Here is a 115,343-nt window from a genome sequence, read left to right on the forward strand (position 1 = left end):
ACCCACAATCATTACGGGGCCAAGCAACAGCAAGGAAGGACCGCCCCGCGAGAAGCCGCCGCGACACCCCAAACCAAACCACACAACCCATACACACCAAAACACAAAAAGCCGTCAACCCTCGCGCGCACCGCGTCGAACCGGTGATCCACTCGATTATTCGCAAACCGCAGCACCAAAAGACCCTCCAGCTCCAACTCCCGGGTACATTCGGCATTTCTCACCTGTTGCTCCAAGGTGCAGCGGCCGCCGTCGAGTTCGACCACGAGTTTGGCTTTCGCACAGTAGAAATCAACAATGTACCTGCCGACCGGTGTCTGCCGTTGCCAGCGCAAGGAGTGGGTTCTGAGGAATCGGTACCAGAGTTTTCGGAATGATGACGAGGCCCGGTTGCTCACGTGAGCAACCGGGCCTCGTCATCATTCCGTCATGGCACGGGCCGTTTGCGATCAGGAGGCGCAGTGCAGTTCGCCGGAGTCGATGAGCTGCTTGAACAGCGCGTAGTCGGCGTCGTTCTGATCGGCGTAGGCGCTGGCGAACGAGGCGATCGCCTCGTCGAACGACTCGTCCTCGCCCACGTAGGACGCGATCGCGATGCGGTCGCCGGTGCGCGCGTGCGCGTGCGCGAGGCACCGCGCGCACATGCGGCCCAGGTCGGACAGCGCCATGTCGTTGAGATGGTCGATGTCGATCGAGCCCTTGCCGTTCCAGAACTGGCGCACGTAATAGTCGCGCGGGTGCCCGTCCTCGGCCATGAAGCTCGCCCAGCCGAGCAGCACGTCCGCGGTCGACTGGATCAGCTTCTGACCCTGCACCACGCGTTCGCCGTGCGTGGCGTACGGGGAACGCCCCACGAACCGCTCCAGCACGGACTCGTTCGCCTCCTTCATCTGCAGCATGAGCGGATCGTTGATGTCTCGGCCGGTCATGATCGACACCCACGCGCGCGTGCCCACCGAACCGACGCCCACCACCTTGCGGGCCGTGTCGTGATACGTGTAATGGCTGAGCACATGCCGGCGGTCCTCGTACAGCGAATGCCGGTAGCTGTTGAACAGGGTTTCCAGACGTCCCTGCAACGCCTCCAGATCGGCATAGTCGTGCAGCTCGTTGATCGGCGTGAGCTCCGGCGGCTTGGAACGGAAGCGCAGCTTGTCGCCGTCGCGGTACGTGAGCTTTGCGGCGGCGCGGTTGGAATCCTTGACGGCCGCCTTGTCGGCGGCATCGCGCAGCGTGCGGTTGCGCCGGCCGTTCATCGTGCGCTCGTAATGGTCGAGCGCGGCCTCCACGTCGATGTGGTCGTACCACACGTCCAGATAGTCCATCTGCGCGTACTGCATCAAATGGTCGCGGTACGAATGCACGCAGCGCTTGACCGCCGCACGCCGCTCCAGCTTGCGAATGCCGTTCGCACGCCCGCAGATCTCCACCGACACCGCCAGGCGCTTGATGTCCCACTCCCACGGGCCGGTCGTCGTCTCGTCGAAATCGTTGATGTCGAACACCAGGCGGTTCGACGGGGAACGGAACATGCCGAAATTGCCGATGTGCGCGTCGCCGACGGCCTGCACCGGAATGCCCGTGACCGGCGTGCGCGCCAGATCGTTCGCCATGATGAGCGCCGTGCCGCGGTAAAACGTGAACGGCGAGACGCTCATGCGCTGGTAGCGCAACGGGATCAGATCCTGCACGCGCACGCGCGACTGCTCCTCCAGCAGGCCGATCACGTCGCGGCGGCCCTCGCGCACCTGCCACAGCGCGTGGCTTTCCAGCGGCACGCGGAACCGGCGTTCGAGCCCGGCCTGCTCGCGTTCGGCCGGATTGTCGGCCTGACGCCACGACCGCATGTCGATGATGGGCCGGTCGGCGTTGGCCGAGGCCAGGATGTTGCTCTCATTCACGCTCATAATCCACTACCATACCGCGAACGGCTTGTGTTAACGAACGTCGTAACACGGCGATGGAACCATAGGGCGTTATGGATAAACAGCAGGAGTTTGCGCTGCGCACGGTCGAGGAACGCGACGTGCGCTTCATTCGGTTGTGGTTCACCGACGTTCTGGGCACGCTGAAATCCGTGGCCATCGCGCCGGCTGAACTCGAGGCCGCGTTCGAGGAGGGGCTCGGCTTCGACGGTTCGGCGATCGAAGGCATGACGCGCGTTTCGGAGGACGACATGATCGTCCAGCCCGACCCGTCGACCTTCCAGATCCTGCCGTGGCGCGGCGGTCCGCAGGGCACCGCGCGCATGTTCTGCGACATTCTCACCCCGGACGGCGAACCGTCGCTCGGCGACCCGCGCCATGTGCTCAAGCGCGCGCTCGCCAAGGCGAAGGAGAAGGGCTTCACGTTCTACGTGCACCCCGAAATTGAGTTCTACCTGTTCGAATCCCAGGACGACTGGTCCAAGGCCCCGACCCCGATCGACGAGGGCGGCTACTTCGACCACGTGCCGCGCAGCCCCGGCATGGACTTCCGCCGCGCCACCGTGAACATGCTTGAGCAGATGGGCATTTCGGTGGAGTACTCGCACCACGAGGCCGGCCCCGGCCAGAACGAGATCGATCTGCGCTACGCCGACGCGCTGACGACGGCGGACAACATCATGACCTTCCGCACGGTGGTCAAGGAGATTTCGCTGGAGCGCGGCATTCACGCCAGCTTCATGCCCAAGCCCCTCGCCGACGCGCCGGGTTCCGGCATGCACACCCACCTGAGCCTGTTCGAGGGCGACGCCAACGCCTTCTACGAGGCCGGGCAGGAGTTCAACATGTCGATGACGGCCCGCCAGTTCGCGGCCGGCATCCTCTACCACGCGGCCGAAATCTGCGCGGTCACCGACCAGTACGTCAACTCGTACAAGCGCCTGTGGGGCGGCAACGAGGCGCCGAGCTACATCTGCTGGGGCCACAACAACCGCTCCGCCTTGCTGCGCATCCCGCAGTACAAGCCCGGCAAGGGCAATTCCGCCCGCATGGAGTTCCGTGCGCTCGACCCGGTCGCGAACCCGTATCTCGCGTACTCGGTGCTGCTGGCCGCCGGCCTCGACGGCATCGACAAGCAGATGACGCTCGGCGAGCCGACCAGCGACGACGTGTGGGAGCTGACGGACGAGGAACGTCAGGCGATGGGCATCCAGCCGCTGCCGGAGTCCCTCGACGAGGCGCTCAAGATCATGGAGAAGTCCGACTTCGTGGCCGATGTGCTCGGCGAGCACGCCTTCGAGTACTTCATCCGCAACAAGCGGCAGGAGTGGGAGGCGTACCGCAGTCAGGTCACGCCGTACGAGCTCAAGACGTACCTGCCCAAGTTGTAGTATCGTCCTCATGACCTCAACCAAGAACGCGGGTGCCGTCGGCACCCGCTTTTTTACGCTTCCCGTGATCACGCTCGTCGCGATCAGCTTCATGCTGGGCATGAGCGAATTCATCGTCGTCGGCATCCTGCCCGACATCGCCAAGGGCCTGTCCGTGTCCGAAGTGACGGTCGGCAATCTCGTGTCGCTGTTCGCGTTCGTGTACGCGCCGGTCACGCCGCTCGGCTCCGCGCTGTCGGCGCGCTTCCCGCGCTTCGCCACGCACCTGACGCTCATGGGCGTCTTTCTCGCCGGCAACGTGCTGTGCGCGTTCGCGCCGAACTATGCCGTGCTCGTCGTCGCGCGCATCATGATCGCGCTCGTCTCCGGCACGCTGGTCGCGATCGCCATGACGTACGCGCCCGACGTGACGACCGACAAGTACCGCACCAAGTTCATCGCATGGGTGTTCTCCGGTTTTTCGATCGCGTCGGTCGTGGGCGTGCCGGTCGGCACGTGGATTGCGAACACGTTCGGCTGGCGCTGGTCGTTCCATCTCATCGACGCGCTCACCGTCGCGCTCATCGCGATGATGCTCGTCGTGCTGCCGCGCAACAGCCATCTCATGAAGGTCGGTTTCCTCCCGCAGTTCCGTCTGTTCTTCGACGCGCGCATCTGGCTCGGCGTGCTGGCCGTCGTCTTCGGCGCGGGCTCCAGCTACGTGTTCTACACGTATCTGACGCCGATCATGCGCGACGAAATCCACGTTCCGGAACAGTATCTGAGCATCGGCCTCGTCATGTACGGCGTCGCCTGCCTGTGGAGCAACCTGCACGCCGGCAAGCTCGCCGAACGCGGCAGGGGAGTGGAACCGCTCTACCACCTGCGCTGGGTGTTCCTCGCGCACGGCGTGCTCCTGTGCTCGCTCGCGCTGGCCCGCGTGATTCCGGTCTACGGCGCGATCCTGCTCATCGTGCTCGGCATGTTCATGTACCTGTTCAACGCGTCGTCGCAGGTGCTGTACATGGACGTGGCCGCCGAGGCGCACCCCGGTTCGATGAACCTCGCCGCCTCGCTCAACTCCATGTCGTTCAACATCGGCATCGCGATCGGCTCGGCCGTCGGCGGTCTCGTCAACGACCACCTCGGCCTGACGTGGCTCGGCCCGTTCGGCGCGGTCTTCTCGCTGTGCGCGATCGCGACCACGCTGGCGATGGGACGCTATCTCAAGAAGGACTGACCGAACGGTCCGGAGAAGGAACGGCTGGAACGACCAATCCGGAACGGGCCGGAACGGGCCGGAACCGTCTTTCGCGTCAGCGCATCGCGCCGAACCAGCTCTGGTAGATGATCGCGAAATTGCGGTTGCCGTAGCTCGAACACGTGTCGCCCTCGCCGGCCCCGGCCGCGAGCGCGGCGTCGTTCGGCTGGTACGGCGTGTAGATGTACAGCAACGCGGTCGCCTTGTTGCGGATATACACGTTCGTGCCGCCGCAGCTCGCGTTCGGATGGTACTGGATGTAGTTGAGCGCGTTCGCATGGTAGCCGTACCGGTCCTCGTGCGCGACGTAGTACCGGTAGCGCGCGGCCGAACCGTACACCTGATTGAAGAAGCCCGCGTACTTCGGGTCGCAGCTGTCGTCGTCCGGACAGCTCAAGCCCATCGCGGCCTTGTACTGGAACGCGGTCGGCTTGGCTGCGGTGACGAGCTGCTGCTCCTTCTGCAAGACGGTGAGCAGCACCTTGGGGCTGATGCCGCAGGCCTGCGCCGACTTGGCGATGATCGCGGCCGCGGTCTCCTTCTTCGCTCCCGTGTAGGCCGAGCAGTACTCGTCGTCCGGCTTGCCGGACGTGTCGAAGGTTTTGCTTTTGAGACACTGGTCGCCGGAGCAGCCGGTGCCGTGCTCGTCGAGGAACGACTGGATTTCGGCCTCGCTCATCGCGTTCGCGTTGAAGAACTGACCGTCGGAGATGATGTCGCCCGGGTCGAAGTCGTAGGTCTGCGTCAGCGCCAGCTGCCTCGCTTCGGCCGTGCGCACGGCGATGCGCCACTGGACGAAGCGCACGGAGAGCACGGACAGTGCGATGACGCAGATGGCGGCCGTCAGCGTCACGACTACGGTTTTGATGCGTTGCGCTGGCCTGAGCGTATGCCAGCGGCGCTTCCATCGCACGATGGGGGAGCGTTTGGAACGTTTGGACTGTCTGCGATAGCGGCTGTTGCCGGTCGCCTTGTCTGTTGTGCCTGCCTTTGTCTGTTGTGTCTGTGCTGTTTGTGCGGGCCGTGTTGATTGGGCTGCTGAATGTGGCCGACGGCTGCCGCCTCGCTTTGCGGACGTCTTGCCGGTGGCGTTTTTTCGGGATGTTCCGGTTTTCTTGGTTGCGTTGCTGCGATTCTTACCCGTTGTACTGCCGTCGTTGTTGCGCCGGTATGCGCTTTTGCCTGTCGTATCGTCGTGCGATGTGTGATCCGTATGCTTCTGCTGTGTCATCGCAGCGACATTGTAGTCGTCTCGGTTCGGCTGGCGGCGATACGCTCCAAGACAAGACGAAACCGTCACGTCGATGGTTCGACGTGACGGTTTCGTCTTCGGCAAGGCGCTAGGCGAGCGCCTTCTTGATGCGGTTGAGGCTCACCGGCTTGGCGGTGCCGAGCTCCTGCGCCCACAGGGACACGTAGAACTCCTCGAGCATCCAGCGCGCGGCGGTCGCCTTCTTGTCAAGCTCCTCGTGCCGTGGGCCGGCCGGCTCGGCCTTGGCGCGGGCCTTGGCCTTGTCGACCAGCTGCCTCGCCTCGTCGGCCTCCCACGCCCAGCGCACGTCGCGGTTCTTGTCCGCCTTCGCCTTGGCCAGACGCAGCATGTCCGCCTGCAGATAACGGGGAATGTTCGTCAGCGCGTCCGGGGGAGCGGCCCCGACGAAGCCGGGGAACACGAGCGTCGCGATGTGCTCGCGCACCGACTGCAGCACCGACAGCATCGGCAGATCGGCTTTGCCGGACACGGCCTTGTCGACCTCCGCGTAGCGTTTGAGAATCGCGATCACGTCGTGCGCCACCGCGTACACGGTATCCTCGAAGATTTCCGTGACGCCGAGCACCGCGTCGGCGAGCGCATCGTCGTTCGGCAGCGTGTCCACCTTCGGCAGCAGTCGCTTGACCGCAGCCAGCTGCAGGTCCTCCACCAGATCCTTGGTGGACCGGTACGGGGCCGAGGCGAGCATGAGCGCCTCCGTGCCGAGCCAGCGCGACGAGACGCGTTCGGACGGCAGCCGCAGCGCGTCGAGCGCGCCGTGCCAGAGCATATCGGCGCGCGATTCGGTGGTCGCGCCCGCTTTGTGCAGCAGGTTCGCCTGTTCGACGAGCTTGCCCTGATCGGCGGCGCGGTCGGCCTGCTTCTTGACCATCTGCCGCGCCGACGCCTCCGCTTCGGCCGCGAACCGGCGCTGCAGCTCGACCAGCGACTTGCCCGAGCCGAGCACCTTGACCGGGCCGCGCCCGCCGCGGCGCCCTCGCGCGTTCTTCGGCGCGGGCAGCTGCTGTTCGACCGCGAACGTCATGCGCAGATACGGCGACAGCTTCTCCCACAGATCGCCGGTGAGCACTTCGGGATGGATCTGCGCGCCGACAGTCGCGATCGCCGCCTGCGTGAACACGTGCGGCAGGTCGGGCCATGAGGCGGTTCCCGTCTCGTCCTCCGGCGGCAGGTTCGGCTTGCTGCGCTCGCCCGAACCGGGCAGGTCGGGATAATGCTCGTCGATCCACGCGCGGATCTTGCAGGCCGTGTCCGGCGCGGGCACGAACTGCACGCGCAGCGCCTTCGGCAGCGACTTGATAAGCCCCACGATCAGCTCGTCGAGCAGACCGGGCACGTTCCAGCTGAACTGCGCGGGCGTGAGCCGCGAGAGCGCCTTGAGCGGGATATGCACGGTCACGCCGTCGTGCGGATCGTGCGGATCATACACGTAGCTCAGGCGCAGGTCGATCGGCTGGCCGTCCGTGCCGAGCGTATGCCAGTGGTCGGGATAGTCGGCAAGGCTCACCGATTCGGCCGCGGCGAGACGCTCGACCTTGTCCGGGTCGAAGTCGAGCAGATGCGGATGCTCGTCATGCTCCTTCTTCCACCATTTCGCCAGATCCGCCACGCACGTCACGTCGTTCGGAATGACGGACTGGTAGAAGTCGAACAGGTCCTCGTCGCTCACCGTTTCGGCCAACTGGCGCGTGCGGCTCGCATCGTCGGCCGCCTCGTCGAGAATGTCGCGGTTGCGACCCACGAACTCGTCGTAGCTGAACCGCTGCTGGATATCGCCCTCGACCAGGCCCTGCCGCAGCAGGAAGTCGCGCGCCTCGAGCGGGTTGATGCGACCCCACTGCACGGTGCGGTCCTGCACGATCGGCAGGCCGTACAGCAGCACCTTCGCGCTCGCGACGGCGGAGCCGCGCGAACCCGACCAGTGCGGCTCCGCGTACGTGGTGCGCGTGAGCTGGCCGGCCAGCGGCTCCGCCCATGCCGGGTCGATCGCCGCCGAGTAGCGCGCCCAAAGCCTGCTCGTCTCCACGAGTTCCGTGCTCATCACCCACGCGGGCGTGCTCTTGGCCACGCTCGAGGCCGGGAACAGGGCGAAATGCGTGCCGCGCGCGCCCTGATAGTCGTTCTTCGCCATCTTCTGCGCGCGCTTGATCGCCTTCGCGCGCGCCGCGCCCTTGAGCCCGGTGAAATCCGACGCCTTCGGCTCGCGGATGATCTGCATGCCCATCATCGAGAGCAGGCCGGCGAGCATCGACGTGTGGATGCCGCGGTCGTCCCACGAGCAGCGCAGCGAGCCGGCCGCCTGCTGGTTGATCGGCAGCTGGCGGATCTCCAGACCCGGCCTTGACGCGGGCTGCGGCGAGCCGACGGTGAATTTCAGCTCATGGCACATGTCGGTGAGCTGGTTGACCAGATCCTTCCACTGGCGCACGCGCATCCAGCTGAAATACTCGGTTTTGCAGATGCGGCGCAGCGCCGAATTGCTCGGCTCGCCGTCCGCCTGGAAAATGCGGTCCCAAATGTTCAGGGCGGTCAGATAGTCGCTGGTCGGATCGGCGTAGCGGTTGTGGATGCGATCGGCCTCGTCGCGCGCCTCGTCCGGGCGTTCGCGCGGGTCCTGCAGGCTTAAAAACGCCACGATCACGAGCACCGCGGCCAGCGTGTCCGGCGTGGTCGACTTCGCGGCCTCGATCACCATGCGTCCCAGACGTACGTCGATCGGGATGCGCGCCAGCTGGCGGCCAACGTGCGTGAGCACCACCTCGCCGCGCTTGCGGGCCACGGCCTTGAGCTCGGTCAGCTCGTTGAAGCCGTCGGAGACGGCCTTCATGTCCGGCGGGTCGATGAAGCCGAAGTTCGTCACGTCCTCCGCCGTGCGCGCGACGCCCACCGACAGCATGTGCAGCACGACCGCGCCCAGCGACGTGCGTAGGATTTCCGGTTCGGTGAAGCGCGGCCGCGTCTCGTAGTCCTCGCGCGAATACAGGCGGATCGCGATGCCGTCGGCGATGCGGCCGCATCGACCGGACCGCTGGTCGGCGCTCGCCTGCGAGATCGGCTCGATCGGAAGCCGCTGCACCTTCGCGGTCTTCGAATAGCGGCTGATGCGCGCGGTGCCCGGGTCGACCACGTAGCGGATGCCCGGCACCGTCAGCGACGTCTCGGCCACGTTCGTGGCGATCACGATGCGCTGATGGACATGCGGCTCGAACACGCGATGCTGGTCCTTGGCCGAGAGCCTCGCGAACAGCGGCATGATCTCGATCGCGTCCGGCCGGCGCATGTCGTCGGCGCGCGGGCCGTAATGGCGGCGCAGCGCGTTCTCGAACTCGTGGATGTCGCGTTCGCCCGACGCGAACACAAGGATGTCGCGGGCGCCGCGCTCGTGGCTCGAATGGATGACCAGCTCGGCGCAGGCGCGCGCCACGGCCGTCGGCATGTCCATGTCGGTGTCGCGGTCGGCGCCGCGTCCGCCGCCGTTGCCGTTGCGTTCGGCCGCGGACGGTGCGGCGGAGAGCTCCGCATACGCCTCCTCGCCGGGCATCGCGCCGGTTTCGAAGCCGGGCACGTTGCGCATGAGCGCCGGTGCGGTGCCGAGCGGCTCGTACACGATCTGTACGGGGAACGTGCGGCCCGACACCTCGATCACCGGCACCTTCTCGTGCAGCGCGTGCTCGAAATGCTCCTTGAACTTCACCGAATCGATCGTCGCCGACGTGATCACGAGCTTCAGATCGCGCCGCTGCGGCAGGAGCGCCGTCAGATAGCCGAGCAGAAAGTCGATGTTGAGGCTGCGCTCGTGCGCCTCGTCGATGACGATCGTGTCGTACTGGTTCAATTTCGGATCACGCTGGATCTGCGCGAGCAGGATGCCGTCGGTGACGACGCGCAGGCGCGTCTTCGGCGAGCTCTCGTCCGTGAACCGCACCTGATAGCCGACCTCGTCGCCCAATCGCACGCCCATTTCCGCGGCGATGCGTTCGGCGACCGTGCGCGCGGCCAGACGACGCGGCTGCGTGTGCACGATCTGCCGCCCGTGGGATCCGCGGCCCAGTTCCAGCAGGATCTTCGGCAGCTGCGTGGTCTTGCCCGAACCGGTCTGGCCGGACACGATCACGACCTGACTGTGACGGACGGCCTCGGCGATCTCGTCGCGTGCGGCCGACACCGGCAGTTCGGACGGATATTCGAATTTCATATGTTCCTGACTACTGAATGTCTCGTTGTGTCCTGTTGCTTGCGTTACTCGTTGCCGCGCGCCACCTCGATGATGCGGTACCCCTTGGCCGAATGGTACTTGGACACCGCAAAACCGTCGCCCAGCTCGCCGGCCAGCCACGGAATCAGCGAATCCGCGCCAAGGTTCTTCTGCACCACCAGATACGCGACGCCGCCGTTGGGCTTCAGCCGCGGCAGCCACGTCATGAGCAGCGTGTGCAGCGCGTCCTTGCCGATGCGGATCGGCGGATTCGACCAGATCACGTCGAAGGCCAGATCGTCCGGCATCGCCTCGCACACGGCCGGCGACTGCTCGGCCAGAGGCGCGCCCGATTCGTCGGTGCGCGTCACATGCACGTTCGCGCGGTCGTTGCGCTTCGCGTTCGCGGCCGTCAGCTCCAGCGCGCGCTCGTTCACGTCCACCGCCCACACGTCGGCGTCCGGCGCGGCGAACGCCAGGGACAGCGCCACCGGACCCCAGCCGCAGCCCAGATCGAGGAAAGTTCCCGACGACGGCGGTTCGGGCACCTCGCGCAGCAGCACCGACGTGCCCAGATCAAGCCGGGAGCCGGAAAACACGCCGTTCGACGTTTCGACCGGCACCTCGCGCCCCTGCAGCGTCACGTTCAGCGTGCGGCGCACGTCCTTCGAAGTGGGTTCGGCGGAAAAATACTGCTCGGCCATGCCTCTCCTTGCCTGCGCGCGCCGCGCGCCGACCGGCCCAATCCGGCGGCGAAGCCCGGCGCGAACTCCATGTCGTCCAAAACGATGATAATAAAGACCACCATAGTTCAATCGTGAGTCAAGAGAACCAGTCGAGAGGTGCCATTGAGCGAGCAAAGCCAGCAGTCCGCCAACGAGAAGACCGTCGTGAACCAGCCCGTCGTCGAGGACGGGCCCGCGCTGACCGGCGTGCTGGCCGACCAGTCGGACGTGCTGCTCGACGACCACGACCGCGGCGTCGCCTCCTTCGAGCAGACCAACGAGGAATGGGAGGAACGCGAGTCCCGCAACCAGCTCAAGCACGTCGCCGGCCTCGGCGAATTGCAGGACGTCACCGAAGTCGAATACCGCAAGGTGCGCCTCGAACGCGTCGTGCTCGTCGGCGTCTGGTCGTCGGCCGTGACCACCGCGGCCGCCGCCGAGGAATCCCTGCGCGAATTGGCCGCGCTCGCCGAAACCGCGGGCGCGGTCGTGTGCGACGGCCTGCTGCAGCATCGTTACCGTCCGGACGCGGCCACGTACGTCGGCTCCGGCAAGGCGAAGGAGATCGCCGACATCGTCGCGCGCGAGGAAGCCGACACGATCATCGTCGACGACGATCTGCCGCCGAGCCAGCGACGTGCGCTCGAGGACGCGACCAAGGTCAAGGTCGTCGACCGCACGGCCGTGATCCTCGACATCTTCGCCCAGCATGCGACGTCGCGCGAAGGCAAGGCGCAGGTGGAGCTCGCCCAGCTCGAATACATGCTGCCGCGACTGCGCGGCTGGGGCGGTTCGCTGTCACGGCAGGCCGGCGGCCGCGCGGCCGGCGCGGACGCGGGCATCGGCTCGCGAGGCCCGGGCGAAACGAAAATCGAAATGGACCGCCGCGTCATCCGCACGCGCATCGCGCGTCTGCGCAAGCAGATCCGCGACATGGCCCCGGCGCGCGAGGTCAAGCGCGGCTCCCGCCGGCGCTACGGGCTGCCGACCGTCGCCGTCGTCGGCTACACGAATGCCGGCAAGTCGTCCCTGACCAACCGGCTGACCGGTTCCGCCGAACTGGTCGAAAACGCGCTGTTCGCCACGCTGGACACGGCCGTGCGCCGCGCGCGTGCCAAGGACGGGCGTCTCTACGCGTACGTCGACACGGTCGGCTTCGTGCGCCGACTGCCCACACAGCTCATCGAGGCGTTCAAATCCACGCTGGAGGAGGTCGCCGAATCGGATCTCATCGTGCACGTGGTCGACGGCTCGCACCCCGACCCGTTCTCGCAGATCGACGCGGTCAACGACGTGCTCGCCGACATCGACGGCGCGGCCGACATTCCGCGCATCCTCGTGTTCAACAAGGCCGACCGCATGGACGAGGCGGCGCGCGAACGCATCCTCGCGCTCGAACCCGACGCGCACGTCGTCTCCGCGTTCAGCGGGGAGGGCATCGACGCGCTGCGCGACAAGGTCGAGTCCATGCTGCCCGTGCCCAACGTGCACGTGCAGGCGCTGCTGCCGTATTCCGCCGGGGCGCTGCTGTCGAAGATCCGCGAATACGGTCACGTGATCAACGTCGAATACCGCGACGACGGCATGATGGTCGAGGCCGAGGTCGGCAGCCGACTCGCCGCGCAGGTGGTCGATCAGGCCATCGACTGAGCGTTCGGGATGTGTCCGGGAGTGTCGCCGCGGCGTGCCGGATGCGGTCGGCCGGCGGCTGCCGGCATATCGACTCGGGTTATGGCTGGCCATCGGCGATGCCGATAGCCGTTGTGAGCAAGATCACAAAATACGGCGACAGCGTGATTTTAGAAACGTCACCGTGTGTGGATAAAGTGAATGTGTTGTTTGGAGAATAAGCCGACACAATCGGCAGATTTTTAAGAGAGGTCGCTAACAACATGGCTGAATCACTCATCAAGCCCACCAAGCTCGCCGTCGTCGGAGCGGGCGCCGTCGGCTCCACGCTCGCCTTCGCCGCCGCCAACCGCGGTGTGGCCCGCGAGATCGTCCTCGAGGACATCGCCAAGGAGCGCGTCGAGGCTGAGGTGCTCGACATGCAGCACGGCTCCAGCTTCTACCCGACCGTCTCCATCGACGGCTCCGATGATCCGGAGATCTGCCGCGACGCCGACATGATCGTCATCACCGCCGGCCCGCGCCAGAAGCCCGGCCAGTCCCGTCTTGAGCTCGTCGGCGCGACCGTCAAGATCCTCGAGGCCATCATGCCGAACCTCGTCAAGGTCGCCCCGAACGCCATCTACATGCTCATCACCAACCCGGTCGACATCGCCACGCACGTCGCCCAGAAGATCACCGGCCTGCCGCAGAACCAGATCTTCGGCTCCGGCACCAACCTCGACTCCGCCCGCCTGCGCTTCCTGATCGCGCAGCAGACCGGCGTCAACGTCAAGAACGTCCACGCCTACATCGCCGGCGAGCACGGCGACTCCGAAGTCCCGCTGTGGGCCTCCGCCACCATCGGCGGCGTCCCGATGTGCGACTGGACCCCGCTGCCGGGCCACGAGCCGCTCGACGCCGAGAAGCGCGAGGCCATCCACCAGGAAGTCAAGAACGCCGCCTACAAGATCATCAACGGCAAGGGCGCGACCAACTACGCCATCGGCATGTCCGGCGTCGACATCATCGAGGCCGTCCTGCACGACACCAACCGCATCCTGCCGGTGTCCTCCATGCTCAAGGACTTCCACGGCATCTCCGACGTGTGCATGTCCGTGCCGACCCTCCTCAACCGTCAGGGCGTCAACACCGCCATCAACACCCCGGTCTCCGACAAGGAGCTCGCGGCCCTCAAGCGCTCCGCGGAGACGCTGAAGGAAACCGCCGCCCAGTTCGGCTTCTGACGAATATCCGACTGACGGAGCGCCTTCCGCGTTGCTCCTCGGTCGCGGTACTGAGTACCGCTTCCCTCGGTGCGCCTTGAAGTCGCACGCGTCAGTCGAATATTCGTTCCGATGTGGCGCCTACAATGCGCCTGACCGAATAATTGCATGGAAACCCCGGCCTTGTGCCGGGGTTTCCTGCGTTGTAGGGCAAATGAGAATGGTTGTGAGAAGCGGTCTCATCTGATCGCCGCCGAAGACGACGCCCCATGCGGCGTCAGGTGGACGGTCGGATCGACGCGCGGGCGACACGAGCGAAAGGACGGGCGATTATGGCACATGACCATCATCACGGGTTAGGGGCTGACGTGGCGAACGGAGTGTCCGGCGAGGACGCGTCGCGCGCGCATCAGCGGCGGCTGACCATGACGCTGGCGCTGACGGGCACCGTGTTCGCGGCCGAAGTCGCCGGAGCGATCATCACCGGATCATTGGCGCTGCTCGTGGACGCCGGCCACATGCTCACGGACATGTCCGTGCTGATCGCCTCCACGGTGACGGCGATGCTCATGCGCCGCAAGCCGAGCAGCATCCGCACGTGGGGCTGGGCGCGGCTCGAGGTGCTCACGGCGGCATGCGGGGCGGTCGTGCTGCTCGTCGTCGGCGTATACGCGCTTGCGGAGGCGGGCATGCGCCTGTTCGCAGGTCGCGCCGAAGGCGTACGGGACATTGGACTGCTGCTGTTCTTCGGCATCCTCGGCTTGGCCGCGAATGTGGGCTCGATCGCCATCCTCGCCGTGCAGCGGGCCGACAACATGAACATGAAGGCCGCGTTCCTTGAAGTCATGAACGATGCGCTCGGTTCGGTGGCCGTGGTGATCTCGGCGGTGGTGATGATGACGACCGGCTGGGACGGCTTCGATGCCGTGGCCGGCGGTCTGATCGCGCTGATGATGATTCCCCGGGCCATTCTGCTGCTGCGCAATGCGGTGCGCGTGCTGCTCGAGGAAACCCCCGAAGGACTGGACCTTGACGCGGTGCGCCGGCATATGGAGCACATCCCGCGTGTGGTGGCCGTGCACGACCTGCACGCCAGCACCGTGTCCACCGGCATGCCGATCCTCATGGCGCATGTGGTGGTGGAACGCGGCACCACCATGGAGCAGGCCACGGATGTCCTGCGCCAGTTGCAGGACTGTCTGCGCGAGCATTTCCCCGTCTCGGTGCCGCACACCACCTTCCAAATCGAACCGGAGGGGTACAGCACGCCCAGCGCCGAGCAGCTCCACCGATAACCGGCATCGAGGCAAAGCCGCAGGCGCAGGTTATCGGCGATGCGCGGCCGGCGTCCCCGGCTCCGGTCGTCCGGGAGCGTGGCGCTACAGTTTGCGCAGTACGGTGACCACCCGGCCCATGATCTGCGCGTGGGTGCCGTCGATGGGGGAGTAGGCCGGATTGTGCGGGATGAGCCACACATGGCCGTTGTCGTTGCGGAAGGTCTTCACCGTTGCCTCGTCGCCCAGCAACGCGGCCACGATGTCGCCGTTTTCGGCGGACTGCTGTTCGCGCACCACCACGAAGTCGCCGTCGCAGATGGCGGCGTCCACCATCGAATCGCCATGCACCTCGAGCATGAACAGGTTGCCGGTGCCCGTCAGGCGTTCCGGAAGCCGCATCACATCGTCCACATGCTGCTCGGCGGTGATCGGCACGCCGGCGGCGATGCGTCCCACCAGCGGCACGTCGCGGGACTGGAGGATGGAGACGCTCGCGCCTCCGGCCTCCTGTACGCTCGGGAACGGCAGCACCGTCGCCGAGCCGTCCGCGGCCGACGGGACGGTCGGCGAGGGGGAATCCGCCACCAGCTCGATGGCCCGCCCCTTGTTCGCGTTCATGCGGATGAATCCCTTCTCCTCCAGCACCTGCAGCTGGTGCTTGACCGAGGAGGGGCTTTTGAGGCCCGCGGCCTCGCCGATCTCGCGGAAGGACGGGACGAATCCCTTGTCAGCGACATGGGTGCGGATCGCGTCCAGCACCTTGCGCTGGCGGTCGGTAAGGGCCTGTTCCTGCGGCCGCTTGGGGGTAAAGGGAATGGTGCTCACGGTCGGCTCCTTTCGTATTGGTCTCAGCATACCGTGAACTTCACATGAAATCAAACATCTGTTCGACGTGTCGCGTTGCGTTTTTCGAACAGTTGTGCCACAATCGGAACAACTGTTCGATAGAACGACTGTTCGAAAGGATGTGACCGCTATGCATGCCATCGCAGGAACCGCCCGTGCGACCAAGACGGCCGGCACCCCCTCCAAACTGCTGCGCGCCGTGGCGACGTTCGGCCTCGCCGCGATGATGACCGCGGCCGTGCTGCTGTCCGTGGCTCCTTGGAACGCCGGGCCGTCGTCGGCATCCGAAGTGGTCAGCTACACGGTACGCCCGGGGGACACGCTGTGGTTGTATGCCGAGCGCATCACGCCGGAGGGCGGGGACGTCGCGGAGAACGTCGACCTGATCATGCGGCTGAACCATATGGACAGCGCGCGTCTGGAGCCCGGGCAGCGGATACGGGTGCCCAAGGAATGACGAGCCGCGGCGTTTCCATGCACGACAACTTCGCCGCACCCGCAATCGGGGGCTCGCAGCGCCGCGAAACCCCGTGCGTGAATGTTTTTCGCATGTTTCACGCTATTGTGGGGAACATGCATTGTCCTTTTTGTCAGCAACCGGATACCAAAGTCGTTGATACCCGCATCAGTGATGACGGGCATTCGATCCGCCGGCGGCGCGAATGCCTGAAATGCCACAGGCGCTTCACCACGGTGGAAAGCACCATGCTGCTGGTGACGAAACGGTCGGGCAACATGGAGCCGTTCGACCGCAACAAGGTGATCTCCGGCGTGCGCAAGGCCTGTCAGGGGCGCCCCATCAACGAGGACGACCTCAAGACGCTCGGCCAGCGCGTGGAGGAGGATCTGCGCTCGCGCGGCCTCGCCGAAGTGCGTTCCGAAGACGTGGGCAAGGCCATCCTCGCCCCGCTCAAGGAGCTTGACGAGGTGGCCTACCTGCGGTTCGCCAGCGTGTACCAGAATTTCAACGGCCTCGAGGACTTCCAACACGCCATCGACGAACTCAGGGACGAAAAAGCCGCGGCCGCGGCCGAATAATGCGGCAATGACTGCCGGGGGCTGCCGGGACCGCGGCGATTGCGGACCGTGGTCCGGTACGGGTGCCGGGACCACGGTGGGCGTGCCAGGTCAGCTGATGACCCGCATGCGGATCGTGCCCTCGATGTTGCGCAGCGCCTCGAGCGCCTCGCGGCTCGGGGACTGGGAGACGTCGGTCACCACATAACCGAGCTCGCCCTCGGTGCCGAGCGCCTGCGCGGCGATGTTGATGTTCTCCTCGCCGAGAACGCGGTTCACGCGGGCGAGCACGCCCGGCAGGTTCGCGTGCAGGTGCGCGATGCGCGCGGTGCCCGGCAGCGAGTTGAGCGTGATCTGCGGCATGTTCACCGACAACATCGTGGAACCCTTGAACCAGTAGTCCTCCAGACGCTGGGCGACGAAGTGGCCGATGGCCTCCTGCGCCTCGAGGGTGGAGCCGCCGATGTGCGGGGTGAGGATCACGTTGTCCTCCTCGGCCAGCGGCGTGGAGAACGGGTCGCCGGTTTTCTTCGGCTCGACGGGGAACACGTCCACGGCGGCGCCGGACAGGTGGCCGGAATCCAGATGCTGCTTGAGCGCGTCCAGATCGGTCACGAAGCCGCGCGACAGGTTGATGAAGATCGCTCCCTGCTTCATGTGCGCGAACTGGTCCTCGCCGAAGAACCCGGTGTTCGACTTGCGGCCGTCGACGTGCAGCGTGACCGCGTCCGACTGCTCGAGCAGCTCGTCGAGCGTCTCGCAGCGCTGGGCGTTGCCCATGGCCAGCTTCTCCTCGATGTCGTAGAACACCACGCGCATGCCGAGCGCCTCGGCGAGCACGGACAGCTGCGAGCCGATGTTGCCGTAGCCGATGATGCCGAGCGTCTTGCCGCGCACTTCGTGCGAACCGGTGGCCGTCTTGTCCCACGTGCCGTGGCGCATGTGGTGCGTGTGCGCGGGAATGCGGCGCAGCAGGCAGATGATGTCGCAGATCACCAGCTCCACCACGGAGCGGGTGTTCGAATACGGCGCGTTGAAGACGGCGATGCCTTTCTTGCCGGCGTAGGGCAGGTCCACCTGGTTGGTGCCGATGCAGAAGCAGCCGACGGCCGTCAGGTTCGGGCGCGCGTCGATCACCTTGCGGGTCACGCTGGTCTTGGAGCGGACGCCGAGCAGGTCGACGCCGTCGAGCGCCTCGATCAGCTCGTCCTCGCCCAGCGCGCCCTTGAGCGTCTCGACCTCGAAGCCGTGGTCGCGCAGCGATTTCGCGGCGAACGGATGAATGTTTTCCAGTAACAGTGCTTTGGGCATATTCCCCACCTTAGATGGTCAGATCGTTTTCGTCACCAGCGGTCCGCACTATAAGCAGACGCTGGGTGGGACGGGTCATCGCCACGTACAGGTCCGAGGCGGCGACCAGACGGGAGGGGGCCTCCTGCTCGATCGCGCCAGGTTCCACCACGACGACCGCGTCGTATTCGAGTCCCTTGACCTCCTGCGTGTCGCAGACGGTCACCTGTTCGTCCCACGCGCTCTGCTCCGCAAGGCGCGTGAACTCGGCCGCGTCCAGCGCGTCGCGCAATGCCGCGCGAATGCGGGCGCGCACGTCGCCGCGCAGCGAATCGGGGGCGATCACCGCCACCCGGCCGGTGCCGTCACGGCCGACGAACTCGCGGGTCAGCTCCACGGTGCGGGCCGCCACGTCGTCGATCAGCGCCACGCGGTCCTGAACCACCGTGCGGCGCACCGAATCGGGAATCCTGCGCACGGCCTTGACCGTGGAGATGTACAGGCCCTCGCGCTCGGCGAATTCCGAGGCCAGATCCGACACTTCCTGAGGGTTGCGGTAGTCGATGGTCAGCTCGTTGAGATCCCATCGTCCTTCGCCGAACACGCGGTTCATCGTGCGGGGCCATGCGCGCGTGCCTCCGAGCGCGGAGGTCTGCGCCACGTCGCCCACGATCGTGAACGAGCGCGAAGGGCAGCGGCGCACCAGCATCCGCCAGTCCATCGCGGTGAGCTCCTGCGCCTCGTCCACGACGATGTGCCCGTACGTCCATTCGCGGTCGTTCGCCGCGCGCTGCGCCGTCAGCTCCACGTCGCCGCCGTTGATGTTGTCCACCAGCATCTGCGCGGTGACGATGCCCGAACCGATGCCGGCCTGCGCGAGCGTGTCCCGGGCGAACTGCTCCTCCTCGGCGCGCGCCGCGTCCTTGTCGCTCGAGCGGTTCGCGGCTTTCGGATCGGGGCCGAGCAGCTCCATCGCCTCGTCGAGCAGCGGCACGTCCGAACGGGTCATCGGGGAGCCCTTCGGCCTGCCGAGCGCGGCGGCCTGCTCTTCGGTCAGCCACGGAGCGAGCCGGCGCAGGCGTTCGGGATGCGCCCACAGCTGGTCGACGAGCCACGTGGCCGTCATGGGCAGCCATGCGAGATTGAGCGTCTTGCGCACCTTGTCGTTCATGCGCAGCAGCGACGTGACGCGCGACATTTCGGATTCGTCCGGCGTGTAGTCCAGCTGCTCGGCGTAGCGGGCGCGCAGCGACGACAGCATGCTCTTGACGAACGTTTCCCGGGCCTTGTTGTGGGGCTGGTGCGTGCGGCGCGCGTCGGCCTGCGCCTGTTCGATGTCCACCGCCTTCATCGGCACGGGGAACCCGTTGACGTTGACGGTGGGCAGATCGGCGGGCACGCGCACGCGCGCGGCGATCGCGTCGGCGACGAGCCGGGCCATGCGCCGGTCGCCCTTGAGCTGGGCCGCGAACGGCTCGTCCACGGCCGTCACGGACAGGCCGGGCAGCAGGTCGGCGATGGTGCGGCTGACCACGCCGGTTTCGCCCAGCGAGGGCAGCACCTGATCGATGTAGCGCAGGAACGTCGGGCTCGGACCGACCACCAGCACGCCGGAACGCTCGAGCATGCGCCGGTGCGTGTAGAGCAGGTATGCGGCGCGGTGCAGCGCCACGGCCGTCTTGCCGGTGCCCGGTCCGCCCTGCACGACGACCGCGCGGTTGAGGTCGGAGCGGATGATGCGGTCCTGCTCGGCCTGAATGGTGGCGACGATGTCGGTCATCTTGCCGGTGCGGCGTGAACTGAGCGAGGCGAGCAGCGCGCCCTCGCCGGTGAGCGTGCCTGACGCGGCTGCGTCGTCGACCTGGCTCGAATCGACGTCGAGCACCTCGTCCTCGATGCCGACCACTTCACGGAAACGCAGGGTCAGGTGGCGGCGCATCACGATGTCGCCGTGGTGGGAGGGCGTCGCCTCGTAGAACGGGCGGGCGGCCTCCGCGCGCCAATCGGTGAGAATCGGCTCGTGGCTCTCGTTGGACAGGCCGATGCGCCCGATGTAGCGTCGGTTGCCGTCCACGTCGTCCAAGCGGCCGAAGACGAGGCGATCCTCCACGGCGCGCATTTGGGCCAGACGGTCCTCGTACATGGTGGCAAAGGAGTCGCGCTCGGTGCGCTGGGTGGGCGAGCCGTGCGATCCCGCGGCCCTCACCGTGTCAAGACGCGCCTTGACCTGCGCGCGAAGCGCATCGAGACGCCCGTAGGCGCGATCGACGGCGCGCTGCTCCTCTTGGATCTGCGACGAGTAACCCGACATGACCCTCCGTTCAGTATGTCAATGTGCGTGTGCCGAAAAACTCAGGCATTCCAATTTACTCCGAACCCCATACCGCAAAGGGGATCACGCGCGGCGCCGACGTGAACTTCAGATGAACGTGCCGCCCCGCTGGCCCGTCGTCGTCCGCCGATGCGGAGCAAGGGTGAAGGATCGGCCAAAAAGGCGCGGAAAATGTAGAGAAGTGGGTTTTCATGGTGAACGGTGGGGTAGAGTGGTGAATCAGTTGTGGCCGGAGGCATCGCATGACCGCAAAAGGAGGTGGGTGCATGGACGATCAGCTTGCCGCGGACGTTCAGGCCCCCTCCACGGAACCACAGAACGGTCAACCGCAGGCCGTACGGGGGACGGCCGCGCCCTCGATGCCCCCGCTGCTGCTGGGTACCTACACTCCGAAGATCGACGCGAAAGGACGGTTGGCGTTGCCCGCGAAACTGCGCAACCAGCTCGGCCCCGGCCTCATCATGGCCAGGGGGCAGGAGCGTTGCGTGTATCTGCTGCCGCAGCACGAGTTCCGTCGCATCGCGATGCAGATCCAGCGCACGTCGATGGGGGACAAGACGGCGCGCGACTACCTGCGCGTGTTCCTGTCCGGCGCGGTCGACCAGGAGCCCGACAAGCAGGGGCGCATTCTGGTGCCGCAGATGCTGCGCGACTACGCGAACCTCGGCACGGATGTGGTGGTGATCGGCGTGGGCACCCGCGCGGAGATTTGGAACAGCAAGGCTTGGGAGGAATATCTGGCTGCCCAGGAGCAGGGATATGCCGACATGGCCGACGACGTACTACCGGCGGTGGGATTCTGATGACCGATATCGCAACCATTCACCGGCCCGTGCTGCTTGAGCAGTGCGTGGCCCTCGTCTCGCCCGCGCTCGCGGAGCCCGGCTCCGTGGCGGTGGACTGCACGCTTGGACTGGCGGGGCACGCCACCAATTTCCTCAAGGCCGCGCCCCGGGCGCGGTTGATCGGCATCGACCGCGACACCGAGGCGCTGGGTCTGGCGACCGAGCGCATGGAGCGCGAGGGGCTGGCGGACCGGTTCACGCCTGTGCACGCCGCCTTCGACGAATTCTCCGCCGTGCTGGCCGACCAGCGCGTGGACAAGGTGCAGGCCGTGTTCATGGATCTCGGCCTGTCCAGCCTGCAGATCGACGAAACCGATCGCGGCTTCTCGTATTCCCATGACGCGCCGCTGGACATGCGCATGGACGTGACTCAGCCGCTGACCGCCGAGCGCGTGCTGGCGACTTACGACGCTGAGTCGCTCGCCCGCATCTTCAGGGACTACGGCGAGGAGCGCTTCGCGCGGCAGATCGCACGCGAGATCGTCGCGCGCCGCGCCCACGAGCCGCTGACCACTTCCGCGCAGCTCAACCGTCTGGTCGACGAGGTCGTCCCGCAGGCTCATCGTCCGGCGGGCAATCCGGCCAAGCGCGTGTTCCAGGCGCTGCGCATCGAGGTCAACGGCGAACTGGACAAGCTCGCGCGCACCCTGCCGCAGATCGCCGCGCATCTGGCCGTCGGCGGCCGGCTGGTCGTCGAGTCCTACCATTCGCTTGAGGACAAGACGGTCAAGTCGTTCATGAATCAGGGCCTCAAGGTGGACGCTCCGGCGGGCCTGCCGATGATTCCCCCCGAAGCCCAGCCGTTCTTCCGCGAACTCACCCGGGGCGCGGTGAAGGCCGACGAGGCCGAAATCGCGGACAATCCGCGTTCGGCCTCGGTGCGGCTGCGCGCCGTCGAACTGACCCGCCCGATCCCCGAGGCGCGCATGAGGCAACTCGAACCGAACACGAACCGCCGTCGCGGCGCGGCAAACCGCCGCCGCGGCGGATATCAGGGCCAGCAGGGCCGACAGGGAAGGAATCGCTGATGGCAAGCCGTGGACGAACCGTACGCTCCAATGCGGTACCGGAGAGCCGGCGTCCCCGATCCGCGGAACCTTCCACGCGCCCGAGCCTGCACGTGGTCGAGGGCGGCGCCAAGCCGGCCGGCCAGAACGGCGGGCTGGCCCGTCTGATCGTGTGGACGCGTTCGCGCAGCACGTCGCTGTTCCACATCGCGGCATCGGCGATCTTCCTCGCGGCAACGCTGATCGGCGCGCTGCTCCTGCGCACGCAGATGGTGGAGAATTCGTTCGAGGCTGCCGAAGTGCAGGCCAACATCACCACGCTCACGCAGGACGTGGAGGAGGAGCAGGCCAAGCTCGACGAACTGCAGACCTCGTTGCCGCAGCGGGCCGAGAAGATGGGCATGACATTGCAAAAAGGCTCGCTGACCATTGATCTGAGCGGATACAAGAACGGCAAGGACGGCAAGCGGTGAGCAACGGCATTCGCAGAACCGACAAGGCGCGCGCGTTCGCCGTGCGCTGCATCGCCGTCGCGTTGGTGCTGGCCTTCGTCGCCTCCGCCTGCGTGGCGAAGATGGCGTTCGTCCAGCTGCTCGGACGCAGCACCGCGATCGCGGCCGAACAGGAACGCACCAGCCGGATCACGCTCAACGCGAAGCGCGGCCGCATTCTCGACGTCAACGGCACCGTGCTCGCGCAGAGCCTCGAACGGTACAACATCGTGGCCGACCCGATGCTGGCCAACGAGTTCAAGCCGATCGCCTGCACGAAACGCACCGAAAGCTACTGCCACCAGATCGACGGCAAGTCGCTCGACGTCACCGGCGCGGCAGCCGTCGCGCGGCTGCTCGCCAGCGTGCTCAAAGGCACGAACGCGATGGAGCTCGGCGCCAAGATGAGCGACTCGAATCGGCGCTACGTGGTGCTCGCCAAGGACGTGACGCCCGAGGTCAAACGCAAGATCACCGCGCTCAATCTCGGCGGCATCGTCTACGGCGAGCTGACCAACGAGCGCGTCTATTCGGGCGGCACGCTGCTCGGCCCGATTCTCGGCGGCATCGACGACGAAGGCAAGGGCGTCGCCGGCCTCGAGGCGTCGCTCGACGACGTGCTCAACGGCACCGACGGCTATCAGGTCTACCAGCGCGGCAACAACGTCGGCGCGCAGATCCCCGGCACGCTCACCGAGTCGAAGGACGCGGTCAATGGCTCCGACGTGACGCTCACCACCGACGGCGACGTGGACTGGTACGTCAAGAAGGCGCTGCTCGACGGCATCAAGAAGTACAACGCGAGCTGGGCGCTCGGCGTGGTCTACGACCTGAAGACCGGCGGCATCCTCGCGCTCGAGGACACCGACCAGTACGAGGCCGGCTCCGACGCGGCCAAGCTCAACACGTCGCGCGTGGTCAGCTCCACCTTCGAGCCCGGCTCGATCGGCAAGGTGTTCTCCATGGCCGGCGAACTGCAGGAGGGCCTGCACAAGGCCACGGACCGGTTCACCGTGCCCGACACGATCACCACGTCCGACGGCCAGACCTACAAGGACGCCGAAACGCACGGCGGCGAACGCTGGACGTACGCGGGCATCCTCAAGAACTCGTCGAACGTGGGCATGATCATGGCCGCCACGAACTACAGCGACGAGAAGCGGTACGAATACCTGAGGAAGTTCGGCGTCGGCACCGCGAGCGGGCTCGACCTCGCCGGCGAATCGGACGGCATGCTCGCCAACTGGCAGGACTGGGACCTGCGCACGCGCAACACGGTGCTGTTCGGCCAGGGCTACACGATGAGCGCGCTGCAGATCACGCGCGCGATCGCCACCATCGCCAACGGCGGCGTCATGCCGTCGCTCAAGCTCGTCCAGTCCGTCACCGACGCGCAGGGTCACGTCACCGAAACCAAGACGGGCGCCTCGACCCGCGTGGTCGACGAAGACGTGGCCAAGCAGGTGCTCAACGCGATGGAATCCGTCTCCGACCTGTACAGCAACATGGTCTCCGTGCCCGGCTACCGCATCGCGGCGAAGTCCGGCACCGCCGAGGTCGCCGGCGACGACGGCACGCTCTCGTCGATCATCTCCGACTGGTCGGGCATCATCCCGGCCGACAATCCGCGCTTCGTGATCACCGTGGTGATGAAGGACGCCAAGGTCGGCTCGTTCGGCGGCCTGACGGCCGGCCCGGTCTTCGCCGACATCGGTGAATTCCTTATGCAGAAATACAACGTGCCGACTTCGTCCAAGCGCACCGATGCTATCCCGGTGGAATGGTGAGCGAAGCGTGGAAGGGAAAGGACAGGTGACGACATGAGCTCGGTGAGCGAGGCCGTGGCGCGGCGCATGACGCTGGGATACATGACGGACCATTACGGCTGCGAACTGGAACCGCCGTTCGCCGCGAACGTCACCGTCACGTCGCTGGCGGACGACGTGGATTCCGTGTCTCCCGGGGCGCTGTTCGTACCGCGCGGGGACGCGGAGGGCGATCCCGCGAACATGATGGTGCAGGCGCTGGAGCGCGGCGCGTACGCGGCGCTCGTGCCGACCTCGATGCGCGACGCGCTCGCCGGATGCGAGCTGCCGCTGCTGTTCGGCGACCTGACCGACGCGCAGCTGGGCGAGCTGGCCACGGAGATGTCGGGGGCGCCCGCGAGCATGCTGGCCGTGTTCGCCGTGGCGGGGCCCGCCGGAGGCGACGTGGCGGCCAACGTGCGCCAGCTGTCGCGTCTGTTGCACATGCTGGGCAATCCAGTCAGCGTGATCGGCTCGTTCGGCTCGCAGTCGCTGGAGCGCCAGCTGCAGCTCGACTATCCACTCGGCATCTTCGACGTGCAGCGCACGCTCGGCGTGTGCCAGGAGGACGGCGCGGCGGCGGTGATCGTCGCGCTCGACGACGGGACGTTCCGCGACGGCGCGCTCGGCGGAGTCAACATCGACGTGCTCGGCGTCGACGGCATGGACAGCGATCCGCGCAAGGGCGCGATCGCGCGCGCCGATCAGACGAAGTACGGCTTCGTGATGGACGACCAGACGCATCTGATCGGCCGGACCGGCGAGTCGGACCAGATCGCCATGCAGTTCTCGCCGCTGGCCGATGCGGACATGGCCGACGTCAAGCGCTCGTCGCTGGCGATCGCGATGGTGATGGCGGCCGGCGTGCGCAAGAACAACATCAGGAACGCGCTGCGGGTCAACCACGACCTGAGCCGGTAGCGGGCGGCCCCGCACGGCGGTCCGCCGGGCGGGATGCAGGACGGTAACGAACGACAACCAACGGATTTGTGTGCAAGGAAAGGTGCTGACAGTGACGAGCGAAGCGGCCATGATGCCGATGACCCCCAACGAGATAGCCGAGGCGACGGGAGGCGCGCTGATCCATGCCCAGCCCGGATTCGACCCGGAACGGCCGGCCGCGACCTCGGCCGTGAGCGACTCGCGCGAGGCGGGGAACGGCTCCGTGTTCGTCGCGATCGCCGGCGAGCGCGTCGACGGCCATGACTTCCTCGCCGATGTGGCCGCCCGCGGCGCCGTGTGTGCGCTGGTCGACCACGAGGTCGACGCGCCGATCGCGCAGATCCTCGTGCCGGACACGGTGGAGGCGCTGGGCCTGCTCGCCCGGCACAATCTCGAGCGTCGCCGCGCCGAGGCCGCGCCGTTCACGATCGTCGGCATCACCGGTTCGGTCGGCAAGACCACCACGAAGGACCTGCTCAAGGCGCTGCTGGGCGAACTGGGTCCGACCGTCGCCCCGTTCGGCTCGTTCAACAACGAGATCGGCCTGCCGCTGACCGCGCTCAAGGTGGGCCCCTCCACGCGCTTCCTCGTGGCCGAAATGGGAGCCAACCACGTCGGCGAGATCGCCCGGCTGACCACCATCGCGCCGCCCGACGTCGCCGTGGTGCTCAAGGTCGGCTGCGCGCATCTGGGCGAATTCGGCTCGGTCGAACGCATCGCGCAGGCCAAGAGCGAAATCGTGCGCGGACTCGTGCCGGACGGCGCCGGCGTGCTCAACGCCGACGACGCGCACGTGGCCGCGATGGAGCCGATCGTGCCCGGCGACGTGTTGTGGTTCGGCATCGACCCGGAGCATGTCCGTCCGGGCGAGCTGACGGCCCGGGGCATCGGCCAGGACGCCACCGACCACCCGTATTTCGACATGACCGACGGCGCGGAAACCGTGCATGTCACACTCGGCATCCGCGGCGCGCACAACGTGATGAACGCGCTCGCCGCGGCAAGCGTCGCCCGCCGCTGCGGCCTGGGCCTTGCGGACATCGCCCGCGTGCTGGGCGAGCAGACGCGCATCAGCGCGCATCGCATGGCCGTCTCCACGGTGACGCGCGACGGCGTGTCGTTCACGCTCATCGACGACTCGTTCAATGCGAACCCCGATTCGATGCGCGCCGGCATCAACGCGCTGGCGGCATGGGGCAAGGCCGGCCGCGACGCGCAGCCGGAAGGCGGCGAGCCGTACCGCATCGCCGTGCTGGGCGCGATGCTCGAGCTCGGCGGCGACGAGGGCGAGCTGCACCGCAGCATCGGCGCGGACGCCGTGCGCGCCGGCGTCGACGCGGTCATCGCGGTCGGATCGGCGTCCGACCCGCATCTCGACGCGCTGGCCGCCGACCTCGCGCAGGGCGCGCGCGACGAGGCCGCCGCAAGTGGCTCGCACGTGACGGTCGATCTGGCGCACGGCGCCGACGAGGCCGATCGTCTGGCCGTGGATCTGGCACGCGACCACGCCGGCGCGCTCGTGCTGCTCAAGGGATCGCACGCGTCCGGGCTGAGCGCGCTCGCGTCGCGGTGGAATCCGGCGGCGTAGCGCCGCGGCACAACCGATACGTCAACCGATACGGAAACGAGAGTGGAGAGGCAATCGTGATTTCGCTCATCATTGGCATCCTGGTGTCGCTGGTCGTCACCATGGTCGGCACCCCGATGCTGATCAGACTGGTCCACAAGCTGCATTACGGGCAGTACATCCGGCAGGACGGTCCCAAGTCCCATCAGATCAAGCGCGGCACGCCGACGCTCGGCGGCGTGGTGATCAACTTCGCCATCGTGTTCGGCTGGGGCGCCTCGGCGCTGTACCGCTTCTGCGCGCGCGGCGAGGTGCCCTCGTGGTCGGCCGTGCTCGTGCTGTTCGCCATGCTGTCGATGGGCGTGCTCGGCTTCATCGACGACTTCGCCAAGGTGCGCAAGAAGCAGAACGAGGGCCTGACCGTCGAGGGCAAGTTCATCGGCCAGTTCATCTTCGGCACGATCTACGCGGTGCTCGCGCTGCTGGTGCCCACCAAGTCGGGATTCCCGAGCGCCCAGCCGGGCATCAGCTTCATCGAGAAGCCGTTCATCAGCTTCGACTTCGCCGGACGGGCCCTCGCGATCGTGCTGTTCGTGATCTGGGTGAACTTCCTGATGACCGCGTGGACCAACGCGGTCAACCTGACCGACGGCCTCGACGGTCTGGCCGCGGGCTCCTCGATGATCTCCTTCGCCGGATACGCGATCATCGCGTTCTGGGAAAGCTACCACATCAAGGGCGGCGACCATCAGGGCTACTCGTACGCGGTGTCCGATCCGCTCGACCTGACCATCATCGCCGTGTGTGCGGCCGTCGCGTGCTTCGCGTTCCTGTGGTACAACTCGAACCCGGCCACGATCTTCATGGGCGACACCGGCTCGCTCGCGCTCGGCGGCCTGTTCGCGGCGCTGTCGATCGCCACGCACACCGAGTTCCTCGCCGTGATCGTCGGCGGCCTGTACGTGATCGAGGTCATGAGCGACGTCATCCAAGTCGGCTATTTCAAGGCCACGCACAAGCGCGTGTTCAAGATGGCCCCCATCCACCACCACTTCGAACTGTGCGGCTGGAGCGAAACGAAGGTCGTGGTGCGCTTCTGGATGGTCGAGCTCCTGTTCGTGCTGTGCGGCCTCATGGTCTTCTACGCGGACTGGGCCGCGCGCTCGGGCCTGCTGTGACGGTCGGGGCCGCGACGCCGGCGCCGCGAGAGGCGCGGCCGCGACGACACAAAGCGGATATACGATAGGGAACCGTTTGCGGTTCCGATTGTTCGGTAAGGAGCGGATATGGACGTTAACGGCAAGACCGCGCTGGTCGCGGGACTCGGCATTTCCGGGCGCAGCATGATGGACGTGCTGCGCGCGCATGGCGCGAAGGCGATCGGCGTGGACGAGCGGCGCGAGGACGCCGACCTGCAATCTTTCGACGACGTCGACTGGGACGCGATCGATCTGGTGTGCACCTCGCCGGTGTTCAACCCGCGCACCCCGTTCATCCTCGAGGCGCAGCGCCGCGGCATCCCCGTGATCAGCGAGGTGGAGCTCGCGTGGTGGCTGCGCGCCGACCGCGACGGCAAGGGCGCGCACGCCGGATGGATCGGCATCACCGGCACCAACGGCAAGACGTCCACCACCGAAATGACCTCCGAAATGCTCACCGCCTGCGGCCTCAAGGCCCCGGCGGTCGGCAACATCGGCAAGGCCGTCTCCCACGCGGCCGTCGACGCAGCCGACGACGTGCTGTGCGTCGAGCTGAGCTCCTTCCAGTTGCATTTCACGTATTCGCTGGCGCTCGACTGCGCGGCGATCACCAACATCGCCGACGACCATCTCGACTGGCACGGCGGCATCGACAACTATGCGGCCGACAAGTCCAAGGTGTTCCACGGAGTGAAGAAAACGCTCGTGTACAACGCCGACGACGCGCGCGTGACCGGTCTGGCCGAGAAGGCCGAGACCGCCGAGGGCTGCCGCAAGGTCGGCTTCACGCTCGGCGCGCCGAAGGCCGGCCAGATCGGCGTGGAAGACGGCTGGATCGTCGACATGAGCGGCGTCGCCGGCGGCACGCCGGGGGAGGCGACCAAGGTCGCGCCGGTCGCCGAATTCACGCATCTGACCGAGCCGGACGGCACGGTCTACCCGCATCTGCTCGCCGACGCGCTCACCGCGCTCGCACTGGCGCTCGGCTACGGCGCGGACCGCGACACGGCCGTGCGCGCGCTGCAGGCGTTCGCCCCCGGCGGCCACCGCATCCAGACCGTCGCCACGGCCAAGACGCCGGCCGGCGACATCCGCTTCGTCGACGACTCCAAGGCCACCAACGCGCACGCGGCCAACGCGTCGCTGAGCAGCTTCGGCGCCAAGTCCGTCGTGTGGATCGCCGGCGGCCTCGCCAAGGGCAGCCGCTTCGAAAAGCTCGTCGCCGATCAGGCGCACACGATCAAGGCCGCCGTCATCATCGGCCGCGACCAGCAGCCCATGCTTGACGCGTTCGCCGCCAGCGCGCCGCAGATCCCGCTCACCGTCATCGACCCGGCCGACAACGCCACAGTCATGGCGCGCGCCGTCGAGGCGGCCGGAGCGTACGCCAAGGCCGGCGACGTGGTGCTCATGGCCCCCGCCTGCGCCTCGATGGACCAGTTCAAGTCGTACGCGGACCGCGGCGACCAGTTCGCGGCAGCATCGCGCCGCTGGGTGAGCGAGCATGCCGAAGGCTAGACGCATCGCCTCCTCAGACAAGACGTCCCCCGCATCCGCCAAGGGATCGGGGGACGCGGCCGGGAGCCGTCGGGAGCCGGCCGGCGAACGCGGGGAACGCAAGTTCCCGTCCCGGCCCCTGCGCGAGCCGGCGCGCGACGATTTCGCCGGGTTCTCCGGTCCCGCCAGCCTGCTCAATCCGCTGTGGTGCTACCACGGGTTCGTGGTGGCGGTGCTGGCGCTTTCCGTCTTCGGCGTCATCATGGTCTTTTCCAGCTCTTCGGTGAGCATGGTCGCCAGCGGCCATGCGCCGTGGAAGCAGGCCCTCAGCCAGGGCGTGTACTGCGTCGGTGGTTTCCTGTGCGCGTTCGCGCTGTCCCGCTGCAGCGTGAAGCTGTACCGCAGGATCGGCATATGGACCGTGTTCGCGGCCATGTTCCTGCAGTTCCTCACGCTCACGCCGCTCGGCATCGACGTGTACGGCAACCGCGGCTGGATCGGCATCCCGAACGTGTTCACGTTTCAGCCGGCCGAGCTGATCAAGCTGTCGGTGTGCATATGGCTGCCCGGCGCGCTGCAGCTGGCCGCCCGCCGATTCCGCCGCGAGGGCCTGAAGGCGTATGCCGCCCCGGGCGGCGTGTACGCGTCCTCCCTCGGACTCGTTCTGCTCGGCAGGGATCTGGGCACCGCCATGATCATCGTGTTCATCGGCGTGGTCGCGTTCATGATCAGCGGCTTCCCGCTCAAATACATGGCCATGCTGGCCGGCGCCCTCTCGGTGCTGGTGCTCGTGCTGGTCATCACCAGCCCGAACCGCCTCAAACGCGTGTTCGCCGCATACTCGTGCTCCGACACGGACACGCAGGTCACGCTGTGCTTCCAGTCGGTCCACGCCCGGTACGCGCTGTCCTCGGGCGGACTGCTCGGGGTCGGGCTCGGCAACTCGCGCGAAAAGTGGAACTATCTGCCGGCCGCGCACAACGACTTCATCTTCGCGATCATCGGCGAGGAGACCGGATTCGTCGGCACGATGATCGTCGTGCTGCTGTTCGTGACGATCGGCTGGTGCCTGCTGGTCGTGGCGTTGCAGATCACCGACCGGTACGTGTCGATGGTGCTGATGTGCGTGATGATCTGGATCGTCGGTCAGGCGCTGGTCAACATCGGCGTCGTCGTCGGGCTGTTCCCGGTACTCGGCGTGCCGATGCCGTTCGTCTCCGCGGGCGGCTCGTCGATGCTCATGTGCCTGTCCGCGGCGGGCGTCGCCGCCGGCATGATGCGCAGCCAGCCGCAGATCAGGGCCGAGGCGCGGCGTTCGTGAGACGCCCGTCCGCACGGAAGGACGATCCGGGACGGACGGACCATATGGGTATAAGGGAACGTAGACTGGCAGGCGATGAATATGAGCAAGAACACCGTGAACGTCGTACTCGCCGGCGGAGGCACCGCCGGGCACGTCAACCCGCTGCTGTCGGTGGCCGACGCCATCCGACGCATCGACCCGAACGCCAACGTGAGCGTCATCGGCACCGCCGTCGGCCTTGAGCATGACCTCGTGCCCCAGGCCGGCTACGAACTGGACACCATCGACAAGGTGCCCTTCCCGCGCAGGCCCAATCTCGACGCGCTGCGCTTCCCCATGCGCTGGAAGCGCGAAGGGGACAAGGTGCGCGCGATCCTCGAGGCCCGTCACGCCGACGTGGTGGTCGGCTTCGGCGGCTACGCGTCCGCCCCCGTGTACGCCGCGGCGCACCGCATGGGCATCCCGATCGTCATCCACGAGCAGAACGCGCGTGCCGGCATGGCCAACAAGCTCGGCGCGCGTTGGGCGGCCTACATCGGCACCGCGTACGCCGGCACCGGCCTCAAGCCGGCCTCCGGCGCGACGGTCGAACGCGTCGGCCTGCCGCTGCGCCCCGCCATCGCCTCGCTGTGCGGCAAGCTGGAGGCCGACCGCGTCGCCGTGCGCGACGAGGCGGCGGCCAGTCTCGGCATCGATCCGAAGCGTCCGCTCGTGCTCGTCACCGGAGGCTCCCTCGGCGCGCTCAGCCTCAACCGGGCCGTGTCCGAGGCATCCGCCGATCTGCTCGAATCGGCGCAGGTGATCCACTTGACCGGCCGGGGCAAAATCGACGAAGTGCGCGCCACCGTCGCCCGCGAGGCCGGCGAAGGCGCGCTGTCCGGACTGTTCGACGATGCGAGGACGGGCGGCGACTACCATGTCGCCGAATATCTCGAACGCATCGATCTCGCGTTCGCATGCGCCGCGCTCGTGATCTGCCGCGCCGGCGCCGGATCCGTGTCCGAACTCGCCGCGCTCGGCCTGCCCGCCGTCTACGTGCCGCTGCCCATCGGCAACGGCGAGCAGCGGTTCAACGCGCAGCCGGTCGTCGAGGCCGGCGGCGGGCTCATGGTCGCCGACCGCGACTTCACGGCCGACTGGGTGCGCGGGCACGTGCCGAACCTGCTGGACGATCCGATCCGCCTGCGCCAGTTCGGCGAAAAGGCCTGGGGATACGGCATCCGCGACGCCGCCGACAGGATGGCGCGCACCGTGCTCGACATCGCGCGCTGACGGACGCGGCCGATTCCACGCGTATGACCACGCCCATGACAGAAACCATCAAGGAGAAAACGTTGTCAGACACCACCACGGACGACACGATCGTCCTGAACCCCACCCTTGCCGCGTTCGGCGACACGCAGACGCCGGCCGACCTCGGCCGTACCCACTTCATCGGCATCGGCGGGGCCGGCATGAGCGTGCTCGCCGAAATGCTGCACGAGCAGGGCGTCGACGTCGACGGCTCCGACCGCGAGCGCGGCGCCAAAACCGACCGTCTCGAATCGCTCGGCATCCGCGTCGAAATCGGCCAAAAGGCCGACAACGTGAACGGCGCGCGCACGGTCGTCTACTCGAGCGCGATCAAGCCGGACAATCCGGAGATCGTCGCTGCGCACGCCGCCGGCGCGCATATCGTGCACCGCAGCGACATCCTCGCACTGCTCATGAACGGCCGCCGGGCCGTGACCGTGGCCGGCGCGCACGGCAAGACCACCACCAGCTCGCTGCTCGCGCACATCCTCGTGCATGCGGGCGAAGGCGAGCTCGCCGATCCGAGCTACGCGATCGGCGGCTCCATCCAGGGCCCCGACGGCTCCACGCTCGACGGCGGCCATGCCGGTCGAGGCGGCGTGCTCGTCGCCGAGGCGGACGAGTCGGACGGCAGCTTCGAAAAGTACCGTCCGGCCATCGCGATCATCACCAACGCCGAGCCCGACCATCTCGACCACTATGGCGACGCGGCGCACTACCACGCCGCGTTCGCCGAACACGCGGGCCACGCGCGCGAGCACGTGATCGTCTGCGTCGACGACGAGGGCGCGCTCGGCGTGCTGCGCTCGCTCGACCCGGCCGTCGCCGCGCGCGCGATCGCCTATTCGACGCAACCCCGCGAAGCGTTCGGCGACCTCAACGGCGCGACGTTCGTGCGCATCGAATCGGAGACCGAAGCCAGCGGCAACGGCGCCGAACGGTTCACGATCGTGCTGCCGGGCGCGCTGCTCGGCGGCGACGACCTGCGCCTGCCGGTCGCGCTCATCGTGCCGGGCATCCACAACGCGCGCAACGCGACCGCGGCCATCGCCGCCGCCGCACTGCTCGGCATGGACCCGCATCGCGCGGCCGAGGCCGCCGGCACGTTCCTCGGCGCGGCGCGTCGCTTTCAGGTGCGCGGCACCGTGGGCGACGTGACCGTGGTGGACGACTACGCGCACCATCCGACCGAAATCGCCGCGCTGCTCGACGCCGCGCGCCGCCGCTACCCGGAGTCGGTGATCCGCGTGCTGTTCCAGCCGCACCTGTTCTCGCGCACCAGGTTCTTCGCCGGCGAGTTCGCGGCGGCGCTCGCCAAGGCCGACGACGTGATCGTCACCGGCATCTTCCCCGCGCGCGAAAAGCAGGAGGATTTCCCCGACGTCGGCCCGCAGACCATCGTCGACGCGGCCGCGGGACTCGCGCACGAGCCCGGCGGACAGTGGATCCGCGCCGTCGACGACATGCGCGTCGCCGCGCAGATGCTCGCCATGCGAGCGCATCACGGCGACGTGATCTTCACCGTGGGAGCCGGCGACGTCACGCAGATGGACGACGTGCTGCTGCACGCGCTGGAGGCGCATCGCGTGGCGGACGGGCGCTGATGGCGCGACAGGTCGTCAGTTCCACGGGCGAGGACGGGGGAGCGGCCGGCTCGGGCCGGCGCGTCGCCCGTTCCGTTTCCGGCGAAGCCTCGAAGCCGAAGGGCGGACTGCCGCGTGGCTCGGGCCGGACGTCGTCCTCGTCGGGCGCGTCGGGCGCGACGGGACGTGGTCGGTTCGGCGGGGTCGCGCGCAGCGCCCGTTCGGCGTCCGGTTCGTCCGGCTCCGGCAAGTCGCCCGCAACCGGCTCGATGCCGGTCAGCAGGGCCGCATCCGGCCGTGTGTCGCGCGGCGACGGCGAAACGTCGCAATCCATCCGCAAGTCGTTGCCGGCAAAGCATCGGACCGCGGCCGCGCGGGCTGCGGCGTCGGCTTCCGGACGCAAGACGACGGGAGCCGGACGGGCGAACGGCGGGAGAACCGTCGCCGCAAAGGCCTCCAAGTCCAACGGCGTTCGGCGGGACGGCCGGGGGTTCGTCGACGCGCGGCGCATGCCCAGCGAGGACATGGTCACCAAGACGCTGCGGGAAACGTCCGGCATGCTCGGCATTCCCACGCGTCCGAAGGTCATCGACTTCAGCGCCCGTCTCAAGGAGAAGCGCAAGGCCGGCGTCCGCGTGATCGCCCTGCGCGTGGCCGCGGCCGTCGCCGCGCTTGCCGTGGTCTGCTCGCTGGTCTGGCTGCTGTTCTTCTCACCGGTGCTGCGGCTGGAGACCGGGGACATCAGCGTGACCGGCGGCAACGAGTGGGTGAGCCGCGACGAGATCCTCGCCATCGCGGACAAGCAGTCCGGCAAGTCGCTGCTGCTGGTTTCCGCGAAGGACGTCAGGGCGCAGCTGACGAACATTCCGGGCGTCACCGAAGCGGACGTGACCAAACGCTACCCGCACGGCATGGCCGTCAAGGTGAGCGCGCAGCAGCCCGCGGCCATGCTCAAGGCGTCCGACTCGCAGATGGTGGCCGTGGACAGCAAGGCGCGCGTGCTCAACACGGTGGGCCACACCTCCACCAAGGGCATACCGGTGATCGAGGTGAAGGACGTCACCGCCTCGCTGGAGAACAAGTCGGTCAAGGAGGCGCTCAAGGTGCTTGGCGGCCTGCCTGATGCCATGCGCAAGACGATCACCAAGGTGACCGCGGGCACGCAGGATTCGATCACCACCGAACTCAACGGCGGCGAGCACGTGGTGGTGTGGGGCGACTCGTCCGATCTTGAGCTCAAGATGGCGATCGTCGACAAGATCCTGTCCGATCCCAAGGTGATCGGCGACAAGACGCAGATCGACGTGTCCGCGCCGTCGCGCCCGATCATCAAGTGAGCGGGCGGCGTCGCGCAGGACGCCGTCGGCCTTGCGGCGGCCGCGTGCGACACGCTATGCCGTGCGCGAAAACTTGCCGTTTCGCCGGCGCGGACGTATATTGAAAAGTCCGCGCAAGCGGAAGCTTGATAATTCAAGATTGGGGTCGATCGGTTTCGACGGTGACCTGTTCGTCGCAGGGAAGCGTGCCGAGAACGCCGGGTCCGCTCGTGGATGCCCCCGGCAAAAGAATAAGTGCTAAATCTAACCGCACTGAGTTCGCTCTCGCTGCCTGAGCTTTGCGCCAGGATTAACCAGTGAGCAGCCGCTCCGTTCACTCCTCCTCGTCTTTGGGAGGATGCTGAGCGTCGTTAAGAAGACTTGCTGATGCAGCTGCGTTGCAGGGCTGTGTCGGGACTTTAACTGCGAATATGCCCGCCGTCCGTTGTCTGCGACATAGACGGGGGCAGAGAAGCTGCCAAACGGCCAGCAGACTACGCACGTAGAAGACTGCGGGCTCGGTCACCGGACCGGGGTTCAATTCCCCGCGACTCCACCAACACAAGCGCTATTCCTGAATGGGGATAGCGCTTTTTTGTATCCGTCGGCATGCCGGCGGGACCCGAAACACGCGCGGCGACGAGGAACTTGACAGGCCGCCGCTCCTTGGACAGAATGGTACTAAAGCGCTTTAGTTACGGCGGCGGCGATGCGCCTCGCACGATCGAAGCGCGGCAGCCCAGCCCTCGCACAGGGGACACAACGACGTGGCCGAACGGCCTGCGACACCAGCAACCAAGGGGAGTGAAGACAGCCCATCATGTTTCTGAAACCCGAACAGCAGCTCGAACGCTGCAAGCGCGTCCTGCGCCAGCGCGTCAACCCGCACATCCACCCGCCGGTCGCGCGCCTTACGGTCGAGGCGTTCGACATTCCCGGCGAGCCCATGCCGTCCGGCGAATTCTTCGCCAAGCTCGAGCGCGGCGAGATCGCGTTCAAACCGTTCGAACTCGGCCATGAATGGGGCACCACCTGGGGCACCGTCTGGTTCCGTCTGACCGGCCGGGTGCCCGCCGGCTACCCGAAGCACGGCGAGGCGCTCGAACTCATCCTCGACCTCGGCTGGTACGAGCACTCCTGCGGCGGCCACATCGAAGGCCTCGTCTACCGGCCCGACGGCACCGCGCTCAAGGCCGTGCACCCGCTCAACATCTGGGTGCCGTTCATGGACGCCGACGGCACCGCGCACACGCCCGTCGCCGAAGACGGCACGTTCACCCTCTACCTCGAGGCGGCCAGCAACCCGCTGCTGCTCGGCGTGCCGCCGTTCATCGAGACCGAACTCGGCGAGAAGGCCACCGGCGAGCCCGACGAACCGTACGTGTTCCGCGCCGCCGACCTGACCTCGTTCAACCGCGAACTCGACGAATACCGCATCGACCTCGACGTCGCCTGCCAGCTCATGGAACTCGCCGACAAGTCGTCGCCGCGCTACTGGCAGCTCGCCAAGGCGCTCCAGCGCTCGCTCAACGCCTACGACGAGCGCGACATCGACGGCACCGTCGAGACGGCCCGCGCCGAACTCGCCGGCGTGCTCGCCAAGCCGGCCAACGCGTCCGCCATGCAGGTGAGCGCCGTCGGCCACGCGCACATCGACTCCGCCTGGCTGTGGCCGGTGCGCGAGACGCGCCGCAAGGTCGCCCGCACGGTCTCCAATGCGCTCGCGCTCATGGACGCCGATCCCGACTTCAAGTACGCGATGAGCTCCGCCCAGCAGTACACATGGCTCGAAGAGGACCATCCGGACATCTTCGCCCGCATGCTCGAACGCATCCGGGAGGGCCGGTTCATTCCGGTCGGTGGCATGTGGGTCGAGGCCGACGGCATGCTGCCCGGCGGCGAGTCGCTCATCCGCCAGGTCTCCTATGGCAAGCGCTACTTCAGGGAGAAGCTCGGCGTCGAGCCCAAGGGCATCTGGCTGCCCGACAGCTTCGGCTACACGGGCGCCTGGCCGCAGATCGCCCGCCGCGCCGGCTACGAGTGGTTCCTGACCCAAAAGATCTCGTGGAACGACACCACCAAGTTCCCGCACCACTCGTTCCTGTGGCGCGGCATCGACGGCACGCCGATCTTCACGCACTTCCCGCCGTCCGACACGTACGCCGCATGGTGCAAGGTGCAGGAGCTCGACTATGCGGAGAAGAACTTCCAGGACAAGGACCTCGCCGACCGTTCGCTGCTGCTCTTCGGCTTCGGCGACGGCGGCGGCGGCCCCACGCGCGACATGATGGACCACCTGCACCGCTACGAGAACCTCGAAGGCGTCTCGCGCGTGAGCGTCGAAGGCCCGAACGAGTTCTTCTCCAAGGCGCGCACGCAGCTCGAGGCGAACGCCGGCGAGGAAATGCCCGAATACCAGGGCGAGCTGTACCTCGAACTGCACCGCGGCACGCTCACCTCGCAGCAGGACATGAAGCGCGGCTGCCGCGCGGAGGAATCGCTGCTGCGCACGGTCGAATACCTCGGCGCCGCCGCGTCGCTCGCCGATCCCGCCTACGAGTATCCGCGCGAGGAGATGGACCGCATCTGGAAGACGCTGCTGCTCAACCAGTTCCACGACATCCTGCCCGGCTCCGGCATCTCGTGGGTGCACCGCGAAGCCCGCGAGGACTACGCGCGCGACCTGAAGCGTCTCGCCGAGATCGCCGCCGACGCGTGCGCCGCCCTGCGCCGCGCCGATCCGAACGCCGACGTGCTGCGCGAGGCGCGCATCAGCCAGTATCGCGCCGACGGCTCGTCATGGCGCGTGCTGCCGGCCGACCGCGTCGCCTCCCGCGCCGACGGCACGGACGCCGCGCTCGGCCCGGCGACGGTCGAAACGCTCGCCGACGGCCGCGTGCGCATCGCCAACGGACGTCTGAGCGCGACGATCGAAGCGGACGGCACCGTCTCGTCGCTGACCGACGAGGCGCACGGCCGCGAGCTCGTGCCGGCCGGCGCCGCGCTCGGCCGCTACGAGCTCATGAAGGACGAGCCGGCCGTGTGGGACGCATGGGAGATCGAACGCGAGTCGCTGCTCATGGGCCGCGGGCTGTGCGGCCGTCTGGCCGGCGCGCGCGTCGACGAATCCGGCGCCGCGATCGTCGACGTGCAGACCGCCGACGGCGAGACCGTGATCGACACGACGATCACGCTCCGTCCGGGCGCCGCGCAGCTCGACTTCCACGCGGACATCGACTGGCACGAGCGCGAACGCTTCCTCAAGGTCGACCTGCCGCTCGCCGTCACCGCCGAACGCGCCACCTACGACTGCCAGTACGGTCTGGTCACGCGCCCGATCGTCAAGAACAGCGCGTCCGACGAAGCCAAGTTCGAAAGCTGCACCAACCGGTTCGCGATCATCGCCGAACCGAACTACGCGGCCGCCGTCGTCAACGGCTCGATCTACGGCTCCGACGCCGCGCCGATCGCCGGCAACGGTCCGCTCGGCGCAGGACGCGGCACCATGTTCCGCCTGTCGCTGCTGTCCGCGCCCACCTATCCCGACCCGCGCACCGACATCGGCCGCCACGCGTTCGACTGGGCCGTCGTGCCCGGCGCGACGCTCGACGGCACGATCGACGCGGCCTGCGCGATGAACGCGCCCGTGCTGCACGACGCGCCCGCGATCGACCCGCTCGTCTCGATCGACGCGACCGACGGCACCGCGGTGCTCGACTGGGTCAAGCTCGCCGACGACGGATCGGGCGACCTGATCGCGCGCGTGTACGAAACCGCCGGCGGACACGCGACCGCGCGGCTGCATGTCGCCGACGGGCTGCGCGGCGCGACCGTGCGCGAAACCGGCGTGCTCGAGGACAACGCGCTCGCCGACGACCTGCCCGTCGCGCTTGCCGGCGAGGCAGAACAGCAGGCCGACGGGGCGACGCTCAGGCTCGGCCCGTTCCAGCTGGCCACGTTGCGCATCGCGCGATAGACGGCACGCCGTCCGCCCGCACGACGGGCGGCATCAACCCGACGTCGTCCCGACTTCCCGAACCGGGGGAGCGGGACGATGGCCGCCCCCAGCCGGGCATCAACCAACGTCAACCAACACAACACCATCAGCAAAGGAGCCGAAACTCAATGTTTCTCCTGCCCAACCAGCAGCTCGACCGCTGCGACCGCGTGATGTGGCAGCGCGTCGAACCGCACATCCACACCACCCTGTCGTCCTGCACGCTGCGCTCGCACGACAACCCCGGCGAACCCGTGCCCTCCGGCGAATTCCTCGCGAAAGTGCGCGCCGGCGAAGTCGAATTCAAGCCGTTCGCCATCCCCGGCACGTGGGGTACCACCTGGGGCACCACGTGGTTCGAAGTGACCGGTCGCATCGACCGCGAGGCCACCAAGGGCCGCAAGGTCGAACTCATGGTCGACCTCGGCTGGCTCGGCCATCGCGGCCCGGGCTTCCAGTCCGAAGGCCTCGTCTACCGCGCCGACGGCACCGCCATCAAGTCCGCCAACCCGAAGAACCACTGGATCCCGCTCGTCTACGCCGACGGCACCAGCACCGTCGACCTCGACGGGGACGGCAACTTCACCGTCTACATCGAAGCGGCCGCCAACCCGTTCGTCGAAGGCCCCACCCCGTTCTCGCCCACCGAGCTCGGCGAAGGCCCGACCGGCAAGGTCGACTTCCCGTACACGCTGAGCCGCATGGACGTCACCGTGTTCAACGAGGACGTGTTCGCCTACTACATGGACCTCGAAACCGTCGAGTCGCTCATGCGCGAGCTCAAGGACGACGACCCGCGCTACTGGCAGCTCGCCAAGGCGCTCCAGCGTTCGCTCAACGCCTACGAGGAGCGCGACATCGACGGCACGCTTCCCGCGGCCCGCGGGGAACTGGCCGGCGTGCTGGCGGAACACGCGTCGTCCAGCGCGATCAACCACATCGCCATCGGCCACGCGCACATCGACTCCGCATGGCTGTGGCCGGTGCGCGAGACGCGCCGCAAGGTCGCCCGCACCGTCTCCAACGTGCTCGCGCTCATGGACGAGGATCCGGACTTCAAGTACGCGATGAGCTCCGCCCAGCAGTACGAGTGGCTCGAAGCCGAGCATCCGGACCTGTTCCGCCGCATGATGGAACGGGTCAAGGAAGGCCGGTTCATTCCGGTCGGCGGCATGTGGGTCGAATCCGACAACATGATCCCCGCCGGCGAATCGCTCGTGCGCCAGATCACGTTCGGCCGCCGCTACTTCAAGGAGCACCTCGGCGTCGAGCCCCGCGGCGTGTGGCTGCCCGACAGCTTCGGCTACACCGGCTCGTGGCCGCAGATCGCCCGCCGCGCCGGCTTCGACTGGTTCCTCACGCAGAAGATCTCGTGGAACGACTGCACCAAGTTCCCGCACCACTCGTTCATGTGGGAGGGTGTCGACGGCACGCGCATCCTCACGCACTTCCCGCCGTCCGACACGTACTGCTCGTCCATGAGCATGCACGAGCTCATGTACTCGCAGCGCAACTTCCTCGACAAGGACCTGTCGCGCAACGCGATCCTGCTCTACGGCTTCGGCGACGGCGGTGGCGGCCCCACCCGCGAGATGACCGCGCGCATCCGCCGCGACCGCGACCTCGCCGGTGCCCCGAAGATCGACTTCGGCACCCCGGACGAGCTGTTCGACCGCGTGCGCAAGGACATCGTCGACGACGCGCGCGGCGAAACCCCGGTGTTCAAGGGCGAGCTGTACCTCGAACTGCACCGCGGCACGCTCACCGCCCAGCAGGACATGAAGCGTGGTTGCCGGGGCGAGGAAGCCATGCTGCGCGTCACGGAATACCTGTGCGCCGCGGCCCGCATCAAGAATCCGGACTACGTCTACCCGCGCGAGGAGATGGACCGGATCTGGAAGACGCTGCTGCTCAACCAGTTCCACGACATCCTGCCCGGCTCCGCGATCGCATGGGTGCACCGCCAGGCGCGCGCCGAATACGCGCGCGACATCGCCCGGCTGCGCGAGATCGCCCTCGAGGCCGGCGCGGCGATCGCCGCCGTCGAACCGGGCGATGGGACCGTTGCGGACGCGGTGATCACCCCGTACTCGCGTGAGGCGTGCGACGCGTGGACCGTGCGCTCCGCGGCCGTCGTTTCCGGACTCGCCGATGCGAATGCGATGACCGCCGCGGCGAACGCCGCGGTAAGCGTGACGCGCGACGGCGAGGCGACCGTGCTCGACAACGGCCTGCTGCGCGTGCGCGTCGAGGCCGACGGCACCGTCTCGTCGATGGTCGACCTCGCCTCGCGGCGCGAACTTGTGCCCGCCGGCACGCGACTCGGCCGCTACGAGCTGCTCAAGGACGAACCGTTCCACTGGGACGCCTGGGACATCCAGCGCGACGCGTTCCTCACCGCGAACGGACTCGACGACGCCGCGGTCGAAGGCGCGGAGACCACGGCCGACGGCAGCGCGATCGTCAGCGTCCTCACCAAGGCGCCGAACGTCGCGATCCGCACGCGCATCACGCTGCGTCCCGGCGCGAACACGCTCGACTTCAACGCCGACGTGGACTGGCGCACCGCCGAACAGTTCCTCAAGGTCGACGTGCCCGTCTCGGTGCAGGCCGTCAACGCGCAGTACGAATGCCAGTACGGCATGGTCGAGCGCCCGATCAACAAGAACACGCGCTCCGACGACGCCAAGTTTGAAAGCTGCACGCACCGCTTCGTGCGCATCGCCGACTCCGGCTACGCGGCCGCCGTCGTCAACGCGTCCACGTACGGCTCCGACGTGAGCCCCATCCACGAGGACGCGGCCCGCGGCACCGGCCGCGGCACGATGGTCCGTCTGTCGCTGCTCTCCGCGCCGCTCTACCCGGACCCGCGCACCGATCAGGGCGAGCATGCGTTCGCGTGGAGCGTGGTCGCCGACGCGCGCATGGACGCCGTGCTCGCCGAGGCGTCGCGCCTCAACAGCCCGGTCGTGGGCGAACTGCCCGCGGTCGCGCCGCTCGTGTCGCTGGCCGACGTGACCGGCGCGCCGGTGCTCGATTGGGTCAAGCTTGCCGACGACGGCTCCGACGATATCGTCGTGCGCCTGTACGAGGCCGCCGGCGGCAACGCCACGGCCACGCTGCGGCTTGACGGCGCGCTCGCCGGCGCGAGCGTCGAGGAAGTGACGCTGATGGAGGAACCGGGTCTGCCGGCCGAGCTGCCGCGCGCGCTCGCCGCCGGCGACGGTCCGGTGCCGGCCGAGGGCGCGGCGATCGCGCTCGCCCCGTTCCAGCTGGCCACGCTGCGCCTCCGCCGCTAGTTTTGCAGTGGATGGTCTTTAGGGCTCTCCCTCTCGAACTGAAGAGAGAGGGAGAGCCCTTGGCGTATTGGAGAGAGAGGAGAGAGCGGGTTCCCGCGCAGGCATGGCGGTTTTCGCTCGCCGATGGTCGTGTCGGCGAGCGAAAACCGCCATCGGCGTGGATGGGACCGATCGCGTGGCGGAAATGGCTCGCTGAGGGTACCCTCAGCGAGCCATTTCCGCCACGCGGGGAACGACACGCCGTAGGACGACACGCGGGGGAGCTGGTTTGCAAACGCGCAACGGTCGTGTTATTCTCTAACTAAATCGCTTTAGTAACCGGCGATAGACCACGATGGTCTACTAAATCGCTTTAGTCTCAGCGAAGAGCAGAACCACAACAGAGGAGAGCCATGCTGCTGAAAGTCAATCGCGAGATCGACCGCTGCAAGCGCGTCATGCGCGAACGCGTCTGGCCGCACATCCACCGCACGCTGGCGCAGTGCACCGTCGGCGCCGTCATGAACCCGGGCGAGCCGGAGATGCCGGCCGCGTTCATCACCCGCGCCGTGTCCGGACAGGTCGACTTCAAGCCGCTCGCCGTCGGCGAGCCGTGGGGCACCTCCTGGGGCACCACGTGGATGCGCGTCGAGGGCCAGCTGCCCACCGACCTGCCGGAAGGCCTGGCCATCGAACTCGTCTTCAACCTCGGCTGGCTCGAATGGCCGGTCGGCGGCCACATCGAGGCGCTGGCCTACCGCGCCGACGGCACCGTCATCAAGGCCCTGCACCCGCGCAACCACTGGATGCCGCTCGTCAAGGCCGACGGCACGCGCGACGCGGTCGTCAACCCGGACGGCTCCTTCGTCATCTACGTCGAGGGCGCGTACAACCCGAACGTCCCGTCGTTCACCGTCACCGAACTGGGCACCAAGCCCACCGGCAAGGCCGACGAACGCTACGAGTTCGGCTCCATCGACATCGCCGCGCTCGACCAGGACATGTTCGACTACTGGGCCGACCTCGACGTGATCACCGGATCGCTCGAGAACATGAGCGACGCCGACCCGCGCTACTGGAAGCTCGCCAAGGCCATGCAGCGCTCCATCAACCTGTGGGACGAGAAGGACTACGCCACGCTCGCCCCGGCCCGCAAGGCCCTCGACAAGGTGATGGCCTCCCCGGCCAACGCCTCCGCGATGACCCTGACCGCGATGGGCCACTCCCACATCGACTCCGCATGGCTGTGGCCGGTGCGCGAAACCGAACGCAAGGTCGGCCGCACCGTCTCCAACGCCCTCGCCCTGATGGACATCGACCCGAACTTCACCTACGTGATGAGCGCCGCCCAGCACTTCGCCTGGCTCGAGGAACGCCACCCCGACCTGTTCGAGCGCGTCAAGGCCCGCATCAAGGAAGGCCGCTTCATCCCGGTCGGCGGCATGTGGGTCGAATCCGACGGCACCATGCCGTGCGGCGAATCCCTCATCCGCCAGATCTCCTACGGCAAGCGCTACTTCAAGGAGAAGCTCGGCGTCGTCCCGAACGGCATCTGGCTGCCCGACAGCTTCGGCTACACCGGCGCCTGGCCGCAGATCGCCAAGCGCTCCGGCTATTCGTGGTTCCTCACCCAGAAGCTGTGCTGGAACGACACCACCCGCCTGCCGCACCACTCGTTCATGTGGGAGGGCGTCGACGGCTCGCAGATCTTCACGCACTTCCCGCCGGCCGACAAGTACGATTCCGACATGTCCGGCCACGACATGGCGTACGTGCAGCGCAATTACAAGGACAAGGACACCTCCGACCGCGGCATCCTGCTGTTCGGCTACGGCGACGGCGGCGGCGGCCCGATCCGCGAGATGGCGATGCGCGAGCACCGCTTCGAGAACTTCGAAGGCATGCCGAAGGTCGAGTACGGTACCCCGGACGACTTCTTCGCCAAGGCCGAATCCGAGATGAAGGCCGAGGCCGGCGACGAAATGCCGCGATGGAAGGGCGAGTTCTACTTCGAGCTGCACCGCAAGACCCTCACCTCCCAGCAGGAGATGAAGCGCGGCTGCCGCAAGACCGAATCCGCGCTGCGCGCCGTCGAATACCTCGGCACGCTCGCCACCCTCGAGAACAAGGACTACACGTTCCCGCAGGCCGAGATCGACCGCATCTGGAAGACGCTGCTGCTCAACCAGTTCCACGACATCCTGCCCGGCTCCGCGATCGAATGGGCGCACCGCGTCGCCCGCGAGGACTACGCCCGCGACCTCAAGCGCCTGCACGAGATCGCGCAGGAGGCCGTCGAGGCGCTCGCCGCCGCCAACCCGGACGCCGCGCGCATCGCCAAGGCCCGCATCAGCCAGTTCGCCGAGGTCGGCTCGTGGACGCCGGCCAGCGTGGACGCCGAAGGCGAGCCGGTCGCGATCGAGCGCCACGACGACGGCACGGTCACGCTCGACAACGGCCTGCTACGCGCGCACGTCGCCGCCAACGGCACCGTCGACTCGCTCGTGGACCTCAAGACCGGCCGCGAAATGGTCGCCAAGGACGCCTCGCTCGGCCGCTACGAGATCCTCAAGGACGAGCCCGGCGTGTTCGACGCCTGGGACGTGGAGCGCGACGCGTTCCTGTGCGCCACCCCGCTCGAGGACGGCACGATCGAATCGGTCGAGACCGCCGCCGACGGCTCCGCCGTGATCCGCACCGCGAACGCCTTCCGCACCGACCGCATCGCCACGACGATCACCCTGCGCCCGGGCAAGAGCCAGCTCGACTTCCACGCGGACGTCGACTGGAACGTGCCCGAGAAGCTGCTCAAGGTCGACGTGCCGATGGCCCTGACCGCCACCCGCGCCCAGTACGAGTGCCAATACGGCCTCATCGAACGCCCGATCGTCAAGAACACCGAAGGCGACGAGGCGATGTTCGAAAGCTGCTCGCACCGCTTCGTGCGCATCCACGACTCGTCCTACGGCATCGGCGTGGCCAACGGCTCGACCTACGGCTCCGACGTGAACTCGCTGCGCGACCACGACGGCGCGATCGCCGGCACGATGGTCCGCCTCTCGCTCGTCGCCGCGCCGACCGCACCGGACCCGCGCACCGACATCGGCCGCCACGAGTTCGACTGGACCGTGCTGCCGTGCGCCGAAGTCGCGCCGCTCGTCGCCGCGGCCGGGGAGATCAACGCCCCGTTGATCGACGACATGCCCGCCATCGGCTCGCCGGTCACGATCGAGGCGACGGAAGGCACGCCGGTCATCGACTGGATCAAGCTCGCCGACGACGGCTCGGGCGACGTGATCGTCCGCCTGTACGAGGCGGCCGGAGCCAAGGCCGAAGCCACGCTGCACGCCGACGGCCCGCTCGCCGGCTGGCAGGTGCGCGAGACCAACACGCTCGAGCAGGACGAATCCTACGCGGACGAACCCGCCGGACTCGTCGGCGGCAAGCAGGAGGCCGAAGGCGCCAAGCTCGCGCTCAAGCCGTTCCAGCTGACCACGCTGCGCCTGTCCCGCGACTAGTCCGCAGTATCCAAGATTTCGGTTCCGGGCCGCACACCGCCGGCCCGGAACCGGCACAACCAACCAATCCAACCAACAACCACATAACTCAACATCAACCCGATCCGCGGCGCGTTTCGCCGCGGGTTTCACCCAACGCGGCCGTTTTCGGCCGCATCGCAACAAGCGTTTCGACGAAGAAACATCCAAAACAGGACAAAGGAGAACACCCCATGAAGGGAACCATCAAGAAGGCCGTGGCACTCGGCGCGGCGATCGCCATGATGGGCGGTCTGGCCGCCTGCGGCACCAGCTCGTCGAGCGGCACCACCGAACTGAAGTTCCAGACCTGGAACCTCAAGAACGACAAGTTCACCTCCTACTTCGAGGATCTCATCGCCCAGTTCGAGAAGGACAACCCGGGCGTCAAGATCAAGTGGGTCGACCAGCCGGCCGACAACTACGAGGACAAGCTGTCCACCGACGCCGCCGCGGGCGAGTTGCCCGACGTGGTCGACATGGGCCCGGAGCCGGCCTACACGCTGGCCAAGGCCGGCGTGCTGCTCAACCTTGCCGACGCCGCTCCGGAAGCCGAGAAGGACTTCCTGCCGGCCGCATGGTCCGCCGCCACCTTCAAGGGCACCGACCTCGAGGAGGGCACCTACGGCTTCCCGTGGTACCTCAACTCTGGCCCGACCTTCTACAACAAGGCCGTGCTGTCCGAATGCGGCATCACCGTCGATCCGAACAACCCGCCGACCAAGCAGGACGACATCTTCGCCATGGCCGACACCTTCGGCAAGAAGTGCGGCGGCAAGTACGCGCTGACCTCCGGCATCCCGTCCATCCAGGACTTCGGCATGTACGGCGTGCAGCTCATGAACGACGACCGCACCGAGTTCACGTTCAACAACGAGAAGGGTGTCGAGTTCGTCCAGCACTACATCGACATGTACAAGGCCGGCGCATTCACCGACGACATGCTCAACAGCTCCACCTCCGGCGAGTCCAAGAGCTTCAACGGCGGCTCGCAGGCGTTCATGAACGGCAACGCGTACAGTGTCGACGACATCCGCAAGAACGCCCCGAAGGTGTTCGAGAACCTCGCCATCACCGACTTCATCGCCAACACCAAGCCGAACATGTTCATGGAGATGCTCACCGTGAACGCCACCAGCAAGCACCAGGACCTGGCCATCAAGTTCGCCCGCTTCGTGACCAACTCCGACAACCAGCTCGCGTTCGACAAGAAGGCCAACGTGTTCCCGTCCTCCACCGGCACCATCGACGACGACTTCTTCAACCCGTCCGACGACACGATGGACGCCGAAGCCATGCGCATGTCCGCCGACCAGATCCGCAATGGCGAGATCTGGGGCCCTCCGCAGTTCACCTCCGCCTGCTCCACCATGCTGCGCGAGGAGATCGCCCAGGCGCTGCAGGGCAAGATCACCGCGAAGGAAGCCCTCGACGCGACCGTCAAGTACTGCAACGAGCGCATCTAGCGACAAGCGCGATAAGCGAAATCCGTAAGGAACCCCCATCATGGCAAAGACCAAGACCAAGAAGCGCGGCGGCGACGCCGCCGCGCAGGGGGTCGATCCCCGCTCCAGCGGCCGCATCGTCCCCTGGCTGTTCGTCCTCCCCCCGATCCTGTGGATCTGCACCTTCTCGCTGATCCCGTTCTTCAACACGATCCGCCTGTCGTTCACCGACTCCACGCTGCTCAAGCCCGGCAAGTTCGTAGGGCTCCAGAACTACGTGAACATGTTCACCGACCGGCGCTTCCAGACCGCGTTCTTCAACTCGTCCCTGTACGTGGTGTGCATCGTCCCGTTCATGGTGATCCTGCCGCTCATGCTCGCCGCGCTCGTCGCCGAGAAGACGCGCATCATGAACTTCTTCCGCACCGCCTTCTACACGCCGGTCATCATGTCCAGCGTCGTCGTCGGCCTCCTGTGGACCAACATCCTCGACAAGGACGGCCTGCTCAACGGCACGTTCAAGGCCCTCAAGTGGATCAGCACCCCGATCCCGTTCCTCACCGACCGCTGGCTGCTGCTGTTCAGCGCCATGGCCGTGACCATCTGGAGCGGCCTCGGCTACTACATGCTCATCTACTTGGCCAACATCGCCAACATCGACGGCACCCTGTACGAAGCGGCCTCCATCGACGGCTGCGGCGGCATCCGCCAGTTCTTCCACGTGACCCTTCCCGGCTGCCGCGTGACGATGATCCTCGTCATGCTCCTGAGCTCCATGTCCGCGTTCCGCGTCTTCGGCGAGATCTACATGCTCTCCGGCGGCTCGGGCGGCGTGGGCGGCGCCGACCTGACGATGACCATGCTCATCAAGCAGGAAGGCACCGGCATCAACGCCCGCACCGGCTACTCCGGCGCGCTCGGCATGGTCATGTTCGTGGTCCTCGGCTGCATCATCGGCATCGAATGGATCGTCCAGCGTAGGAGCGAAGACTGATGGCAACCAAAGCAGTGATGGAAAACAAGTACAACCACTACACGCCCGGCAAGGTAGTGCGCATCATCGTGCTGCTCGCCCTGCTGCTCTTCCTCGCGGCCCCGCTGCTGTGGCAGATCTCGCTCGCGTTCAAGGGCCCCAAGGACGACATGTACGCCGCGCCGTACCTGATCCCCGTCGACCCGACCGTCGACAACTTCGTTCAGGTGTTCAAGCGCCTGCCGATCCTGTTCTACGTGGGCAACACGCTCATCGTAGCGGCCCTGAACATCGGCGGCAACATCATCTCCGGATGCTTCGCCGGCTACTCGCTGGCCCTCCTGCGCTTCAAGGGCAAGGGGCTGGTCATCGGCCTGCTGTTCCTGTCCATGCTGGTGCCCGGCGAGACGATCCTCATCTCGCAGTTCCTCATCATCCGCAACCTCGACCTGCAGAACAACCTGATCGGCGTGGCCCTGCCCGGCCTGGTCAGCTCCATGAACATCCTCCTGTTCATGAATGCGTTCAACGCGATCCCGCGCGAAATGATCGAGGCGGCCGAAGTGGACGGCGCGAACATCTGGCAGCGCTTCTGGCGCATCTGCGTCCCGCAGGTCAAGGGCACGATGGCGCTCGTCGGCATCTTCTCCTTCATGGGCTCGTGGAACGACTTCCTCTGGCCGCTCATCGTGCTCACCGACGACTCGCACTACACGCTCACGCTCGGCATGAGCCGCCTGCAGGGCACCTTCGTGTCCGACCCGCGCGTCGTCGCCGCCGGCACCATCGTCGCCCTCATCCCGATCATGATCTTCTTCCTGGTCTTCCAGCGCTACATCTTCAACGGCCTGGAAGCCGGATCGGTCAAGGAATAACCACGGAGCACACACCATGAAATTCGGAGTCAACTACACGCCCTCCGGCGAATGGTTCTACTCATGGCTCAACCCCGACTGGAACGCGATCCGCCGCGACCTCGAGCAGATCGCCGACCTCGGCGCCGACCACGTGCGCGTCTTCCCGCTGTGGACCCTGCTGCAGCCGAACCGCACGTGGATCAACCCCAAGGCCCTCGCCGACCTCCGCCGCATGGTGGAGATCGGCGGCGAAGCCGGGCTCGACGTCTACGTGGACGTCATCCAGGGACACCTGTCGAGCTTCGACTTCGTGCCCTCCTGGCTCGTCTCCTGGCACGACGCGAGCATGTTCGCCGACGAGCCGTCCATCGAGGCCCAGTGCGATCTGGTGAAGGCCATCTACGGCGCGCTCGCCGACGTCAAGGCGTTCGCCGGACTCACGCTCGGCAACGAGTGCAACCAGTTCACCGACCGCACGCACCCGCGCCGCATGTTCGCCATGCCCGACCAGATCGGCGCATGGCTCGACCGGCTCATCGGCTCGGTCGAAAGCCGTGCCCACGAGGACGGCCGCGTGATCCTGCACAGCGAAAACGACGCCGTCTGGTACATGGACGGCCACGCGTTCCGCCCGCAGTACGCCTCCCGCAAGGGCGACATCACCACCGTGCACTCGTGGGTGTTCAACGGCACCGGCCAGCATTACGGCCCGATGTCGCTCGAAAGCACGCACCATGCCGCATGGCTCGTCGAACTGTCGAAGGCGTTCGCCTCGGATCCGCACCGCCCGGTGTGGGTGCAGGAGATCGGCGCCCCCGGCAACGTGGTCGCCCCCGAGGACGCGCCCGCGTTCTGCCGCGAATCGGTCGAGGCCATCGAGGACTGCCCGGACGTGTACGGCATCACCTGGTGGTGCTCGCACCGCATCCCGAAGACGTTCTCGGACTTCCCGTTCTTCGAGCACGAACTCGGCCTGTTCGACGTGGACGGCACGCTCACCGACGTGGGGGAGGCGTTCCGCGACGCCATCCGCTCCGCGAAGGAGGCCGCGCCGGCCCCCGCGCCGCGCACCACGGCCATCGCCATCCCCGTCGACGAGCAGGGCGACCCGACCCTGCGCGCCGCGCTCGCCCCGGCCGGCTCCGTGTTCGAGGCGTGGATGGGTCTGACCCGTCAGGGCGAACGCCCGTGCCTGATCACGTCCGCCGACGCCGACGACCCGGACAAGCTCGCCGCGCGCGGCATCACCCGCGTCGAGAAGGTCGAAGCCGTGGCCGGCAACGCGTACAGCGCGGTCTCCGACCCGGCGTTCGCCGACAAGGGCGAATAGCGGCGAAACGACGGCAACAGCGGCGCATAGAATAGGCGGCGGGCGGGTGCGCCACAGCACCCGCAGGCCCCACGCACCCAAACAGGAAAGGCGGTCGTCATGGTCGACGCGGCACGGTTCACGGCAGAATCACAAGCAGGCAATCCCCGCATGAACCCCCAATGCGTCGTTCAGGGCGACCGCTGGCGCATCGGCATCCTCACCGACTCGCTGGTACGCCTCGAATGGTCCGACAGCGGCGCATTCGTCGACGACCGCACGCAAACCGTCGTCAACCGCGACTTCGGCAGCGTGCCGCGCTTCGACGTGCGCCGCGACGCGGACGGCTGGATCGACATCGAAACCGACCATCTGCGCATCTCGTACAACGGCGAGCCGTTCAGCGCGGAAGGCCTTGCGGTCACCGTCAAGGATTCGCCGTCGCAGCACGGCACGTGGCGATACGGCGACGCGCAGTCCGCCAACCGCGGCGGCACCACGCGCACGCTCGACCAGGTCGACGGCCCCGCGTCGCTTGAACCGGGCCTGCTGTCCGGCGACGGCTGGGCGATCATCGACGATTCGGCCGACAACCTCGTGCGCGACATGCCCGAGGTCAACGGCCGGACCAACCCGTTCGGCGAATGGGTCAAGGCCAAGCCGCACGCCACGCGCGACCTGTACGTCTTCGGCCATGCGGGCCGCATCCGCGAGGCGCTGCGCGACTACTACCGCCTCACCGGCCCCGTCCCGCTGCTGCCCCGATGGGCGTTCGGCAACTGGTGGAGCCGCTACCACCGCTACTCGGACACCGAATACCGCACGCTCGTCGAACGCTTCGAACGCGAGGGACTGCCGTTCACCGTCGCCGTGATCGACATGGACTGGCACGTCACCGACGTGGACCCGAAATACGGCTCCGGCTGGACCGGCTTCACCTGGAACCGCGACCTGTTCGCGCATCCGTCCGAATTCCTCGGCTGGCTGCACGACCACGGCATGCGCACCACGCTCAACCTGCACCCGCGCGACGGCATCCGCGCGTTCGAGGAATCCTACGGACGCGTCTGCACGGCGCTCGGCAAGGACCCGGCGCAGGGCAGCGCGATCGAATTCGACGCGGCCGACCCCGCGTTCATGAACGCCTACTTCGAGCAGGTGCTCCACCCGCTCGAAGACGAAGGCGTCGACTTCTGGTGGATCGACTGGCAACAGGACGGCGTCACGCGCGTCAAGGGCCTCGACCCGCTGTGGATGCTCAACCATCTGCACTATCTCGACTCGGCCCGCGGCGGCAAGCGGCCGATCACGTTCTCCCGCTACTCCGGATACGGCTCGCACCGCTATCCGGTCGGCTTCTCGGGCGACACGGTCGTCACGTGGGAGTCGCTCAAATTCCAGCCGTACTTCACCGCCATGGCTTCCAACATCGGCTACGGCTGGTGGAGCCACGACATCGGCGGCCACATGTTCGGCTACCGCGACGAGGAACTCGAGGCCCGCTGGTACCAGCTCGGCGCGTTCAGCCCGATCAACCGCCTGCACTCGACCGACTCGCCGTTCAACGGCAAGGAACCGTGGAACTTCCACTCCGAGGCCCGCACGGCCATGACGGACGCGCTCAGGCTTCGCCACCGGTTCATCCCGTACCTGTACTCGATGAACCACCGCGCCGCCGTCGACGGCGAGCCGCTCGTCGAGCCCATGTACTGGCAGTATTCGGGCGGCAACGTGCCCACCGAATTCCGTTTCGGCACCGAACTCATCGTCTCGCCGATCCTCGAGCCCGGCAGCCGCGAGACGCAGCGCGCCAAGGCCGACGTGTGGTTCCCGCACGGCGACTGGTTCGACTTCTTCGACGGACGCCGCTACGCATCCCGGCCGGACAACGGCCGCACGATGCAGGCGTGGCGCGGACTCGACCGCATGCCCGTGTTCGCCAAGGCCGGCGGCATCGTGCCGATGCAGCGTCTCGCCGACAGTACGGCCGCTACGCATGACGGGCCGATCAACTCGACCGACAATCCGGCCGCGCTCGACGTGCTCGTCTTCCCCGGAGCGGACGGCTTGTTCGCGCTGTGGGAGGACGACGGCGGCGTCGGCGACGGCAATCACTGGACGCGCACCGATCTCGCGCTCGACTGGACGCACGGAACGTTCACCGTCACCGCGGCGGCGGGGGAGCGGATCGCCATCCCCGAACGCCGGTCGTGGCGCATCGTGTTCCGCGGCGTCGCCGATCCGGCCGTCGGCCGTGCGCACGATCGCGGCGACGGTCTCACGAACGATCCCGCGAACGACGCAGCCGACGACCGCACGCGCGACCTGTCCCGCATCGTCACGGCGACGATCGGCGGCCGCACGGTCGATTGCCTCGCGATGTACGACGAGGCGACGCTCAGCCTGACCGTCGACGTCGCCGACGCGCCGATCACGGACGACCTGCGCATCAGCGTCGACGGCGGACTCGCGATCGCCCCGCAGCCGACCGAACGCGACGCGTTCGCCGTGCTGCGCGACGCGCAGATGCTCTACTTCACCAAGGAGCGCGCGTGGGATCTCGTGCGGCGCGAGGGTGCGAACGCGCTCGCCTCGCTGCACACGCTCGAAATGCCCGCGGGTGACTACGGGGAACCGCAGTGGTTCTCCTCGCACATGCCGCAAAGCGTCGTCGAAGCGCTCGCGGAAGTGCTGCTGCGCGGCTGACACGGCCGCCGGCACAACGACCTGCGACCGCAGCCACGGTCGCACGCGCGGCCGGTGCGGGGACTCCTCCTCCCGCACCTGGTCGCCATCATCAACCCGCGTGACCGGTGAGTCACGCATTTTCCCAACAACCATTTCCCGATAACGCCCCATACCACAGCCGTCCCATGCGGCCGGCCGGGCGCAAGCATGCCCGAAAACGGGCGCGAGACCAAGACGGTCCGGGAAACACCGCAGATGTGTCGGCGCAAGGCAGAGCCGACGACAGGAAAGGAAACCGATGAACAAGAAGACACTCATGTCCGTGTCACGCCGATTCATGGCGGCGGCGCTCGCGGGCGCCATGCTCGCCTCGCTGGCGGCGTGCTCGGCCACGGGCGCGTCCGGCGTGAAGTACACGGTCACGCCCGAAAACGAGAACGAGGAGCTCATCCTCAAGAACCAGCCCGAATCCTCCTACTGGTTCCCCGACAGCCTGCTTGAGTGGAACGCCAAGGACGACCCGGATCTCGCCTACAACGTGAGCACCGTGCCGCTCGCCAAGCGCGTCGACAAGAAGGACCTCAAGACCGTCAACGACACGCAGAACACGGACACCAAGGTGATGGCCATCTCCATCATGAACTCGTCCACGTCGGGCAACGCGCCGCACGGCCTGAACAACGCGAACGCCAACACGTTCTCCTACTGGCAGTACGTCGACCAGCTCGTCTACTGGGGCGGCTCCTCCGGCGAGGGCATCATCGTGCCTCCCAGCCCGGACGTCACCGACATGGCACACACCAACGGCGTGCCCGTGCTCGGCACCGTGTTCTTCCCGCAGAACGTGTCCGGCGGCAAGGTCGAATGGCTCGACCAGACGCTCCAGCAGAACGGGGACGGCTCCTTCCCGGTGGCCGACAAGCTCATCGAGGTCGCCCAGACGTACGGCTTCGACGGCTGGTTCATCAACCAGGAGACCGAAGGCGAGAATGAGACCTCGCTCGGCGCCGAGTACGCCGAGAAGATGCAGGCGTTCATCAAGTACCTGAAGGAACAGGCGCCCGATCTGCGCGTCGTCTACTACGATTCGATGACCAAGGACGGCACGATCGACTGGCAGAACGCGCTCACCGACGAGAACAAGATGTTCATGACCGACGGCTCGAACAAGGTCGCCGACGACATGTTCCTCAACTTCTGGTGGACCGAGGACGAGCTGGCCGACAAGAACCTACTCGAGGCGTCCGCCGACAAGGCCGCGGAAATCGGCGTCGACCCGTACTCGCTGTACGCGGGCGTCGACGTGCAGGCCAACGGCTACGACACGCCGGTCAAGTGGAACCTGCTCGCCGGCTCCGACGGCAAGACCCACACGTCGCTCGGCCTGTATTGCCCGAGCTGGGCCTACTGGGCCGCCGGCAACCCGACCACGTTCCGTGCCAACGAAAGCCGCCTGTGGGTCAACAAGGCCGGCGACCCGAGCCAGACCGACTCGTACGACGGCGACGAGGCGTGGCAGGGCGTGTCCAACTACGTGGTCGAGCAGTCGGCCATCACGTCGCTGCCGTTCGTCACGAACTTCAACAACGGCTCCGGCTACGGCTTCTCCCGCGACGGCAAGCAGATCTCCAAGATGGACTGGAACAACCGCTCCGTCTCCGACATCCAGCCGACCTACCGCTGGATCGTCTCCGACGAGGGCGGCAACAAGACCAAGGCCGACTACTCCGACGCCGAGGCGTGGTACGGCGGCTCGTCGCTCAAGTTCTCCGGCGTGGCCAAGAAGGGCGGCTCCACCGACGTGCGCCTGTATTCGGCCGACGTCAAGCTTGCCGGCAAGACCGAACTGTCGATGACGGCCAAGGCGAACGCCGCCACCGAACTCGACGCCGTGCTCACGTTCGCCGACGGCTCGAGCGAGACCGTCGCGCCGAAGTCGAACAAGAAGATCGGCGAGGACTGGACGACGGTCACGTACGACGTGTCCAAGTACGCCGGCAAGTCGATGACCGGTTTCGACATTCAGTACAAGAGCGACGAGGACAAGGCCGGCTACCAGCTGCTGCTCGGCAACATCACGCTCAAGGACGGCGCCGAGAAGACGTCGGCCGGCAAGGTCACGTCGGTCAGCGTCGACGACAAGCAGTTCGACGACGACGCGATCTACGCCGGCGTGCGTCTGTCGTGGAAGGCCGACGGCGACGCGGCCGCCTACGAGGTGTACAAGATCAACGAGGACAAGTCCCGCTCCTTCCTCGGTATCTCCAATGTCGAGAACTTCTACGCCGCGTCCCTGACCCGCACCGGAGACACGAACAACACCACGTTCGAGGTCGTGCCCGTCGACCGCTACGGCAACCAGGGCACGTCCGCCAAGGCTGACATGGACTGGCCGGACAACAGCAAGCCGAAGGCCGCCGCCACCGTCTCCCGTACGCTCATCGGCGTGGGAGACGAGGTCACGTTCACCTCCGCCAGCTCCAAGAACACCAAGAGCGTCTCGTGGTCGCTGCCTGGCTCCAGCAAGGAGAAGGCCGACGGCGACAAGGTCACCGTCACCTACGACAAGGAAGGCGTGTACGACGTGGAGATCACCGCGAAGAACGACAGCGGCACGGCCACGACCAAGCTCGCCGGCGAGATCGTCGTCTCCTCGAAGATCAAGTCCGGCGGCGCGCTGACGCTGCTGTCGCAGGGCAAGGCGACCGAGGCCGACGGTTTCACCAACGGCAACGAGAAGCCCGACTTCGCGGTCGACGGCGACACGTCCAAGAAGTGGTGCGTCACCGGTCCGGCCCCGCACGAGATCACGATCGATCTGGGCGACGTGAAGACCGTCAGCCAGGTCGACATCGCCCACGCGCAGGCCGGCGGCGAGGACGCGAGCATGAACACGCAGGCGTACTCGATCGCCGTGAGCGAGGACGGCAAGGAGTTCACCGCCGTGGCGACCGTCAAGGGCAACACGGCCGGCAACACGTCCGACGCGTTCGCCCCGGTCAACGCCCGCTACGTCAAGCTCGTGGTGGACAAGCCGACGCAGGGCAGCGACACCGCGGCCCGCATCTACGAGATGCAGGTGCTCGGCGCGGACGGCGCGATCCTGTAATGGTCCTGTAGTGTCCTGCAGCGCCGGTTCCGGCGTGAGACAAGGTCCCGTGGAACGATTGTTGATGAACGATCGTTCCACGGGATCGTCCCATATGTTGTCAGCGTGTCAATGATTGACCCGGTGTTGCGCTAGACTGAGATAAACCGGTTTAGTTAATCCTGTCAAAAGTCTGACGGGGAGCAACGCCGCTGTACGAATGGAAGTGAATCAATGGTGACGAAAAGCCCCGACGAGGCCGGGGGCGGCGCCGGCCGAACCCCGGGAGCCGCGGCGAGACCCCGCCGTGTGGGCCTCAAAGACATCGCCGACGAGCTCGGCATCTCCCAGACCGCCGTGTCGTTCGCGATCAACGACCGTCCCGGCGTATCCGAAGAGACCAAGCGCAAGGTCAAGCAGGCCGCGGCCAAGCTCGGCTGGAGCCCGGTATACGCCGCGCAGGCGCTCGGCTCGTCCAAAACCATGACCGTCGGCTTCGCCCCGACCCGCTCGACCGACGGACTGCAGGACGAAACCTTCATGCTGCACTTCATGTCCGGCCTGCACGAATCGTTCAGCCGCAAGGGTTATGGCCTGCTATACCGTCCCTGCTCGTCGCAGCGCGAGGAACTGTCCGTCTACAAGGACTGGGCGCGGCGCAAGCGCGTCGACGGTGTGGTGCTCGTCGACCTGCGCGCCGACGACCCGCGACCGGCCCTGCTCGCCAACCTCGGCGTTCCCGCCGTGCTCGCCGGCGGCCCCGATCCGAGCGGACTCATGCCGTCCCTGTCGATCGACGACTCGGGCACCATGGAAACAGTGCTCAAGCACTTGCTTGACCAGGGTCACCGGCGCATCGCCTACCTGTCTGGCGACCCGACGCTCGACTACAGCAAGGACCGCGAGGCGTCGTTCCGCGCGTTCGCCAAGAAAAAGCGGCTCGAATCCATCCACGTGGCCTTCACCGACTTCGACACGGCCAAGGCCGCCGAACTGACGCTGCAGATGCTGCGCCTGCCCGTGCCGCCCACCGCGTTCATCTATGAAAGCGAAACGCTCGCCGCCGCCAGCCTGCACGCCGTCACCGAACGGCTCGTCGACGAGGACCTCGCCGGCCTGTCGGGGGAGCGGCGCTATCCGGAGGGCCTTCCCGCCATCGTCAGCTTCGAGGACGGCTTCGTGTGCGAGGCGGCCTACCCGTCCATCACGTCGGTGCACCGCGACGCCGGCGAATACGGCGCGAAAGTGGCCAAACTGTTGCTCAAGGTGCTCTCCGGCGAGCAGGTGAGCGGCAACCGCAAGATCCTCACCCCTACGCTCGTCGTGCGCGACAGCACGCTCAAGTCCATCTGAGCCGGTACCGGCCGAAGAGGTGTATATGCAAATGTGGGGATGGAACCACCATGAACGGCCATGAGGACCGTTGTTCATGGTGGTTCCATCCCCACATTTAACGGAAACGGCCGTTCAGTCGGCCCGGATCACGCCCTTGGCGAGCATCACGTTCGCGTACTGCGCGCGCTCCGACGTGGCGATGATCGCATAGGCCGACTTCGCCCGTTCGTAGAAGTCGAATCGTCCGACGGTTCCGAACGCGTCCGCCCCGCGTTCGTCATGGGCGCCGACGATGCGCCGGTAGTCGTCCCAAATCGGCGTGGCGACCGGGTCTCCCGGCACCACGCCCATCAGCGTCACCGGCCGGTCGACGTATTGGTCGAGCGGCATGAGCGCGAGCACCGCCTCCAAGAGTTCCGGCACGCCATGACCGTCGCAGCGGACGACGATCGCGTCGCGTCCCACCGATTCGACGGGAAAATTGCCGTCCGCAATGACCAGACGGTCGCCGTGGCCCATTTCGCACAGCACTTTGAGCAGTTCGGGAGAGATGATCGGCGGAATGCCCAGCAGCATGTCCGGCTCCTTTCCAAGTGGCTTTCGGTCTTGAGCGTTCGGTCTTGAGCGTTCGGTCTTGCACGTTCAGTCTTGAGCGAGGATGCGGTCTATGGCGTCGCGCTGAGACTGCGTGAGCGGCACCATCGGTTCGCGGATCGCCGCGTCGATCGGCAGGCCCTTGGCCCGCACCGCCTGCTTGATCGCCGTGATAAACAGGTCCGCCTGATCATAGACGGCCATGAGCCGGCTGACGCGCCGCGCGCACGCGATCGCCTCGTCGTATCGGCCGTCCTGCCACGCGCGGTGCATGCGCACGAACGTTTCCGGTTCGACATTGGTCAGTCCGCACAGCACGCCGTCGCCGCCGGCGATGCGGTTGGCGCAGTAATACTCGTCGAACCCGGACAGCACGGCGAAATCCGGGTTGACGGCGCGCGCCGCCGCGATGACCTTGCGCGTATGGCTGATCGTGTCGACGGTGTCCTTGATACCGACGATGTTGCGGTGCGCGGCCGCGAGTGCGGCGACCAGCCGCGGATTCAAATCGCTGCCGGTGCGCGCGGGGAAGTTGTACAGCAGGACCGGCAGTCGCGTCGAGTCCGCGACACGACCGAAATAGCGTTCGGCGGCCGCGTCGCTCGGTCCGAAGTAGTACGGGGACACCGCGACGATGCCGTCCGCGCCGCAGCGCTCGCTGAATTCGGTCACATCCAGCACGTTGTCGAGATCGGTGTCGCCCACGCCCACAAGCACCTTGGTTCGTCCGGCGATCCGATTCACCGCGAATTCGACCGCATGCTTCTTGAATGATGTCGGATACGCGTAGAATTCGCCGATGCTGCCGAACAGCAGGATGCCGTTCACGCCGGCTTCGACAAGATGATCGAGATGACGCCCCCAGAGTGTCTCGTCCGGTTCCCCGTTGCCGTCGGCGATGGTGATGGACGGGCAAAGGATGCCCGAAAACGGTGTGGTCATTGGTGTTGCTCCTGTTGGATTGATGCGTTGTGTTGCGTGGTATGCGATGACGGTCGCCGGCCGATGCCGTAGACGTGCGCCGCGGTGTCGTGGTACAGCCGCTCGTCGTCGCCGTCCTCGTCGAGCAGCGTCGACAGATGCGCTTCGAGGCTGGAGTACGAGTCGACGACGGGCCAGTTCGACGCGGCCATGCGCCGTCCGTCGAACAGCTCACGTGACAGGGCGAGCAGGTCGCGCACGAATCGCCGATCGTCGGTCGGATATCCGGACACTTTGACGACGACGTTCGGACAGGCCGCAAGTCGGCGCATCGCCGCGACGTAGCGTTCGTCGAGCGTGCCGGGCGTGACGTTGCCCATATGATCGACGACGATCGTCGTATCGGGCGCGCGTTCGGCGGTTTCGGCCAAGTCGTCGAGTTCGTCGCGGCGCACGCACGCGTCGAACGGCAGTCCGGCCTGTCCGAGCAGCCGCAGTCCGGCGACGAATCCGTCGTCGAGACAGCGGCCGCGCTCCGATCCCGGCACGTGCAGCGGATCGCGCACGCCCGCGGCGAACAACGGCACGCGCATGGCCGGATCGAGCGTCGAGCGCATGACCTTCGCCAATACGCGCGGATCCCGGTTTGTGGCCAGCTGTCGGTCCTCGTCCAGCGGATCCGCGCAGTCGACTTCGACGTATACGCCGCCGTCGAACGCGCAGTCGGCCGGCAGTGCGGCGGCGTATCGCGCGGACAGATCGTCCGCCGTGAACCGGCCGAGCAGTCGCGGGTCGGCGTCGGGTCCGTCAAGCCACGGCAGATGCTGCCGTGACGTGTCCCATAGGTGGATATGGGCGTCGATGATGCGCATGGACTGCCTCCTTGCAGTGCGTTGCGTGACGGAGTCGGGCGGGGGCGTCAGCGCAGCGCGCGGTCGAGATGCACGTAGCCGCCGTCGACGACGACCCACTGTCCGGTGGTGTGCGAGGCACGGTCGGACAGCAGGAACGCGGCCGTGTCCGCCAGTTCCTCGACCGTGGTCATGCGGTGTCCGAGCGGAATGCGGGAGGTGATCTCCTCCAGACGGGCCCGTTGCGCGTCCTCGTCGCCGAACGTGGTGATCCACTGCTCGTACAGCGGCGTCCATGCCTCGGCGACCACCAGCGCGTTGACGCGCACGCCGTCCGGGGCGAGCGCGGCCGCCCATTCGCGGGTGAGCCCGAGGATCGCGCCCTTGGCCGCCGCGTATGCGCTGGTCTTGCCCTGCCCGGTGAGCGCGGTTTTGGACGAGATGTTGAGGATGGAGCCCTTGGACTTGCGCAGATGCGGCGCGCACCGGTGCGCGAGCTCGTAGTAGTGGGTGAGATTGCCGTGCAATGACTGCTCGAACTCGCGCCACGTGGTCGAGTCGAGGTCGAGATTGTCGTTGCGTCCGGCGTTGTTGACCAGTCCGTCGATATGTCCGTAGTCGCGCGCAACCTCGTCGACGAGCGGCGCGATGCGGTCCGTGTCGTTGAGATCAAGCAGATAGGTGCGGTATTGGTCGGTGACCTTTTCGATGTCGACGCGGAACGCGTCCAGCACCGTGTCGGAGCGGTTGATGACCACGGGGATGGCGCCTTCGCGCGCCAGCTGCATGGCGATGCCCTTGCCGATGCCCTTGAAGCCGCCGGTGACGATGACGACCTTGCCGTTCAGATGCAGGTCCATGATTGACTTGTGCCCTTTCCTGCGAAATGTTCTTGTCGTTGACGATTCGTGCCGCTGATGCTGATAGTTCGTGCGGTGTCGCGGTCAGCCGCGGTACAGGTAGCGTTCGGCCATGTCGAGCTTCATGTCGACGCCCGATCCCGGTGCGGTGGGCGCCTGATAGTTGCCGTTGACGATGCGCGTGGGATTGACGAAGTACTCGTGCTGGTTGTCGACGTATTCGATCATGCGGCCGTCGAGCGTGCCACTGACCGTGAGATAGTCGAACATGGCGAAGTGGCAGACCGCCTCGCACAGGCCGACACCGCCCGCATGCGGGCAGACGCGTACGCCGAACTTGTTGGCGAGCAGGTATTCGAGGACGATCTCCTGCGGTCCGGCCACGCGCGTCGCGTCGATCTGCATGACCCTGAATGCGCCGGCCTGCAGATACTGCTTGTAGAGGATGCGGTTCTGCATCTGTTCTCCGGTGGCGACGGGAATCGGGTCGATGGCCCGCTGGATGGCCGCGTGGCCGAGCACATCGTCGGGGCTGGTCGGTTCCTCGACCCAGGCGAGGTCGAAATCATGGAAGTGGTTGATCCAATCGATGGCCTGCGGCACGTCCCATACCTGATTGGCGTCCACGGCGAGCTTGACGTCCGGGCCGATGGCCTCGCGGGCGAGCGCGAGGCGGCGCAGGTCGTCATCGAGGTTCTGCCCGACCTTGAGTTTGATCTGGCGGAAGCCTTTGTCCTGGGTCTCCTCCTTGGCGATGGACGTCATCTTGTCGTCCGCATAGCCGAGCCATCCGGCCGCGGTCGAATAGCCCGGGTAGCCAGATGCGAGCAGCGTGGCCTCGCGTTCGGCCATGCCGGCCCTGCCGCGGCGCAGCATGTCGATGGCCTCGTCCGGGGTGAGCGCGTCGGTCAGATAGCGGAAGTCCAGCGTGGAGACCAGCTCTTCGGGCGTCATGTAGGCAAGCAGGCGCCACAACGGCATGCCTGCGCGCTTGGCCTTGAGATCCCACAGTGCGGAAAGCACCGCGCCGATGGCCATGTGCTCCACGCCCTTTTCGGGGCCGAGCCAGCGCAGCTGCGAGTCGTGCACGAACATGTCCCATGCGGTGCGCATGTCGTCGAGCAGATTCTCGACATTGCGTCCGACCAGCGGTCGGGCCAGCGATTCGATGGCAGCCACGACCACGTCGTTGCCGCGGCCGATGGTGAAGACGAATCCGTGTCCTTCGAGCCCGTCGTCGGCGTTCGTGGCGATGGCGACATATGCAGAGGAATAATCGGGGTCCTTGTTCATCGCGTCCGAGCCGGACAGCGTGGAGGACGTGGGGAAGCGCAGGTCGTAGGTGTTCACTGCGGTGATGGTGCTCATCGGGGCTCCTTTGCTGGTGGCGCGCCTCGTTGTGCGCGTCGTGATGATGCCAGCATACATCAGAATTTATAAAACTTCTACTCAATAAGAGAAATTTTCTAAAACAGTGGCATGTCGACTGGCGGCGACACAGCAGGTATTTCCTCTGTATGTGGGGGAAGAACATCGACATGAGGAATGCGTTGTTTGGCAGAAAATTTCTGATACCATACGGTAGATGCGACAAGTCGGTCAGCACGACGACGAAAGGGGTCCGCGATGGCAAGGAACGCCGAAGGCAAGATCAAGGTCGGCGAAATCGCCCGTCTGGCCGGGGTGTCCATCGCCACGGTATCCAAGGTCGTCAACGGACGTGCCGGAGTCGCGGCCGATACGCGAGAACGCATCGAGCGCATCATGGCGGAAACCGGCTACTCCAAGCCGCTGGTCTCCACGAAAACGTCGCAGACCATCGAACTGGTGCTCACCGAAGTCGCGGCGAACGGCACCATGGCTATGATCAACGAGGCGACACGATACGCGCAGTCGATGTCCATCGGCGTCACGGTCACGCAGACCGGCCGCGGCGAGCGCAGCGACGAGTGCTTCCAGTCGATTCTCGCGCGCAACCCGCTGGGTGCGATTCTGGTGCTGTCCACGGTCGCAGAACGCGAACGGGCGCTGCTCCAGTCGCGCGACATCCCGTTCGTGATCATCGATCCCGTCGGCGAAGTGCCCGCTGGCGCCTTGGGCGTCGGCATCGACAACTGGACCGGCGGACTTGTGGCCACCGAGCATCTCATCGCGCTGGGGCACCGGCGCATCGGCATCGTCGTGGGCCCGTCGTGGGCGGAATCATCGCAGGCCCGCTACAGCGGCTATCTAGCGGCCATGCTCAAGGCCGGCATCGACATCGACCCGGCCTGGGCCACGCACGGCGACTACGACATGTCCGATCGTGGGTATCAGGCGGTCTGCGAACTGCTCGACCTGCCGGCCGAACGCCGTCCGACGGCGATCTTCTGCTGCAACGACATCACCGCGGTGAGCGCGTACCGGGCCGCGGGCGAGCGTGGCCTGACGCTGCCGCGCGACCTGTCCGTCGTCGGGTTCGACAACGTCTATCCTTCGCAGTGTCTGTATCCGGCGCTGACCACCGTCGACCAGCCGTTCGGGCTGATGGCCCGCAAGGCCATCGACATGATCCTCGACGCGCGCAACGGCTCCGTCGAAGAGCGACACGCCGTGTTCCCCACGCGCCTCGTGGTGCGCGAAAGCACCGCAAAGCCGCGCGCCTGATTCCGTTTGCCTTCGATCTGGTCAGTCGGTCTTGTTGTCGTTAAAGAAAATTTCTAAAAATAATTTGACATTTTATTTCCGTCCTGATATCGTAACTATCACAACTCAACAACGAAGTGGTTGCCCCGAAGTCGCAGCTGACCGAGGGAAACGATAAGAAAGGCGAACATGATGAACAAGCGAACGATGCTCAAGACGGCCGCAGCGGTCTCCTCCGTGGCGATGCTGGCCGCCGTGGGGGCGTGCGGCAACAGCGACGCGGGCGCGACCAAGGACGGCAAGCCGGCGGTCTCGGTGCTGGTGGTGATGCCTGACAATCGTCTGCCGTTCAAGACGATGCAGTGGGCCAAGGATGTGGAAAAGGACTGTGGTTGCGCCATCACGTGGAAGACGGTGTCGAACGCCGCATGGAACAATCAGAAGAACGTCACGCTGGCCTCCGGCGAGATCCCGGATCTCACCATCCGCGGCTTCTTCAAGAGCGATACCGCCAACAATGCCTCCATGTTCGAGAATCTCGCCGACGATCTCGACAAGATGCCCAACGTCAAGAAGTATCTTGAGACGAAGCAGGACGCGAAGAACATGTCGTCCACCATTGACGGCGAAATTTTCTCCCTTGTCTCGGATCGCGGATCCGCTTACCATGCCTCCGGCCAGCACATGATGATCAACAAGACTTGGCTTGACAAGCTCGGGCTCAAGATGCCGACCACGTGGGACGAGCTCGAAAACGTGCTCGAGGCGTTCAAGACGCAGGATCCGAACGGCAACGGCAAGGCCGACGAGATTCCGATGCAGATCAGGAAGCTGAACACCACCGGCTTCGGCTGGTACGATCCGTTCCTGCTGCTGAACTCCACCGGCATCGTCACCCACTTCAACGGCGGCCCGTCCACCACCGGCATATATGCCAAGGACGGCAAGGTCGCCAGCTTCCTGATCTCCGACGAATTCAAGAGCGTCATCTCCTACTACCACGAGCTCATCTCCAAAGGCCTGGTTCCTACGGAATCGCTGACCATGGATGACTCCACGTATACAGCCAACCTGCAGGGCGACGGCAAGACCGCCAAGGTCGGCGTCGCGTTCGGGTGGGATATCCCGACCACGTTCGGCGACGGCTTGGCGGACCAGTACGTCGCCATGCCGGCTCCGGCGGCGCCCGGCGTCTCTCAGGACGAAGTCGTATGGGACGGCTCGCAGGTGGAGAACGAATTCGTCAACTCCACCACCGTGTCCAGCGCGGCCAAGAACAAGGACGCCGTGTTCAAGCTCCTCAACCTGCTGTTCAGTGAGAAGTACTCCGTGCAGCAGTTCAAGGGCGACCTTTCCAAGTGGGTCGAGAAAACCGGCGACCACGAGTACACGGTTTCCGACAAGTACTACCAGCAGTCCCCGAGCGAGATCCCCGCGCTCGAAGACGGTCTGTCCGGTTGGATTCCTGACGACGTCACCATCAAGGGCGACAAGAACGCCGACCGCCTGCAGGAGGTCGATCAAGTGTACGCCGAGCAGTACCAGCACTTCGATCCGACCAAGGACATCATCCCCGAGTACGTGAACCCCAGCTCGGACGACAACATTACGCTGTCCAACAACAACACCGCGATGTTCGACTACGCGATGCCGAAGATCGGCGGATGGATGCGCGATGGCGGCATCGACAACGACTGGGCCGACTACGTCGCCTCCATGAAGAAGTTCGGTCTTGACCAGAACGTCCAGATCTGGCAGAAGTGGTACGACCAGTACACCAAGTGACCGACTGATCACGGTGGCCCGCAGGCGCAGCGCGCCGCGGGCCTCCGTCGTGCGATCACCGGCAATCGTCGGGCCGATACTGGCGCGGCAATCGACACGGATACAACGGCAAACCTTCCCAACGAACCATCTCACGCAACCGCAAAGGAGCAATCATCATGGCCGAACACATCATGCAGGGCGCCGAACTCGCCTCGAAGATGAAGGCGTCGTCGCTGCTCGTCGAACCACGGGACGACGAACGCGACCTCGAACTGTCTGCAAACGACATCACATGGTGGCATGACGCGAAAATCGGCATGTTCGTGCACTGGGGCGTGTACTCGGTGATCGGTAAGGGGGAATGGGCGTACTTCAACGAGCACTACGCGCCGGAGGAATACCGCCGCATCGCGCGCGAGGAATTCCATCCGGCGCTCGAACCCGACGAAATCGCGCAGGGATGGATGGACGTCGCGCAATCCATGGGCGCGCGCTACACGGTGATGGTGACCCGTCACCACGACGGCTACGCGATGTGGGACAGCAAGGCCAGCTGGCAGGACTTCACGTCGGTGGACTGCGGTCCGGGCAAGGATTACGTGGCCGCGTACGCGAAGGCGAGCCGCGACGCCGGCATGGGGCTCGGCCTGTACTATTCGCCGATGGACTGGCGGTTCCCCGGCTACTTCGACCCGGCCGGGCAGCCCGAAAGCGCGCAGGCGATGAAGCGTCAGGCGTGGGGGCAGATCCGCGAACTGTGCTCGCAGTACCAGCCGGACATCCTCTGGTATGACGGCGGCTGGCTGGCGCATCAGGGCGGCGACCGCGATCAGGTCGACTTCTGGGATGCGGTGAACATCGCGCGCATGGTCCGCTCGTTCAACCCGAAGACGCTGATGACTCCGCGTTCCGGCTATCGCGGCGACTTCGCCTGCGACGAGGGACCGGACGCCGCGCGCGGGCCGATCCTGCCGAACCCGTGGGAGAAATGCTTCTCGTCCACCGCAGCATGGGGCTATATTCCGGGCAGCCGAGTCATGGAACCGGCCGAGATCGTGCGCTTGATCGTCGACTCGGTCACGCGCGGCGGCAACGTGCTCATCAACGTCGGCCCCGACGCGGACGGACGTATCCCCGAGGCGGTCAAGAACTCGCTGTCGCAGGTCGGCCAATGGCTGGAACGCAACGGCCAGGCCGTCTACGGCACTCAGGCCGGTCCGTGGCAGCCGGTCGACGGCGTGTACGGCTCCGTCACCGCCAAGGACGGCACCATCTATCTGCACGTGCTCGACCGCGCCGCCGTGAACGCGACTATCCTGCCGCCGGTCGGCCGGATCGTCCGCGGCGCAAGCCTGTTCGACGGCACGCCGGTCGCCTGCGAACAGGACGACCGCGGCATTCGTCTTGCACTGCCGGATGCCGCTCCCGACGATCTCGGCGACATCGTTGTACGGTTGTATGCGTGACGTTAGCTGGATGCGTGAGGGAAAGGGCCCGGGCATGGAAAGCAATGAGGACATGAAGCGTGATCTCGCGGCGATCGACGAGGTGATCGCGCGCGGGCGGTTCAAGGACGATTGGGCGTCGCTGCAGCAGCATCGGACGCCGCAATGGTTCGAGGACGCGAAGTTCGGCATCTTCATCCACTGGGGTGTCTACTCGGTGCCGGCGTTCGGCAGCGAATGGTATTCGCGCAACATGTACATTCAGGGGTCGAAGGAGTTCGAACACCACGTCGCGACCTACGGGCCGCAGAAGGAGTTCGGCTACAAGGACTTCATCCCGATGTTCAAGGCTGAGCGCTTCGACCCGGACGCATGGGCGGATCTGTTCAAGCGCACCGGCGCCCGGTACGTGGTGCCGGTCGCCGAGCACCATGACGGGTTCCAGATGTACCGGAGCCGCCTGTCGCACTGGAACGCGGTGGAGATGGGGCCGAAGCGCGACGTGCTCGGCGAGCTGACGCAGGCGTTCCACGAGCGTGGGCTGGTGAACGGCGCATCGTCGCACCGCGTCGAGCATTGGTTCTTCATGGGCCACGGCAAGGAGTTCGACAGCGACATCCACGAGCCGCTCAAACGCGGTGACTTCTACTGGCCGGCCATGCCCGAGCCGAACCACATGGACCAGCACAGCAAGCCGGCTCCGACCGCGGAGTTCCTTGAGGACTGGCTGCTGCGCGCGTGCGAGATCGTCGACGAATACCGGCCGAAGGTGCTGTACTTCGACTGGTGGATCCTGCACGAGGCCGTCCAGCCGTACCTGAAGAAGTTCGCCGCGTACTACTACGACCGCGCGGACGAATGGGGCGAGGAGGTTACGATCTGCTACAAGCAGGACTCGTTCATGTTCGGCACCGCCACGCCCGACGTGGAACGCGGCCAGCTCGCCGAGGCGAAGCCGTACCATTGGCAGACCGACACGGCGATCGCGCTGAACTCGTGGTGCTACACCGAACACAACCGGTACCGTCCGTACGAGGAGATCCTGCAGGATCTGGTCGACATCGTCTCCAAGAATGGCAACCTGCTGCTCAACGTCGGCCCGAAGCCGGACGGCACGATCGGCGACGAGGATCTCGCCGTGCTCAACGGCATCGGCGACTGGATGCGCGTCAACGGCGAGGCGATCTACGGTTCCAAGCCGTGGAAGCGGTTCGGCGAGGGGCCGACCCGGATCATCGAAGGACAGTTCTCCGATGCGGTCAAGAAGAACTTCACCTCGCGCGACGTGCGGTACACGGTCAACGGCTCCAACCTGTACGCCATCGCCATGCGTCCGGCGGCGGACGGCGTGTACCGATTCGAACGGCTCAAGGAAGGCGACGCCGAGCACAACGCCGACTTCCACGGGCTCATCGACCATGTCGACGTGCTCGGCGTCGCGGATCATGTCGCATGGAAGCGCGACGACACCGCGCTCGAAGTGCACGCACCGACGATCTCCGGCGATGCCCCGGTCGTCTTCCGCATCACCGTCGCCTGATCTCCTTGCCCATACGAAAGAGGCTTCCCGTAAATGTGCGGGAAGCCTCTTTCGCGTGATGATGAGTTAAGGAGATGGACACGGCATGCGTTGCGTGCCGAAGTCAGGATCGGCGCGCAACGCTACGGCAGGTTCACTCCGCGTTCTTCACGGCCGTGGCGATGGACACCGACGGGTCGAGGAACGGGATGAGCGTGGACTGGAACGCGTGGTACAGGTCGGACTTGCCCGGCCACACGGTGCCGATCACGTGGTTGTCCTTGTCGAGCTGGTGGAACCAGGAGCCGCCCTGGTGGTCGATGACGTGCTCGTCGACGTACTGCGCGAAGGTGGCGTACCACTGCGCGTACTCGTCCTTGCCGGTCGCCGCGTACAGCGAGGCGGAGGTGTTGAGCGCCTCGGCCAGCGTCCAGTGCATGCGGTCGGTGACCACCGGCTTGCCGTTCCAGTCGGTCGTGTAGGCGAGGCCAACGGTGCCGTCCGCGTTCCACGCGTCGGCGACGGCGCGCGCGAACAGATGCTCGGCGGCCTCGACGTACGGGGCGGCCACGTCCGCGTTCGGGAAGGAGCTGAGCGCCCACTGGGTGATCAGGCGCGCCCATTCGATGCCGTGGCCCGGGGTGGCGCCGTACGGCTTGAACTGGTCGTCCTTCTTGTCGGCGTTGAATTCGAGTTCGACGGTCCAGTCGGAGCCGAAATGCTCCGGGATGCGCCACTCGTTGTTCTCGGCCCAGCCGAGCACGTGCTTGATGATGCGGCCGGCGCGCACGCGGTAGGAGTTGTCGCCGGTGGCATCGGCCACGGCGAGGAACGCCTCGACGGTGTGCATGTTCGCGTTGAGGCCGCGGTACGGGTCGAGTTCGGTGAACTCGGTGTTCCACGTGTCCACCGCGAGGCCGGTCTCCTCGTCCCAGAAGTGCTTGTCGTAGGTGGCGAGCGCCTCGTCGAGCAGCTCCTTGGCGCCCGGGCGGCCGGCGAGCAGCGCGGAGGACGCGGCGAGGATCACGAACGCGTGCGCGTAGCAGACCTTGCCCGGCTCCGGGGTGCCGTCCTCGTGCACCTGCGGGTACCAGCCGCCGTTCTTGTCGTCGTGCAGGACGCCGGTCAGGCCCGCGAGCGCTTTGTCGGCCAGTTCGCCGGCGCCCGGATAGCCGAGCATCTCGCCGATGGAGTAGACGTGCGCCATGCGGCTGGTGATCCAGGTCTCCTCGCCGTGCGACGGGTCGATGGTGCCGTCGGAGTTCAGCCAGCCGGAACCGCCGACGGCGGCCGGAAAGCCCTTGCCGAAGTTCAGCAGCTCATAGGTTTCCGAGGCCATGAAGATGCGGTTGGCCTCGGTGCCGAGCACATACTTGGGATTGGTGGTCATAGTGTTCCTTCCTTGGGTTTTGTCGGCCGTGGCCGAAGGATTGTGTTGTCTGGAAAGTGTAGGGAAAGCGCTTACCGTTCTGGGTTCATTATACGCACATTTCGTCAGCGCTTGACGCGAATGTCGAAGTAGTCCATCACCAGTTCGCAGAACATCATGTTCGACCAGCTGAACCATTCGCGCGTGTACTTCGTCGGGTCGTTCACGTCGATGCCCTCGTGCATCAGGTGCGTGCCCGCGTCGGTGGCGACGAGCCGGTCGAGCACCTGCGCCTTGTAATCGTGGTCGTCGCTGGTCATCGCCTCGACGGCGAGCGCGATCGGCCACACGTAGTTCTCCGGCGTGTGCGGCGAGCCGATGCCGCGCAGGTGCTCGCCCTCGTAGTAGTACGGATTCTCGCGGCTGAGCAGCGTGCGGCGCGTCGCCAGATACGTCGGGTCGTCCGGCTCGCAGAAGCCGAGGTACGGCGCGGCCATCAGGCTCGGCACGTTGCTGTCGTCCATGACGTTGAAGTGGCCGAGGCCGTCCGTCTCGTACGCCCAGATCGTCTCGCCCTGGGCGTTGGTCGTCGTCGCGTGGCGCGCGATGCCGTCCGTGATCGACGCGCGCAGGTCGGCCGCGCGGCCGGCGATCGCCGGATCGTCCAGCACGTCGCCGCCGAAGATGCGCTCCAGATAGCCCATGACCACGGCCGCGAACATGTTCGACGGCACGAGATAGTGATACGTGCACGCGTCGTCGCTCGGGCGGAAGCCGGACCACGTCATGCCGGTGACGGCGACGGGGGAGCCCTTGCCGTCGTTGACGAGCGACTCGGTGGGGATGTCGCAGTCGCGCACGAAGAAGTACGGCGAGCGCGCCGCATGGTCCTGTTCCGTTTCGAACACGTCGAGGATGCGCTTCACGCCGGCGACGAACTCGTCGTCGAACTGCGAGGTGCGGCCGGTGTTCGCGTAGAGCAGCCATGCGAGCTGGATCGGATAGCACAGCGAGTCCACCTCGTACTTGCGCTCCCACAGCCACGGGCTGGAGAAGTCGGAGCGGTCGTCCTTGTCCCAGCTGGCGCCGGACGGCGTCTCGTTGAACGCGTTCGCGTACGGGTCGATGTTGATGAAGCGGAACTGCTGGCGCACCAGCCCCTCGATCATCGCGGCCAGATCGTCGTCTTCGGCGGCGATGGGCAGGTACGGGCGCAGCTGGGCGGTCGAATCGCGCAACCACATCGCGGGAATGTCGCCGGTGAGCAGGAACGTGGTGCCGTCCTCGTGGCGGTTCACGGTGGTGGTGAGCGTGTTCGCAAAGCACGCGTTGAAGTTCTCCGCCCATCCGGCGTGCTCCTCGCCGCACAGGTCGGTGATGCGCTGCATGAACGCCGCCACGCTGGAGGGGATCTCGGTGTATGCCATGGTGGTCCGCCTAACTTCTTTGTTAACGATGTTAATCAATGTTGTCGGGACTATTCTAAATCGGTTTAGTTCCCGACACGCCATCATGCGCGAAAAGGCGGTGATCCACTGACCGGGGGAGATGGAAACCATGCGTGAGCGCCGTAAGGCAGGCGGTGGGCGGGCCATAGAACAGGAGACACGAAAAGGCCCCGCCGAAGCGGGGCCCGTGTCCCTGGAAAGAAAGAGTGGGAATCGGTTCCGAAAAAGGAGCCGTCAGTTGGCGATCTCGCCCTTCTCGGTCATGGCCTTGAGCTGGGCCGGGGTGTACTTGTCACGCTTGAACTCGGAGACGAAGTACAGGCCCACGATGAGCAGCTCGATGGCCGGCAGGATGAACGAGAACTGCATGTTCACCGCGTCGGAGAGCGCGCCCTGCGCCATCGGCAGGATCGCGCCGCCGACCAGCGCCATCACGATGATCGCGCCGGCGGTCTCGGTGTGGCGGCGGTCCTCGACGGTCTTGAGCGTGCGCGAGTAGATCGTCGGCCAGCCCGGTCCGAGGAAGAGGGAGACGAGCACGGCCAGCCAGACGGACGCCATGCCGGGCACGAACGCCGTGCCGACGAGCACCACGCAGCCGACGATCATGTAGACCGCCAGCACGCGCGTCTCGCGGAACTTCGACAGCAGGTAGGAGGCGGAGATACGGCCGACAAAGAAGATGATGTAGCTGATCATCATGTAGTTCGCCGACTCGCGGTCGGAGATCGGGGCGCCGGCCTGCTCGGACACGTTGAGTGCCAGTCGCATGGTGAACGACCAGATGCCGGTCTGCGCGCCGATGTAGATGAACTGGATCGCGATGCCCTGCCAGAAGCGGCCGTTGTGGCCGAGGTAGTTCATCGTCTCGCCGAGCGTGGCCTTGGCCACGTCGCCTTCCTTGGTCTGCGGGCGGCACTTCGGGAACTTCACGATCGCGAACAGCACGATGAACACAAGCATGACGATCATGACCACGATGTACGGCTGCAGCGTGCGACCGAGCTGTTCGGAGGCGAGGTCGAGCGCGCCCTGCGGGTCGGTCTTGCGCAGCTTCTCCATCTCGGTGTGCAGGTTGGAGTCCTGGAACACGAAGTACTTGCCGAGCAGCACGCCGGTGAGCAGGCCGAGCGCGTTCATGGTCTGCGCGACGTTCAGGCGCAGCGTGCTCAGGCGCTTCGGGCCGAGCAGCGTGGCGTACGTGTCGGCCGAGGTTTCGAGGAAGCTCAGGCCGATCGCCTCGACGAAGATGGCGAACAGGAAGATCTCGTACGTGATCAGGCGCGAGGCCGGGAAGAAGATGAAGCAGCCGAGCGCGAAGAACGCGAGGCCGGTCATGATACCCACCTTGTAGCTGGTCTTCTTGATGAACAGCGAGGCGGGGATGGCGATGATGAAGTATCCGGCGTAGAACGCGCTCTGCACGAGCGCGGTCTGCATGTCGGTCAGCTCGAACACCGGCTTGAACTGGGTGATGAGCACGTCGTTCAGGCTCGAGGCGATCGCCCAGAAGGCGAACAGCACCGAAGTCATCGCGAACTGGAGCACCGGCGTGCGGTCGAGATATCCGTCGGGGCTTTCCACCCACGGCGTGGTCTTGTCAGCGGTCTTGCCCATGATAAAAGTCCCCCTTTTTCGAATATGCAGGCAATGGTTTCTGATGGCTGACGTCGGCGGCCTGTGACCTTCTGGCCGCCCGGAAAGCTACATGATCTGGCAGAACTCGATGACCTCATGGTTGGGGCCGAGCACGTTGAAGTAGCGGATGCCGTGCTCCCAGAACGTGTCGATGTGCTGGATGGAGCCCTCGACGAAGTTCAGGCCGAGCTTCTGCGCCTCGGCGAACGAGGCCTCGATGTCGGTCGAGTCGAGCGCGAAGTGGTTGATGGCGCCGTTTTCCAGCGGCGTCGGGTTCATGGTCCACACCTCGAGCGTGAGGTTGTTCAGGCGCAGGAACGTGCAGCGGTCCTCGCCGTTCGGGTAGATGCCGAGGCATTCGAATCCGAGCTTCTCGTAATAGGCGATGGTGCCCTCGAGATCGGTGGTGGGGATGCCGACGTGCTGCACGCCGGTGACGGTGTCGCGAATGCTCATGGGAGTCCTCCTTCGGAAAATGAGCCCTGTCGGCCGGCCTTCGGGCCGCGCGGCGATGCGGGCTGGAGGCACAACCTCGTCCAGTATATGTCGAACCGGTTCTATGGGCGGAATTCGGCGGATTTTTCCCGCGTGCCCGGCATGTCGTTAGCGCGCACATGCGCCTGCCCGCATATGCGAAAACGCCGCCTTTCCCATTCCCGGACAATATGTCCCGGGGGCGGGAAAGACGGCGTTCGACGATCTGATCGGTCAGACGGTCAACGTGTCGGTCGTGCGGCCGGTCACTCGCCGGCTTCGGCGAGGTAGTCCGGCATGACCTCCGGGTACTTCGGCCACGCGCCGGCCTGCGTGCACACGTAGGCGGCGGTGTTCACGGCGGCGCGGTGGGCCTCGGCCAGCGTGGCGCCGGTAAGGATCTTGCCGGTGAACGTGCCGGAGAAGGAGTCGCCGGCGCCCACGGTGTCGTTGACCTCGACGTGCGGGGTGTTCAGCGTGGAGGACTCGCCGTTCTTGGAGATGATGGTGGAGAAGGTCGAACCGCCGGTCAGGATGATGTAATCCAGGCCGTACTCGTTCATGAACCAGCGGCAGGCCTCGTCGTCCGAGGTGCCGCGGATGTCGAACATGTCGCGCAGCAGCAGCAGTTCGGCGTCGTTGATCTTGAACACGGTGGCGTAGCCGAGCAGCTCTTCGATGAGCTCCTTGGAGTAGTGGTCGCCGCGCAGGTTGATGTCGAAGAAGCGCATCGCGGACGGCTTGGTGTGCTTGAGCAGCTCGACGATGGTGTCGTGCGACTCGGGGGAGCGCAGGGCCAGCGTGCCGAAGCAGACGGCGTCGGCCTTCTCGGCGACCTCGATGAGCTGGCGGGTGAGCAGGATGTGGTCCCATGCCACGCCCTTGACGATGGTGTACTCCGGGATGCCGTTCTTCAGGGCCACCTCGACGGTGGAGGTTGGCCAGGCGTTGCGCTGGATGATGGTGTGGATGCCGGCCTTCTCGGCCTCCACAAGCAGCTCGTCGCCGAGTTCGTCCTCGCCGACCGCGCTGATGGACCAGCCTTCGGTGCCGTTCATCATCGCGTGGTACGCGAAGTTGACGGGGGCGCCGCCTGCGCGCTTGCCTCCGGGCAGCATGTCCCACAGCAGTTCTCCAAGGGACAGGACGATGGGCTTGGCCATGATGGTTCCTTTCTTGTTTGTGGCCCGCGACCGTGCGGACGCGGGCACTTGCACTTTCGATTGTAGTTGCAAATCTTGTTGGCGCGCCGGTCAGGCGGGCTCGAGGAACGCCGAGGGGCGTTCGAGGAAACGGTCGATCGCCACCGCCGCCGCGCCGCCGAGCGCCGCGTCGGAGGGCAGCGACGACAACGTGATGACGGTCGACTCATTGAGCTCGGGCAGCACGTGCCGGTCGACGGTTTCTCGCACGACGTCGAGCAGCAGCGGTCCGGCCGCCGCGCCGATGTCGCCGATGACGATCCGTTCCGGATTGAACATGTTGATGATGGTCACGCAGCCGAACGCGATGTAGCGTGCGGCCTTGCGCACGATCGCCGCCGCGCGTTCGTCGCCGTCCGCGGCCTTGGCGAACAGCTCGCGGCACGCCTGCGCGTGCGTAAGCCGGTCCGCGCCGTCGATCAGGTCGCCCGCCTCGACGATCATGCGGTGGATGGCGGTGGCCGAGCAGTAGCGTTCGAGGCAGCCGACGTTGCCGCATTCGCACGGCAGGCCGTTGACGACGTCGACGCTGACGTGGCCGAGTTCGGTGGCCGCGCCGAGATGGCCGTCGATGATGCGGCCGCGTTCGACGACGCCGAGCCCCACGCCCTCGCCGATCAGGTAGTAGGCGAGCGAGTCGGCGCCGGCGTTGACCGGGTCGAACAGGCACTGGGCGAGCGCGCCGGCGCGGGCGTCCTGCTCGACGAACACGGGCACGCGGAAGGCGTGCGAGAATTCGTCGAGGAAGTTGACCCGCTTCCAGCCCTGCATCGAGGAGACGACCGCGGTGCGGCCGGAATCCTTGAGATACGGGCCTGGCACGGCCATGCCGACGGCCACGATCGACGGGTCGGCGTCAAGCATGCCGCCCACTGTCTCATGGATGTCGGCGAGCGTGGCGGGGATCGTGTCCTCGGTGACCTTGTCCAGCTCGCGCACGTCGAGCGGTGTGCCGGCAAGGTCGAACAGGCCGATCTGGACGATGCTGCGGGCGAACTTGACGCCGACGACGTGGAACGAGCCGACGTTGAGCTCGAGGCCAATGGAACGGCGGTTCTTGCGCCCCTCCATGCCTCCGGTCTCGCGGATCACGCCGGTTTCGATGAGCCGCGCGGTGATTTTGGTGATGGCGGCCGGGGTGAGTCCCAGCGCCTCGGCGATCTGCGCGCGGGAGCACACGCCGTTGCGGTACAGGTGACGCATGATGCGCGAGCGGTTGGCTTCGGAGACGGATGCGATGGACGTTGCGGTGATGCCGTTGTCTGCCATGTCCTGCTCCTTTGCTGGCTCGTTGCGTCGTCGCGTGGCGCGTGCGGTTGTGGTGCGGTATCGTCGTGCTTGGATCGGCGGTGATGTGTTCGTCGTTGAAGCTGAACGATGTTTATATATTAACGCCGTTAATCAATGTCTGCAAATCGATTGACGAACGGCGTGTCGCCGATTTGCCACGGTCGCGTCGATGCGACAATCTGGAACGTGACGCGCTCGGTTCCGTCCCGTGCGTGGGCAGTTGAAACGCGGGAGAGAGCATCGAAGGAGATGGCATGACACTGGAAATCGCGGTACAGGACGTCGACGGCGCGATCATCGCGCTCGAGGAGGGCGCGGATCGCGTCGAGCTGTGCATGGCGCTCGGAGCCACCGGGGGAGTGACCCCGAGTTTCGGACTGATCCAATCGTGCGCGCACGTCGGCGTGCCGCAAGGGGTGCAGGCGCTGATCCGACCGCGCGGCGGCGCGTTCGTGTTCGATGCGGGGGAGTTGCACGTCATGGCCGTGGACGTGCGTTCGGCCATTCTCGCCGGGGCGTCCGGCGTGGTGATCGGGGCGCTCAAGCCGGACGGCACCGTCGACGTGGCTGCCGCCGAGCGCTTGGCCGACGAGGCCCGGGCGGAGGCGGAGCGCTGCAACCGCAGGGTGCAGATCACCTTCCACCGCGCCTTCGACGTGGTGCCCGACCAGTTCGCCGCGCTCGACACGCTCATCGAACTCGGCTATACGCGCGTGCTCACCTCCGGCGGGGCTCCCACCGCCCCGCAGGCGCTGGATCGTCTGCGCGATCTCGTCGCGCATGCGGCGGGGCGCATTCAGATCGAAGCCGGCGGCGGCGTGACGGTCCCTTCGATCCCCGCGCTGCGCGCCACCGGCGTCGACGCCGTGCACATGAGCGCCAAAACGACCGTTCCGTCCCCCGGCGGCCCGGGCGGCGGCGGTGCGGACGCCCGCATAGAAAAGACGGACCGTGCCGTCGTACGCGCCGCGGTCGCCGCCATGCGCTGACGGTTCTGCGTGTTTTTCCGTTCCGCTCTCGATTCCTCGGAATCGGGGTTTTGATTCTTCGGGCTTTGCTGTGCTTGGGCGTTGTCTGGTGGTGTCGGGATCACGTTGCCGTGTGATGCTGTGTTGCCGTGGGATTGCGCGGTGGCGCAATCTCGGCATCGCGTTGGAATGCGATGAAATCGGCATTGCGCTCGCGCGCAATACCATGTTCCCGGCGGCGGCCCAGCCGCCGCGCTTGCCATTGTTCAACGCACTATGATGCTGGCGGAGCCTTGGTCCCCTCAGCCGAGGTGGCCGAGGCTGCCGCCAGCATCAGAGGCGCTTCTGGGCATGGAGCGAGCGGCAGCGAGCCAATGGCACGGTCAGCCGAAGGCTGTCCATCATTGCAGGATACCGAAGCTCCGCCAGCATCGCGGCGCGTTGAACATTTGCTCGGGCGGCAGCTTCCGCTGCCGCTGGCAACATTGCATCACGCGACAGCGCGATTCCGAAACGACGGGCACGTCGGCGCATGCGCACCGCAATATGGAAAGCCGAAGTTTTTGTTAAGAAGATTTACTAAATGTGGTACGTAAGGGTAGTTGCGCAAGGAGAGATGGCGCAATTCCAATGGTTGTCATGGGAACACGCAGTTAATGTAAAGATAGTTGACATTTAAGAGCGGGGGATGTAATCTAAATCCAGTTGTCACAGTGAAGTGGCAGCCAGACAACTCGAAGAGGAGTGGAATCATGATGAACAAGAAGAGGCTACTGGCTGGATTTTCGGCCGTCGCGGCACTGTCGATGGGACTTGCGGGCTGCGGCTCCGACACCAGCACCAACAACAACGCGTCCGGCGGCGGTTCGTCCGACGGCGGCGTGGTGAACATCACCTACATGCACCGCCTGCCCGACAACGACGGCATGGTGCTCGTCAACGACATCGTAGCCAAGTGGAACAAGGAGCATCCCGAGATCCAGGTCAAGGCCACCAAGTTCGACGGCAAGGCCTCCGAAATGATCAAGAAGCTCGAGACCGACGTCAAGAACGACAATGCGCCCGATCTGGCGCAGGTCGGCTACGCCGAGCTGCCGGAGGTCTTCACCAAGGACATGCTGCAGGACGTCACCGAATACGCCGAGCAGTACAAGGACCACTTCGCATCCGGACCGTATTCCCTGATGCAGGTCGGCGGCAAGTACTTCGGCCTGCCGCAGGACACCGGCCCGCTCGTCTACTTCTACAACAAGGCCGAGTTCGACAAGCTCGGCATCACCGTGCCGAAGACCGCCGACGAGATGATCGCGTCCGCCAAGAAGGCCGCGGCCGCGGGCAAGTACATCATGTCCTACCAGCCCGATGAGGCCGGCAACATGATCTCCGGCCTGGCCGGCGCCTCCGGCGGCTGGTACAAGGTCGTGGACGACGCGTGGGTCGTCAACACCGAAACCGACGGTTCCAAGGCCGTCGCCGACCTCTACCAGCAGCTCATCGACGCGAAGGCCGCCACCACCAACGCCCGTTGGGACGCCTCCTTCGACGCCTCGCTGCAGGACGGCTCGCTGATCGGCACCGTGGCCGCCGCATGGGAGGCCCCGCTGTTCATGGCTTCCGCCGGCGATACCGGCGCCGGTGACTGGCAGGTCACCCAGCTCGGCGACTGGTTCGGCAACGCCGGCAAGACCGGCCCCGACGGCGGCTCCGGCGTGGCCGTGCTCAAGACCTCCAAGCACCCGAAGGAAGCCATGGAGTTCCTCGACTGGTTCAACACGCAGATCTCCGACCTCGTCTCCCAGGGCCTCGTGCCGGCCGCCACCACCGCCGACGCCAAGGCCCCCGAGAAGTGGGCCGAGTTCTTCGGCGGCCAGGACATCATGGCCGAGTTCAAGACCGCGAACAACAACATGGGCGACTTCACCTACATGCCGGGCTTCTCCGCCGTCGCCGCCGCGATGAACACGACCGCGGCCAAGGCGGTCGACGGTTCCGGCAAGGTCGAGGACATCTTCTCCGAGGCACAGAAGACCTCCATCGACACGCTGAAGAACCTCAACCTGTCCGTCAAGGAGTGACGCACGGGTTGCTGACCGGGCCTTTTCCGGCAGATGACAGCCGTTCCCACACCATCTGAAGAAAGGCCGGAGTCCAACGCTCCGGCCTTTCCTTATGAATCGCATCGTATCTTCCCATCCGAAAGCAAAGGTCGTTCCCATGACTGACACCACGCATGCGGCGAACGCGACCAAGGCCGGATCCTCCAAGCCGAAGCGTTCCGACGCCGCCAAGCGCGAGAACCGCACCGGCTGGGCCTTCATGGCCCCGTTCGCCATCCTGTTCGCGCTCGTCTTCATCCTGCCCATCGTCTGGGCCATCTACTCCAGCTTCTTCCGCCAGGTCGCCGAAGGGGGCGGCGCGTACGGCGGAGGCAAGCTCGTCAACAAGTTCGTCGGCCTGCAGAACTTCCAGTACGTCGTCACGTCCGCCGCGTTCTGGTCCGGCATCGGCCGCGTGCTGCTCTACACGCTCATTCAGGTGCCGTTCATGATCATCGCCGCACTGGCGCTCGCCATGCTGCTCGACTCGTTCATCGTCAAGCGCGTCACCGTGTTCCGCCTCGGCTACTTCCTGCCGTACGCCATCCCCGGCGTCGTCGCCTCGATCATCTGGGTGTTCCTGTACAACGGCCAGATCTCGCCGATCGTCAAGGGGCTCGCGGCCATCGGCATCAACGTCGACTTCTTCGCCAAGAACATCGTGATCGGCTCGATGGCCAACATCACCACCTGGACGTTCACCGGCTACAACATGCTGATCTTCCTCGCCGCGCTGCAGGCCATCCCTCACGACCTGTACGAGGCCGCCCGCATCGACGGCGCGAACGGATTCCAGATCGCCATGCGCATCAAGCTGCCCAACGTGCGCGCCGCGGCCCTGCTCGCCATGCTGCTGTCGATCGTCGGCACCATCCAGCTGTTCAACGAGCCGGAGATCATGTCCGTGTCCGACCCGAGCATCTCCAAGTCGTTCACGCCGATGATGATGGCCCTCTACACCTCGCGCGGCACCCTCACCCCGAGCGGTGACGGCCCCGCCTCGGCCATCGCCATCGTCATGGCGCTGATCGCCGGCATTCTCGCTGCGCTGTACGCCCTCGCCGAAAGGAAGGTGAACCAGGAATGAGCAGCATGACCCAGAAGGAACGCGCCGCCCTGCGCGCGCGCAAAAAGGCCGATCGCATCCGCGACCTGCACGCCAACGACCTGCCGCGTTCCATGCAGCCGTCCGCGGCCGTCAAGACCGTCACCATCGTCGTGCTGGTGCTGACGCTCATCTACTTCCTGTTCCCGATCTACTGGGCGATCATCGCGTCCACCAAGACGCCCAGCCAGATGACCGGCAGCAACGGCCTGTGGTTCGCCGTCGGGCTCGACCAGCTGCCGAACGCGATCGCCACCAACTACGGCAAGCTGCTGGGCTGGACTCGCGGCAACTTCTGGCGCTGGGTGCTCAACTCGCTGATCTACTCGGGCGTCTCGGCCGCCGTCGGCACGCTCGTCGCCGTCATGGCCGGCTACGCCACCGCCAAGTTCAACTTCCGCGGCAAGAACCTCGCCATCGGCGTCATCATGGGCTGCATGCTCATGCCGGCCGCTCTGCTGACCATCCCGCAGTATTCGATCTTCCACGCGATGCACCTGACCGACACGATGCTCGCCGTCATCATCCCGTGCTGCGTCTCGCCGTTCGGCTTCTTCCTCGGCCGCGTGTACGCGCAGACCTCGGTGCCGAACGAACTGCTCGAGGCCGCGCGCATCGACGGGGCCAGCGAGGCGAGGATCTTCTTCACCATCGTGCTGCGCATCCTCGCGCCGGCCATGGTGACGATCTTCCTGTTCCTGTTCGTCGCGACGTGGAACAACTTCCTGCTGCCGCTCATGATGATCTCGGCGGATACGCTCAAGCCCGTCACGCTCGGCCTGTACGGCATGGTCTCGCTCGCCACGTTCAACGAGCGCGGCGCCCTCATGATGGGCGCGCTGCTCGGCGTGCTGCCCGTGATCGTGCTCTTCCTCGGCCTCCAGCGCTACTGGCAGGCCGGCCTCGCCGCAGGTGCCGTCAAAGGATAAAGGAGAAAGATTTCATGACCACCGGACGCTTCACCCTTCCGAGCGAATCGAACTTCGCCGAGAAGACCAAGGAACTCGCCGAACTATGGGGCGCGGACGCGATCCGCAACTCGGACGGCACCCAACTCGACGACGCCGTGCGCAAGCTCGGCAAAAAGATCTACAGCGCGTACTTCCCGACCCGCGCGCACAACGAGTGGATCACCCTGCACATGGACGAGACCCCTCAGGTCTACCTGCTCACCCAGCGCGTGCTCGCCGAAACCGACCACGTGTCGATTGACCTGATGGAGGGCTTCTTCGCCGAGCAGCTGACCCCGAACTACGATGCGAACCCCGCCAAATACTGGGAGGTCATCGACCGCACCACGGGCGCGGTGGTCGATCCGGAGCAGTGGGAGGTGCACATCGACACGCACACGGTGAGCGTCACCGGCGCGACGCCGATGCACGAGTACACCGTCTCGTTCCTCGCCTACATCATCTGGGACCCGGTCGAAATGTACAATCACCTCACCAACGACTGGGGCGACAAGGAACACGAGATCCCGTTCGACATCTACCATCCGGCCACCCGCAGGTTCGTGTTCGACACGTTCGCCAAATGGCTCGAGGAGAATCCGGACACCGATGTCGTGCGCTTCACCACGTTCTTCTACCAGTTCACGCTGATCTTCGATCCCAAGCACCGGGAAAAGATCGTCGACTGGTTCGGCTGCTCGTGCACGGTCTCGCCGCGCGCGCTCGACGACTTCGAGGAACGATACGGCTACCGCCTGCGCGCGGAGGACTTCGTGGACGAAGGCTGCTACAACTCGGCGTGGCGCGTGCCGGGCAGGGCGCAGCGCGACTGGATCGACTTCCTGTCCGGTTTTGTGCGCGAAAACGTGAAGAAGCTGGCGGACATGTCGCATGCGGCCGGCAAGGAAGCCATGATGTTTTTGGGCGACCAGTGGATCGGCACCGAACCGTACAAGGACGGCTTCGGCGACCTCGGCCTCGACACCGTGGTCGGTTCGATCGGCGACGGCACCACCACGCGCATGATCGCCGACATCAAAGGCGTCAAGTACACCGAAGGCCGCTTCCTGCCGTACTTCTTCCCCGACACGTTCTACGAGGGCAACGACCCGAGCATCGAGGCGTGGGACAACTGGCGCAAGGCCCGCCGCGCGATCCTGAGAAGCCCGATCGCGCGCATGGGCTACGGCGGCTACCTGTCGCTCGCCGCGAAATTCCCCAAGTTCGTGGACGCGGTCACGCACATCGCCGACGAATTCCGCGACATCCACGAGAGGACCGGGGGAGAGGCCGCCGAGGGCGAGCTCAACGTCGCCATTCTCAACAGCTGGGGCAAAATGCGCTCGTGGATGGCGTACACGGTCGCGCACGCGCTGCCCAACAAGCAGACGGCCTCGTACTACGGCATCCTCGAATCATTGTCCGGCATGCGCGTCAACGTGCGGTTCGTCAGCTTCGACGACGTGCTCGAACACGGCGTGGACGACGATATCGACGTGATCATCACCGGCGGCCCGGTCGACACCGCGTACTCGGGCGGCGACATCTGGGCAAAGGATCCGCGGCTTGCGGAAACATTGCGCGCGTGGGTGCGTTCCGGCGGCGCGCTCGTCGGCGTGGGCGAACCGAGCTCGCAATGGCATCAGGGCCGCTTCTTCCAGCTCGCCGACGTCTTCGGCGTGGACGAGGAGCGGTTCCAGACCCTGTCGGTGGACAAGTACTTCCCGCCCGTCGTGGCCGACCATTTCATCACCGCCGACGTGCACGTCGATCCGGCCGCGCGCGAGGCGTGGGAGCGGGCCGGCTACCGCATCCCGCTGTCGGGCTGCGGCGGAGGTCAGGGCAAGGCGCCGCTCGGCGGCATCGACTTCGGCGAGCCGATCCCGAACACGTTCCCGGTCAACGAACGCGTGACCCTGCTGCGCGCGGACGGCGGACAGGTACAGCTCGCGGTCAACGACTATGGCAAGGGACGCGGCGTATACGTGTCCGGCCTGCCGTATTCGGCCGCGAACGCGCGACTGCTCGAACGCATCCTGTTCCATGCGAGCCGGCACGAGGACCGGTATGCGGCCTACAGCTCGACCAACCCCGAATGCGAGGTCGCGCGCTTCCCCAAGTCCGGCTGGTACTGTGTGATCAACAACACCGACCGTCCTCAGACCACCGAAGTGGCACTGCCAAACGGCGAGAGCGAATGCTTCGACCTTGATGCCAGCGCCATCGCCTGGCGGCGCATCTGACGACGGGACCAGCCGACCCGCCAACCAAGACCGGCCCGTCGCGCGCCGACCCACTCCCGACGCGTGACGGGCCATACGCTTCGGCTGCACCTGCAGTCCGTCGCCATGATGTCAATGGTCTTTACCATGATCGTCTGCGGCAATGAAGCCGTACGAACGAAACGCGACGTACTGCGGCAATATGAAATGTATATATACTTAACAAATAGGCACGGCGATCCGCGGCGCGGCCGATCGCGATCAGCCCGCGCCCATCAGCACACGGAAAAGAGGACATCATGACGGACCACGACGCCATGCTCGCCGACATCGCCGCACGATTCGCGCTCGTCGGGGATGCCGAACGCATCGAACCGTACGGCGACGGCCACATCAACACCACGTATCTGGTGGTCACCGACCGGCGACGCTACATTCTGCAGAAGATGAACACGTCCATCTTCCCCGACACCGTGCATCTCATGCGCAACATCGAACTCGTCACCGCGTTCCTGCGCGAACGGGGACAGGAAACGCTCGACATCGTCCCCACGCGCGACGGCGCGACATGGTTCGAAGCGGACGACGGGGGAGCGTGGCGCGTCTTCGACTTCATCGAACGCACCGTCTCCTACAACCTCGTGCCCAACGCCGACGTGTTCCGCGAATCCGGCGCCGCGTTCGGAGCATTCCAGAACAGCTTGGCCGACTTCGACGCGTCCGAGCTGACCGAAACCATCGCGCACTTCCACGACACCCCTCACCGCTTCGAGGACTTCAAGGCCGCCGTCGCCGCCGACGCCAGCGGACGGGCTGCGACCTGCCCCGACGAAATCGCGTTCTACCTGAACCACGCCGGCATGGTCGCGACCATCACCGACGGCCTCGCCGACGGCACGATCCCGCTGCGCGTGACGCACAACGACACCAAGCTCAACAACATCCTCATGGACGAAACCACCGGCAAGGCACGCGCCATCATCGACCTCGACACCGTCATGCCCGGCTCCATGCTCTACGACTTCGGCGACTCGATCCGCTTCGGCGCCTCCACCGCGCTCGAGGACGAGCCCGACCTCGACAAGGTGCATTTCAGCCCCGAACTGTTCCGCGCCTACACGGAAGGGTTCGTCGGCGAACTGCGCGCCAGCATCACGCCGCGCGAAGCCGAACTCCTGCCCATGGGCGCGATGATGATGACGCTCGAATGCGGCATGCGCTTCCTCGCCGACTACATCGCCGGCGACGTGTACTTCGCCACCAAATACCCCGAACACAACCTCGTCCGCTCGCGCACGCAGATCAAGCTCGTGCAGGAGATGGAAGCACGCGCCGACGAGATGCGCGCCATCGTCGCCGACGTGATGGAAGGCGGCGATCACCGATGAGCGACGCACGGGACACCGCGGCGCACGACGTCGCGCACGGCGCCGTGTACGCGGCGATCGACGCGCTCGTCGACCACGCGCGGCTCAAGCTCGAACTGGACGCGCGCGACGCCGACTGGACGCGCAACCGCATCTTCGCGCGGTTCGGCTTGTCCTCCTACCGGCCAACCGGGGCGGGCGCGAACGGCCGCGACGTGGACGACCTGCTCGCCGTGCTGCGCAACGCGCTGCTCTCGGCCGGGCTGCTCGACGCCGACGACTGGGGCGACGACGCCGACGCGGTCATGGGCGCGCTGTGCGCCGCGCCGTCCGCGATCCAGCGCCGGTTCGCCGCGATCGAACGCTCCGGCAACACCGTGACGGACGACGACGAACCCGCGGACGCCGCCCCGCGCGGCGGCATGGACGCGATGCGCTGGTTCTACGACTACTGCGTGGCCGGCGACTACGTCAAACGCGCCGCGCTCGCGCGCAACCCGCGCTTCGACTCGCACGGCCTGACCGTGACCATCAACCTCGCCAAACCCGAGTTCAAGAACATGAAGAAGGCCGCGGCCGGCAATGCCGTCGCCGGCGGATACCCGGCATGCACGATCTGCCACGAGAACGAGGGCTTCGCCGGACGAGCCAAGCGCACGCTGCGCACCATCCCCGTCACGCTCGGCGGCGAGCCGTGGTTCTGGCAGTTCTCGCCGTACGGTTACTTCGACCAGCATGGTATCTGCGTGAACATGCGGCACACGCCCATGCACGTCGACCGCGACACGTTCGGGCACCTGCTCGACTTCGTCGACCGGTTCCCCGGCTACTTCCTCGGCTGCAACGCCGCCCTGCCGCGCATCGGCGGCTCCGTGCTCGCCCACGACCACTATCAGGGCGGCGGCGAGATCCTGCCCATGTTCAAGGCCGCGGCATGGGCGACGCTCGCGCCGCCGAATCGCACGGACGCGACCGTCGACATCCTCGACTGGCCGGGTACCGCCGTGCGCGTCGTCTCGCGCTCGCGCGACGCGATCGTCGACGTCGCTGACCGGATCCGCGAGGCATGGGTCGACTACGACGACGCAGCGGCCGGCATTGCCAGCCACGACGCGGACGGCAACCGCCAGTCCGCGCTCTCGCCCAGCGTGATCCGCACCGCGCGCGGCTACGAAATGAGCCTCATCTTCCGCAACAACGCGGTCAGCGACGAATACCCGGAAGGCGTCTTCCATGCGCATCCCGAATTCTGGCCGGTCAAGCAGGAGCCGATCGGGCTCATCGAGGCGATGGGCCTGTTCATTCTGCCCGGCCGGCTCGTCGGCCAGCTCGCGGCGATCGAGGACGCGCTCGCCGAAGGCCGTTCGCTGCCGGACGAAGTGGGCGAATTCACGCTGGTGTGGGACGAACTGAACGCGGCGCTGCACGGCTCGCGCGACCGCGACGCGATCCGGGCCGCCGTGCGCGACGAACTCGGGAGCGTCTGCGAACGCATCCTCGGCAACACGGCCGTGTTCAAGCGCAGGGAGCAGACGCTGGCATTCCTCGCGTCGCTCGGGTTCCGTCAATCGGAGTCCGGCGGTTCCGATGCCGGCGATGCGGATTCCGACAACGGCAAGGGGGCATGATCATGACCGAACGGCAATATCTGGTCGGCGTCGACATCGGCGGCACGAAAATCGAGGCGGTGCTGCTCGACTCGTCGCATGCCGTCGTCGCGTCGCATCGCGTGCCGGCCCGTCGCGGCGGCGACAACGTCGTCGCGGACGTCGTGGGTCTGGTGCGCGAGGTCGCCGGCGAACGGCTCGGCGACGTGGCCCGCGTGGGCATGGGCACGCCCGGACGGGTGGATTCGGCGACCGGACGCATCGCCAACGTCGTCAATCTCGACATCGACACGCTCGACTTGGGTCCGCTGGTGAGCGAACGGCTCGGCGGGGTGCCGGTGCATGTCGACAACGACGTGAACGCGGCGGCCGTCGGCGCGGCGCGCGTGCTGTGCGGCGACGATACGGCCGGCACCGTCGTCTTTCTCAATTTCGGCACCGGGCTTGCCGCCGGCGTGCTCGTCGACGGCGTGCTGCAGCACGGCTACAGTGGCGCGGCGGGCGAAGTCGGCCACGTGCCGGTCGATCCGAACCGATTCGACTGTCCGTGCGGGCAGCAGGGATGCCTGGAAACGGTGTGCTCCGGCGCGTCCGTGGCGCGGCTGTGGCCGACCGCCGACGGCAGGCCGCCGATGCCCGATCTCATCGGCAAGGCGCGGTCCGGCGACGCCGACGCGCGACGCGTGCTCGCCATGGTGACGCACGCGATCGGCGACACGCTGCAGATCGTCGCCCAGTCCGTCGACCCGCGGCTCATCATCATCGGCGGCGGCATGGCGAAAACCGGTGCGCCGCTGCTCGAGGTGATCCTCGACGAACTGCACGGACGCGAGACGTCCTGCCCGTTCCTCAAGGGGTTGGAGCTCGGCGCGCGTCTGCGTCTCGTGCCGGCCGACGCCCCGCTCGGCGCGATCGGTGCGGCATACGCCGCATAGCGGTTCCGCAGTCGCATGCACGAAGTCGCCGCCCGTGGTCTTGGTGACCGCGGGCGGCGACTTCGTGCCGGGTCCTAGTGCAGTTCGATGTGGTCGCGCACCACGGCGATCGCGCCGCCGCGCAAGGTGATGTCCGCGCCGCACTGGCAGCGGCGGATGACGGTGTGCGCGTGGAACGACGACGCCGTGGTCAGGTCGAACCGCTGCTGCGCGGCCTCAAGGAACGTGGTGTTGATGATGTCCGGCGGGCCGTACACGCACACGTCGGCGATGTCGAGCAGTCCGACCGGCATCGCCAGCGCCGAGGCGAAACGCTCCGCCGCCTGCCGGATGATCATCGGACGCTCGTCCTTGGATGCCTCGCGCATGAGCTCGCGCAGCACGTCGGGGGTCATCATCATTTCCAGGCAGCCGCGCTTGCCGCACGGGCAGAGCGGTCCCCGCTCCGGGTCGATGGAGATGTGGCCGATCTCGCCGCCCGCATGGTGCTCGCCGACCACCGTCACGTCGTCGATGAGCGTGGCCGAACCGATGCCGCGGCCGAACTTGACGAACAGCAGGTTTGGTCCGGCCTGTCCGAAGAACCGTTCCGTGAGCATGGAGCTGGTCACGTCGTTGGTGATGACGACCGGCACATCGAAACGCGATTCCAGCATGCCGCGCAGGTCGACGTCGTGCCATCCGAGCGCCGTGGAATCGCGGATCACGCCGGACTGGATGACGCCCGGCGCGGCGATGCCGATGCCGATGACCGCTTCGAGCGTGTCGGCGGCCAGCTGGTCGACGAGCTGGACGATCGCGTCCGTGCTGACGGGACTGTCCGGGCCGAGCGCGATTTCCATGCGCCGTTGCGGGCGCCCCAGCAGGTCGGTGACCGCTCCCTGGATCAGATGCGCCTGCGACAGATCGATGCTGATGACGCGCAGGCGCGTCGTGTCGACGCTGAGCAGCGTGCCGCGCTTGCCCTTGCCGGTGGAGGACTCATGCCCGTTTTCGCAGATCAGCCCCTCGTCGAGCATGTCGTTGACCACGTCGGAGACGGCCACGCGGGACAGGCCGGTGAGACGGCCGAGCTCGGCGCGCGAATAGCTGCTGTCGGGGAACAGCAGGCCGAACATGAGCGAACGGTTGTTGCGCCGCACGTCGGAGGGACTGGCCTTGGCGGTCTTGCCCGGGGTATGCAGCGGGAATGCCGCGCGGATGTGGTCGTTCATGGTCGCTGCTCCCTGTTCTCGTATGCGTGTGGCTGCGTCTTGGCGCGCCCGTCTGGGCCGGCATGTCGCGGTGGCTGTCCGTCCCGCGTCGGGCCGTTCGGCCCGGCTTCGTGCTGCGTGTTGCATTATACGATGCGGTGTTTGTGCCCGTACGCGGCGCCAAGAGCGGTCATCTTTGACAAACTGTCTTTCTATTGTACCGTTCGCAAGCGTTGCGACAGTCCGATAAACGCCGATAGATGGCGGATTTTCAATTATGTAAGTATTATTAACAATTAAGGATGCCGATGGGTTGGCCCATGCCGGCAAACTTCATGCAAAACAGCGGATATCACAGGCGCCGCACGATCCCGTACGGTTCATGGCCGGGATGCGGCAACAGCAAGGAAAGGATGCTCCAATGACGGAAGTCATCATCGTCAAGAACGAGGCCGAGGCCGGCGCGATCTACGGCCGCTGCGTCGCGGATCTCATCAAGGCCAAGCCGAACGCGGTGCTGGGCCTCGCCACCGGTTCCAGCCCGCTGGCCGCCTATCAGGCGCTCGCCAAGATCGTGCACGAGGAGTCCATCGACGTGAGCCAGGTGCGCGGATTCGCGCTGGACGAATATCTCGGCCTGCCGCTGACCCACCCGGAGTCCTACCACTCCACCATCCACCGCACGGTCGTCGAGCCCCTCGGCCTCGATCCGGCCAAGGTGCATGTGCCCGGCGACGTGCTCGACGGCGCGCCGCTGGAGGACGGTGACAAGATCGCCGCCGCCGGCCCCGCGTATGACGCGGCGATCGAGGCCGCGGGCGGCATCGACGTGCAGATCCTCGGCATCGGCACCGACGGTCACATCGGCTTCAACGAGCCTGGCTCCTCGCTTGCTTCCGGCACGCGCGTGAAGACCCTCGCCGAGCAGACCCGCATCGACAACGCGCGCTTCTTCGACAACGACATCAACCAGGTGCCGACCCACTGCATCACGCAGGGCATCGGCACGGTCCTCAGGGCTCGTCACCTCGTGCTGCTCGCGTTCGGCGCGGGCAAGGCCGAGGCCATCGAGGAGACCATCGAGGGCGGCGTGTCCGCGTTCTGCCCGGCCTCCGCGCTCCAGCTGCACCCGCACGCGACCGTCATCATCGACGAGGAGGCCGCCAGCCGCCTGCGTCACAAGGACTACTACCGCTACGCGTTCGAGCACAAGCCGGCGTGGCAGGGCATCTGATCTGATCCGATTCGTCAAACGGGCTCCTTTGCCGGGAGCCCGTTTGACGTCCATGGAAGGGAATCCGCATGACTGAATCTCGTGAACAGACCGTCGCCCGCGTCACGGCCGCGCTGACCGGCAAGCCGTCGCCCGTCGCCATCCACCGCGCGCGCAAAATCGACGCGCGTGGCGTGCAAGACCACTTCTGGGCCGTTTCCGACGCGCAGGGCGTGATCGTCGCCACCGGCACCGACGAGGAATCGTTCGAATCCGCCTGCCGCTCGGTCGGCATCGATCCGGCCGACGACAACGCGATCATCGACGCGGGTGGGCGCGTGCTCACGCCGGGCTATGTCGACATCCACGCGCACGGCGCATGGGAGAAGTCGTTCGACGACGGTCCGGACGGCATCGACGTCGCGCGCGCCGGTCACGCCGTGCACGGTACGACCCGTCAGGTGCTCTCACTCATCACCAACCCGGTCGACGTGATCGAACGCAACGTGCGCAACGTGCGCGCCAAGATGGACGAGCGTCCGGACATTCTCGGCGCGCATCTGGAAGGCCCGTTCCTCGCGCTCGCCCGCAAGGGCGCGCACGATCCCGAGTGCCTCAAGGACCCGGTGCCCGAACTCGTCGACGAACTGCTCGAGGCGGCCGACGGCTGCATCCGGCAGATCACCATCGCGCCCGAACTGCCGCACGGCATCGGCGCGATCAGGCAGTTCGCCGCGGCCGGCGTCGTGCCGGCGGTCGGCCACTGCGACGCCGACTACGAGACCGCCAAGCGCGGTTTCGACGCGGGCGCCGGCATCATGACGCACATGTTCAACGCGATGAACGGCCTGCACCACCGCAAGCCGGGTCCGATCCCGGCGGCCGTGGAAGACCCGCGCGTCACCATCGAACTCATCAACGACGGCTTCCACGCGCAGAACCCGATGGTCAAGCTCGGCTTCGGGTTCGCGCCGCATCGCATCGCGTTCGTCACCGACGCGATGGCCGCCACCGACTGCCCGGACGGCGCGTACAAGCTCGGCGCGCTCGACGTGAACGTGGTGGACGGCCACGCGAGGCTCGTCTCCAACGGCGCGATCGCCGGTTCGACGCTGCTGCTGGAGGTCGCCGTGCGCCGCGCCGTGATCGAACTCGGCTTCGACGCATCCGCCGCCGTGGAGGCCGCGACGCTCACTCCGGCCCGCGCGTTCGGCTTCGACAAGCCGAACAAGGTCACCGGAGCGCCGCTCGGCCTGATCGCCCCCGGCTACGCCGCCGATCTGCTGCTCACCGATCCGGCAACCTGGCGGGTCGAAGAGGTCTGGTGCGCCGGACGCAAGCTCAAGTAGCCGGTTTGCGTACGGTGTGAGATGGCGTCGGATCGTGACATCCGACGCCATTTTCGTTTATTTGGTCGCGAGGCGGAAGGCAAGATCCACGGATCCGACGTTGTAGCCGGTGGAGGCGTAGGTGCCGATGATGCGGTCTCCTTCCTTGCGCGCGACGAGGATCATCGGCAGCTTGTCGGGGTCGACGTACATGCCGCGCGTCAGCCGCTCGTAGGTCGTCGCGTCGCACCGCCACACGGCGGGGGAGCCGTCGCCGAGCCGGTCGAACATCGAACGCAGCGTGGCGCTCAGCGGCGCGTCGACCGGGCATGCGGCGAACACGACCGGAATGTCAGCCGCGTCGTCGCCGGCGGAACCGTCGTCGTGCGCATCGCGGCGCAGACGCGCGACGAGCTCGTCGAGCACATGGATGCTCGGCTCCGAACCGTGCGCGTCGAGGATCGCGACGATCGCGCGGTCGGGCAGCAGCTGCGACAGACGACGTGTCTCATCCGAACCGGCGTGGCCATCGTGTCGATCGCATGCCGTCTCGGTTCCGTCATCGGCCGTGTTCGTGTCATCACATACCGCCGCGTGGAATGTCACGTCATCGACGACGATATGTTCCAGCAACTCGTCCTCGCTCGGCTCGCGCATCGTCAACGTCACCGCCAGCTCGCCGCCGGCGCTCAGCCGGAACGTCGTCTCGTTGGTCTGCTGGCCGCCGTTCGGCAGCCGCACCGTGGTGATCAGCCGGTACAGTCCCGCTTCAACCGTCAACGGCATGCGATCGCCGTCCCACGCGCGCTCCCACAGGTCAAGCGACGCGAAATCGGTGCCGTGCGCGTCGCTGACCAGTCGGCCGATGCTCCAATCCGTGCCGTATGCGGGGTGCTCGCCAGTCGGCGCGACGACGGTAAGCGTCGCCATCCGTTCAGCCGTTGCGGCTGCATCATCAGTTGCGTGCGTCGCCGGCAGATGATGGAACGCATTGCCTTGGAAATACTCGGGTTCGCCGGTCTGCGGATCGAACCGCGCCGGCACGCCCAACGCGCGGCAGACGGTCACGAACGCGGTATCCAACGAACGCGGCGTGCCGATGCCGGCCGTCAGCATGCCGGTGGGGGAGATCGGCTCCGGCGTCTCCTCCCCGGACTGCGCGGCGTCGACATGATCGAGCAGATACTGACGGATGAGCTGTGGCCGGGCGCGTAGTTCATCCGTGTCGGCCGTGCGTTCGAGCATGGCTTGCAGCCGCGTGCGGTCGCCGGTCAGCGGTTCGTTGCCGATGCGCGGACCCAGCACGTAGCGCGCGTACAGATCGTACCGGTCGGCTTGCGCGATGTCGGACAGGGCGACGTCCAGCGCATAGTCGCGCACCTTGGAGGCGGAATGAATGGCATCATTGAGTGCGGGGGCAGACACGTCGCACAGGTCCTTGACGCTCAGCACCGACAGCAGTGCGAGACGGTCACGGTCGGCGATGCCAGGATCGTCGTCGGTGTCAGCGAGCAGGAACGACACGATGACGGGCGCGTTGGCTCCGGCAGTGGTCAGCAGAGATGAGATGGTATCGGCGGCGTTGGGCGATACGGATTGGTATCGATCGGCCAGTGTCCGACGGGTTGACTGATCGACAAGATCGACGAACGCTGCCACTCGTGCGGCGCGCATCGACTCGGCCTGTGCACGGCGTTCGATCGTGCGACGCTGCTGCTCGTCGGTCAATGGCAGGCTGCGCGGCGTGCCGCTTGGGGGAGCGACAAGATCGATGGGTGCCCATGATGGGGAATTGTACGCGATGGGTGACAGGATCTCTCCGCTCGCTGCGCTCGGTCGAGATGACAGTGAGGAGTCGCTCGATTGAGAGGACAGAGAGGTTTCGTCCGGTCGAGAGGACGAGGAGGATGTGTTCGGCTGGGACGGCAGTGCGACGGTGACGGCATCGGTGTCGGCGGTATTGACGATGACGTCGGCGAACGCGCCGTCGTGGCTGACGTGCACGCGGATGCTGCCCTTGCCGAGCGTCATACAGGCACGTCCCTGACCGTCGCTGACCGCGGTCGCGATCGGATAGTATTCGGCCATGTTCAGCAATTCGAACGCCACGTTCGCGCCTAAGATTGGTTGCCCATCGTCATCCGTCACAGTGACGACAAGATCGGTCGTCGGCGCGTAATCCGAGGTCAGATTACACAGCAGCATCGTGCCGTCGCCGCCTGCGCTCGCCGACGCGTCGACGTTGCCCTCGGAGAAATCGCAGAACACACGTGCATGCACGAGCATCGCACGCGTCGACGCCTTGTCGAACCAGCCGCGGTCCGGCACCTCCTCCGGCTCGCACGCGCCGAGGAACCGCCAACGGCCGTCCACATACGCCTCCACCCACGCATGGTTGTCGTCGCAGTGCGCCCAGCGCGGCGTGTACACCTGCCGGGCCGGAATGCCGATCGCGCGCAGCGCGGTGACCAGCAGCGTCGACTCCTCGCCGCAGCGGCCAAGACCGAGGTTCAATGCGCCGATCGCGTTGAGCGTGCGGTTGTCGGACGGATGATAGGTGACGTGCTCGGCGCACCAGTAGTTTGTCTCGAGCATCGCACGGGTGGCGTCAAGACCCCGCACGCGGTCGGCCAGCTCGCGGTGGCATAGCGGGCGGCAGTCGGCCAGCGCCTCGTTGTTGATGCGCGGCCAGAACACGTAATGGACGAACAGGTCGACCGGCAGATTCCGCGTCCACGGCATCGTGCGGCGCAGCATCAGCGCATGGTCCGCGAACGAGAGCAGCACGGCCGGATCGCAGTCGATCACGTCGTTGGCCGGCAGCGTGCCGTAGGCGAGCCGCATCAACGTCAGCCGGTCGCCGGACAACGTATCCATCAGCGACGATGCCGCAGGAAGCTTGGCGATCAGATCGGCTCGTTCGGCGAAACGGCGGTCGGCATACTCGCGCAGCTCGCCGTCGAGAAGGGAGGAGACACTCATAAACCACCATCATACGGGGAGCGGATGTCTCGGCGTTGCCGTGCCCGCGTTCGGGAGTGGGAATAAGCCCAAGTGCGATGCATCGCAATGTTCCGTTAATCTGTCAGTAAGTATTGTGTTTCCTTGCTAACATTATTTAACTTTAATGTTGCTGTATATAATGTTACTGTATGAACATTACATAAGACACATTGCGAATAAGAAGGCAGCATATGGAATTCGTTGGCAGGGATGAGGAGCTTGACACGCTGGGCTACCACTATTCGTTGGACAAGTTCCAGATGATCGTGGTGTACGGTCGGCGCCGTGTGGGCAAGACCGCGTTGCTGTCCAGGTTCTGCGAGGATCGTCCGACGCTGTGGTTCACGGCCAAGGAGCAAAGCGCGGCGATGAACCTGCGCGGCTTTTCCACGGAGGTCCGCCGGTTCTTCGGGGAGACCGAGGACAGCGGGGCGTTCAGGACATGGGAGGACGCGTTCTCGTATGTCGCGAGGAAAGCCGGCGAGGATGGGCGGCGGTTCGTGTTCGTGTTCGACGAGTTCCCGTACGCGGCCGCCGTGGAGCCGAGTCTGCCGTCCGCTCTGCAGATAGCCATCGACCACCAGTTCAAGGGCACCCGGGTCATGATGGTGTTGTGTGGCAGCAACGAGGGATTTATGGAAGGCAAGGTCCTTGGCTATCACAGTCCCTTGTACGGCCGGCGTAACGCGCAGATCCAGCTCAAGCCGTTCGGCCTGTTCGACGCGTGCCGCATGATGCCCGGAAACGCCGATTGGAAGGATCTCATCCAATATTATGCGGTGTTCGGCGGCACGCCCTATTATCTCGAGCAGATCGACCCGACGAAGTCGTTCCGGGAGAATGTCATGGCACAGTGCTTCAGCCAGTCCGGCTTGCTCTATCAGGAGCCCGTGATGCTGTTGCGCCAGGAGCTGCGCGAGCCGGCCGCGTACAGTTCCGTGCTTGATGCGATCGGATCCGGCCGAACCCGCCCGAAGGAGATCGCCGAATATGCCGGCATCGAGCAGAATGCGATCGGCGCCTACTTGCGCACGCTCGAACAGTTGAAGATCGTTGAACGGCAGGTCCCGTTCGGCGAGGACCCGGCCCATTCCCGCAAGGGACTGTGGAAGATGCGCGACCCGTTCTTCGCGTATTGGTACCGGTTCGTCGCGCCGGCCACGCAGATGATCGACGCGCAGCGTGGGCGCGCGGCCGGCCGTGTCGGCACCGAGGGGCCGGCGTTCGACACGTATGTCGGCCAGCAGTTTGAGACCATGTGCCAGCAGTGGCTGCTGAGGCATTACGGCGACGATCAGGACGAGTTCATTCCGACCAACATGGGTAAATGGTGGGGCAACGACCCGATGCGCCGTGAACAGGCCGACATCGACATCGTCATGGCCGACTCGTTCAACCACAGAGTGCTGTTGGGCGAATGCAAATGGCGTGAGAGCGTGAACGAGACCGAAACCATCGACACGCTCAAAAGCAGATCGCCATTGGTCAAGGAGCCTGGAGATCGGATCTACTACCTGTTCACCAAACACCCTGCAAGCGAAACCACCCGACGCAAGGCCGAACTGGAGGACAACCTGCACCTGATCGACGCCGAACACATGCTGCCATAGCACTCCTCCATTCGAACGAAGGAAAAGCGCGGTACACAAGCCGGACCTGAAGAAGGGGATGCAGGATTAGATCGAGAGAGCTTCGGAGGTACTGTCCAGCATGATGTCACGTATCTCGCCGTAATTGGGGTCCATCGACATGATGCTGACTACGGTTTCCTGGTCGGGGATGACGAGACAATATTGGCCGTATCTGCCGTCGCAGAGAAAGGCTCCCGGCCACGGCGCCATCCAGAACTGGTACCCGTATCCGTATGAGTGACTCGCTTTTTCCTTATGGTCTGGGTCGGTGTCGATGTGTTTGGTCGTCGCATCCCGCACATATCGTTCGTCGACGAGATGCAGACCGTTGAAGACACCGTTCTGGCAGAGCATCTGTCCGAAATTGCCGAGTTCGTCGATGGTGAGGTATAGGCCGTTGGCGGCGTGGACGTGACCCTGCGGGCAGAGTGTCCAGTCCGGATTGCCGATGCCTAGAGGCTCGAACAGACGGTTGCGCAGGTAGTTCAGTAGATTCTGTCCTGCCCGTCGTTCCACGATGCAGCTGGCGATGTAGGTGTTGAAATTGCTGTACAGGAACCGTGTACCCGGCTGGTTCGCGAAATCGGCATGGAAGAAGTACGAGATCCAGTCATGAACCCGGTATCGGTTCTCGTCCTCCGAGAAGAACAGCGGATCGCGAAGCCCGGAGCTCATGGTGAGCAGGTCTCGCACGGTGACCGCTTGAAGATTGGTGCTGGGGTTGTCTGGAACGTATTCGGGAAGAGCGTCGCATATGTGTTCGTCGAGTTCGGTCAATCCTTCCTGAATGGCCAGTCCTACGCCGATGGATGTGACGCTTTTGCTGACGGAGTACATGTTCAGTCGGGTTTTGCGTGGAAGTCGGTGCAAGTCGGCGGTGATTTTTCCGGCTCGTCGTGTTTGTATGTAGTACACGTTCAGGTGTCGTTCCTGTGTGCGGGTCGCGATGAGATCGGCGATGTGTGCTGTTTCGTCCATGATTGGTTTCCTTTCGTTGATGTGCTGATGTGTGATGGTGGCCGGAGCGGTGATGAAGGCTCCGCTGAATCGTCGGCTTTCGCTGTTGATTCAGCCCAGTTCGAATGCCTTGGTGGCGTATTCGTCGAGAAGCTGCTCCAGTCGTGAGGATTCCTTGACATGACCCTGTATGCCATCGCCCAGATCGATGTAGCCCAGCGAGTCGTCGGCTTTAGGCCATGCAGGCAATGGGATTCCCTCGGATTGACCATTGGGAACGCCGGTCCTGATGAAGTTGGACCAATAGGCGTTGACTTGCTTGGCCAGAATTCGGTCGTAGGCGGTCCATTGACGTGTCGGCGGCACGCCGGCATCCAGCGAGTCGAAGGTGTACCACAGTTCGCTGGAATGCCATGCCCAGTTTGCTGCTCGGGACCGGACGGTGCCGATGTCACCAATGCTTTGCGGGGTGATATGCGAAAACACATAGGCGTATGTGGCCTGTTTGCTGCCGATGCGTCTGTTCATCATCCTGCCGAAGGCGCGGGCGACCATCAAATTCCTGCCGCCGTTGGTGCCGAGCCCGTATGTTTCCAATTCACGCGCAGTATACGCTGCGGTCTGGTCGGTGACGGTGACAAGGTTTCTGAAGTCATATTCGTCGTATAGGTCTCCAAGTAGTTGCCGATAGTGGGCGTAGAAATCCTGCGCCGTGATGATTCCGTGGTTGTCACCTTCGCCGTAGTTGGTGCCCGTGAGTATGTTGATCGAGTCGAGTGCCCCGGCGCGTATCGCATCGGCCGCCGATGCATGGACAATGTAATTGTCATCCTGCGTTATATGGCCCGTCCAGCCTGCACTGTCGGTATCCATGAGCTGTTCGGCGCTCATGGAGCGTAGCTTATCCAGCGGTATGTCTGGGGTGAGGCCGAGATCGTGGAGATAGATGGCTCCTCGTTGTTCGGCAGCTGATTGGGATTGATAGGTATCGGTCCATTTCAGCCCGCTTTCGAGAATCATGCCCCGTATTGGTGCGGACAGCTTGGGAGAGGTCGCCATCGCCATGCATTTGGTAGTGCCGCCCGATTGTCCGCCGATGGTGATGCTGGATGGATCTCCGCCAAAGGCCGCGATATTGTCGACTATCCATTGCATGGCCTTGATCTGATCCATCAGACCGTAGTTGCCGCTATGGCCCTGTTCATTTGATAATTGCTCTAGGGCGAGATAGCCGAAAGCTCCAAGTCGTTGCTCGACGCTGACGACGACTATTCCGTGGGCTGCAAAAGCCGCGGCGTTTGTTTCCTGCTCGTATGCATACGCCTTGTCGAGGCTTCCTCCGTGGAACCATACGTAAACCGGCCGTTTGATCGTGTCGATCAACGCGGACTGTGTGGTGGTGATGTTGAGGTAGAGGCAGTCCTCGCTCGTCTGCGGAACGGTTCCGTAGTAAAAGTCGGAGCACCACGGTTCAATGTCGGATTCGAGGTCCTGCATGGGCATGGGTTGGTAGTGATAGGCTTCGCGCACGCCTTTCCAGGGTTTGAGATCCTGCGGTGGTCTCCAGCGCAACGCTCCTACCGGCGGTTCGGCATAGGGTATGCCTCGGTATTCGACGAGGTCCTCCGGCCCCTTGTTGTTGACCGTGCAAAGGCCTTTCAGCAGGCCGTATCGCGTGGATACAACGGTTGGGTCCTCAGAGGTTGTCGGCTTGTGGCGTGCCCGCCGTGCAGCTGCTGGGCGCATGGTTTCCTCCTTTGGTCTGCGATTGTTCCGCCCGTTGCCGTATGTGGGCATGGCAAGGAACAACTAATATTGAGTTACTGACAGTAAGTTTAACGTGTTTTTTGCGGCGTGGGTGTATATATGACTAAAAAGCTGAAATTTCAACGAAAAATAGTGACAATCTGCCGCGATTCATGGATTTGACTTCGATTACTCTGAGTAATATACTTCAGATGTCGAAGCGCAGTGGATTCCCTCAATGCAGAGAAAGCCAGGGACGGCACCGCTGTCGCGCATCCACGAGACAAGGAAAGGAACAGGCATGGCTGTTGCAGGGCAACGCGCGTCGTTGGGCGTGCGGTTCGCGCGCTGGTGGCAGGGCTTCTTCTACCAGTGGCAGTTGCAGATCATGGTGTTGCCAGGTATCATTTTCATGATCATCTTCAACTACATCCCGATCTACGGATTGGTGCTGGCGTTCAAGAACTACACCGTTGTGGACACGATTGGCGACGCCCCATGGGTGGGTCTCGACAACTTCAAAATCATCCTCGGTGACTCCTATTTCTGGGATTCCGTCGTCAACACGCTGGGCATCAGCGTCATCAAGCTGATTCTCGGATTCATTCTGCCGATCATCCTCGCCGTGATGATCTACGAGGTGCCATGGGGCCCGTTCAAGAAGATCGTGCAGACCCTTACCTATCTGCCGCACTTCTTCTCTTGGATCATCCTTGGCGGTATGCTGATCAGCTGGCTGTCTTCCAACGGTTTGCTGAACTCGACGTTACATGTCTTCGGCATTAATGCCGGCGCGAACTACCTGCTTGACGCCGACAAGTACTGGGGAATCGCATCGCTGTCCGACGTGTGGAAGGAAGCCGGTTGGGGCACGATTCTCTATCTGGCCACCATGGCCGGCATCGACCAGAGCCTGTATGAGGCGGCAGAACTCGACGGTGCGTCGAAAATCAAGCGCATCTGGCACATCACCCTGCCCGGTATCAGCAACATGATTACGCTCAACCTGATTCTGTCGGTCTCGGGCATCCTCAACTCGAACCTCGACCAGACCCTCGTGCTTATGAACTCTCAGAACCAGGCCAAGGCCGAGGTCATTAACTCGTACGTCTACCGCATGGGCATGACGCAAGGCGACTTCTCCTACGCCACTGCGGTCGGACTTGGCATCTCGGTCATTTCCGCGATTCTGTTGGTCATCACCAATATGGTCACCAAGAAAATCAACGACAACCAGTCGGTACTGTAAGGAAGCAGCATCATGGTACAAGACAAATCGCTCGCGCTTGATCCCAAGCGTCGCATCCGCCACTCCTCCCGTGCATTTGACATGGTCAACTGCACACTATTGGTCATCTTCACGCTGCTGATTGCCGTGCCTGTGTGGAATATCGTCGTCGCATCGTTCTCCGCGTCTGGCTCGACCGGTGGGCTCGCGCTGGTGCCTGACAAGTTCACGCTCGACAACTACAAGGCCGTGTTCACCAACAACGGCATGTGGAACGCTCTGTTCATTTCCGTGGCGAAGACCACAGTTGGTGTCATCGCGCATACACTGTTCTGCGCGCTGTTTGCCTACCCGATGAGCAAGGCGTATCTCAGGGGGCGCAAGTTCTATTCGGCGATGGGCATCATCACCATGTTCTTCGGCGGCGGCATGATTCCTACATTCCTGCTCATCAAGTCGCTCGGCCTGCTTGACACGTTCTGGGTGTACATCATTCCCGCGCTGTTCAGCTACTACGATGTGATCATTCTGATGAACTTCTTCCGTCAGATCCCCGAATCTCTCATCGAGTCGGCGAAGATCGACGGTGCGAGCGAATGGCGTATCTTCACGTCAATCATCCTGCCGCTGTCGATGCCGGGTCTGGCCACAATCGGCTTGTTCCACGGAGTCGCTCAGTGGAACGACTTCATGACCACGAAACTGTACGTCAACAACGAGCAACTGTACCCGCTGCAGATGCGCCTATACAACATCATCATGCAGTCGCAGGCTGCGTCGGAGAACGGCAATATGGCTTCGGCCATTCTGGATACCACCACGCGAGGTGTGCGTCTGTCGACCATCATCATCACGATCGTGCCGATTCTCGTGCTCTACCCGCTGGTGCAGCGCTACTTCGTCGGCGGCACGATGCTCGGCGCAGTCAAGGGTTGAAACGGCAATGAACTCAAGGAACACAGCAATGAAGCACACTCGCATCATACGGAACGTAATTATCGGCCTGTCCTCTATCGCTCTGGTTGCCCCGCTGGCCGCCTGCGGCGTCGACAACGCCTACACCACGAACACGGTCGACGCCCTGCCCGACCCCACGTACACGCTCTCCGCGGACAAGCCGGCCTGGCAGTCGGACACGTCCAAGGACAACACGCTCACCTGGTACGTGAACGCCGACTGGTGGAACAAGTCGTTCGGACAGGACCTGATCACCAAGAAGATCAAGGAGGACCTCAACGTCGACATCAAGTTCGTCACGGGCGACGACACCAAGCTCAACACGTACTTCGCCGGCGGCGACCTGCCCGACGTAATCACCGTGTTCGATAGTACGTCGCGCGTTGCCAAGGCCGCGAAGAATTGGTCGTACCCGTTGCAGGACCTTGCTGCGAAATACGACCCGTACTTCATGAAGGTCGCCAAGAAGGAGACGCTTGACTGGTTCAAGCTCTCCGACGGCAAGACACACGGATACCCTTCGTACTCCAACACGTCCGAGGACTACAAGTCAGGCATGATCCACACCTCGCAGGCGTTCGTCATTCGCAAGGACGTGCTCGCGGCCATCGGCGACCAGGACTTCACCACGCCCGAAGGGTTCATCGCCGGCATGAAGGCCATCAAGGAGAAGTTCCCCGACCTCGTGCCGTTTGGATTCAACGACTTCAGCGGCGGCAACAGCTCGCTCGACACCGTGCTGCAGAACATGCTCGGCGTGCCCACGCTGAGCAAGGACGGCACGTTCTACGACCGGCAGATGGACGACGATTACCTGACCTGGCTCAAGACGCTACGGCAGGTGCACGAGGACGGCAACATCTCCGACGACAGCTTCGCCGATGATGGCGATACCTTCAAGGAGAAGGAGAGCACCGGCAAATACGCCACCATGCTGGTAACCAGCTTCGTCGGCCAGAGCGCGCCCCTGCAGCAGTGGGCTTCAACCGACCCGGACGGCCAGTACGTCGCCATCGACGGCATTCGCAGCACCAAGGGGCGCAAGCCCACGCTCAGTGAGACCGGCCTGAGCGGCTGGACCGTCAGCTACATCACCAAACAGTGCAAGAACCCGTCCAAGGCCATCCAGGTCTTCACCTACCTGCTGTCCGATTACGGTGAAATGCTCGTCAACTACGGCATCGAGGGCAAGACCTACACCAAAAACGCGGATGGCACCGTCTCCTGGACACCCGCCGCCGATAAGATCCGCCTGAACGACTCCGAGAAGTGGCAGAAGGAATACCGCATGGGCGAGTTCGTGCTCTTCGGTCACGACCGGTACAAGGCGCTCAACAAGGACTCCTTCGCCGACGCCATCAAGCAGTTCCAGGAACACAACCAGCAGTACCTAGCCCCGCAGTATGAGATCGAGAACATCGCACCGGACGCCGGCACGCTGGAGGCGCGCTCATATACGGCCATCACGACCAAATGGTCCTCCACGCTAGTCTCGCTCATCCGGGCCGGTTCGGATAAGCAGTTCGACAGGATCGTCAGCCAGTACAAGACGTTCCTGAAGAACAACGACATCGATGCCATCAACAAGGTGCGCAACGAGAAGATTAAGAGCAACGAGAAGCTGCTCAGCGAGTAAGCCAGCGTTTCCGGTCTGCCCCGTGACGGGACAGACCGGAAACGTCTCGCGTCCAGACACGTATGAATAAGGAAACCACGTTCATGAACACCATGTATATGACCGACGGCCCGGAACATATGTTCACGCCGATCGAAGGGGATACGGCCGGCACCGTCGACGTGACGATAACCATCGACCCCGGACACCGACATCAGAGTATCGACGGATTCGGCGCGTCGTTCACTGATGCGTCCGCCCACCTGATCGGACAGGTGCTCGACGATGAGGATCGCACGTACGCGATGTCTAAATTGTTCGATCCCGCACTCGGCATCGGCTTGTCCCTGTTGCGCAACCCGATGGGAGCTTCGGATTACGCGCGCACGATCTACAGCTACGACGACATGCCCAACGGGTACGAGGACATGGAACTTGAGCACTTCTCGATCTATCACGACGAGAACGGCATCATCCCGCTGACCAAATGGGCCATGGAACTCAACCCGCAGCTCAAACTCATCGCCTCGCCTTGGAGCGCACCGGGATGGATGAAGACCAGCGGTTCCATGATCGGCGGAGAGCTCAAGGAAGACCGCTACGAGGTATACGCCCGGTACTTTGTGCGGTTCCTTCAGGCGTACGCCGAACAGGGGGTTCCGGTCTTCGCCGTCACGCCTCAGAACGAGCCGCTGTTCGTGCCCGGCCACTATCCGGGCATGCTGATGCCGGCGGATCGGGAGGTGCGTTTCGTGCGCGACTTCCTGCGTCCCACCCTGCGCAAGGCGGGACTCGACACACGCGTGTTCGGCTACGACCACAACTGGGATCGCATCGACTATCCGCTGAACCTGCTCGACGACGCGTTCGACGCGTTTGACGGCATCGCATGGCACTGGTATGGCGGCCGGCCTGTCAGCCAGTCACGCGTCGCGGCGATCTTCCCCGACAAGGACGTATACTTCACCGAGGGGTCCGGCGGCGAATGGATCCCTGAATTCGAGCCGGCATTCAGCAATCTCATGCGCACGGGTATCGACATCCTGCGCAACGGATCGAAGTCGTTCATCTTGTGGAACCTTGCGCTCGACGAGCACAACGGACCGGTCGTCCCCGGTTTCGGTCGCAGCACCTGTCGTGGCCTGCTGCGCGTCAATCAGGCCGACCGAACCGTGGAATACACGCTGGACTATTACGGTCTGGCCCATTTCAGCAAGTTCATCCGGCCCAATGCGGTGCGTATCGACAGCGATCAGACCGCCGGCGTGCGTTCTCTGGCCTGCCGCAATACGGATGGTTCGACGGTCGCAGTGCTGTTCAACGACACGGATCATGCCGTGCGAGTCGGCGTGGAAATGCGCGGCGTGGACGGTTCGTCGCGCACGGCGACGATGCCGACAAGGGCCGCGCTGACCGTGGTCTGGAACGACGAGAATAATGGTATGCGATGAAACTGTTTTCCATTGACTGCAAGCTGTACCGCACGCTTGAACTGGTCTGGCAGGTGATGGAACTGAGCCTGCTGTTCCTGTTCGGCTCCGTGCCGATCGTCACGATCGGGGCGAGTGCGGCGGCGATGTTCCGCGTGCGGTTCGACATGATCGAAGAGGGTTCCGTGCCGGTCGCGTCCCGTTTCTGGTCGGCCTACCTGCGTGCCTTGAGGCGTGCAGTGCCGGCGTGGCTGATCGTGGTCGCCGGATTCGTCTTGTTGCTTGCCGTATACTGGGGCGTCTCCATGCTGACGGGCGGCAGCCAGTACGTGCTGATGCCGCTGAACGTGGTCGGAGCCGTATGGATGCTAACATGCGTCAACGTATTTCCTCTGCTTGCGTCTCGGCCGGCGTTGGACGTTCCGGTGGCGGTGCTGTTCCGTGAGGCCGCCCGTGCCGGACTGGGACATGTGCTGCAATCCGCGCTGATGGTGTGTGTGCTGCTGACGGCCGTGCTGTCGGTGGTGTTCGTGCCGTGGCTGCTGTTCGTGGCGCTGTTTTTCTTCCCCGGGCTGGCATGCTATGTGAGGACGTGGCTCGTCCGGTGGGCGTGCGCGGGAACGGTTCGGCCGTGACGACCTGATCGGGCCGTCAAACGCCGCATGGGAAACCCTGATCGTAGTAGGTAGGTCAATTATGCAGGACAATGCGCAGCACAATGAACGTGACCGCGGGGGCAAACCCCGCAAGCACCGCCCGGAAACCGAGCAGAAGCGACGCGAGATCATCGCCGCCGCGTCGCAGGTGTTCGCGGAAAAGGGATTCAACGACGGGACGCTGGAAGAGATCGCCGAACGTACCGGTCTCACGCGGGCCGGCGTGCTCCACCACTTCGGATCCAAAAGCGCCCTGCTGATGGAAGTGGTGAAGAACCGCGACGTTTCTGGCGGCCAGCGGCGTGAGCAGACGCACATCGACCACGGCGAGGACTGGTTCCGCCATCTTGCCGCCACGGCCGACGACAATGCCAAGCATCCGGGCATGGTACGCCTGTTCACCATGATGTCCGGGGAATCGGTCGTCAAGAAGAACACCAGTATGCCGTACTTCCGGGACCGCTACCGCGATCTGCGCAACGACCTCATGGCCTCGTTCGTCCAGATGGCCAAGGAACGCAAGGCCACCATCAATATGGCCGAGGCCGAGATGGCGAGCTCGGCCATCATTGCGGTCATGGACGGCCTGCAATATCAGTGGCTGCTGCAGCAGGGAGATGAGAACGACGAGACCGAAACGTCCGAAGACGACAGCCCTGTCGATCTCGCGGAGTACACGCGCTACGCCATCAACGTGATCGTCGCGGCCGTGCTCGAACACCATGACGATCCGCCACTGATCCAATAACCGGCGCCGGCCGATAGGGGAAGTCGGGCCGATCCATACGGAGGTCTGCGTGGGATACCTGATACGGCCTGTGTCTCGTCAGTGGAGCTGGCCTTCGGTGATGAAGAACGCGTGAGTGTCGCCGTGGCGTTTGTTGTCGATGTAGCGGCGGAACAGGGCGAGGCGTTCGACGGTGCTCGTGGCGAGCGGCTGGGGGAGCGCGTCGAGGTCGAACCAGCCGACGTTGAGGCTTTCCTCATCGCCGACGAACGGGTCGGCGTTGCCGCCCGGCTTGACCGTGCACAGGAACGAATGGTCCATGTACATGGTGTTGTCGCCGTTCGCGTACGTGATGACCTTGTCCGAGGAGACGACCGCGACCAGATCGGTGACGACCGCGTCCACGCCGGTCTCCTCCTTGATCTCGCGCACCACCGTGTCCGCAGGCTGCTCGCCCGGCTCGTTGATGCCGTAAACCATCGCCCACTCGCCCGTGTCGGAGCGGCGGCCGAGCAGGATGCGGCCGGAATCGTCCAGCACGCAGCCGGTCACGCCCATGAGCCACAGGAGATCATGGCCGATCTTTTTGCGGAGTTTCAGTACGAAATCAGGGGTTGGCATAGATAAGTCCTTTCGTGTCTATACACAAGCTCCCCTTGCTAGGGGAGCTGTCGGCGAAGCCGACTGAGGGGTAGTCGGAAGGATGTGCGTCATGGCGCTTGACTACCCCTCAGTCTCACTGCGTTCGACAGCTCCCTTGACAAGGGGAGCCGAGGAAAGAGGGAACGGTCAGACCAGCGCAGCGGTCGCGCGGTCAGACATCCACTGCTCGACCTCGTCGATCTGCTTCGGAATGCCGGCGGAGAGCCATTCGGGGCCGTGCTCAGTCATGAGCACGTCGTCCTCGATGCGGATGCCGATGCCGCGCATCTCCGGCGGCAGCAGCAGGTCGTTCTTCGCGAAGTACAGGCCCGGTTCGATGGTGAAGATCATGCCCGGCGTGATCTTCGCGCCCTGATACGACTCGTAGCGGGCCTGCGCGCAGTCGTGCACGTCCAGGCCGAGGTGATGCGCCACGCCGCAGGCGAGCCAACGGCGGTGCTGCTGGCCTTCGGGGGAGAGCGACTCCTCCACGCCGACCGGCAGGATGCCCCACTCGTGCAGGCGCTCCGCGATCACGCGCATGCACGCGTGGTGGATGTCGGAATAGGTCGCGCCCGGCTTGGCCGCCTCGAAACCGGCCTGCTGGGAGTCCAGCACCGCCTGGTACAGGCGCTTCTGCAGGTCGGTGAACTTGCCGCCGACCGGGAACGTACGCGTGATGTCGGCCGTGTACAGGCTGTTGACCTCCACGCCTGCGTCGATGAGCAGCATGTCGCCATGGCGCACCACGCCCGTGTTGCGCATCCAGTGCAGGATCGGCGCGTGCTCGCCCGACGCGATGATCGTGTCGTAGCCCAGGCCATTGCCCTCCTCGCGCGCGTTCGAATTGAACGCGCCTTCCAGCATGCGCTCCGAACGCGGCTGGTCGACGACCTTCGGCAGCGTCGTCAGAATACGGTCGAAACCGTCCTTCGTCGCGGCGATCGCCTTGCGCATCTCGCCGATCTCATAAGAGTCCTTGATCATGCGGGCTTCGGCGGAAAACTCGTGCAGCTTGTCGTCGGCCGCGGAATTTGCGTCCGGATCGTCGAAGCCGTTCGCCTCGCGCACCGACTCGACCATCGACGTGACCTGCGGGTCGGCGTCGGCGATCACGCGCACGCGTACGGCGCCCGCCTCCGAACCGACGTCCTTGCCGAGCGCGTCCGCGAGCTGCGCGATGTCGTGCGTCTCCAGACCGGTCATCGCGGCCAGTTCCTTGAGTCCGGCGCGCGGGCCGACCCAGTACTCGCCGTAATGCGGGTCGCGGTAGTAGTCTTCGGTCGAATTGTCGGCGCGCGGCGCCACGAACAGTTCGGCCACATGGGTCTTGCCGGCCTTGGCCTCCTCGGAATCCGGGTCGACCGGGTTGAGCACGAGCACGGCGCCCGCCTCGTAGTCCTCGCCAAGACCCGTGTAGTAGGCGAACGACGTGTCCGGACGGAACATGTAGTCGCAGTCGTTGTTGCGCACCTTCGGCTGGCCGGCCGGAATCACCAGACGCTCGCCCGGGAACGCCTTGCCGAGCGCCTCGAGACGCGCCGGCGTGAACTTCGAGGACTCGAGCGGCTCGACGGCCGGCTCCTGATTGTCCCAGCCGGTCGTCATGAACTCCTTGAACGAGCTGCTGTTCGGACGCAGCGAACGGTTGTTCACGCGGTCGTTCATCGGCTGGTTCGGACCGGGCGCGGACTTGCTCTCCTCGGCCTCGTACTCCTTGTCCTTTTCGGTGATGACTTCGCTCATCGGCACTCCCTTGATGCAAAGGATCGATTGTTACCGCTCCCATCCTAGTTCGTCCTCGGCGCACTCGGGACCACGGCCGCGCCGCATGGCCGCAAGATCGCTAGAATGGAGTGGTTTGAGCCGGGACAAGGCCGATACGGGCCGATCCGCACCGATACGAGAACCGATACGACAAGCAGAACGAGGGTAAGGCAAGCATGTCATTCGAGCATCCGAACCGCAACAACGAGACCATGCGCGAGGTGGAGCGCGACATCATGAACCGTCCGCCGGAGCACAACGTCACGAACATGGACCTCGACCGGATGAACCTGATCCTCGACCTGTTCGGCCATCCCGAGGAGTCGTTCCGCGTCATCCACGTCACCGGCACCAACGGCAAGGGCTCCACCGCGCGCATGGCCGAGGCGATCTGCCGCGCGTACGGCATGCGCACCGGCCTGTACACGTCGCCGCACCTCGAACGCATCAACGAGCGCATCGCCATCGACGGCCAGGAGCTGTCCGACGACGACTTCATCGACACGTGGGACCAGGTCAAGGACCTCGTCGCGCTCGTGGACGCGAAGATGGTCGAGCAGGGCAAGCCGAAGATGAGCTTCTTCGAGGTGCTCACCGCCATGGCCATCTGGAAGTTCGCCGACGCGCCGGTCGACGTGGCGATCGTCGAGGTCGGCATGGGCGGCCTACAGGACGCCACCAACGTGCTCGACGCCGACGCGGCCATCATCGGCCCGGTCGACATGGACCACATGCAGTGGCTCGGCGGCACCGTCGAAAAGATCGCCGAACAGAAGGCCGGCATTATCAAGCCCGGCTGCACGGCGATCATCGGCGCCCAGCCGCACGAGGACGAGGTGATGCCGATCCTCGAGGAGGCCGCGCGCCGCAACGACGCCACGCTCGTGCGCGACGGCTACGAGATGGAGGTCGTCTCGCGCGCCCCCGCCGTCGGCGGCCAAGTCGCCACGCTCGTCACCCCGCGCGGCCGCTACGAGGAAGTGCCGATCGCCAAGTTCGGCGAACATCAGGCGCATAACGCGCTCGCCGCGCTCGCCGCCGCCGAGGTCGTCCTGCCCGTCTCCGGCGTGCTCGACGGCGATCTGGTCGGCGAGGCCCTGAGCGGCGTCAAGGTGCCGGGGCGCATCGAGCAGGTGCGCACCTCGCCGACCATCATCGTCGACGGCGGCCACAACGTGAACGCCGCCGAGGCGCTGCGCGCGGCCATCGAGGAAAGCTACGACTTCCAGCAGCTCGTCGGCGTGATCGCCATGATGGGCGACAAGCAGGTCGAGGAGTACCTCGGCGTGCTCGAACCGATCCTCGACAAGGTGGTCGTGACCGAAAACTCGTGGCGCGAGCGCGTCATGCCCGCCGAGGAACTGGAGAAGGTCGCCGTGCGCGTGTTCGGCCGCGACCGCGTCGAACGCGAGGATTTGCTGCCCGACGCGATCCAGAAGGCCGTCGACATGGTCGACGCCGAAGACGAGACGGGCGTCGGCTACGGCCACGGCGTACTCATCTGCGGCAGCTTCGTCACCGCCGGCGACGCGCGCGTCCTGCTCAAGGAACGCATGAATCCCGATCTGGCCAAGCCGAAGCACGAGCGCGTCGAGCCGAATCTCGGCGGCGATAACGCGCATGCCGCGACCGGCACGGATGATGCCGCGACCGATGCGATCGATCAAGACGCCGCCGACCGCGACTTCGAAACGGACGCGAACCCGGACTTCGACAACGACGACTTCGGCGATTTCGGCCTGAACAAGATCGCGCGCGAGGCCGCGGAGGACGACGAGCGCGGCGACGATCAGGACGCCGAATAACGCGTTCGTCGCGAGCACAGGCGCCGCAGGCCGGCGCCTGAACGGCCGCGACGGACCGTGACAGGTCGCCATAGACCGACAGACCGCATCCACATCAGACAGGCAGCAACCAGCACAAGCATATGTATCTCAAGGAACTGACCCTGCGCGGCTTCAAATCGTTCGCTTCGGCGACCACGCTGCGCTTCGAGCCGGGCATCACCGCCGTGGTGGGACCGAACGGCTCCGGAAAATCGAACATCGTCGACGCGCTCGCCTGGGTGATGGGCGAGCAGGGCGCGCGCAACCTGCGCGGCACCTCCATGGAGGACGTGATCTTCGCCGGCACGTCGTCGCGCCCCGCGCTCGGCCGCGCGCAGGTCTCGCTCACCATCGACAACACCGACCACGCGCTCGACATCGACTACACGGAAGTCACGATTTCGCGCACCATCTTCCGCAACGGCGGATCCGAATACGCGATCAACGGCAGCCCGTGCCGCCTGCTCGACATTCAGGAACTGCTCAGCGACACCGGTCTCGGCCAGCAGATGCACGTCATCGTCGGCCAGGGCCGGCTCGACCAGATTCTCAGGGCCGACCCGAGCGGCCACCGCGCGTTCATCGAGGAGGCCGCCGGCATCCTCAAGCACCGCAAGCGCAAGGAGCGCGCGCTGCGCAAGCTCGCCAACACGGAAACCAACCTGAACCGGCTCGACGACCTGCTGGCGGAAATCCACCGCCAGCTCGGTCCGCTCGGCCGTCAGGCGCGCATCTCCCGCCGCGCCGACGCCATCCAGATCACCCTGCGCGACGCGCGCTCGCGACTGTACGCGGACGACGCGAAACGCGCGATGGAGCAGCGCGACGCCGCCCGGACGGAACTCACGGCCGTGCGCGGCGAACTCAACGGCCTGCGCCGCGACCTCGCGCACGCCAAGGTGCGCATCGAACAGGTCGAAACGATGAGCGCCCAAGCCTCACCGGCCATCGCGCAGGCGAGCAGGCAGTGGCAGGAACTGTCCGAAGTGCGCGAACGGCTGCGTTCGCTCGCCTCGCTTGCCGCCGAACGCGAACGTTCGCTGCTGGCACAGGTCACCGACGATGCCGGCGACGATCCCGACTTGCTCGAACACCGCGCGCAGGAGATGGACGACCAGACCGCGCGGCAGCGCGAGCTTGAGCGCGACGCGCGCGCCGCGCTCGACCAGGCCACGGAACAGCGCGCCGGCGACGAGCGCCGACTCGCCTCGCTGAGGCAGACGATCGGCGAACTGCGCCGCACCGCGCAGCAACGCGACGCGAACATCGCCCGACTGCGCGAAATGATCGCCCGCGAGGAATCCTCCGTGCAGCTCGCGGACACCCGCGCCCGCGACTTCGCCGAACAACGGGCCGCTACGGAACGCCAACTGGCCGAGGCGGCGGCGCAGCGCGACGCATTGGAGCGCGCCGCGGACGCCGACGCGGCCGACGACGGCACCGCCGCGCTCGACGAAGCCCGCCGGCGCCTCGCCGCCGCGCAGGACGCGCTCGACGCGGCGCAGGAACGCCAGCGCGACGTCAACGGTCGCATCATCTCGCTCAAGGCCAAGGCCGAAGCATTGAGCGACACGCTCGACAACCGCAACGCGTCCGGCGCGCTCGAACGCGACGCCGACGTGGATGCCATGGGACGCCTCACCGACTTCATCCGCGTGGCCGACGGTTGGGAGGACGCCGTGGCCCGCGCGCTCGACGTGTTCGCCGGCGCGCTCGTCGTGCCGTCGCGCGGCAACCTCGCGCATGCGCTCGACCGGGCCCGCGAAGACCGGCTCGGCAAAGCCGTCGTACTCACGCCGCTCGCCGGCGCGCTGGCCGGGGGAGACGGGCACGGGGCCGGCGACGACGGGCCGTCCGGTGAGCATGACGAACGGGAGCGCATGTGCGCCTCCCACCTGATCGCCGCGAACACGGACGCGCAGGACGCCGCACAGGCCGCCGGCGTGGCCCGCGCCGTGCGCGTGCTGCTCGCCGACGTGGCCGCCGTCGACACGCTCGATGAAGCCATCGCCGCCGTCACGCTCGACCCCGACGCCGCCGACGATCCGAACAGCCTGAACGGCCGTGACACGCCCCGCTTCGCGCAGGCCGTCACCAAAGCCGGCGAAATCGTCAACGCGGTCGGCGCGGTCGGCGGCTCATCCCTGTCGCAAAGCGACCTGTCGCTGGCCGCCCGGCGCGACAAGGCGCTCCAGCAGGTGCGCGAACTGACCGCCCAGGCCGAAACCCTCGGCGCCGATGTCGAACGCGCCCGCGCCGAACGGGACCGCATGAGAACCGCCGTCGACCAAACGTCGGCGGCATGCACCGAACGTCGCGTCAAAGCGCGCCAGACCGCCGAATCGTTGCAGGCCTCCGCGAACCGCGCCGCCGGACTCGAACGGCAGCTGCACGATCTGGACGGCCGTCTCGCCGCGGCCAACGACGACGGCGAAACGCACCGGCTCAAAGTCGACGATCTGAACCGTGCGCTCGCCGCAGCGCAGTCGTCCGCCGACGGCACCGCCGATGCGGACGAACTCGACGCGCGCGAGCACGAACTGGAAACCGCGCTCGGCATCACGCGAGATCACGAGGTCGCCGCCACCATCGCATGGACCGAAGCGCAGCGCAAGGCCGAATCATATGCGCGGCAGGCCGGACTACTGCACGATCAGGCCAAGCAGGCCGCCGAACGACGCGCCCGCATCGCGCAGGCCAACGAGCGCCGCCGCGGTCAGGCCGCGCACGCCGGCCGCGTGTCTTCCGACGCGATCGCCGTCGCCGTACTGGCCGGCAAGGCGATCGACGACGCCGCCGCCCGACGCGACGCCCTGCAGGCGGCCGCATCCGGCCATGACGAGGAGCTCAGGACGCTGCGCGCGCAGCGGGATGAACTCGAACCGCGGGTCACCGACCTGACCGCGCGCGAGCACGTGCTCGACGTGAATCGGGAACGGTACGCCGCCGAATGCGAGCAGATCGAACGGCGCGTGTCCGACGAGCTGGGCCTCGGCATCGACGAGCTGATCAGGGATTACGGGCCGGACGTGCCCGTGCCGGTGATCGATACCGGAGGCAACGTCGGCAAGAACGACGACGAACGCGACGACGACAGCGATGCCGCGGTCAACACCGTCCCGTATGTGCGCGAGGAACAGGCCAGGCGGCTCGAACAGGCCAAGCGCGACCTCGCCGCCCTCGGCAAGGTCAACCCGCTGGCCACCGAGGAGTACGAGGCGCTGGAGACGCGCAACCGCTACCTCAAGGGGCAGCGCGACGACGTGGCCAAGTCGCGCGACGACCTCATGCGGCTCATTACGGACATCGACGGCACGATGGTCGACGTGTTCCGCAGCGCGTTCGAGGACACCGCCGCCGCGTTCGAGCGGGTGTTCGCCACGCTGTTCCCGGGCGGCACCGGCCATCTGCGCCTCGACAATCCCGCCGACATGCTTTCCACGGGCGTGATCGTCGAGGCGAGCCCGGCCGGCAAGCGCGTCAAGCAGCTGAGCCTCCTGTCCGGCGGCGAACGCTCGCTCACCGCGCTCGCGCTGCTGTTCGCGATCTTCACCGCGCGCCCCAGCCCGTTCTACGTGATGGACGAGGTCGAAGCCGCGCTCGACGACGTGAACCTGACGCGCCTGCTCAACGCGCTCGACCAGCTGCGCGAGCACGCGCAACTCATCGTCATCACGCATCAGCAGCGCACGATGAGCATCGCCGACGCACTGTACGGCGTGACCATGCGCGCGGACGGCGTCACGGCGGTCGTCAGCCAGAAGCTCGCCGACCGCGGCTGATCGCCGCCGGTATGACGAAGGGCGGACGGATCCGATACCGGGATCCGTCCGCCCTTCGTCATATGCGCGTACGTCACTCTGCGCACGCGCTGCGTCCGAGCGCAGCGCTACTTGCGCAGCGACTTGCGCACCTTCTGCACCGTGCTCAGCGTCGCGTAGAACGCCTTCTTGATCGGCACGTCACGGCCCGGCGCCACCGGGGTGACCTCCTCGGTGAACTTGGTCTTGAACTCGTTGAGGCCCATGAGCGACGGCGCGAAATCGGATCCGATGCCCATCAGATCGTACGCGGTGATGCCCTGCGAGCCGAGCAGGCAGCACTCCTGATACAGCAGCTTGTCGGTCACATGCAAACGCATCACCTCGCTGCGCATGCCGGCGTAATAACGCACGGCGCGCGTGCCGTTCACCGTCACGATCGACCACGCCACCACGCGGCCGTCGATGCGGGCGGCGAACACGCGGCAATGATCCGCGCCCAGCGCGCCGATCATATCCGAATAGTCGCTCATCGGCGCGGGAATGAACCCGTCGCGCTTGCCGGTTTCGACCATCACGTCGTAGTATTCGCTGAAATCGGCCAGCGCCTGCGCCGTCTCGTCCGCGCACTCGGCCGGGCATTCGCGCAACGCCTTGCGCACGTCGCGGCGGCCGCGGCGCTTCATGCGCGCGAGCACCGCATCGTCGCCGCCGGTCACGTCGATCACGACGGTCTGATCGTACGGCACGGTCGACAGCACCGGCTTCGTGTCGCCTTCGTACCACAGGTCGATGCGCAGGAACGCGACCTTGCCGTCCTTCTCGTGCACGGCCTTGGCCAGCGCCTCGACGACTTCGCGCTCCTCGGCCTCGCTCGGCTTGGCGATCCACGTCGGGCCGTGCAGCGAGCGCAGGTAATGGTAGCCGTGCGTTTCGAAATCGATGAGCGACAGGAACGCGACCGTTGCGCCGTCCCGCTTGACCAGATACGCGCCCCACGGCGTGCGGCCCGGAATCTCCGACTGGTACGACGCCCAGACGGCGGTCTGCTCGATCGGCAGTTCGACGCCGCATGCGGCGGCCTCCCGTTCCAGTTCATCGGGGGTGACGGATTCCAACGTGATCATAAGCTGTGTGTTTCCTTCCTGCTAATTCCTGCGTAATGCACGCCTTGCTGTTGCGCTCAGTCCCCGTTCAGGCCGAACATGCGGGCCACCACGCGATCGTCGCCCTCGTACGGCACGTGCTTGTTGAGCACCTTGATCCAACGTTCCTCGCCCTTGCCGATGACCAGGATCACGTCGAGCCGGCCGTCGTCGCAGCGGGCGTGCGCGCGGGCCTCCTCGACCGTGTCCTCGATGGCCTGCGTGCGGTCGAGGATGATCGCCGCGTCCAGATGCGGATCGGTCACATGCGAGCGCATGTCGCGGCAGATCGCCTCGACGGATTCAGTGTCGGTGTCCTCGTGGGTGAGCACGAGACGGTCGATGCGGTGCTGTGCGGCCTCGACGATCTCCCGGCGCCGGTCGTACGCCTTGTTGCCGGCCGAACCGGTGACCAGCGTGATGCGCGGATTGCGGCTGCCGTACCGTTCGTTCACATAGTCGATCAGTGCGGTGACGGACGCGTAGTTGTGCGCGTAGTCGACGATCGCGACCGTGCCGGAATGCGGGTCGACGAAGCGTTCCATGCGTCCGGCGATGCGCACCGGTTCCATCGCGCGCAGCGCGGCCGCGGACGCGTCGTCGGCCGCATCGTGCAGCACGCCGGCGGCGCGCGCGATCGCCACGGCGGCGGCCGCGTTCAGATAGTTGAAGTCGCCGTCGAGCGCGAGCCGGACCTCGCCCAGATCGACGCCGTCGGACGCGATGCGGAACGCGTCGTGCGCGTCGTCGGCCGGCCAGACGACCGTATCCGCGCGATCGGCGGACGGCATGCCGGCGGCCGACGCGTCGGGGGAGAGCGGCGCCTGATCGGACAGCGCGAACGACGACGCCGGCACGCCATGCCGCGCCGCGTCCTCGAGGATCAGGTCGGCGTGCGCCATGCCCTTGCCGTAGACGAGCGTCTTCGCGTTCGCGACGATCTGCCGCTTGCAGTACAGGTAGTCCTCGAACGTCGGGTGCTCGATCGGGCTGATGTGGTCGGGGGAGATGTTGAGGAACGCGGCCACATCGAACGTGAGCCCGTAGACGCGGTCGACCTTGTACGCCTGCGAGGAGACCTCCATGACGAGGTACTGCATGCCGTTGCTCGCGGCCTCGCGCATCATGCGGAACGCGTCGAGGCTTTCCGGCGTGGTCAGGTCCGATTCGGCGTATGTGTGCCCGTCGAGGCAGTTGTCGACCGAGGAGAACAGCGCGCAGCGGCCGCCGGAGAGCGCGTTGAGGATGGCCTGCGTGAAGTACGCGGTGGTGGTCTTGCCCTTGGTGCCGGTGATGCCGATCACCGTCAGCTCGTCCTGCGGGCGGCCGAAGAATTCGGCGGCCAGCAGGCTCATCGCCTTGCGCGCGTCGGTCACGATCAGGCCCGGGGCTTTGGTGACGGAGGAGAAATCGGCGTCAGCCACATACGCGGCCAGTCCGCGTCCGTCGATGCCGTCGAGATATTCGGCCTTGAAGCGGCCCTTGCAGCACAGCAGCGATCCCGCCGCCACGGTGCGCGTGTCGTACGTGATGCCGGCGAACGGTTCGTCGCACCCGTCGACCCGC

At 65.7% G+C, this 115,343-nt stretch carries 79 protein-coding genes and 1 other RNA gene (1 of these 80 running past the window's edge); 53 read left to right on the forward strand and 27 right to left on the reverse strand.

The genetic code is table 11. From position 1 onward, the window contains the following. Window positions 1–11: 11 nt before the first annotated feature. Window positions 12–398: a DUF559 domain-containing protein gene (locus KIH79_RS13180; RefSeq protein WP_219057990.1), complete on the reverse strand. Its 387-nt coding sequence runs from the start codon at window positions 396–398 to the stop codon at window positions 12–14. A 51-nt stretch (window positions 399–449) separates the two neighbouring features. Then, the gene (locus tag KIH79_RS02705) at window positions 450–1,901 is read right to left on the reverse strand and encodes a DUF2252 domain-containing protein (protein ID WP_219058075.1); all 1,452 of its coding nucleotides are present in this window, start codon (window positions 1,899–1,901) and stop codon (window positions 450–452) included. Window positions 1,902–1,978: 77 nt separating this feature from the next. Between KIH79_RS02705 and glnA the strand changes: the two genes are divergently transcribed. Both glnA and KIH79_RS02715 read left to right on the forward strand, forming a co-directional pair. Next, a complete protein-coding gene (gene glnA, locus KIH79_RS02710; RefSeq protein ID WP_219057991.1) occupies window positions 1,979–3,316 on the forward strand; it encodes a type I glutamate--ammonia ligase in 1,338 nt (445 codons plus the stop codon). Window positions 3,317–3,326: 10 nt separating this feature from the next. Continuing rightward, window positions 3,327–4,535, forward strand: a complete 1,209-nt coding sequence (locus KIH79_RS02715; RefSeq protein ID WP_219057992.1) for an MFS transporter — start codon at window positions 3,327–3,329, stop codon at window positions 4,533–4,535. Window positions 4,536–4,611: 76 nt separating this feature from the next. Here KIH79_RS02715 and KIH79_RS02720 read toward each other — a convergent pair whose 3' ends face one another. The 3 genes from KIH79_RS02720 to KIH79_RS02730 form a co-directional block, all read right to left on the reverse strand. Further along, a complete protein-coding gene (locus KIH79_RS02720; RefSeq protein ID WP_420829346.1) occupies window positions 4,612–5,472 on the reverse strand; it encodes a hemagglutinin in 861 nt (286 codons plus the stop codon). A gap of 424 nt (window positions 5,473–5,896) precedes the next feature. Continuing rightward, window positions 5,897–10,024, reverse strand: coding sequence for a DUF3418 domain-containing protein (locus KIH79_RS02725; RefSeq protein WP_219057994.1), 4,128 nt, complete (start codon window positions 10,022–10,024; stop codon window positions 5,897–5,899). Between the two features lie 44 nt (window positions 10,025–10,068). Further along, window positions 10,069–10,728, reverse strand: coding sequence for a class I SAM-dependent methyltransferase (locus KIH79_RS02730; protein WP_219057995.1), 660 nt, complete (start codon window positions 10,726–10,728; stop codon window positions 10,069–10,071). A 186-nt stretch (window positions 10,729–10,914) separates the two neighbouring features. Here KIH79_RS02730 and hflX point away from each other — a divergent pair, with 186 nt between their 5' ends. The 3 genes from hflX (at window position 10,915) to KIH79_RS02745 (ending at window position 14,878) form a co-directional block, all read left to right on the forward strand. After that, window positions 10,915–12,399, forward strand: a complete 1,485-nt coding sequence (hflX, locus tag KIH79_RS02735) for a GTPase HflX (RefSeq protein ID WP_338023111.1) — start codon at window positions 10,915–10,917, stop codon at window positions 12,397–12,399. Window positions 12,400–12,641: 242 nt separating this feature from the next. Next, window positions 12,642–13,604 (forward strand): L-lactate dehydrogenase, encoded by a 963-nt coding sequence (locus tag KIH79_RS02740; RefSeq protein WP_033495107.1) that lies wholly within the window; start codon window positions 12,642–12,644, stop codon window positions 13,602–13,604. Between the two features lie 311 nt (window positions 13,605–13,915). Beyond that, a complete protein-coding gene (locus tag KIH79_RS02745) occupies window positions 13,916–14,878 on the forward strand; it encodes a cation diffusion facilitator family transporter (protein WP_219057997.1) in 963 nt (320 codons plus the stop codon). An 84-nt stretch (window positions 14,879–14,962) separates the two neighbouring features. On the opposite strand, the gene lexA is transcribed toward KIH79_RS02745, so the two are convergent. Beyond that, window positions 14,963–15,685 carry a transcriptional repressor LexA gene (gene lexA / locus KIH79_RS02750; RefSeq protein WP_219057998.1) on the reverse strand — a complete coding sequence of 241 codons (723 nt, stop codon included), beginning with the start codon at window positions 15,683–15,685 and terminating at the stop codon, window positions 14,963–14,965. A gap of 151 nt (window positions 15,686–15,836) precedes the next feature. Between lexA and KIH79_RS02755 the strand changes: the two genes are divergently transcribed. Then, a complete protein-coding gene (locus KIH79_RS02755) occupies window positions 15,837–16,163 on the forward strand; it encodes a LysM peptidoglycan-binding domain-containing protein (RefSeq protein WP_236023553.1) in 327 nt (108 codons plus the stop codon). A 116-nt stretch (window positions 16,164–16,279) separates the two neighbouring features. Beyond that, the gene (nrdR, locus tag KIH79_RS02760) at window positions 16,280–16,744 is read left to right on the forward strand and encodes a transcriptional regulator NrdR (protein WP_219058077.1); all 465 of its coding nucleotides are present in this window, start codon (window positions 16,280–16,282) and stop codon (window positions 16,742–16,744) included. 90 nt (window positions 16,745–16,834) lie between these two features. Here nrdR and serA read toward each other — a convergent pair whose 3' ends face one another. Together serA and KIH79_RS02770 are read right to left on the reverse strand one after the other, a co-directional pair. Beyond that, entirely contained in the window at window positions 16,835–18,034 is a 1,200-nt protein-coding gene (gene serA / locus KIH79_RS02765) for a phosphoglycerate dehydrogenase (RefSeq protein ID WP_219057999.1), read from the reverse strand. A 10-nt stretch (window positions 18,035–18,044) separates the two neighbouring features. Beyond that, on the reverse strand, window positions 18,045–20,324 hold the full coding sequence (locus KIH79_RS02770) for a HelD family protein (protein ID WP_219058000.1): 2,280 nt from the start codon (window positions 20,322–20,324) through the stop codon (window positions 18,045–18,047). Between the two features lie 287 nt (window positions 20,325–20,611). On the opposite strand from KIH79_RS02770, the gene mraZ reads away from it, so the two are divergent. The 23 genes from mraZ (at window position 20,612) to KIH79_RS02885 (ending at window position 57,717) form a co-directional block, all read left to right on the forward strand. Then, window positions 20,612–21,148 carry a division/cell wall cluster transcriptional repressor MraZ gene (gene mraZ, locus KIH79_RS02775; protein WP_219058001.1) on the forward strand — a complete coding sequence of 179 codons (537 nt, stop codon included), beginning with the start codon at window positions 20,612–20,614 and terminating at the stop codon, window positions 21,146–21,148. Beyond that, on the forward strand, window positions 21,148–22,218 hold the full coding sequence (gene rsmH / locus KIH79_RS02780; protein WP_219058002.1) for a 16S rRNA (cytosine(1402)-N(4))-methyltransferase RsmH: 1,071 nt from the start codon (window positions 21,148–21,150) through the stop codon (window positions 22,216–22,218). The genes mraZ and rsmH overlap by 1 nt, the downstream gene beginning before the upstream one ends. Continuing rightward, entirely contained in the window at window positions 22,218–22,670 is a 453-nt protein-coding gene (locus tag KIH79_RS02785) for a hypothetical protein (protein ID WP_219058003.1), read from the forward strand. Before rsmH ends, KIH79_RS02785 begins: the two co-directional genes overlap by 1 nt. A 101-nt stretch (window positions 22,671–22,771) precedes the next feature. Next, on the forward strand, window positions 22,772–24,475 hold the full coding sequence (locus KIH79_RS02790) for a peptidoglycan D,D-transpeptidase FtsI family protein (protein WP_219058078.1): 1,704 nt from the start codon (window positions 22,772–22,774) through the stop codon (window positions 24,473–24,475). Window positions 24,476–24,508: 33 nt separating this feature from the next. Continuing rightward, the gene (locus KIH79_RS02795) at window positions 24,509–25,414 is read left to right on the forward strand and encodes a UDP-N-acetylmuramyl peptide synthase (RefSeq protein ID WP_219058004.1); all 906 of its coding nucleotides are present in this window, start codon (window positions 24,509–24,511) and stop codon (window positions 25,412–25,414) included. Between the two features lie 109 nt (window positions 25,415–25,523). Beyond that, window positions 25,524–27,023 (forward strand): UDP-N-acetylmuramoyl-tripeptide--D-alanyl-D-alanine ligase, encoded by a 1,500-nt coding sequence (locus KIH79_RS02800; RefSeq protein ID WP_219058079.1) that lies wholly within the window; start codon window positions 25,524–25,526, stop codon window positions 27,021–27,023. Between the two features lie 56 nt (window positions 27,024–27,079). Continuing rightward, on the forward strand, window positions 27,080–28,180 hold the full coding sequence (gene mraY / locus KIH79_RS02805; RefSeq protein ID WP_219058005.1) for a phospho-N-acetylmuramoyl-pentapeptide-transferase: 1,101 nt from the start codon (window positions 27,080–27,082) through the stop codon (window positions 28,178–28,180). A gap of 108 nt (window positions 28,181–28,288) precedes the next feature. Continuing rightward, the gene (gene murD, locus KIH79_RS02810) at window positions 28,289–29,719 is read left to right on the forward strand and encodes a UDP-N-acetylmuramoyl-L-alanine--D-glutamate ligase (RefSeq protein WP_219058006.1); all 1,431 of its coding nucleotides are present in this window, start codon (window positions 28,289–28,291) and stop codon (window positions 29,717–29,719) included. Further along, a complete protein-coding gene (locus KIH79_RS02815; RefSeq protein WP_219058007.1) occupies window positions 29,706–31,019 on the forward strand; it encodes a peptidoglycan glycosyltransferase FtsW in 1,314 nt (437 codons plus the stop codon). Before murD ends, KIH79_RS02815 begins: the two co-directional genes overlap by 14 nt. Before the next feature lie 81 nt (window positions 31,020–31,100). Then, window positions 31,101–32,273, forward strand: coding sequence for a UDP-N-acetylglucosamine--N-acetylmuramyl-(pentapeptide) pyrophosphoryl-undecaprenol N-acetylglucosamine transferase (locus KIH79_RS02820; RefSeq protein WP_219058008.1), 1,173 nt, complete (start codon window positions 31,101–31,103; stop codon window positions 32,271–32,273). A gap of 35 nt (window positions 32,274–32,308) precedes the next feature. Continuing rightward, window positions 32,309–33,898: a UDP-N-acetylmuramate--L-alanine ligase gene (gene murC, locus KIH79_RS02825; protein WP_219058009.1), complete on the forward strand. Its 1,590-nt coding sequence runs from the start codon at window positions 32,309–32,311 to the stop codon at window positions 33,896–33,898. A 248-nt stretch (window positions 33,899–34,146) separates the two neighbouring features. Continuing rightward, window positions 34,147–35,214, forward strand: a complete 1,068-nt coding sequence (locus tag KIH79_RS02830; RefSeq protein ID WP_420829347.1) for a cell division protein FtsQ/DivIB — start codon at window positions 34,147–34,149, stop codon at window positions 35,212–35,214. Window positions 35,215–35,355: 141 nt separating this feature from the next. Then, window positions 35,356–35,752, forward strand: a transfer-messenger RNA (tmRNA) gene (gene ssrA / locus KIH79_RS02835). 261 nt (window positions 35,753–36,013) lie between these two features. Then, complete coding sequence (locus KIH79_RS02840; protein ID WP_219058011.1) at window positions 36,014–39,169, forward strand: alpha-mannosidase; 3,156 nt, start codon at window positions 36,014–36,016, stop codon at window positions 39,167–39,169. Window positions 39,170–39,318: 149 nt separating this feature from the next. Beyond that, window positions 39,319–42,489, forward strand: coding sequence for an alpha-mannosidase (locus tag KIH79_RS02845; RefSeq protein WP_219058012.1), 3,171 nt, complete (start codon window positions 39,319–39,321; stop codon window positions 42,487–42,489). 392 nt (window positions 42,490–42,881) lie between these two features. Continuing rightward, entirely contained in the window at window positions 42,882–45,986 is a 3,105-nt protein-coding gene (locus tag KIH79_RS02850; protein ID WP_219058013.1) for an alpha-mannosidase, read from the forward strand. 212 nt (window positions 45,987–46,198) lie between these two features. After that, window positions 46,199–47,470, forward strand: coding sequence for an ABC transporter substrate-binding protein (locus tag KIH79_RS02855; RefSeq protein WP_219058014.1), 1,272 nt, complete (start codon window positions 46,199–46,201; stop codon window positions 47,468–47,470). 40 nt (window positions 47,471–47,510) lie between these two features. Beyond that, window positions 47,511–48,443, forward strand: a complete 933-nt coding sequence (locus KIH79_RS02860; protein WP_236023554.1) for a carbohydrate ABC transporter permease — start codon at window positions 47,511–47,513, stop codon at window positions 48,441–48,443. A gap of 17 nt (window positions 48,444–48,460) precedes the next feature. Next, window positions 48,461–49,297 (forward strand): carbohydrate ABC transporter permease, encoded by an 837-nt coding sequence (locus KIH79_RS02865; RefSeq protein WP_219058081.1) that lies wholly within the window; start codon window positions 48,461–48,463, stop codon window positions 49,295–49,297. 16 nt (window positions 49,298–49,313) lie between these two features. Further along, complete coding sequence (locus KIH79_RS02870) at window positions 49,314–50,609, forward strand: glycoside hydrolase 5 family protein (protein ID WP_219058015.1); 1,296 nt, start codon at window positions 49,314–49,316, stop codon at window positions 50,607–50,609. 99 nt (window positions 50,610–50,708) lie between these two features. Continuing rightward, window positions 50,709–53,294, forward strand: a complete 2,586-nt coding sequence (locus tag KIH79_RS02875) for a glycoside hydrolase family 31 protein (RefSeq protein WP_219058016.1) — start codon at window positions 50,709–50,711, stop codon at window positions 53,292–53,294. A gap of 280 nt (window positions 53,295–53,574) precedes the next feature. Continuing rightward, complete coding sequence (locus tag KIH79_RS02880) at window positions 53,575–56,385, forward strand: endo-beta-N-acetylglucosaminidase (protein WP_236023556.1); 2,811 nt, start codon at window positions 53,575–53,577, stop codon at window positions 56,383–56,385. 213 nt (window positions 56,386–56,598) lie between these two features. Further along, complete coding sequence (locus tag KIH79_RS02885; protein WP_219058017.1) at window positions 56,599–57,717, forward strand: LacI family DNA-binding transcriptional regulator; 1,119 nt, start codon at window positions 56,599–56,601, stop codon at window positions 57,715–57,717. A gap of 114 nt (window positions 57,718–57,831) precedes the next feature. Here KIH79_RS02885 and KIH79_RS02890 read toward each other — a convergent pair whose 3' ends face one another. From KIH79_RS02890 to KIH79_RS02910, 5 genes are all read right to left on the reverse strand, one after another. Next, on the reverse strand, window positions 57,832–58,275 hold the full coding sequence (locus KIH79_RS02890; RefSeq protein ID WP_219058018.1) for an RbsD/FucU family protein: 444 nt from the start codon (window positions 58,273–58,275) through the stop codon (window positions 57,832–57,834). A 66-nt stretch (window positions 58,276–58,341) separates the two neighbouring features. Next, a complete protein-coding gene (locus tag KIH79_RS02895; protein ID WP_219058019.1) occupies window positions 58,342–59,235 on the reverse strand; it encodes a dihydrodipicolinate synthase family protein in 894 nt (297 codons plus the stop codon). Continuing rightward, window positions 59,232–60,086 (reverse strand): amidohydrolase family protein, encoded by an 855-nt coding sequence (locus KIH79_RS02900; RefSeq protein WP_219058020.1) that lies wholly within the window; start codon window positions 60,084–60,086, stop codon window positions 59,232–59,234. The genes KIH79_RS02895 and KIH79_RS02900 overlap by 4 nt, the downstream gene beginning before the upstream one ends. A gap of 47 nt (window positions 60,087–60,133) precedes the next feature. Then, window positions 60,134–60,925: an L-fucose dehydrogenase gene (locus tag KIH79_RS02905; protein WP_219058021.1), complete on the reverse strand. Its 792-nt coding sequence runs from the start codon at window positions 60,923–60,925 to the stop codon at window positions 60,134–60,136. Window positions 60,926–61,009: 84 nt separating this feature from the next. Further along, on the reverse strand, window positions 61,010–62,293 hold the full coding sequence (locus KIH79_RS02910; protein ID WP_219058022.1) for an enolase C-terminal domain-like protein: 1,284 nt from the start codon (window positions 62,291–62,293) through the stop codon (window positions 61,010–61,012). 258 nt (window positions 62,294–62,551) lie between these two features. On the opposite strand from KIH79_RS02910, the gene KIH79_RS02915 reads away from it, so the two are divergent. From KIH79_RS02915 to KIH79_RS02930, 4 genes are all read left to right on the forward strand, one after another. Continuing rightward, complete coding sequence (locus KIH79_RS02915) at window positions 62,552–63,571, forward strand: LacI family DNA-binding transcriptional regulator (protein ID WP_219058023.1); 1,020 nt, start codon at window positions 62,552–62,554, stop codon at window positions 63,569–63,571. Window positions 63,572–63,739: 168 nt separating this feature from the next. Then, window positions 63,740–65,335: a type 2 periplasmic-binding domain-containing protein gene (locus tag KIH79_RS02920; RefSeq protein ID WP_338023109.1), complete on the forward strand. Its 1,596-nt coding sequence runs from the start codon at window positions 63,740–63,742 to the stop codon at window positions 65,333–65,335. A 158-nt stretch (window positions 65,336–65,493) separates the two neighbouring features. After that, window positions 65,494–66,783, forward strand: a complete 1,290-nt coding sequence (locus KIH79_RS02925; protein WP_219058024.1) for an alpha-L-fucosidase — start codon at window positions 65,494–65,496, stop codon at window positions 66,781–66,783. A gap of 34 nt (window positions 66,784–66,817) precedes the next feature. Further along, on the forward strand, window positions 66,818–68,302 hold the full coding sequence (locus KIH79_RS02930) for an alpha-L-fucosidase (RefSeq protein WP_219058025.1): 1,485 nt from the start codon (window positions 66,818–66,820) through the stop codon (window positions 68,300–68,302). Window positions 68,303–68,435: 133 nt separating this feature from the next. Here KIH79_RS02930 and KIH79_RS02935 read toward each other — a convergent pair whose 3' ends face one another. From KIH79_RS02935 to KIH79_RS02960, 6 genes are all read right to left on the reverse strand, one after another. Continuing rightward, window positions 68,436–69,671 (reverse strand): AGE family epimerase/isomerase, encoded by a 1,236-nt coding sequence (locus tag KIH79_RS02935; RefSeq protein WP_219058026.1) that lies wholly within the window; start codon window positions 69,669–69,671, stop codon window positions 68,436–68,438. Between the two features lie 104 nt (window positions 69,672–69,775). Continuing rightward, window positions 69,776–71,077, reverse strand: coding sequence for a glycoside hydrolase family 125 protein (locus KIH79_RS02940; protein ID WP_219058027.1), 1,302 nt, complete (start codon window positions 71,075–71,077; stop codon window positions 69,776–69,778). Window positions 71,078–71,332: 255 nt separating this feature from the next. After that, complete coding sequence (fucP, locus tag KIH79_RS02945) at window positions 71,333–72,715, reverse strand: L-fucose:H+ symporter permease (protein ID WP_219058028.1); 1,383 nt, start codon at window positions 72,713–72,715, stop codon at window positions 71,333–71,335. 87 nt (window positions 72,716–72,802) lie between these two features. After that, a complete protein-coding gene (locus tag KIH79_RS02950; protein WP_219058029.1) occupies window positions 72,803–73,192 on the reverse strand; it encodes a VOC family protein in 390 nt (129 codons plus the stop codon). A 284-nt stretch (window positions 73,193–73,476) separates the two neighbouring features. Further along, on the reverse strand, window positions 73,477–74,373 hold the full coding sequence (locus KIH79_RS02955; RefSeq protein WP_219058030.1) for a carbohydrate kinase family protein: 897 nt from the start codon (window positions 74,371–74,373) through the stop codon (window positions 73,477–73,479). A 90-nt stretch (window positions 74,374–74,463) separates the two neighbouring features. Further along, window positions 74,464–75,681: an ROK family transcriptional regulator gene (locus KIH79_RS02960; RefSeq protein ID WP_219058031.1), complete on the reverse strand. Its 1,218-nt coding sequence runs from the start codon at window positions 75,679–75,681 to the stop codon at window positions 74,464–74,466. A gap of 275 nt (window positions 75,682–75,956) precedes the next feature. Between KIH79_RS02960 and KIH79_RS02965 the strand changes: the two genes are divergently transcribed. From KIH79_RS02965 to KIH79_RS03000, 8 genes are all read left to right on the forward strand, one after another. Next, window positions 75,957–76,691 carry a copper homeostasis protein CutC gene (locus KIH79_RS02965; protein ID WP_219058032.1) on the forward strand — a complete coding sequence of 245 codons (735 nt, stop codon included), beginning with the start codon at window positions 75,957–75,959 and terminating at the stop codon, window positions 76,689–76,691. A gap of 731 nt (window positions 76,692–77,422) precedes the next feature. Beyond that, on the forward strand, window positions 77,423–78,745 hold the full coding sequence (locus KIH79_RS02970; protein WP_236023557.1) for an ABC transporter substrate-binding protein: 1,323 nt from the start codon (window positions 77,423–77,425) through the stop codon (window positions 78,743–78,745). 139 nt (window positions 78,746–78,884) lie between these two features. After that, complete coding sequence (locus tag KIH79_RS02975; protein WP_219058033.1) at window positions 78,885–79,853, forward strand: carbohydrate ABC transporter permease; 969 nt, start codon at window positions 78,885–78,887, stop codon at window positions 79,851–79,853. After that, window positions 79,850–80,800 (forward strand): carbohydrate ABC transporter permease, encoded by a 951-nt coding sequence (locus KIH79_RS02980; RefSeq protein WP_219058034.1) that lies wholly within the window; start codon window positions 79,850–79,852, stop codon window positions 80,798–80,800. Before KIH79_RS02975 ends, KIH79_RS02980 begins: the two co-directional genes overlap by 4 nt. Window positions 80,801–80,814: 14 nt before the next feature. Beyond that, window positions 80,815–83,064 (forward strand): 1,3-beta-galactosyl-N-acetylhexosamine phosphorylase, encoded by a 2,250-nt coding sequence (gene gnpA / locus KIH79_RS02985; protein ID WP_219058035.1) that lies wholly within the window; start codon window positions 80,815–80,817, stop codon window positions 83,062–83,064. 278 nt (window positions 83,065–83,342) lie between these two features. Then, window positions 83,343–84,431 (forward strand): phosphotransferase enzyme family protein, encoded by a 1,089-nt coding sequence (locus KIH79_RS02990; RefSeq protein WP_219058036.1) that lies wholly within the window; start codon window positions 83,343–83,345, stop codon window positions 84,429–84,431. Then, entirely contained in the window at window positions 84,428–86,038 is a 1,611-nt protein-coding gene (locus KIH79_RS02995) for a galactose-1-phosphate uridylyltransferase (protein WP_236023558.1), read from the forward strand. The genes KIH79_RS02990 and KIH79_RS02995 overlap by 4 nt, the downstream gene beginning before the upstream one ends. A 2-nt stretch (window positions 86,039–86,040) precedes the next feature. After that, a complete protein-coding gene (locus KIH79_RS03000) occupies window positions 86,041–86,952 on the forward strand; it encodes an ROK family protein (protein WP_219058037.1) in 912 nt (303 codons plus the stop codon). A 74-nt stretch (window positions 86,953–87,026) separates the two neighbouring features. On the opposite strand, the gene KIH79_RS03005 is transcribed toward KIH79_RS03000, so the two are convergent. Beyond that, a complete protein-coding gene (locus KIH79_RS03005) occupies window positions 87,027–88,166 on the reverse strand; it encodes an ROK family transcriptional regulator (protein ID WP_219058038.1) in 1,140 nt (379 codons plus the stop codon). A gap of 400 nt (window positions 88,167–88,566) precedes the next feature. Here KIH79_RS03005 and nagB point away from each other — a divergent pair, with 400 nt between their 5' ends. Both nagB and KIH79_RS03015 read left to right on the forward strand, forming a co-directional pair. Beyond that, window positions 88,567–89,379, forward strand: coding sequence for a glucosamine-6-phosphate deaminase (gene nagB, locus KIH79_RS03010; protein WP_219058039.1), 813 nt, complete (start codon window positions 88,567–88,569; stop codon window positions 89,377–89,379). 68 nt (window positions 89,380–89,447) lie between these two features. Further along, window positions 89,448–90,707 (forward strand): N-acetylglucosamine-6-phosphate deacetylase, encoded by a 1,260-nt coding sequence (locus tag KIH79_RS03015; protein ID WP_219058040.1) that lies wholly within the window; start codon window positions 89,448–89,450, stop codon window positions 90,705–90,707. A gap of 57 nt (window positions 90,708–90,764) precedes the next feature. On the opposite strand, the gene KIH79_RS03020 is transcribed toward KIH79_RS03015, so the two are convergent. Beyond that, window positions 90,765–93,668, reverse strand: coding sequence for a transglutaminase domain-containing protein (locus KIH79_RS03020; RefSeq protein WP_219058041.1), 2,904 nt, complete (start codon window positions 93,666–93,668; stop codon window positions 90,765–90,767). 212 nt (window positions 93,669–93,880) lie between these two features. Here KIH79_RS03020 and KIH79_RS03025 point away from each other — a divergent pair, with 212 nt between their 5' ends. Continuing rightward, window positions 93,881–95,299, forward strand: coding sequence for an ATP-binding protein (locus KIH79_RS03025; protein ID WP_219058042.1), 1,419 nt, complete (start codon window positions 93,881–93,883; stop codon window positions 95,297–95,299). Window positions 95,300–95,365: 66 nt separating this feature from the next. On the opposite strand, the gene KIH79_RS03030 is transcribed toward KIH79_RS03025, so the two are convergent. Together KIH79_RS03030 and KIH79_RS03035 are read right to left on the reverse strand one after the other, a co-directional pair. Beyond that, on the reverse strand, window positions 95,366–96,298 hold the full coding sequence (locus tag KIH79_RS03030) for a serine hydrolase domain-containing protein (protein WP_219058043.1): 933 nt from the start codon (window positions 96,296–96,298) through the stop codon (window positions 95,366–95,368). A 90-nt stretch (window positions 96,299–96,388) separates the two neighbouring features. Then, the gene (locus KIH79_RS03035) at window positions 96,389–98,023 is read right to left on the reverse strand and encodes a carboxylesterase/lipase family protein (RefSeq protein ID WP_219058044.1); all 1,635 of its coding nucleotides are present in this window, start codon (window positions 98,021–98,023) and stop codon (window positions 96,389–96,391) included. Window positions 98,024–98,324: 301 nt separating this feature from the next. On the opposite strand from KIH79_RS03035, the gene KIH79_RS03040 reads away from it, so the two are divergent. The 6 genes from KIH79_RS03040 (at window position 98,325) to KIH79_RS03065 (ending at window position 104,657) form a co-directional block, all read left to right on the forward strand. Then, complete coding sequence (locus KIH79_RS03040) at window positions 98,325–99,272, forward strand: ABC transporter permease (RefSeq protein ID WP_219058045.1); 948 nt, start codon at window positions 98,325–98,327, stop codon at window positions 99,270–99,272. A gap of 12 nt (window positions 99,273–99,284) precedes the next feature. Next, window positions 99,285–100,187: a carbohydrate ABC transporter permease gene (locus tag KIH79_RS03045; RefSeq protein WP_219058046.1), complete on the forward strand. Its 903-nt coding sequence runs from the start codon at window positions 99,285–99,287 to the stop codon at window positions 100,185–100,187. A 28-nt stretch (window positions 100,188–100,215) separates the two neighbouring features. Beyond that, on the forward strand, window positions 100,216–101,844 hold the full coding sequence (locus tag KIH79_RS03050) for a type 2 periplasmic-binding domain-containing protein (RefSeq protein ID WP_219058047.1): 1,629 nt from the start codon (window positions 100,216–100,218) through the stop codon (window positions 101,842–101,844). Between the two features lie 83 nt (window positions 101,845–101,927). Then, a complete protein-coding gene (locus KIH79_RS03055) occupies window positions 101,928–103,274 on the forward strand; it encodes a glycoside hydrolase family 30 protein (protein WP_219058048.1) in 1,347 nt (448 codons plus the stop codon). Beyond that, entirely contained in the window at window positions 103,271–103,888 is a 618-nt protein-coding gene (locus tag KIH79_RS03060; RefSeq protein ID WP_219058049.1) for a DUF624 domain-containing protein, read from the forward strand. The genes KIH79_RS03055 and KIH79_RS03060 overlap by 4 nt, the downstream gene beginning before the upstream one ends. Window positions 103,889–103,949: 61 nt before the next feature. Continuing rightward, window positions 103,950–104,657 (forward strand): TetR/AcrR family transcriptional regulator, encoded by a 708-nt coding sequence (locus KIH79_RS03065; RefSeq protein ID WP_219058050.1) that lies wholly within the window; start codon window positions 103,950–103,952, stop codon window positions 104,655–104,657. A gap of 78 nt (window positions 104,658–104,735) precedes the next feature. On the opposite strand, the gene KIH79_RS03070 is transcribed toward KIH79_RS03065, so the two are convergent. Next, complete coding sequence (locus KIH79_RS03070; RefSeq protein WP_219058051.1) at window positions 104,736–105,257, reverse strand: NUDIX hydrolase; 522 nt, start codon at window positions 105,255–105,257, stop codon at window positions 104,736–104,738. Between the two features lie 168 nt (window positions 105,258–105,425). Beyond that, window positions 105,426–107,024: an aminopeptidase P family protein gene (locus KIH79_RS03075; RefSeq protein WP_219058052.1), complete on the reverse strand. Its 1,599-nt coding sequence runs from the start codon at window positions 107,022–107,024 to the stop codon at window positions 105,426–105,428. A gap of 197 nt (window positions 107,025–107,221) precedes the next feature. Between KIH79_RS03075 and KIH79_RS03080 the strand changes: the two genes are divergently transcribed. After that, a complete protein-coding gene (locus KIH79_RS03080; RefSeq protein ID WP_219058053.1) occupies window positions 107,222–108,850 on the forward strand; it encodes a bifunctional folylpolyglutamate synthase/dihydrofolate synthase in 1,629 nt (542 codons plus the stop codon). Between the two features lie 122 nt (window positions 108,851–108,972). Then, window positions 108,973–112,653: a chromosome segregation protein SMC gene (gene smc / locus KIH79_RS03085; protein ID WP_219058054.1), complete on the forward strand. Its 3,681-nt coding sequence runs from the start codon at window positions 108,973–108,975 to the stop codon at window positions 112,651–112,653. Window positions 112,654–112,760: 107 nt separating this feature from the next. On the opposite strand, the gene KIH79_RS03090 is transcribed toward smc, so the two are convergent. Both KIH79_RS03090 and KIH79_RS03095 read right to left on the reverse strand, forming a co-directional pair. Continuing rightward, window positions 112,761–113,759: a lipid II:glycine glycyltransferase FemX gene (locus tag KIH79_RS03090; protein WP_219058055.1), complete on the reverse strand. Its 999-nt coding sequence runs from the start codon at window positions 113,757–113,759 to the stop codon at window positions 112,761–112,763. A 56-nt stretch (window positions 113,760–113,815) separates the two neighbouring features. After that, window positions 113,816–115,343, reverse strand: the 3' portion of a protein-coding gene (locus tag KIH79_RS03095; RefSeq protein WP_219058056.1) for a UDP-N-acetylmuramoyl-L-alanyl-D-glutamate--2,6-diaminopimelate ligase. The gene runs 95 nt beyond the window's last position; the window shows 1,528 of its 1,623 coding nt (coding positions 96–1,623); its start codon lies beyond the right edge, outside the window; its stop codon occupies window positions 113,816–113,818.

This window comes from Bifidobacterium miconis (genome assembly GCF_019331735.1).
GTDB classification, from domain to species: domain Bacteria; phylum Actinomycetota; class Actinomycetes; order Actinomycetales; family Bifidobacteriaceae; genus Bifidobacterium; species Bifidobacterium miconis.

Bases quoted from the DNA above. Each gene is read 5' to 3' on its own strand.
- glnA (WP_219057991.1), top strand. From the start codon at position 1,979: ATGGATAAACAGCAGGAGTTTGCGCTGCGCACGGTCGAGGAACGCGAC.
- KIH79_RS02715 (WP_219057992.1), top strand. From the start codon at position 3,327: ATGACCTCAACCAAGAACGCGGGTGCCGTCGGCACCCGCTTTTTTACG.
- KIH79_RS02725 (WP_219057994.1), bottom strand. From the start codon at position 10,024: ATGAAATTCGAATATCCGTCCGAACTGCCGGTGTCGGCCGCACGCGAC.
- KIH79_RS02730 (WP_219057995.1), bottom strand. From the start codon at position 10,728: ATGGCCGAGCAGTATTTTTCCGCCGAACCCACTTCGAAGGACGTGCGC.
- KIH79_RS02740 (WP_033495107.1), top strand. From the start codon at position 12,642: ATGGCTGAATCACTCATCAAGCCCACCAAGCTCGCCGTCGTCGGAGCG.
- KIH79_RS02745 (WP_219057997.1), top strand. From the start codon at position 13,916: ATGGCACATGACCATCATCACGGGTTAGGGGCTGACGTGGCGAACGGA.
- KIH79_RS02755 (WP_236023553.1), top strand. From the start codon at position 15,837: ATGCATGCCATCGCAGGAACCGCCCGTGCGACCAAGACGGCCGGCACC.
- nrdR (WP_219058077.1), top strand. From the start codon at position 16,280: ATGCATTGTCCTTTTTGTCAGCAACCGGATACCAAAGTCGTTGATACC.
- serA (WP_219057999.1), bottom strand. From the start codon at position 18,034: ATGCCCAAAGCACTGTTACTGGAAAACATTCATCCGTTCGCCGCGAAA.
- KIH79_RS02770 (WP_219058000.1), bottom strand. From the start codon at position 20,324: ATGTCGGGTTACTCGTCGCAGATCCAAGAGGAGCAGCGCGCCGTCGAT.
- mraZ (WP_219058001.1), top strand. From the start codon at position 20,612: ATGGACGATCAGCTTGCCGCGGACGTTCAGGCCCCCTCCACGGAACCA.
- rsmH (WP_219058002.1), top strand. From the start codon at position 21,148: ATGACCGATATCGCAACCATTCACCGGCCCGTGCTGCTTGAGCAGTGC.
- KIH79_RS02785 (WP_219058003.1), top strand. From the start codon at position 22,218: ATGGCAAGCCGTGGACGAACCGTACGCTCCAATGCGGTACCGGAGAGC.
- KIH79_RS02790 (WP_219058078.1), top strand. From the start codon at position 22,772: ATGGCGTTCGTCCAGCTGCTCGGACGCAGCACCGCGATCGCGGCCGAA.
- KIH79_RS02795 (WP_219058004.1), top strand. From the start codon at position 24,509: ATGAGCTCGGTGAGCGAGGCCGTGGCGCGGCGCATGACGCTGGGATAC.
- KIH79_RS02800 (WP_219058079.1), top strand. From the start codon at position 25,524: ATGATGCCGATGACCCCCAACGAGATAGCCGAGGCGACGGGAGGCGCG.
- murD (WP_219058006.1), top strand. From the start codon at position 28,289: ATGGACGTTAACGGCAAGACCGCGCTGGTCGCGGGACTCGGCATTTCC.
- KIH79_RS02815 (WP_219058007.1), top strand. From the start codon at position 29,706: ATGCCGAAGGCTAGACGCATCGCCTCCTCAGACAAGACGTCCCCCGCA.
- KIH79_RS02820 (WP_219058008.1), top strand. From the start codon at position 31,101: ATGAGCAAGAACACCGTGAACGTCGTACTCGCCGGCGGAGGCACCGCC.
- murC (WP_219058009.1), top strand. From the start codon at position 32,309: ATGACAGAAACCATCAAGGAGAAAACGTTGTCAGACACCACCACGGAC.
- KIH79_RS02830 (WP_420829347.1), top strand. From the start codon at position 34,147: ATGCCGGTCAGCAGGGCCGCATCCGGCCGTGTGTCGCGCGGCGACGGC.
- KIH79_RS02840 (WP_219058011.1), top strand. From the start codon at position 36,014: ATGTTTCTGAAACCCGAACAGCAGCTCGAACGCTGCAAGCGCGTCCTG.
- KIH79_RS02845 (WP_219058012.1), top strand. From the start codon at position 39,319: ATGTTTCTCCTGCCCAACCAGCAGCTCGACCGCTGCGACCGCGTGATG.
- KIH79_RS02850 (WP_219058013.1), top strand. From the start codon at position 42,882: ATGCTGCTGAAAGTCAATCGCGAGATCGACCGCTGCAAGCGCGTCATG.
- KIH79_RS02855 (WP_219058014.1), top strand. From the start codon at position 46,199: ATGAAGGGAACCATCAAGAAGGCCGTGGCACTCGGCGCGGCGATCGCC.
- KIH79_RS02860 (WP_236023554.1), top strand. From the start codon at position 47,511: ATGGCAAAGACCAAGACCAAGAAGCGCGGCGGCGACGCCGCCGCGCAG.
- KIH79_RS02865 (WP_219058081.1), top strand. From the start codon at position 48,461: ATGGAAAACAAGTACAACCACTACACGCCCGGCAAGGTAGTGCGCATC.
- KIH79_RS02870 (WP_219058015.1), top strand. From the start codon at position 49,314: ATGAAATTCGGAGTCAACTACACGCCCTCCGGCGAATGGTTCTACTCA.
- KIH79_RS02875 (WP_219058016.1), top strand. From the start codon at position 50,709: ATGGTCGACGCGGCACGGTTCACGGCAGAATCACAAGCAGGCAATCCC.
- KIH79_RS02880 (WP_236023556.1), top strand. From the start codon at position 53,575: ATGAACAAGAAGACACTCATGTCCGTGTCACGCCGATTCATGGCGGCG.
- KIH79_RS02885 (WP_219058017.1), top strand. From the start codon at position 56,599: ATGGTGACGAAAAGCCCCGACGAGGCCGGGGGCGGCGCCGGCCGAACC.
- KIH79_RS02890 (WP_219058018.1), bottom strand. From the start codon at position 58,275: ATGCTGCTGGGCATTCCGCCGATCATCTCTCCCGAACTGCTCAAAGTG.
- KIH79_RS02895 (WP_219058019.1), bottom strand. From the start codon at position 59,235: ATGACCACACCGTTTTCGGGCATCCTTTGCCCGTCCATCACCATCGCC.
- KIH79_RS02900 (WP_219058020.1), bottom strand. From the start codon at position 60,086: ATGCGCATCATCGACGCCCATATCCACCTATGGGACACGTCACGGCAG.
- KIH79_RS02905 (WP_219058021.1), bottom strand. From the start codon at position 60,925: ATGGACCTGCATCTGAACGGCAAGGTCGTCATCGTCACCGGCGGCTTC.
- KIH79_RS02910 (WP_219058022.1), bottom strand. From the start codon at position 62,293: ATGAGCACCATCACCGCAGTGAACACCTACGACCTGCGCTTCCCCACG.
- KIH79_RS02915 (WP_219058023.1), top strand. From the start codon at position 62,552: ATGGCAAGGAACGCCGAAGGCAAGATCAAGGTCGGCGAAATCGCCCGT.
- KIH79_RS02920 (WP_338023109.1), top strand. From the start codon at position 63,740: ATGATGAACAAGCGAACGATGCTCAAGACGGCCGCAGCGGTCTCCTCC.
- KIH79_RS02925 (WP_219058024.1), top strand. From the start codon at position 65,494: ATGGCCGAACACATCATGCAGGGCGCCGAACTCGCCTCGAAGATGAAG.
- KIH79_RS02930 (WP_219058025.1), top strand. From the start codon at position 66,818: ATGGAAAGCAATGAGGACATGAAGCGTGATCTCGCGGCGATCGACGAG.
- KIH79_RS02935 (WP_219058026.1), bottom strand. From the start codon at position 69,671: ATGACCACCAATCCCAAGTATGTGCTCGGCACCGAGGCCAACCGCATC.
- KIH79_RS02940 (WP_219058027.1), bottom strand. From the start codon at position 71,077: ATGGCATACACCGAGATCCCCTCCAGCGTGGCGGCGTTCATGCAGCGC.
- fucP (WP_219058028.1), bottom strand. From the start codon at position 72,715: ATGGGCAAGACCGCTGACAAGACCACGCCGTGGGTGGAAAGCCCCGAC.
- KIH79_RS02950 (WP_219058029.1), bottom strand. From the start codon at position 73,192: ATGAGCATTCGCGACACCGTCACCGGCGTGCAGCACGTCGGCATCCCC.
- KIH79_RS02955 (WP_219058030.1), bottom strand. From the start codon at position 74,373: ATGGCCAAGCCCATCGTCCTGTCCCTTGGAGAACTGCTGTGGGACATG.
- KIH79_RS02960 (WP_219058031.1), bottom strand. From the start codon at position 75,681: ATGGCAGACAACGGCATCACCGCAACGTCCATCGCATCCGTCTCCGAA.
- KIH79_RS02965 (WP_219058032.1), top strand. From the start codon at position 75,957: ATGACACTGGAAATCGCGGTACAGGACGTCGACGGCGCGATCATCGCG.
- KIH79_RS02970 (WP_236023557.1), top strand. From the start codon at position 77,423: ATGATGAACAAGAAGAGGCTACTGGCTGGATTTTCGGCCGTCGCGGCA.
- KIH79_RS02975 (WP_219058033.1), top strand. From the start codon at position 78,885: ATGACTGACACCACGCATGCGGCGAACGCGACCAAGGCCGGATCCTCC.
- KIH79_RS02980 (WP_219058034.1), top strand. From the start codon at position 79,850: ATGAGCAGCATGACCCAGAAGGAACGCGCCGCCCTGCGCGCGCGCAAA.
- gnpA (WP_219058035.1), top strand. From the start codon at position 80,815: ATGACCACCGGACGCTTCACCCTTCCGAGCGAATCGAACTTCGCCGAG.
- KIH79_RS02990 (WP_219058036.1), top strand. From the start codon at position 83,343: ATGACGGACCACGACGCCATGCTCGCCGACATCGCCGCACGATTCGCG.
- KIH79_RS02995 (WP_236023558.1), top strand. From the start codon at position 84,428: ATGAGCGACGCACGGGACACCGCGGCGCACGACGTCGCGCACGGCGCC.
- KIH79_RS03000 (WP_219058037.1), top strand. From the start codon at position 86,041: ATGACCGAACGGCAATATCTGGTCGGCGTCGACATCGGCGGCACGAAA.
- KIH79_RS03005 (WP_219058038.1), bottom strand. From the start codon at position 88,166: ATGAACGACCACATCCGCGCGGCATTCCCGCTGCATACCCCGGGCAAG.
- nagB (WP_219058039.1), top strand. From the start codon at position 88,567: ATGACGGAAGTCATCATCGTCAAGAACGAGGCCGAGGCCGGCGCGATC.
- KIH79_RS03015 (WP_219058040.1), top strand. From the start codon at position 89,448: ATGACTGAATCTCGTGAACAGACCGTCGCCCGCGTCACGGCCGCGCTG.
- KIH79_RS03020 (WP_219058041.1), bottom strand. From the start codon at position 93,668: ATGAGTGTCTCCTCCCTTCTCGACGGCGAGCTGCGCGAGTATGCCGAC.
- KIH79_RS03025 (WP_219058042.1), top strand. From the start codon at position 93,881: ATGGAATTCGTTGGCAGGGATGAGGAGCTTGACACGCTGGGCTACCAC.
- KIH79_RS03030 (WP_219058043.1), bottom strand. From the start codon at position 96,298: ATGGACGAAACAGCACACATCGCCGATCTCATCGCGACCCGCACACAG.
- KIH79_RS03035 (WP_219058044.1), bottom strand. From the start codon at position 98,023: ATGCGCCCAGCAGCTGCACGGCGGGCACGCCACAAGCCGACAACCTCT.
- KIH79_RS03040 (WP_219058045.1), top strand. From the start codon at position 98,325: ATGGCTGTTGCAGGGCAACGCGCGTCGTTGGGCGTGCGGTTCGCGCGC.
- KIH79_RS03045 (WP_219058046.1), top strand. From the start codon at position 99,285: ATGGTACAAGACAAATCGCTCGCGCTTGATCCCAAGCGTCGCATCCGC.
- KIH79_RS03050 (WP_219058047.1), top strand. From the start codon at position 100,216: ATGAAGCACACTCGCATCATACGGAACGTAATTATCGGCCTGTCCTCT.
- KIH79_RS03055 (WP_219058048.1), top strand. From the start codon at position 101,928: ATGAACACCATGTATATGACCGACGGCCCGGAACATATGTTCACGCCG.
- KIH79_RS03060 (WP_219058049.1), top strand. From the start codon at position 103,271: ATGAAACTGTTTTCCATTGACTGCAAGCTGTACCGCACGCTTGAACTG.
- KIH79_RS03065 (WP_219058050.1), top strand. From the start codon at position 103,950: ATGCAGGACAATGCGCAGCACAATGAACGTGACCGCGGGGGCAAACCC.
- KIH79_RS03070 (WP_219058051.1), bottom strand. From the start codon at position 105,257: ATGCCAACCCCTGATTTCGTACTGAAACTCCGCAAAAAGATCGGCCAT.
- KIH79_RS03075 (WP_219058052.1), bottom strand. From the start codon at position 107,024: ATGAGCGAAGTCATCACCGAAAAGGACAAGGAGTACGAGGCCGAGGAG.
- KIH79_RS03080 (WP_219058053.1), top strand. From the start codon at position 107,222: ATGTCATTCGAGCATCCGAACCGCAACAACGAGACCATGCGCGAGGTG.
- smc (WP_219058054.1), top strand. From the start codon at position 108,973: ATGTATCTCAAGGAACTGACCCTGCGCGGCTTCAAATCGTTCGCTTCG.
- KIH79_RS03090 (WP_219058055.1), bottom strand. From the start codon at position 113,759: ATGATCACGTTGGAATCCGTCACCCCCGATGAACTGGAACGGGAGGCC.